82 protein-coding genes, 6 tRNA genes and 1 pseudogene are annotated in these 85,466 nt (G+C 60.2%); 57 read left to right on the forward strand and 32 right to left on the reverse strand.

Features of this window, described 5'->3' with window-relative positions; genetic code table 11:
* Positions 1–79: 79 nt before the first annotated feature.
* Positions 80–155: transfer RNA gene (locus tag GA0061101_RS31715), tRNA-Val, on the reverse strand.
* A 389-nt stretch (positions 156–544) separates the two neighbouring features.
* Here GA0061101_RS31715 and GA0061101_RS31720 point away from each other — a divergent pair.
* From GA0061101_RS31720 to GA0061101_RS31840, 26 genes are all read left to right on the forward strand, one after another.
* Positions 545–621, forward strand: a tRNA-Asp gene (locus GA0061101_RS31720).
* A 50-nt stretch (positions 622–671) separates the two neighbouring features.
* Positions 672–748, forward strand: a tRNA-Asp gene (locus tag GA0061101_RS31725).
* Between the two features lie 260 nt (positions 749–1,008).
* The gene (locus GA0061101_RS31730) at positions 1,009–1,374 is read left to right on the forward strand and encodes an NADH-quinone oxidoreductase subunit A (RefSeq protein ID WP_034489570.1); all 366 of its coding nucleotides are present in this window, start codon (positions 1,009–1,011) and stop codon (positions 1,372–1,374) included.
* Complete coding sequence (locus GA0061101_RS31735) at positions 1,365–1,946, forward strand: NuoB/complex I 20 kDa subunit family protein (protein WP_037194235.1); 582 nt, start codon at positions 1,365–1,367, stop codon at positions 1,944–1,946. Before GA0061101_RS31730 ends, GA0061101_RS31735 begins: the two co-directional genes overlap by 10 nt.
* 18 nt (positions 1,947–1,964) lie before the next feature.
* Positions 1,965–2,567 (forward strand): NADH-quinone oxidoreductase subunit C, encoded by a 603-nt coding sequence (locus GA0061101_RS31740; protein WP_037194237.1) that lies wholly within the window; start codon positions 1,965–1,967, stop codon positions 2,565–2,567.
* Between the two features lie 66 nt (positions 2,568–2,633).
* The gene (locus tag GA0061101_RS31745) at positions 2,634–3,824 is read left to right on the forward strand and encodes an NADH-quinone oxidoreductase subunit D (RefSeq protein WP_037194239.1); all 1,191 of its coding nucleotides are present in this window, start codon (positions 2,634–2,636) and stop codon (positions 3,822–3,824) included.
* Entirely contained in the window at positions 3,824–4,141 is a 318-nt protein-coding gene (locus GA0061101_RS31750) for a hypothetical protein (protein WP_037194241.1), read from the forward strand. The genes GA0061101_RS31745 and GA0061101_RS31750 overlap by 1 nt, the downstream gene beginning before the upstream one ends.
* Before the next feature lie 15 nt (positions 4,142–4,156).
* The gene (locus GA0061101_RS31755; RefSeq protein WP_037194243.1) at positions 4,157–5,287 is read left to right on the forward strand and encodes an NADH-quinone oxidoreductase subunit E; all 1,131 of its coding nucleotides are present in this window, start codon (positions 4,157–4,159) and stop codon (positions 5,285–5,287) included.
* 10 nt (positions 5,288–5,297) lie between these two features.
* Positions 5,298–6,602, forward strand: a complete 1,305-nt coding sequence (nuoF, locus tag GA0061101_RS31760) for an NADH-quinone oxidoreductase subunit NuoF (protein WP_037194245.1) — start codon at positions 5,298–5,300, stop codon at positions 6,600–6,602.
* Between the two features lie 8 nt (positions 6,603–6,610).
* Positions 6,611–7,336, forward strand: a complete 726-nt coding sequence (locus GA0061101_RS31765) for a 5' DNA nuclease (protein ID WP_092576590.1) — start codon at positions 6,611–6,613, stop codon at positions 7,334–7,336.
* Positions 7,337–7,579: 243 nt separating this feature from the next.
* Positions 7,580–9,661 (forward strand): NADH-quinone oxidoreductase subunit NuoG, encoded by a 2,082-nt coding sequence (gene nuoG / locus GA0061101_RS31770; RefSeq protein WP_092576593.1) that lies wholly within the window; start codon positions 7,580–7,582, stop codon positions 9,659–9,661.
* A gap of 12 nt (positions 9,662–9,673) precedes the next feature.
* Entirely contained in the window at positions 9,674–10,717 is a 1,044-nt protein-coding gene (nuoH, locus tag GA0061101_RS31775; RefSeq protein ID WP_037194250.1) for an NADH-quinone oxidoreductase subunit NuoH, read from the forward strand.
* A gap of 40 nt (positions 10,718–10,757) precedes the next feature.
* On the forward strand, positions 10,758–11,249 hold the full coding sequence (nuoI, locus tag GA0061101_RS31780) for an NADH-quinone oxidoreductase subunit NuoI (protein WP_034486982.1): 492 nt from the start codon (positions 10,758–10,760) through the stop codon (positions 11,247–11,249).
* Positions 11,250–11,398: 149 nt separating this feature from the next.
* Entirely contained in the window at positions 11,399–12,013 is a 615-nt protein-coding gene (locus GA0061101_RS31785; protein ID WP_037194252.1) for an NADH-quinone oxidoreductase subunit J, read from the forward strand.
* A gap of 31 nt (positions 12,014–12,044) precedes the next feature.
* The gene (nuoK, locus tag GA0061101_RS31790) at positions 12,045–12,353 is read left to right on the forward strand and encodes an NADH-quinone oxidoreductase subunit NuoK (protein WP_034507513.1); all 309 of its coding nucleotides are present in this window, start codon (positions 12,045–12,047) and stop codon (positions 12,351–12,353) included.
* A 7-nt stretch (positions 12,354–12,360) separates the two neighbouring features.
* Positions 12,361–14,355 (forward strand): NADH-quinone oxidoreductase subunit L, encoded by a 1,995-nt coding sequence (gene nuoL / locus GA0061101_RS31795; protein ID WP_037194254.1) that lies wholly within the window; start codon positions 12,361–12,363, stop codon positions 14,353–14,355.
* The gene (locus GA0061101_RS31800; RefSeq protein WP_037194256.1) at positions 14,355–15,866 is read left to right on the forward strand and encodes an NADH-quinone oxidoreductase subunit M; all 1,512 of its coding nucleotides are present in this window, start codon (positions 14,355–14,357) and stop codon (positions 15,864–15,866) included. Before nuoL ends, GA0061101_RS31800 begins: the two co-directional genes overlap by 1 nt.
* A gap of 18 nt (positions 15,867–15,884) precedes the next feature.
* Complete coding sequence (gene nuoN / locus GA0061101_RS31805) at positions 15,885–17,327, forward strand: NADH-quinone oxidoreductase subunit NuoN (protein WP_037194258.1); 1,443 nt, start codon at positions 15,885–15,887, stop codon at positions 17,325–17,327.
* Entirely contained in the window at positions 17,327–18,091 is a 765-nt protein-coding gene (locus GA0061101_RS31810; RefSeq protein WP_047553135.1) for a biotin--[acetyl-CoA-carboxylase] ligase, read from the forward strand. Before nuoN ends, GA0061101_RS31810 begins: the two co-directional genes overlap by 1 nt.
* A 14-nt stretch (positions 18,092–18,105) precedes the next feature.
* Positions 18,106–19,779 (forward strand): ribonuclease J, encoded by a 1,674-nt coding sequence (locus tag GA0061101_RS31815; protein ID WP_037194262.1) that lies wholly within the window; start codon positions 18,106–18,108, stop codon positions 19,777–19,779.
* A 31-nt stretch (positions 19,780–19,810) separates the two neighbouring features.
* The gene (mce, locus tag GA0061101_RS31820; protein WP_092576596.1) at positions 19,811–20,215 is read left to right on the forward strand and encodes a methylmalonyl-CoA epimerase; all 405 of its coding nucleotides are present in this window, start codon (positions 19,811–19,813) and stop codon (positions 20,213–20,215) included.
* 98 nt (positions 20,216–20,313) lie between these two features.
* Positions 20,314–20,592 (forward strand): DUF1467 family protein, encoded by a 279-nt coding sequence (locus tag GA0061101_RS31825; RefSeq protein ID WP_092576598.1) that lies wholly within the window; start codon positions 20,314–20,316, stop codon positions 20,590–20,592.
* Between the two features lie 98 nt (positions 20,593–20,690).
* Positions 20,691–20,867, forward strand: a complete 177-nt coding sequence (locus tag GA0061101_RS39620) for a hypothetical protein (RefSeq protein WP_167669617.1) — start codon at positions 20,691–20,693, stop codon at positions 20,865–20,867.
* A 348-nt stretch (positions 20,868–21,215) separates the two neighbouring features.
* Positions 21,216–22,538, forward strand: a complete 1,323-nt coding sequence (gene proS / locus GA0061101_RS31830; protein WP_092576600.1) for a proline--tRNA ligase — start codon at positions 21,216–21,218, stop codon at positions 22,536–22,538.
* A 26-nt stretch (positions 22,539–22,564) separates the two neighbouring features.
* A complete protein-coding gene (locus GA0061101_RS31835; protein WP_037194270.1) occupies positions 22,565–23,875 on the forward strand; it encodes a lipoprotein-releasing ABC transporter permease subunit in 1,311 nt (436 codons plus the stop codon).
* A 14-nt stretch (positions 23,876–23,889) separates the two neighbouring features.
* Positions 23,890–24,573, forward strand: a complete 684-nt coding sequence (locus GA0061101_RS31840) for an ABC transporter ATP-binding protein (protein WP_037194272.1) — start codon at positions 23,890–23,892, stop codon at positions 24,571–24,573.
* A 7-nt stretch (positions 24,574–24,580) separates the two neighbouring features.
* Here GA0061101_RS31840 and GA0061101_RS31845 read toward each other — a convergent pair whose 3' ends face one another.
* Together GA0061101_RS31845 and GA0061101_RS31850 are read right to left on the reverse strand one after the other, a co-directional pair.
* Positions 24,581–25,048, reverse strand: coding sequence for a DUF5680 domain-containing protein (locus tag GA0061101_RS31845; RefSeq protein ID WP_092576602.1), 468 nt, complete (start codon positions 25,046–25,048; stop codon positions 24,581–24,583).
* Positions 25,049–25,133: 85 nt separating this feature from the next.
* Positions 25,134–25,730, reverse strand: a complete 597-nt coding sequence (locus tag GA0061101_RS31850; RefSeq protein ID WP_092576604.1) for a hypothetical protein — start codon at positions 25,728–25,730, stop codon at positions 25,134–25,136.
* A 354-nt stretch (positions 25,731–26,084) separates the two neighbouring features.
* Between GA0061101_RS31850 and dnaE the strand changes: the two genes are divergently transcribed.
* Positions 26,085–29,582 carry a DNA polymerase III subunit alpha gene (dnaE, locus tag GA0061101_RS31855; protein WP_047553392.1) on the forward strand — a complete coding sequence of 1,166 codons (3,498 nt, stop codon included), beginning with the start codon at positions 26,085–26,087 and terminating at the stop codon, positions 29,580–29,582.
* Here dnaE and GA0061101_RS31860 read toward each other — a convergent pair.
* The 3 genes from GA0061101_RS31860 to GA0061101_RS31870 all read right to left on the reverse strand — a co-directional run bounded on the left by GA0061101_RS31860 (position 29,579) and on the right by GA0061101_RS31870 (position 33,568).
* Positions 29,579–30,850, reverse strand: a complete 1,272-nt coding sequence (locus GA0061101_RS31860) for a L,D-transpeptidase family protein (protein WP_037194277.1) — start codon at positions 30,848–30,850, stop codon at positions 29,579–29,581. The genes dnaE and GA0061101_RS31860 overlap by 4 nt on opposite strands.
* Positions 30,851–31,049: 199 nt before the next feature.
* Complete coding sequence (locus GA0061101_RS31865) at positions 31,050–32,087, reverse strand: glycoside hydrolase family 25 protein (RefSeq protein WP_037194278.1); 1,038 nt, start codon at positions 32,085–32,087, stop codon at positions 31,050–31,052.
* 191 nt (positions 32,088–32,278) lie between these two features.
* A complete protein-coding gene (locus GA0061101_RS31870; RefSeq protein ID WP_483426006.1) occupies positions 32,279–33,568 on the reverse strand; it encodes a DNA polymerase IV in 1,290 nt (429 codons plus the stop codon).
* Between the two features lie 83 nt (positions 33,569–33,651).
* On the opposite strand from GA0061101_RS31870, the gene GA0061101_RS31875 reads away from it, so the two are divergent.
* Positions 33,652–34,230, forward strand: a complete 579-nt coding sequence (locus tag GA0061101_RS31875; protein ID WP_092576606.1) for a GNAT family N-acetyltransferase — start codon at positions 33,652–33,654, stop codon at positions 34,228–34,230.
* Between the two features lie 17 nt (positions 34,231–34,247).
* Here the strand turns inward: GA0061101_RS31875 and GA0061101_RS31880 are convergent, their stop codons facing one another.
* Complete coding sequence (locus GA0061101_RS31880; RefSeq protein WP_092576608.1) at positions 34,248–34,895, reverse strand: hypothetical protein; 648 nt, start codon at positions 34,893–34,895, stop codon at positions 34,248–34,250.
* Between the two features lie 2 nt (positions 34,896–34,897).
* Positions 34,898–35,206, reverse strand: coding sequence for a DUF3572 domain-containing protein (locus GA0061101_RS31885; protein WP_092576610.1), 309 nt, complete (start codon positions 35,204–35,206; stop codon positions 34,898–34,900).
* Between the two features lie 131 nt (positions 35,207–35,337).
* Between GA0061101_RS31885 and GA0061101_RS31890 the strand changes: the two genes are divergently transcribed.
* Positions 35,338–35,709, forward strand: coding sequence for a response regulator (locus GA0061101_RS31890; RefSeq protein WP_028754034.1), 372 nt, complete (start codon positions 35,338–35,340; stop codon positions 35,707–35,709).
* A 16-nt stretch (positions 35,710–35,725) separates the two neighbouring features.
* Entirely contained in the window at positions 35,726–37,099 is a 1,374-nt protein-coding gene (locus GA0061101_RS31895) for a PleD family two-component system response regulator (protein ID WP_037194283.1), read from the forward strand.
* A gap of 819 nt (positions 37,100–37,918) precedes the next feature.
* On the opposite strand, the gene rpmG is transcribed toward GA0061101_RS31895, so the two are convergent.
* From rpmG to GA0061101_RS31945, 10 genes are all read right to left on the reverse strand, one after another.
* Positions 37,919–38,086: a 50S ribosomal protein L33 gene (gene rpmG, locus GA0061101_RS31900; protein WP_003547442.1), complete on the reverse strand. Its 168-nt coding sequence runs from the start codon at positions 38,084–38,086 to the stop codon at positions 37,919–37,921.
* A 96-nt stretch (positions 38,087–38,182) separates the two neighbouring features.
* On the reverse strand, positions 38,183–39,367 hold the full coding sequence (locus GA0061101_RS31905) for an MFS transporter (protein WP_037194284.1): 1,185 nt from the start codon (positions 39,365–39,367) through the stop codon (positions 38,183–38,185).
* Positions 39,360–39,677 (reverse strand): hypothetical protein, encoded by a 318-nt coding sequence (locus tag GA0061101_RS31910; protein WP_092576612.1) that lies wholly within the window; start codon positions 39,675–39,677, stop codon positions 39,360–39,362. The genes GA0061101_RS31905 and GA0061101_RS31910 overlap by 8 nt, the downstream gene beginning before the upstream one ends.
* A complete protein-coding gene (locus GA0061101_RS31915; RefSeq protein WP_037194286.1) occupies positions 39,674–40,129 on the reverse strand; it encodes a DUF983 domain-containing protein in 456 nt (151 codons plus the stop codon). The genes GA0061101_RS31910 and GA0061101_RS31915 overlap by 4 nt, the downstream gene beginning before the upstream one ends.
* A 32-nt stretch (positions 40,130–40,161) precedes the next feature.
* A complete protein-coding gene (gene rnr, locus GA0061101_RS31920; RefSeq protein WP_037194288.1) occupies positions 40,162–42,540 on the reverse strand; it encodes a ribonuclease R in 2,379 nt (792 codons plus the stop codon).
* On the reverse strand, positions 42,537–45,209 hold the full coding sequence (gene topA, locus GA0061101_RS31925; protein ID WP_092576637.1) for a type I DNA topoisomerase: 2,673 nt from the start codon (positions 45,207–45,209) through the stop codon (positions 42,537–42,539). The genes rnr and topA overlap by 4 nt, the downstream gene beginning before the upstream one ends.
* 175 nt (positions 45,210–45,384) lie before the next feature.
* Positions 45,385–46,533 carry a DNA-processing protein DprA gene (dprA, locus tag GA0061101_RS31930; RefSeq protein WP_037194290.1) on the reverse strand — a complete coding sequence of 383 codons (1,149 nt, stop codon included), beginning with the start codon at positions 46,531–46,533 and terminating at the stop codon, positions 45,385–45,387.
* The gene (plsY, locus tag GA0061101_RS31935; RefSeq protein ID WP_037194292.1) at positions 46,533–47,150 is read right to left on the reverse strand and encodes a glycerol-3-phosphate 1-O-acyltransferase PlsY; all 618 of its coding nucleotides are present in this window, start codon (positions 47,148–47,150) and stop codon (positions 46,533–46,535) included. The genes dprA and plsY overlap by 1 nt, the downstream gene beginning before the upstream one ends.
* Positions 47,151–47,183: 33 nt before the next feature.
* The gene (locus GA0061101_RS31940) at positions 47,184–48,473 is read right to left on the reverse strand and encodes a dihydroorotase (protein ID WP_037194294.1); all 1,290 of its coding nucleotides are present in this window, start codon (positions 48,471–48,473) and stop codon (positions 47,184–47,186) included.
* Positions 48,470–49,426 carry an aspartate carbamoyltransferase catalytic subunit gene (locus GA0061101_RS31945; RefSeq protein ID WP_037194296.1) on the reverse strand — a complete coding sequence of 319 codons (957 nt, stop codon included), beginning with the start codon at positions 49,424–49,426 and terminating at the stop codon, positions 48,470–48,472. The genes GA0061101_RS31940 and GA0061101_RS31945 overlap by 4 nt, the downstream gene beginning before the upstream one ends.
* A gap of 185 nt (positions 49,427–49,611) precedes the next feature.
* Between GA0061101_RS31945 and GA0061101_RS31950 the strand changes: the two genes are divergently transcribed.
* From GA0061101_RS31950 to GA0061101_RS31975, 6 genes and pseudogenes are all read left to right on the forward strand, one after another.
* Positions 49,612–51,270: an acyl-CoA dehydrogenase family protein gene (locus tag GA0061101_RS31950; RefSeq protein WP_037194298.1), complete on the forward strand. Its 1,659-nt coding sequence runs from the start codon at positions 49,612–49,614 to the stop codon at positions 51,268–51,270.
* Positions 51,271–51,324: 54 nt separating this feature from the next.
* Positions 51,325–51,569, forward strand: a pseudogene (locus GA0061101_RS31955) (type II toxin-antitoxin system ParD family antitoxin).
* A gap of 48 nt (positions 51,570–51,617) precedes the next feature.
* Entirely contained in the window at positions 51,618–51,857 is a 240-nt protein-coding gene (locus GA0061101_RS31960; protein ID WP_141694144.1) for a type II toxin-antitoxin system RelE/ParE family toxin, read from the forward strand.
* Positions 51,858–51,920: 63 nt separating this feature from the next.
* Complete coding sequence (locus GA0061101_RS31965) at positions 51,921–52,538, forward strand: GNAT family N-acetyltransferase (RefSeq protein WP_092576614.1); 618 nt, start codon at positions 51,921–51,923, stop codon at positions 52,536–52,538.
* A gap of 104 nt (positions 52,539–52,642) precedes the next feature.
* The gene (locus tag GA0061101_RS31970; RefSeq protein WP_092576616.1) at positions 52,643–53,299 is read left to right on the forward strand and encodes a TetR/AcrR family transcriptional regulator; all 657 of its coding nucleotides are present in this window, start codon (positions 52,643–52,645) and stop codon (positions 53,297–53,299) included.
* Positions 53,300–53,599: 300 nt separating this feature from the next.
* On the forward strand, positions 53,600–53,932 hold the full coding sequence (locus GA0061101_RS31975) for a DUF6105 family protein (RefSeq protein WP_037194307.1): 333 nt from the start codon (positions 53,600–53,602) through the stop codon (positions 53,930–53,932).
* Here the strand turns inward: GA0061101_RS31975 and ruvX are convergent.
* A complete protein-coding gene (gene ruvX / locus GA0061101_RS31980; protein ID WP_037194309.1) occupies positions 53,869–54,363 on the reverse strand; it encodes a Holliday junction resolvase RuvX in 495 nt (164 codons plus the stop codon). The genes GA0061101_RS31975 and ruvX overlap by 64 nt on opposite strands.
* 117 nt (positions 54,364–54,480) lie before the next feature.
* Between ruvX and GA0061101_RS31985 the strand changes: the two genes are divergently transcribed.
* The 4 genes from GA0061101_RS31985 to GA0061101_RS32000 all read left to right on the forward strand — a co-directional run bounded on the left by GA0061101_RS31985 (position 54,481) and on the right by GA0061101_RS32000 (position 59,444).
* Positions 54,481–55,191, forward strand: coding sequence for a metal-dependent hydrolase (locus tag GA0061101_RS31985; RefSeq protein ID WP_047639233.1), 711 nt, complete (start codon positions 54,481–54,483; stop codon positions 55,189–55,191).
* A gap of 86 nt (positions 55,192–55,277) precedes the next feature.
* Entirely contained in the window at positions 55,278–55,565 is a 288-nt protein-coding gene (gene gatC / locus GA0061101_RS31990) for an Asp-tRNA(Asn)/Glu-tRNA(Gln) amidotransferase subunit GatC (RefSeq protein ID WP_037194314.1), read from the forward strand.
* Between the two features lie 59 nt (positions 55,566–55,624).
* Complete coding sequence (gatA, locus tag GA0061101_RS31995; protein WP_092576618.1) at positions 55,625–57,106, forward strand: Asp-tRNA(Asn)/Glu-tRNA(Gln) amidotransferase subunit GatA; 1,482 nt, start codon at positions 55,625–55,627, stop codon at positions 57,104–57,106.
* 328 nt (positions 57,107–57,434) lie between these two features.
* Positions 57,435–59,444, forward strand: coding sequence for a DUF4139 domain-containing protein (locus GA0061101_RS32000; protein ID WP_092576639.1), 2,010 nt, complete (start codon positions 57,435–57,437; stop codon positions 59,442–59,444).
* Between the two features lie 76 nt (positions 59,445–59,520).
* Here the strand turns inward: GA0061101_RS32000 and GA0061101_RS32005 are convergent, their stop codons facing one another.
* Positions 59,521–59,778 carry a YjhX family toxin gene (locus GA0061101_RS32005; protein ID WP_092576619.1) on the reverse strand — a complete coding sequence of 86 codons (258 nt, stop codon included), beginning with the start codon at positions 59,776–59,778 and terminating at the stop codon, positions 59,521–59,523.
* A gap of 299 nt (positions 59,779–60,077) precedes the next feature.
* Between GA0061101_RS32005 and GA0061101_RS32010 the strand changes: the two genes are divergently transcribed.
* The 6 genes from GA0061101_RS32010 to GA0061101_RS32035 all read left to right on the forward strand — a co-directional run bounded on the left by GA0061101_RS32010 (position 60,078) and on the right by GA0061101_RS32035 (position 64,223).
* The gene (locus GA0061101_RS32010) at positions 60,078–60,587 is read left to right on the forward strand and encodes a GNAT family N-acetyltransferase (RefSeq protein WP_092576621.1); all 510 of its coding nucleotides are present in this window, start codon (positions 60,078–60,080) and stop codon (positions 60,585–60,587) included.
* Between the two features lie 87 nt (positions 60,588–60,674).
* Positions 60,675–62,180, forward strand: a complete 1,506-nt coding sequence (gatB, locus tag GA0061101_RS32015) for an Asp-tRNA(Asn)/Glu-tRNA(Gln) amidotransferase subunit GatB (protein ID WP_092576622.1) — start codon at positions 60,675–60,677, stop codon at positions 62,178–62,180.
* Positions 62,181–62,183: 3 nt separating this feature from the next.
* Complete coding sequence (locus GA0061101_RS32020; RefSeq protein WP_092576624.1) at positions 62,184–62,687, forward strand: GNAT family N-acetyltransferase; 504 nt, start codon at positions 62,184–62,186, stop codon at positions 62,685–62,687.
* A gap of 18 nt (positions 62,688–62,705) precedes the next feature.
* Complete coding sequence (locus GA0061101_RS32025; protein ID WP_092576625.1) at positions 62,706–63,173, forward strand: GNAT family N-acetyltransferase; 468 nt, start codon at positions 62,706–62,708, stop codon at positions 63,171–63,173.
* A 106-nt stretch (positions 63,174–63,279) separates the two neighbouring features.
* The gene (locus GA0061101_RS32030; RefSeq protein WP_037194329.1) at positions 63,280–63,678 is read left to right on the forward strand and encodes an NADH:ubiquinone oxidoreductase subunit NDUFA12; all 399 of its coding nucleotides are present in this window, start codon (positions 63,280–63,282) and stop codon (positions 63,676–63,678) included.
* Positions 63,679–63,782: 104 nt separating this feature from the next.
* On the forward strand, positions 63,783–64,223 hold the full coding sequence (locus GA0061101_RS32035) for a DUF2155 domain-containing protein (protein WP_047553400.1): 441 nt from the start codon (positions 63,783–63,785) through the stop codon (positions 64,221–64,223).
* 67 nt (positions 64,224–64,290) lie between these two features.
* Here the strand turns inward: GA0061101_RS32035 and GA0061101_RS32040 are convergent, their stop codons facing one another.
* From GA0061101_RS32040 to GA0061101_RS32065, 6 genes are all read right to left on the reverse strand, one after another.
* Complete coding sequence (locus GA0061101_RS32040; RefSeq protein ID WP_342587932.1) at positions 64,291–64,842, reverse strand: DUF1062 domain-containing protein; 552 nt, start codon at positions 64,840–64,842, stop codon at positions 64,291–64,293.
* A 374-nt stretch (positions 64,843–65,216) separates the two neighbouring features.
* Positions 65,217–65,831 carry a leucyl/phenylalanyl-tRNA--protein transferase gene (gene aat, locus GA0061101_RS32045; RefSeq protein WP_037201325.1) on the reverse strand — a complete coding sequence of 205 codons (615 nt, stop codon included), beginning with the start codon at positions 65,829–65,831 and terminating at the stop codon, positions 65,217–65,219.
* A gap of 3 nt (positions 65,832–65,834) precedes the next feature.
* On the reverse strand, positions 65,835–67,187 hold the full coding sequence (accC, locus tag GA0061101_RS32050; RefSeq protein ID WP_173410718.1) for an acetyl-CoA carboxylase biotin carboxylase subunit: 1,353 nt from the start codon (positions 67,185–67,187) through the stop codon (positions 65,835–65,837).
* A 4-nt stretch (positions 67,188–67,191) separates the two neighbouring features.
* The gene (accB, locus tag GA0061101_RS32055) at positions 67,192–67,653 is read right to left on the reverse strand and encodes an acetyl-CoA carboxylase biotin carboxyl carrier protein (protein WP_037201323.1); all 462 of its coding nucleotides are present in this window, start codon (positions 67,651–67,653) and stop codon (positions 67,192–67,194) included.
* A gap of 24 nt (positions 67,654–67,677) precedes the next feature.
* Positions 67,678–68,115, reverse strand: coding sequence for a type II 3-dehydroquinate dehydratase (gene aroQ / locus GA0061101_RS32060; protein ID WP_034486834.1), 438 nt, complete (start codon positions 68,113–68,115; stop codon positions 67,678–67,680).
* Between the two features lie 184 nt (positions 68,116–68,299).
* Positions 68,300–69,067, reverse strand: coding sequence for a DsbA family protein (locus GA0061101_RS32065; RefSeq protein WP_092576627.1), 768 nt, complete (start codon positions 69,065–69,067; stop codon positions 68,300–68,302).
* Positions 69,068–69,276: 209 nt separating this feature from the next.
* Between GA0061101_RS32065 and GA0061101_RS32070 the strand changes: the two genes are divergently transcribed.
* Positions 69,277–70,434, forward strand: a complete 1,158-nt coding sequence (locus GA0061101_RS32070; protein WP_092576643.1) for a pyridoxal phosphate-dependent aminotransferase — start codon at positions 69,277–69,279, stop codon at positions 70,432–70,434.
* A 159-nt stretch (positions 70,435–70,593) separates the two neighbouring features.
* Here the strand turns inward: GA0061101_RS32070 and GA0061101_RS32075 are convergent, their stop codons facing one another.
* A complete protein-coding gene (locus GA0061101_RS32075; protein WP_092576629.1) occupies positions 70,594–73,494 on the reverse strand; it encodes an Rne/Rng family ribonuclease in 2,901 nt (966 codons plus the stop codon).
* 641 nt (positions 73,495–74,135) lie between these two features.
* Here GA0061101_RS32075 and GA0061101_RS32080 point away from each other — a divergent pair.
* The 3 genes from GA0061101_RS32080 (at position 74,136) to prfB (ending at position 79,362) form a co-directional block, all read left to right on the forward strand.
* A complete protein-coding gene (locus GA0061101_RS32080) occupies positions 74,136–75,386 on the forward strand; it encodes an N-acetylmuramoyl-L-alanine amidase (protein ID WP_425350037.1) in 1,251 nt (416 codons plus the stop codon).
* Between the two features lie 258 nt (positions 75,387–75,644).
* Positions 75,645–78,104, forward strand: coding sequence for a penicillin-binding protein 1A (locus tag GA0061101_RS32085; protein WP_092576631.1), 2,460 nt, complete (start codon positions 75,645–75,647; stop codon positions 78,102–78,104).
* A 126-nt stretch (positions 78,105–78,230) separates the two neighbouring features.
* Positions 78,231–79,362 (forward strand): peptide chain release factor 2 gene (prfB, locus tag GA0061101_RS32095; protein WP_112442694.1). Its coding sequence is split into 2 segments (ribosomal slippage): positions 78,231–78,299 and positions 78,301–79,362, totalling 1,131 coding nucleotides; the frame shifts between segments, so codons are not numbered across the junction.
* A gap of 69 nt (positions 79,363–79,431) precedes the next feature.
* Here the strand turns inward: prfB and GA0061101_RS32100 are convergent.
* Positions 79,432–80,205: an NAD kinase gene (locus GA0061101_RS32100; RefSeq protein ID WP_037201309.1), complete on the reverse strand. Its 774-nt coding sequence runs from the start codon at positions 80,203–80,205 to the stop codon at positions 79,432–79,434.
* Between the two features lie 168 nt (positions 80,206–80,373).
* Between GA0061101_RS32100 and GA0061101_RS32105 the strand changes: the two genes are divergently transcribed.
* From GA0061101_RS32105 to GA0061101_RS32115, 3 genes are all read left to right on the forward strand, one after another.
* A tRNA-Thr gene (locus GA0061101_RS32105) sits at positions 80,374–80,449 on the forward strand.
* 131 nt (positions 80,450–80,580) lie between these two features.
* The gene (locus GA0061101_RS32110) at positions 80,581–80,850 is read left to right on the forward strand and encodes a hypothetical protein (RefSeq protein WP_037201307.1); all 270 of its coding nucleotides are present in this window, start codon (positions 80,581–80,583) and stop codon (positions 80,848–80,850) included.
* Positions 80,851–80,996: 146 nt separating this feature from the next.
* Positions 80,997–81,290: a hypothetical protein gene (locus GA0061101_RS32115; protein ID WP_051964339.1), complete on the forward strand. Its 294-nt coding sequence runs from the start codon at positions 80,997–80,999 to the stop codon at positions 81,288–81,290.
* Positions 81,291–81,301: 11 nt separating this feature from the next.
* Here the strand turns inward: GA0061101_RS32115 and GA0061101_RS32120 are convergent, their stop codons facing one another.
* The 3 genes from GA0061101_RS32120 to rlmB form a co-directional block, all read right to left on the reverse strand.
* Positions 81,302–82,096, reverse strand: coding sequence for a class I SAM-dependent methyltransferase (locus tag GA0061101_RS32120; protein ID WP_092576633.1), 795 nt, complete (start codon positions 82,094–82,096; stop codon positions 81,302–81,304).
* 111 nt (positions 82,097–82,207) lie between these two features.
* Positions 82,208–82,906, reverse strand: coding sequence for a protease inhibitor Inh/omp19 family protein (locus GA0061101_RS32125; protein WP_047640960.1), 699 nt, complete (start codon positions 82,904–82,906; stop codon positions 82,208–82,210).
* 39 nt (positions 82,907–82,945) lie between these two features.
* Entirely contained in the window at positions 82,946–83,854 is a 909-nt protein-coding gene (gene rlmB, locus GA0061101_RS32130) for a 23S rRNA (guanosine(2251)-2'-O)-methyltransferase RlmB (protein WP_092576634.1), read from the reverse strand.
* 199 nt (positions 83,855–84,053) lie between these two features.
* Between rlmB and GA0061101_RS32135 the strand changes: the two genes are divergently transcribed.
* Together GA0061101_RS32135 and GA0061101_RS32140 are read left to right on the forward strand one after the other, a co-directional pair.
* Positions 84,054–84,138: transfer RNA gene (locus tag GA0061101_RS32135), tRNA-Tyr, on the forward strand.
* A 26-nt stretch (positions 84,139–84,164) separates the two neighbouring features.
* Positions 84,165–84,238 (forward strand) — tRNA-Gly (locus tag GA0061101_RS32140).
* Between the two features lie 41 nt (positions 84,239–84,279).
* On the opposite strand, the gene GA0061101_RS32145 is transcribed toward GA0061101_RS32140, so the two are convergent.
* Positions 84,280–84,420: a hypothetical protein gene (locus GA0061101_RS32145; RefSeq protein ID WP_244655133.1), complete on the reverse strand. Its 141-nt coding sequence runs from the start codon at positions 84,418–84,420 to the stop codon at positions 84,280–84,282.
* 124 nt (positions 84,421–84,544) lie between these two features.
* Here GA0061101_RS32145 and GA0061101_RS32150 point away from each other — a divergent pair, with 124 nt between their 5' ends.
* Both GA0061101_RS32150 and GA0061101_RS39045 read left to right on the forward strand, forming a co-directional pair.
* Complete coding sequence (locus tag GA0061101_RS32150) at positions 84,545–84,967, forward strand: DUF3597 domain-containing protein (protein WP_047553219.1); 423 nt, start codon at positions 84,545–84,547, stop codon at positions 84,965–84,967.
* 406 nt (positions 84,968–85,373) lie between these two features.
* Positions 85,374–85,466: GTP-binding protein (locus GA0061101_RS39045; RefSeq protein WP_018010120.1), on the forward strand; the 93-nt coding region annotated here is incomplete at its 3' end.

Here is an 85,466-nt window from a genome sequence, read left to right on the forward strand (position 1 = left end):
TCCCACTTTTCGAGCCGAAAACGGCGAATGAGACAAACGAGGAATAAAACGATGGAAAATCAATGTGATTTTTTGGAAGTGGTGGGCGATGAGAGACTCGAACTCCCGACATCCTCGGTGTAAACGAGGCGCTCTACCAACTGAGCTAATCGCCCTTCAGCGGAGCGAGCCATTCGCCCGCCGCATTCGGTGGCCGTGATCTATGCGGAACGGCAAAAAACCGCAAGAGTGTTTGTGAAGATTTTTTGATTTTTTTGCTCCTTGCGCATGTTCGGCCGTCGTCATCCACATGCGCCGATAGGAAGGAAGATCGATTGCAGCGGTGCATGTGAGGCGCTGATGAAATGCGTGAGGCGGGAAGCTGCTATGCCAAATCGACGGGACGGAAAATTGCCGGCGAGCTTCTCCAAAACAATTAGCGCTCTGTCATCGATTTGTATTCAAACCTGCTTGACACCCAAACACGAACCCCGTAGTTAGCCGCTCATCGAACGGCGAGGCCGCTTTGATGGGTGCGAAAGCGCTCGGAATACTTGAAATGAATGCGGGTGTAGCTCAGTTGGTTAGAGTGCCGGCCTGTCACGCCGGAGGTCGCGGGTTCGAGCCCCGTCACTCGCGCCATTTCAAGGTAAGTTCCGGGTCTGGCGCTCGGCTGAAAGGCCAAACGATGCGCGGGTGTAGCTCAGTCGGTTAGAGTGCCGGCCTGTCACGCCGGAGGTCGCGGGTTCGAGCCCCGTCACTCGCGCCATTCTTTCCAAGCCATTACAATCAATCATCAATTTTTTGCGATTGCGAAAGACCCTTTTCGCGTTTGCGCGGATTTGTCGCGATGCAGTCGCAACATATTGATATCTACCGCTCGGTAGTACTCCAAACGACAGATTCAAAAGGCTTGCGCGCGCGCTCTGCCTGCGCTAACCACGGCTTTGTTGCAACGCTCTTTCGCCTGGCTTGGGCATTTGCTCAAAGGCGCCCCCCAGGCGCTCATGGCAGGCAGGGATGGACATGATGACTGGACTGCTCAGTTCCTATATTCCGATAGCGATTTTCATTGGTATTGCCCTGGTGATAGGCTTGGCGTTGTTGATCACGCCGTTTGCCGTCGCCTTCAAGGCGCCTGACTCGGAAAAGCTGTCGGCTTATGAATGCGGCTTCAACGCATTCGATGACGCCCGCATGAAGTTCGATATCCGCTTCTATCTGGTATCGATTCTCTTCATCATATTCGACCTGGAAGTCGCCTTCCTCTTCCCCTGGGCCGTATCCTTCGGTGCGATCGGCTGGTTCGGGTTCTGGTCGATGATGGTGTTCCTCGCGGTGCTGACCATCGGCTTTATCTATGAATGGAAAAAGGGAGCCCTGGAATGGGAGTAGCCCAAAGCAACACGACGCTCGTTGCGCCGCAGCCGAAGGGGATTATCGATCCCGCAACCGGCAGGCCTGTCGGCAGCAATGATCCGTTCTTCGGCGAGATCAACAATGAACTCGCCGACAAGGGTTTTCTGGTCACGTCTACCGATGAGTTGATCAATTGGGCTCGTACCGGCTCGCTGATGTGGATGACCTTCGGTCTGGCCTGCTGTGCAGTCGAGATGATGCAGGTCTCCATGCCGCGTTACGACGTCGAGCGCTTCGGCTTCGCCCCGCGCGCTTCGCCGCGCCAGTCCGACGTCATGATCGTCGCCGGCACGCTGACCAACAAGATGGCGCCGGCGCTCCGCAAGGTCTACGACCAGATGCCTGAGCCGCGTTACGTGATCTCGATGGGCTCCTGCGCCAACGGCGGCGGTTACTATCATTATTCCTATTCGGTTGTTCGCGGATGCGACCGCATCGTGCCGATCGACATTTACATACCGGGCTGTCCTCCCACTGCGGAGGCGCTGCTTTACGGCGTGCTTCTGCTGCAGAAGAAAATCCGGCGCACCGGCACGATCGAACGGTAAGGCAGGGGACAAGGCATTATGAGTGAAGCCCTGAACGAACTCGCCGCTTACCTCACGGAAGTTCGCAGCGCTCTGATCTCGTCGAGCGAGATCAAGTATGGCGAGCTGAATGTGACGACGACGGCCGAAAACGTTATCGCACTGCTGACATTCCTGCGCGACGACGCCAAGTGCGGCTTCGTCAACATGACGGATATTTGCGGCGTCGACTGGCCGCAGCGCGCCGAGCGTTTCGATGTCGTCTATCATCTGCTGTCGCCGAAGAAGAATCTGCGCATCCGCGTCAAGGTTCCGGTCGGCGAGGACCAGCCTGTTCCCTCTGCCTGCGGCATCTATCCCGGTGCCGACTGGTTCGAGCGCGAAACCTGGGACATGTACGGCGTTCTCTTCACCGGCCATCCGGATCTGCGCCGCCTCCTGACCGATTACGGTTTCGAAGGCCATCCGCTGCGCAAGGATTTCCCGACCACCGGTTTCGTTGAAGTTCGCTATGACGACGCCGCCAAGCGCGTCGTCTACGAGCCTGTGGAACTGAAGCAGGAATTCCGCAACTTCGATTTCTTGTCTCCCTGGGAAGGCACGGACTATGTGCTGCCCGGCGACGAGAAGGCGAAGGCATAATTTGAGGCGTGTGGCGGGCTCGAACCTGCCATTCTCTGAATATCGGACAACGCGAGCATCGCCGCCATGACAGAACATAACGTTCGCAACTTCAACATCAATTTCGGCCCACAGCATCCGGCTGCACACGGCGTTTTGCGTCTTGTCCTCGAACTGGACGGCGAAATTGTGGAACGCGTCGATCCGCATATCGGCTTGCTGCATCGCGGCACGGAAAAGCTGATCGAATCGAAGACCTATCTGCAGGCCGTTCCTTACTTCGATCGCCTCGACTACGTGGCGCCGATGAACCAGGAACATGCCTATGCGCTGGCCGTCGAGAAGCTGCTCGGCATCGATATCCCGATCCGCGGCCAGCTGATCCGCGTGCTCTATTCGGAAATCGGCCGCATCCTGTCGCATCTCTTGAACGTCACTACGCAGGCCATGGACGTCGGCGCTCTGACGCCGCCGCTCTGGGGCTTCGAAGAGCGCGAAAAGCTGATGGTCTTCTATGAGCGTGCCTCGGGCTCGCGCATGCATGCGGCTTATGTTCGTCCGGGCGGCGTTCACCAGGATCTCCCGGAAAAGCTCGTTCAGGATATCGGTGATTGGTGCGATCCGTTCCTGAAGGCGCTCGACGATATCGATGACCTTCTGACCGGCAACCGCATCTTCAAGCAGCGTAACGTCGATATCGGCGTAGTCTCGCTGGAAGACTGTTGGGCCTGGGGCTTCTCCGGCGTCATGGTCCGCGGCTCGGGTGCCGCATGGGACCTGCGCAAGGCGCAGCCGTATGAGTGCTATTCCGATCTGGAATTCGACATTCCGATCGGCAAGAACGGCGATTGCTACGACCGGTATCTGATCCGCATGATCGAAATGCGTGAGTCCGTCCGCATCATGAAGCAGTGCGTCAACCGCCTGCTCGGCGACGCCAAGACCGGACCGGTCTCGTCGCTGGACGGTAAGGTCGTGCCGCCGAAGCGTGGTGAGATGAAGCGCTCGATGGAAGCGTTGATCCACCATTTCAAGCTTTATACCGAAGGCTACCATGTGCCTGCCGGCGAAGTTTACGCAGCCGTCGAAGCGCCGAAGGGCGAGTTCGGTGTCTATCTCGTCTCCGACGGTTCCAACAAGCCTTACCGCTGCAAGATCCGCGCGCCGGGCTATGCGCATCTGCAGGCCATGGATTTCATGTGCCGCGGTCATCAGCTTGCCGATGTCGCCGCAGTGCTTGGTTCGCTCGACATCGTCTTCGGCGAGGTGGATCGTTGATGCGAGCCTGGCAGGTCGTCATCCCCGCGCTTCTTGTCGCCTGCAGTGCTTCGGCCCAACAGGCCAGCTCGGCGCAGAGCTTGCCCAGCATCAATCTGCAGGGCTCGAAGGCAACGGGTGGCAACACTGCAAAAAGCGGAAATACGGCCCCGTCGGGCGCGGATTCGACCATGGCCGATCTCGTCTCGCGTGGTTATGAAATCAAGGCCGCTGTGCCGAACGGCGGCAAGTTCGTTGTGTTTATGCAGAAAGACCAGTCGGCCTACGCCTGCGAATTTTCGTCTCTGACGGATACGCGGTGTGGGTCCTTAAACTGAGATAAGGCGTGAAAGATGTCCGTTCGTCGACTAGCCGAAGATCAATTCCAGCCTGCCGCTTTCGCCTTCAGCGATGATAACGCGGTGTGGGCGGAAAAGACGATCAAGAAATACCCCGAGGGACGCCAGCAGTCCGCGATCATCCCGCTGATGATGCGCGCGCAGGAGCAGGAAGGCTGGGTCACCAAGGCGGCGATCGAGAAGATCGCCGACATGCTGGATATGGCCTATATCCGTGCGCTTGAAGTCGCCACCTTCTATACGCAGTTCCAGCTGCATCCGGTCGGCACGCGGGCGCATATTCAGGTTTGCGGCACGACGCCCTGCATGCTGCGCGGATCCGAGGGGCTGATCAAGATCTGCAAGAGCAAGATCAATGCGCATGCCTTCGACCGCAATGCCGACGGCACGCTCTCCTGGGAAGAGGTCGAATGTCAGGGCGCCTGCGTCAACGCACCGATGGTGGTGATCGGCAAGGATACCTATGAGGATCTGACGCCGGCACGTCTCGAGGAGATCATCGATGCGTTCGCCGCAGGCAAGGGCAGCGAAGTCAAGACCGGCCCTCAGATCGACCGCATTTTCTCCGCACCGGAAGGCGGGCTGACGTCTTTGACATCAGAAGAGCCGAAGGCGAAGACAACGGGAGCCAAGGCCAAGGCTGACGCTGTTTCGATCCCGCCGTCTGAAGCGGCGCGCCCGAAGAGCACGGATGCCGAAACCAACCAGAGCCTGAAGACGCCTGCAACCGCGCCGGCCGAGGCGGCAAAGAACGCCAAGGCATCGGAAGCGCAGCCGCTTTCCGCAACGGCAGCGTCTGCTACCGTGACGGAGAAGGCCGAGGGTGCGCAGAAGCCGTCTCTCACGGATAAGGATCGTCCCGCCGGCATCGAGAAGCCCGCGCAGCCGGACGATCTCAAGCTGATTTCTGGCGTCGGTCCGAAGATCGAGTCCGTTTTGCATGAGCTCGGCATCTTCACCTTCGCGCAGGTTGCGAGCTGGAAGAAGGCCGAGCGCGAGTGGGTCGACGGCTACCTGAATTTCAAGGGCCGCATCGAACGCGACGACTGGATCAAGCAGGCTAAGGCACTCGCTAAGGGTGGCGAAGCGGAATATATCAAGGTCTTCGGCAAGAAGCCGCGGTAAGAGGTGAAGCATGTTACAAGATCAAGATCGCATCTTTACCAATATCTACGGCCACAAGGACAAGTCCCTGAAGGGCGCGATGTCGCGCGGCCATTGGGACGGCACCAAGCAGATCCTCGAAAAGGGTCGTGACTGGATCATCAACGAGATGAAGGCTTCCGGCCTTCGCGGTCGCGGCGGCGCAGGCTTCCCGACCGGCCTCAAGTGGTCCTTCATGCCGAAGGAAAGCGACGGCCGTCCGCACTATCTCGTCGTCAATGCCGACGAGTCGGAGCCGGGCACCTGCAAGGACCGTGACATCATGCGTCACGATCCGCATACGCTGATCGAAGGCTGCGTCATCGCCGGTTTCGCCATGGGCGCAAACACTGCCTACATCTACGTCCGCGGCGAATACATGCGCGAACGCGAAGCCCTGCAGGCGGCAATCGACGAGTGCTACGATGCCGGACTTCTGGGTAAAAACAACAAGCTCGGCTGGGATTTTGATGTTTTCGTTCATCATGGTGCCGGCGCCTACATCTGTGGCGAGGAAACCGCGCTGCTCGAAAGCCTGGAAGGCAAGAAGGGTCAGCCGCGCCTGAAGCCGCCTTTCCCGGCCAATATGGGTCTCTACGGTTGCCCGACCACCGTCAACAATGTCGAGTCGATTGCCGTTGCCCCGACGATCCTGCGCCGCGGCGCAGGCTGGTTCTCGTCCTTCGGTCGTCCGAATAATGTCGGCACGAAGCTGTTCATGCTGTCCGGTCACGTCAATCGCCCGTGCACGGTCGAAGAAACGATGGGCATCACCTTCCGCGAGTTGGTCGACAAGCATGCCGGCGGCATTCGCGGCGGCTGGGACAATCTGCTGGCCGTCATTCCCGGCGGCGCATCGTGCCCTGTGGTTCCGGCGGCTGACATCATCGACTGCCCGATGGATTTCGACGGCCTGCGCGATGTCAAGTCATCCTTCGGCACCGCGGCGGCGATCGTTATGGATAAGTCGACTGACATCATCAAGGCGATTGCCCGCATCTCGGCCTTCTTCAAGCATGAAAGCTGCGGCCAGTGTACGCCGTGCCGCGAAGGAACGGGCTGGATGTGGCGTGTTCTGGAGCGCATGGAGCGCGGCAATGCGCAGAAGCGCGAAATCGACATGCTGTTTCAGGTGACGAAGCAGATCGAAGGTCATACTATCTGTGCGCTCGGTGACGCAGCCGCATGGCCGGTGCAGGGCCTGATCCGCAACTTCCGCCCCGAGATCGAAAAGCGCATCGACCAGTATACGGCCAATGCGACGAGCCACGGCGCGGTGCTGGAAGCAGCCGAGTAAGGATTGTCATGGCGAAGACCAAGGATATCAAGCAGGACAGCGGGGCGGCCGATGCGTCGGCCGATTTTGCTCGCGTTGCTGCCGATATGCTGCGGAACGCGCCGGTCATGCCGATCCATCCGCTGATGGCCCATCCGGCAGCGGCGTTCGCCGCTGCGTCCGCCATAGGGTTCGGGTTCACGTCGCAGATCGCCGGCGCGTTCTTCGGTGCGCTGCAGGGCGCTGTCGAAGCGGCGAGCAAACGTTCTGTCGCGCCGGACGAAAAGGATGATGCCGTCGCCGCGGAAAGGCCGGTGGCAAAGAAGGATGGGGCAGGGGAAGCGAAGCCGGCAAAGGCATCGCCCGCCGCCAAACCCGCCGCTGCAAAGCCTGCCACTGCAAAGCCGGCAGCCGTGAAGAAGGTCGAGCCGAAGCCGGCTGCGGTGAAAACTGCGCCAGCCAAGACGAAAGCCAAGATCGCCGTTGTAGAGCCGGTCGCGGCGAAGCCCGTTGCGAGCCCTGTGCGCAGCCGCAAGGCCGCGGCGAAGGCTGACGACCTGAAGCGGATTTCCGGCATCGGTCCGAAACTGGAGCAGGTGTTGAACGGACGCGGCATCCAGCGTTTCGCCGATATCGTCGCCTGGAGCGACGCGGATATCGAGCGGATCGACGCGGAGCTTGGGTTCGACGGCCGCATCCGGCGCGACGACTGGGTCAGCCAGGCGAAGGCGCTCCTGCCGAAAGGGCGGAGTTAAGATTTTTCCCCGGCTGTTTCTCGCAGCCAGGGAGGTGAATGAAGGCGGTGGAAATGTTGCGGGCGCTATCCCCAATGTTTCGGTCGGCGCGCTGATCTTGCGGGGACAAGATTGGGCAAGGCTTATTGTGAGCAAACCAGTGCCACGCGGTTTCGTGCCGTGCCGGTGGCAAGCTGGTGTTGCGATTATGAAATTGTCTGCGGCCAGGTTCGGCTGGAGACGTGACATAGGACTGAGTGGACGATGGCTAAACTGAAGATTGACGGTAAAGAGATCGAAGTTCCGGATCACTACACGCTTATCCAGGCGTGCGAGGAAGCCGGCGCCGAAGTCCCGCGCTTCTGCTTCCATGAACGACTGTCGGTGGCAGGCAATTGCCGCATGTGCCTCGTCGAGGTCAAGGGTGGCCCGCCGAAGCCGCAGGCTTCCTGCGCCATGGGCGTGCGCGATATTCGCGGCGGCCCGAACGGCGAGCTTCCCGAAGTCTTCACCAACACGCCGATGGTCAAGAAGGCCCGCGAAGGCGTGATGGAATTCCTGCTGATCAACCATCCGCTGGATTGCCCGATCTGCGACCAGGGCGGCGAATGCGACCTGCAGGACCAGGCTATGGCCTTCGGCATCGACAGCTCGCGCTATCAGGAAGACAAGCGCGCCGTCGAGGACAAGTATATCGGCCCGCTCGTCAAGACCGTCATGAACCGCTGCATTCACTGCACGCGCTGCGTCCGCTTCACGACGGAAGTTGCCGGCATTTCCGAGCTTGGCCTGATCGGCCGTGGCGAAGATGCCGAGATCACCACCTATCTCGAGCAGGCGATGACCTCCGAGCTGCAGGGCAACGTCGTCGACCTTTGCCCGGTCGGCGCGCTGACATCGAAGCCCTTCGCCTTCACCGCCCGCCCGTGGGAACTGAACAAGACCGAATCGATCGACGTCATGGACGCGCTTGGCTCCGCCATCCGCGTCGATACCCGCGGCCGCGAAGTCATGCGCGTGTTGCCGCGCGTCAACGAGCAGATCAATGAAGAGTGGATCTCCGATAAGACCCGCTTCATCTGGGACGGCCTGAAGACGCAGCGCCTCGACAAGCCTTACGTCCGCCAGGATGGCCGCCTGCAGCCAGCAAGCTGGAGCGATGCCTTCGCTGCCATCAAGTCGGCGGTTTCAGCGACCAGCGGCGAAAAGATCGGCGCCATTGCCGGCGATCTCGCTTCCGTCGAGGAAATGTATGCTCTGTCCGAGCTGCTGAAATCGCTCGGATCGGAAAATCTCGACTGTCGCCAGGACGGGACGGCGCTTGATCCGTCGCTCGGCCGCGCAACCTATATCTTCAGCCCGAGCATCGAAGGCATCGAAGCCGCCGATGCGCTGCTGATGATCGGCGCCAATCCGCGCTTCGAGGCGGCAGTGATGAACTCGCGCATCCGCAAGCGCTGGCGTCGGGGCAAGTTCCCGATCGGCGTGATCGGCGAACATGCCGATCTGCGCTACTCCTACGACTATCTCGGCGCCGGCCCGGAGACGCTGGCCGATATCGTCAGCGGTTCGCACAGCTTCGCCGACGTTCTGAAGAACGCTCAGAAGCCGATGATCATCATCGGCCAGGGCGCGCTGATCCGCGAAGACGGTGCAGCCGTGCTGGCAAACGCGGCCAAGCTTGCCGCGGCCGTTGGTGTCGTCAAGGACGGCTGGAACGGTTTTGCCGTGCTGCACACGGCAGCGTCGCGCGTCGGCGGCCTCGATCTCGGCTTCGTGCCGGGCGCAAAGGGGGTCAATGCTGCTGCGATGCTGTCGTCGATGGACGTGCTCTTCCTGCTTGGTGCCGATGAACTCGATTTCACCCGCAAGGGCGCGAAGTTCACCGTCTACATCGGCTCGCATGGCGACGAGGGCGCTCAGAATGCCGACGTCATCCTTCCGGCTGCGACCTACACCGAAAAGTCGGGTACCTGGGTCAACACCGAAGGCCGCGTCCAGATGGGCAACCGGGCCGGTTTCGCCCCGGGCGACGCTCGTGAGGACTGGGCCGTCATCCGCGCTCTTTCCGATGTGCTCGGCAAGAAGCTTCCCTTTGATTCGCTGAGGGAATTGCGCGCCAAGCTCTATGCAGCCTTCCCGCATTTCGCTGGTGTCGACGAGATTGCCGAAACCGATAGCGCCCAAATTGTCGCACTCGGGAAAAAAGCCGCTGCGATGGGCAAATCGGCGTTTGCTTCGCCGATCAAAGACTTCTATTTGACGAACCCGATAGCACGCGCCTCGGCTGTCATGGCTGAGTGCTCGGCATTGGCCCGCAACAACTTCCAGGCTGCGGCAGAGTAAGGGCAGAGGACTATGGATTCATTCGTTTCGACCTATCTCTGGCCGGCGCTGATCATGATCGGCCAGTCTCTGCTGCTCCTGGTCTGCCTGCTGATCTTCATTGCCTATATCCTTCTTGCCGACCGCAAGATCTGGGCGGCGGTTCAGTTGCGTCGTGGCCCGAACGTCGTCGGTCCCTTCGGCCTGTTTCAGTCCTTCGCCGATCTTTTGAAGTTCATGGTCAAGGAGCCGATCATTCCGGCGGGCGCCAACAAGGCCGTGTTCCTGCTGGCACCTCTGGTTTCCGTGGTGCTGGCGCTGTCCACCTGGGCTGTCGTGCCTGTGGCTCAGAATTGGGTGGTCGCCGACATCAACGTCGGCATCCTCTACATTCTGGCGATCTCGTCGCTTGAGGTGTACGGCATCATCATGGGCGGCTGGGCTTCGAACTCGAAGTATCCGTTCCTCGGCGCGCTGCGCTCGGCGGCGCAGATGGTGTCCTACGAAGTCTCGATCGGTCTCGTTATCGTCACCGTGCTGCTTTGCGTCGGTTCGCTGAACCTCACAGATATCGTGCTGTCGCAGCAGACCGGCCTCGGCACCAAGCTCGGCCTGCCGGCGTCGTTCCTCGATTGGCACTGGCTGTCGCTGTTCCCGATGTTCATCGTGTTCTTCATCTCGGCGCTGGCGGAAACCAATCGTCCGCCCTTCGACCTTCCGGAAGCGGAATCTGAACTGGTTGCCGGCTTCATGGTCGAATACGGCTCCTCTCCGTACATGATGTTCATGCTCGGTGAATATGCCGCCGTCGTTCTCATGTGTTCGCTGACGACTATTCTCTTCCTCGGCGGCTGGCTGCCTCCGGTGGATATCTGGATCCTCAACTGGGTTCCGGGCATCATTTGGTTCCTGCTGAAGTCGTGCCTCGTCTTCTTCATGTTCGCTATGGTGAAGGCTTTCGTGCCGCGCTACCGCTACGACCAGCTCATGCGCCTCGGCTGGAAGGTGTTCCTGCCGCTGTCGCTCGCCATGGTCGTTATCGTTGCATTCGTGCTGAAGGTGACGGGATGGGCATGATCATGTCGATCCTCGCTTCAAGCAGATTTGGAGGTTGAAGATGGCCGGAATTTCCAACGCCGTCAGCTCGCTGTTCCTCAAGGAATTTGTCGGCGCATTCTTTTTGTCGATGCGTTACTTCTTCAAGCAGAAGGCGACGATCAATTATCCGTTCGAAAAGGGGCCGGTCAGCCCGCGCTTCCGTGGCGAGCATGCGCTGCGCCGCTATCCGAACGGTGAAGAGCGCTGCATCGCCTGCAAGCTCTGCGAAGCGATCTGTCCTGCCCAGGCCATCACGATCGAGGCCGGGCCGCGCCGCAACGACGGCACCCGCCGCACGGTGCGTTATGACATCGACATGGTGAAGTGCATCTATTGCGGCTTTTGCCAGGAAGCATGTCCGGTCGACGCCATCGTCGAAGGGCCGAACTTCGAATTCGCTACCGAGACCCGCGAAGAGCTCTACTTCGACAAGGCGCGGCTTTTGGAAAACGGCGACCGCTGGGAACGCGAAATCGCGCACAATATCGCGATGGATTCGCCCTACCGCTAAGCGGTGTTTTGAATATGCCGCGACGGCTGGCCAGGTTGTCGCCGTCGCGGTTGAATATAGACCGGGGCTTTGCCGGACGAATGTCAGGCTAAGCTCCATCGGGCAGGGATACTCCCGGCTGCCCGGGGGAAGACGAAAAAGGCACCAACATGGGTCTGCAGGCTCTTTTTTTCTACATCTTCGCCTTTGTCGCGGTGGCGTCGGCGTTCATGGTTATCTCGGCGCGGAATCCGGTCCATTCGGTCCTGTTCCTCATCCTGGTTTTCTTCAACGCGGCCGGCCTCTTTCTGTTGTTGGGGGCTGAATTCCTGGCGATGATCCTGCTGGTCGTCTATGTCGGCGCCGTGGCGGTTCTCTTCCTCTTCGTCGTGATGATGCTCGATATCGATTTCTCCGAGCTCAGGGCTGGCATTCTGGAATATGCACCGATCGGCGCATTGATCGGCGTCATCCTTGCCGCCGAGCTCATCGTCGTTGTCGGCGGCAGCGTGATCTCGCCTCAGATCGCCAAGACGGTCGCCATGCCGATCCCGGCCGTGACCGAGCGGACGAACACGGCCGCCCTGGGCGACGTGCTCTACACCAACTACGTTTACTTCTTCGAGATCGCCGGCCTTGTGCTTCTGGTCGCGATGATCGGTGCGATCGTGTTGACGCTGAAGCATCGCACGCACATCAAGCGCCAGAATATTTCCCAACAGGTCGCCCGCACGCCCGCGACCGCCGTCGAGGTGGTCAAGGTCAAGCCGGGGCAGGGCGTCTGAGGCGGGGCACGAGGATCAAAGGAACAAGAACATGGTCATTGGACTTTCCCACTACCTGACGGTCAGCGCCATCCTCTTCGTGCTCGGCGTCTTCGGTATTTTTCTCAACCGTAAGAATGTCATCATCATCTTGATGTCCGTCGAACTCATATTGCTCGCGGTCAACATCAACATGGTCGCCTTCTCGTCGTTCCTCAACGACATCGTCGGCCAGGTCTTCGCTCTGTTCATTTTGACCGTCGCGGCCGCCGAGGCTGCCATCGGTCTTGCAATTCTCGTCGTCTTCTACCGTAACCGCGGCTCCATCGCCGTTGAAGACGTCAACATGATGAAGGGCTGATACAGCTATGTTTTTATATAAGGCTATCGTCTTTCTTCCTTTGATCGGCGCGATCATCGCCGGCCTTTTCGGCCGCGCCATCGGCGCCAAGGCTTCGGAATATATCACCACCGGCCTGATGATTATCGCCGCGATCCTGTCGTGGGTCGTCTTCTTCACGGTGGCGCTCGGCCATACAGACGGCCCGATCAAGGTTGAAGTGTTGCGCTGGATCCAGTCCGGCGGCATCGACGCGTCCTGGTCGCTGCGCATCGATACGCTGACATCGGTGATGCTGATCGTCGTGAACACGGTTTCGACCCTCGTTCACGTTTATTCGATCGGATACATGCATCACGATCCGCATCGTCCGCGCTTCTTCGCCTATCTCTCGCTCTTCACCTTCGCCATGCTGATGCTGGTGACGTCGGACAACCTTGCCCAGATGTTCTTCGGCTGGGAAGGCGTCGGTCTGGCTTCCTATCTGCTGATCGGCTTCTGGTTCAAGAAGCCGTCCGCATCGGCAGCTGCGATTAAGGCCTTCGTCGTCAACCGTGTCGGCGACTTCGGTTTCGTGCTCGGTATTGCCGGCGTCTTCGCCCTCTTCGGCTCGATCAATTTCGACGTCATCTTCGGCAATGCGCAGAGCTTCGCCGCAGGGCAGGGTGGCCAGCCGGGCGACATCGTGCTCAACCTCTTCGGCATGCAGCTTGATCGTGCGCATGCGCTGACCGGTGTCTGCCTGCTGCTCTTCATGGGCGCGATGGGCAAGTCGGCGCAGTTCCTGCTGCACACCTGGCTGCCGGACGCCATGGAAGGCCCGACCCCGGTCTCCGCGCTCATACATGCCGCAACCATGGTTACCGCCGGTGTCTTCCTCGTCGCCCGCATGTCGCCGATCTTCGAACTCTCGCCCGATGCGCTGACCTTCGTCACCATCATCGGCGCGATCACGGCCTTCTTCGCGGCAACGGTCGGCCTCGTGCAGAACGATATCAAGCGCGTCATCGCCTATTCGACCTGTTCGCAGCTCGGCTACATGTTCGTCGCCCTCGGCGTCGGCGCTTACGGCGCTGCCATCTTCCATCTGTTCACGCATGCCTTCTTCAAGGCTCTGCTCTTCCTCTGTGCCGGTTCGGTCATCCATGCCGTCGACGGCGAGCAGGACATGCGTCACATGGGCGGCCTTCGCTCGCACATCAAGAAGACCTACTGGATGATGATCATCGGCACGCTGGCGATCACCGGCGTCGGTATTCCGTTCTCGCCGATCGGCTTTGCCGGCTTCTTCTCCAAGGATGCGATTATCGCGGCGTCGTACACGTCGCACAATCCGGCTTCCGGCTTTGCCTTCACGCTGCTGGTCATCGCCGCGCTGTTTACCAGCTTCTATTCCTGGCGCCTGATCTTCATGACCTTCTATGGCAAGCCCCGCGCCTCGCACGAGGTCATGCATCATGTGCATGAATCGCCGAATGTGATGCTGATCCCGCTCTATCTGCTGGCGATCGGCGCCGTCTTCGCCGGCTGGTATTTCCATGACTACTTCGTCGGTCTTGACTACGAGGAATTCTGGAAGCATGCGCTGTTCACGCTGCCTGACAACAAGATCCTCGAAGAGGCGGAGCATGCTCCGCATTGGGTCGAACTCAGCCCGTTCATCGCAATGGTGCTCGGTTTCGTGACCGCCTGGTACATGTACATCAGGTCGCCGGAGACGCCGCGCAAGCTCGCGCAGCAACAGCGCGTGCTCTACGAGTTCCTCTTGAACAAGTGGTACTTCGACGAGCTCTATGACTTCCTCTTCGTTCGCACCGCCAAGGCGCTCGGCCGCTTCCTCTGGAAGAAGGGCGACATCGGGGTCATCGACACCATCGGCCCGAACGGCGTCGCCGCCCGCGTCGTCGATGTCACCAACCGCGTCGTGCGCCTGCAGACCGGCTATCTCTATCACTATGCCTTTGCGATGCTGCTCGGTATTGCAGCCCTCGTTACCTGGATGATGCTCGGGAGTTCCCTCTGATGACCGATTGGCCTATTCTTTCAACGGTCACGTTCCTGCCGCTGGTGGGTGTCCTTCTCCTGCTGTTCACGCGGGAAGATGGACCCAACGGCCGCCGCAACATCCTGAACATCTCTCTGGCGACGACGGTCTTCACCTTCATCGTGTCGCTGTTCGTCTGGATCTGGTTCGACAATGCCAATCCGGGCTTCCAGATGATCGAGAAGCATGATTGGCTGACCAGCGGCATCAGCTATCACATGGGTGTCGACGGCATCTCGATGCTGTTCGTCATCCTGTCGACCTTCCTGATGCCCTTCTGCGTGCTGGCAAGCTGGCTCTCTGTGGAGAAGCGACTGAAAGACTACATGATCGCCTTCCTCGTCCTCGAGACGATGATGGTCGGCGTTTTCGTGTCGCTGGATATCGTGCTGTTCTACGTCTTCTTCGAAGCCGGCCTTATCCCGATGTTCCTGATCATCGGCGTCTGGGGCGGCAAGGATCGCGTCTACGCCAGCTACAAGTTCTTCCTCTACACGCTGCTCGGCTCGGTGCTGATGCTGCTCGCCATCATGGCGATGTACTGGCAGGCCGGTACGACTGACATCCCGTCGCTGCTCGCCTACAAGTTCCCGCCGCAGCTGCAGACGTGGCTATGGCTTGCCTTCTTCGCCTCCTTCGCGGTGAAGATGCCGATGTGGCCGGTCCATACGTGGTTGCCCGACGCACACGTTCAGGCGCCGACGGCGGGCTCGGTTATCCTGGCCGGTATCCTTCTGAAGCTCGGCGGCTATGGTCTTATCCGCTTCTCGCTCGGCATGTTCCCGAACGCGTCGGAATTTTTTGCGCCGCTCGTCTTCGCCCTGTCGGTCATCGCCATCATCTACACCTCGCTGGTGGCGCTGATGCAGGAAGACATCAAGAAGCTGATCGCCTATTCCTCGGTTGCCCACATGGGCTATGTCACCATGGGCATCTTCGCGGCCAACCAGCAGGGCGTCCAGGGCGCGATCTTCCAGATGCTGTCGCACGGCATCGTCTCCGGCGCTCTCTTCCTCTGCGTCGGCGTGATCTACGACCGCACCCATACCCGCGAAATCGCGGCTTATGGCGGCCTGGTCAACAACATGCCGAAATATGCCGTCGCGATGATGGTCTTCACCATGGCCAATGTCGGTCTGCCCGGCACCTCCGGCTTCATCGGTGAATTCCTCACCCTGATCGGCGTCTTCCGCGTCAACACCTGGGTTGCCTTGTTCGCCGCCACCGGTGTGATCCTGTCGGCCGCCTATGCGCTCTGGCTTTACCGTCGCGTCATTTTCGGCGTGCTGGATAAGGAGAACCTGAAGAAGCTGCTGGATCTGTCGCCGCGTGAACAGCTGATCCTTTATCCGCTGATCGCGCTGACGATCCTCTTCGGCGTCTATCCGGCTCCGATCTTCGACGCCACGGCCGCTTCGGTGGATCTGCTGGTAAACAACTATACCGCTGCCCTGCACGCTGCGCAGAACGTTGCGCTGTCGATGAATTGATGACGGGACCTATTCGACATGACTGCTGACACAATTCTTGCAAGCCTGCATCTTTCCATTCCGGAGCTCATCCTCGCGGTCGGTGCGCTTGCGTTGCTCATGATCGGCGTCTTCTCAGGCGAGCGGTCCGGACCCATGGTCACCGGTCTTGCCATCGCGGTGCTCGCGGTGGCCGGTCTCTGGATCATCTTCGTTCCGGGCGAGGGCCTGGCTTATGGCGGCGCCTATCTCGCCGATGGCTTCTCCCGCTTCATGAAGATCGTCGCGCTGGTCGGCTCGATCGTCACCATGTTCATGAGCATGGGGCAGGCGCGCGAGCAGCAGCTCGATCGCTTCGAGTTCCCGGTGCTCCTGCTGCTGGCGACCCTCGGCATCCTGCTGATGATCTCGGCGCATGACCTGATCTCGCTTTATCTGTCGCTGGAACTGCAGTCGCTGGCGCTCTACGTCGTTGCCGCCATCAACCGCGACAATCTCAAGTCGACGGAAGCCGGCCTGAAGTACTTCGTCCTTGGCGCTCTCTCTTCAGGCATGCTGCTCTACGGCATGTCGCTGGTCTACGGCTTCACCGGCCACACAACCTTCGATGCCATTGCTACCGCGCTCAGCGCCGAGACCCGCTCGCTCGGCCTCGTCTTCGGTCTGGTTTTCGTCCTTGCCGGCTTGGCCTTCAAGATCTCCGCCGTGCCGTTCCATATGTGGACGCCGGATGTTTACGAAGGCGCGCCGACGCCGGTCACCGCCTTCTTCGCTGCTGCGCCGAAGGTCGCGGCCATGGCGATCCTGACCCGCATCGTCATTACCGCCTTCCATCCGGTGCTTGCCGACTGGCAGCAGATCATTGTCTTCATCTCGATCGCCTCGATGGTGCTCGGCTCCTTCGCCGCGATCGGTCAGCGCAACTTCAAGCGACTGATGGCCTATTCCTCGATCGGTCACATGGGCTATGCGCTGGTCGGCCTTGCCGCCGGCACCAAGACCGGCGTATCCGGCGTCATGCTTTACATGGTCATCTACATGGTCATGACCCTCGGTACCTTTGCCATCATCATGGCGATGCGCCGCAAGGACGGCCGTCAGGTTGAGAATGTCGATGATCTCGCCGGCCTTTCGACCACCAACCCCTTCATGGCCGTCGTGCTGACAGCATTGATGTTCTCGCTGGCCGGCATTCCGCCGCTGGCCGGCTTCTTCGGAAAGTACTTCGTTTTCGTCGCAGCTATCCAGGCGCATCTCTATGCGCTTGCCGTCATCGGCGTTCTCTCTTCGGTCGTCGGCGCCTACTACTATCTGCGCGTCATCAAGGTCATGTGGTTTGACGAAGCCAAGGACGAATTCACCCGCACGGCTGGTTCGCTGCGCCTGGTCTTCGGCCTCTCGGGCTTGTTCGTGGTCGGCTACGTCCTCTTCGGCGGCGCTATCGGCGGTGCTGCCGATCTGGCTGCCGCGACGCTGTTTTGATGGCGTCTGACATGAATAGCCGGAAGTCGCTTGCCGACTTCCGGCATGATGCCCTTTCAGAGACAAGTTCCACCAACAGCGAGTGCCTGGAACGGGCACGTGCGGGCGATCGCGGAAACCTTTGGGTCACCGCCGAACGTCAGACCGGTGGACGTGGTCGCCGCGGCCGTCCCTGGGTATCCGAGCGCGGTAATCTCTATGCATCTCTCCTGTTGATCGATCCTGCTCCGATGGACCGTCTCGGCTCCCTGCCGCTCGCGGTCGCGATTGCCGTGCATCAGGCGGTGCGCAGCGTGCTGCCGCTGGCCGCCGAACCGGTCGAGATCAAGTGGCCGAACGATATCCTGATCGGCCGCAAGAAGACCTGCGGTATCCTGCTCGAGGGCGAAGCCTTACCCGACGGGCGCTATGCGCTTGTCATCGGTATCGGCATCAACGTCGCCGTCATGCCCGACAATCCGATGTATCCGGTCACCTGCCTGCGGCAGCAGGGCTCGATGGTCTCGCCTGATGAATTGTTTGCCCATCTCTATGCGGCGATGGCCGAAGCCCTTGATGTTTGGAACAGCGGCAAGGGCATTCGGGAGGTCACGGCGCGCTGGCGCGAAGCGGCCTGTGGCGTCGGTGAAAAGATCACGGTGAACTTGCCGGACAAGTCGATTTTAGGCCATTTCGTCGGAATCGATGATAATGGCTTGTTGATGCTCGAGACCGAAGACGGCAGGACTATGCCGATCGCGGCGGGCGATGTTTTCTTTAGGTAATGGTTGGGAACGAAATGGCGAAACAAGACGAACTGGTGTTTCTGCCACTCGGCGGCGTCGGCGAGATCGGTATGAATCTCGCTCTGTATGGCTATGGAACGCCGGAGCATCGCCAGTGGATCATGGTCGATTGCGGCGTTACGTTTCCGGGACCGGATCTGCCGGGCGTGGATCTGGTGTTGCCGGACATCCGCTTTCTCGCCAAGGAGCGCAAGAACCTCAAGGGCATCATCATTACCCACGCGCATGAGGATCACTACGGCGCGCTGAGCGATCTCTGGCCGGGTCTCAACGTCCCCGTCTACGCTTCGGGCTTTACCGCCGGCCTTCTGGAAGCCAAGCGCGACTATGAAAAGACGATGGGTCAGATCCCGATCACCCCGTTCAAGGCTGGTGACCGCATCAATGTCGGCCCCTTCAGCATCGAGGGCGTCGCCGTCAATCACTCCATTCCCGAACCGATGTCGTTGATGATCCGCACGCCGCTCGGCAACGTCATTCATACCGGCGATTGGAAGATCGACCACGAGCCTTCGCTCGGGCCGCTCACCGACGAGACCCGCTTCCGGCAGCTGGGTGACGAAGGCGTCCTGGCACTGATGTGCGATTCCACCAATGCCCTGCGGGATGGCGTCTCGCCCTCGGAAAAGGACGTTTCCGAAAGCCTGCGCAAGATCATCGAGAATGCCGAAGGCCGGGTAGCGATCACCACCTTCTCCTCGAATGTCGGCCGCATCCGCACTGTTGCCGAGGCTGCCGAGGCCGCGGGTCGCGAAGTGCTGTTGTTGGGCAGTTCGCTGAAGCGTGTCGTCGACGTCGCCCGCGATGTCGGTCTCATGGACGGCATCAAGCCGTTCATTGCCGAGGATGAGTATGGCTATATCCCGCGCGACAAGGTCGTAGTCATCCTGACCGGCAGCCAGGGTGAGCCGCGCGCCGCTCTTGCCAAGCTGGCAAGGGACGAAATGCGCCACGTCGCGCTGGCATCAGGTGATATCGTCGTCTTTTCCTCGCGCGCCATCCCGGGCAACGAGAAGGCCATCCAGGACATCAAGAACGGCCTGATCGAACAGGGCGTGCATGTCGTGACGGATGCCGAAGCGCTCGTGCACGTGTCCGGCCATCCCCGGCGCAATGAGCTGCAGAAGATGTATGAGTGGACGCGGCCGAAGGTCGTTGTGCCTGTGCATGGCGAGCCGACGCATTTGAGCGCGCATAAAGAACTGGCCGAACAGTCCGGTATCGCCACCGTGCCGAAGGTTCGCAATGGCGACATATTGCGCCTCGCGCCGGGACCGGTCGAGGTGATCGGCGAGGCGCCGCATGGACGTATCTTCAAGGACGGCATACTGATTGGCGATTTCGACGAGATGGGCATCGGCGAACGCAAGAAGCTGTCCTATGTCGGCCATGTCGCCGTCAATCTCGTGCTCGATGCCCGTTACGACATCGCCGGCGATCCGGATATCGTGTCCATCGGCCTGCCGGCCTATGACGACGAAGGCGAGGAGATGGAGGACACGCTCTTCGATGCCCTTGTCAGCGCCATCGAGAGCATTCCGCGCGCGCGCCGCAAGGATCTGGCCATGCTGCAGGAGGCTGCTCGTCGCGCCGTGCGCTCCGCCGCCAATCACGGATGGGGAAAGAAGCCTTTTGTGACGGTGTTCGTCACGCGCACTGCCGGCTGAGGCCCGTGATCCGATCGGGGAGGAGAGATCCGTGCTTGGACGCATCAATCACATCGCGCTTGCCGTTCCGGATATAGCCGCCGCTTCGGCGACCTATCGCGAAACACTCGGCGCTAAGGTGTCTGCGCCGCAGGCATTGCCGGAACATGGCGTCACGGTCGTCTTCGTCGAGCTGCCAAACAGCAAGGTCGAACTGCTCGAGCCGCTGGGCGAGACCTCGCCGGTCGCCGCTTTCCTCGCGAAGAACCCCGACGGCGGCATGCATCATATCTGTTACGAAGTTGCAGATATCCTTGCAGCACGCGACCAGCTGGTCGCCGCAGGCGCTCGCGTGCTTGGAGATGGCGAGCCGAAGATCGGCGCGCATGGCAAGCAGGTGCTCTTCCTGCATCCGAAGGATTTCTTCGGCACGCTGATCGAGCTCGAGCAAGTGTGACATTAAAGCGCTGGACGACGCTTTGAAACGCGACAGCTTTGCCCCTATAAGCAACTTGGAAGAGGAAGAGGCGAGCAGGCTCGTCTTAAGGGAGCGGAATGGTCCAGCAGATTATAGCGAGTCTCGCGGTGTATTTCGTCATCTGGTGGATCACGCTTTTTGCGGTCCTTCCATTCGGCTTGCGCACCCAGGCCGAGGACAAGCATGTGGTCTTCGGTACTGTCGAAAGCGCACCGACGAAATTCCGTGCCTGGAGAGTGGTGTTCTTCACGACGCTGGTATCGGCTCTCATCTATGGTGCCTGGTATGTCGCCTCGCACTATTTCGGACTGAGCGTCGACTCCATTCCGCGGTTCGTTCCGAACTACGACAAATAACCTATCGGAAATTGTGGTTGGAATCGCCTGGACACCAATCGCCTCGCGATCGCTTTCAATTTGTCACACGCCTGTCATCTTTGTGAAGCAAAGAATCTATGAACGACGACCGCAATGCGCTGGTTAAGAAGCCTTTTGATGCGTCTGTCGAGCCAGTTGGCAGACAGCTAGCCAAGGCGAAAAGCAAAAAAAAACAAGGCCATAAGCCTTGTTTTAAAGTATCGCGTGATCCTTATCCGTTACCGGGGCAGCGAGCGAGCGCGCCTAAGATCTGATCCTCCCAAGACTTGACCGCGAAACGGCAAGAATTTAACCTTCCTGCCTCTTTTGTGAGCTAAAATTAGCTCAAAGATTGAGCTTTGTCATCTATTTTTTTGCTTTTTTGCTACAGTCGCGCAGAATTTTTCTGTTGATGAAATTTCGTCTTAAATCCTTACAAACGTGCGATTTTTCGAAATCGCGGAAATATATCACATCGCCCGCATTCGTGGGCATTTCTCGCATTCCCTACGCGTCGAATGCGGGTTTCCTTCCTGCGCCGAAGCAGTTATGAACTGCCTCCAGTACACAATTTGCTAACGATTCCGCCAGAGGCGAATCGTCAAACCTCTGGAACAAGCGTCATGCGTCTGTCTCGTTACTTCATGCCCATTCTGAAGGAAAATCCTAAAGAGGCTGAAATTGTTTCCCATCGGCTCATGCTACGCACCGGCATGATCCGCCAGCAGTCACAGGGTATCTATTCCTGGCTGCCGCTGGGCAAGCGCGTGCTCGACAAGGTCAACAAGATCATCCGCGAGGAGCAGAATCGTTCCGGCGCCATCGAGCTTTTGATGCCCACGCTGCAGACGGCCGAGCTCTGGCAGGAGAGCGGCCGCTACGACGCCTACGGCAAGGAAATGCTGCGCATCAAGGACCGGCAGGACCGGCCCATGCTTTACGGCCCGACCAACGAGGAGATGATCACCGACATCTTCCGGTCCTACGTCAAGTCCTACAAGGACCTGCCGCTCAATCTCTATCATATACAGCTGAAATTCCGTGACGAGATCCGTCCGCGTTTCGGCACCATGCGCTCGCGTGAGTTCATGATGAAAGATGCCTATTCCTTCGATCTGACGCAGGAAGGCGCCGTGATTGCCTACAACAAGATGTTCACGGCATATCTGCGCACCTTCGACCGCCTTGGTCTTCGGGCAATCCCCATGCGCGCCGACACCGGCCCCATCGGCGGCGAGCTCAGCCACGAATTCATCATCCTCGCAGATACCGGCGAATCCGAAGTTTTCTGCCATAAGGATTTCGTCAATTTCGATATCCCCGGCGAAGACACGAATTTTGATGACGCTGCTGGCCTGAAAGGCATCTTCGACAAGTGGACTTCGGTCTATGCCGCCACCTCGGAAATGCATGATGAAGCCGCCTTCAACGCCATCCCCGAAGGCGAGCGCCTCTCGGCGCGCGGCATCGAGGTCGGCCACATCTTCTACTTCGGCACGAAATATTCCGAACCGATGGGTGCGAAAGTTCAGGGTCCCGACGGCAAGGAACATGCTGTACACATGGGATCTTACGGTATCGGCCCGACACGCCTTGTTCCCGCCATCATCGAAGCATCGCATGACGAGAACGGAATCATCTGGCCTGCTTCGGTTGCGCCTTTTGACGTCGTGGTGATCAACATGAAGTCCGGCGACCAAGCCTGTGACGATGCTTGCGAAACGGTCTACGCCGCCCTGTCGAAGGCCGGCAAGGATGTCCTGCTTGACGATCGCGACGATCGTGCCGGAACGAAGTTCGCGACGGCGGATCTGATCGGCCTGCCCGTGCAGATCATCGTCGGGCCGCGTTCGATCGCGGGCGGCGAGGTGGAAGTGAAGGACCGTAAGACCGGTGCTCGCGAGACGATGACAGTCGAAGCGGCAATCAAGCGGCTGGCCGGCTGATAGACAAAAGACAGGATGGAAGGCGAATGGCGGTGAACGTGGCAGTGGAACAGCAGGGAAATTCGCCCAAGGCCAGCCCGTCATCCCGTCCGTTTTCCGGATTCGAGCGACTTGTCGCGTGGCGCTATCTTCGCTCCCGGCGCAAGGAAGCATCGATTTCGGTCATTGCCGGCTTCTCGCTGGTCGGCATCATGCTGGGCGTCGCCGCGCTGATCATCGTCATGGCGGTCATGAACGGCTTCCGCGCCGAACTCTTCAAGCAGATTCTTGGCTTCAACGGCCATGTCGTCGTGCAGCCGATCGATTCGCCGTTGAACGACTATGCTGAGCTGGCTAAGAAGTTTGCCGCTGTTCCCGGTGTCACCATGGCCTTGCCGCTGGTGGAAGGTGAAACGCTTGCGTCCGGGCGGGGCGGCTCCGGCACCGGCGCGCTGGTGCGCGGCATCCGCGCCGAGGATATGACCAAGCTCAAAACCGTTTCCGATCATATCGTCTCCGGCGACATAGTCGGCTTTGCCTCGGGGCAGGGCGTGCTGGTGGGTACACGCCTTGCGCGGCAGCTGGGCCTGACGGTCGGCGACCAGATCACGCTGACGGCGCCCGATGGCGATGTGACGCCCTTCGGCGTCAATCCGCGCGTCAAGGCTTATACGATCTCCGGCCTCTTCGAGGTCGGCATGTCCGAATATGATTCCTCCGTCGTCTTCATGCCGCTGGAGGAATCACAGCTCTTTTTCAACGCCGAAGGCATCGTCGAGAAGATAGAACTCTTCGTCAGCAATCCCGATGATGTCGATGAGTTGAGGCCGAAGATCGAGGCTGCCGCGGGTCGGCAAGTGTTCCTGACCGACTGGCGGCAGGTCAACGAGACTTTCTTCTCGGCACTGCAGGTCGAGCGCAACACCATGTTCATGATCCTGACGCTGATCGTCCTCGTGGCTGCGCTAAATATCATTTCCGGTCTGATCATGCTGGTGAAGGACAAGGGCAGCGATATCGCCATCCTGCGCACCATGGGCGCGACGTCCGGGGCGATCATGCGCATCTTCTTCATGACAGGTGCTGCCATCGGCGTGGTCGGCACATTCGCCGGCGTTCTGCTCGGTGTCCTGGTCTGCCTGAATATCGAATCCATCCGGCAGTTCTTCTCCTGGATTTCGGGCACGGTGATCTTCAATCCGGAGGTCTACTTCCTCAGCAAGCTGCCGGCCCAGATGAATATGAGCGAGACCGTCTCCGTTGTTGTGATGGCACTGACGCTGTCTTTCCTTGCCACGATCTTTCCGGCCTGGCGTGCCTCGCGGCTCGATCCGGTGCAGGCGCTGCGCTACGAATAAGGAATTCGCATTTGATGAAAGGCAACGTCGTTCTCCAGCTTTCGGGCGTGGAGCGTCATTACGGGCAAGGCGATACCCAGCTATCGATCCTGAAGGGAGCCGATTTCGCCCTGCGCAGCGGCGAGATCGTCGCGCTGGTTGCGCCCTCCGGTACCGGCAAGTCGACGCTCCTGCATGTGGCCGGCCTGCTCGAGCATCCCGATAGCGGCGAAGTGCTGATCAATGGTCAGGCATGTGAAGGCCTGTCCGACGACAAGCGCACGGCTGTCCGTCGCAGCGAAATCGGCTTCGTCTATCAGTTCCACCATCTGCTGCCGGAATTTTCGGCGCTTGAAAACATCATGATGCCGCAACTGATCTCCGGCCTCTCCCGCAAGGAGGCAAGTGAGCGCGCCGCCCAGCTTCTCGATTACATGCGCATCGGCCACCGCGGCGATCATCGACCGGCCGAATTGTCCGGCGGCGAACAGCAACGCGTCGCCATTGCGCGCGCCGTCGCCAATGCGCCTCTGGTACTGCTGGCCGATGAACCGACAGGCAATCTCGATCCCGCAACGGCACATTATGTCTTCGATGCCCTTGAAGCGCTGGTGCGGCAGTCGGGTCTGGCGGCATTGATCGCCACGCATAATCACGAACTCGCAGTCCGCATGGACCGCCGCGTCACATTGAGCGAAGGCAAGGTGGTCGAGGTCTGATCGCCCGTTACGGAACGATCAGCCCGCCGCGATAATCCAGCTCGTAGGCCTTGCGCTCCTTCACCATGATGACCTCGTGACCGATAAAATGGTCGCAGCCGCCGGTGCTGCGATCGACGTAACGGCCGAAGGCGTGTTCGAATTCGAAGCCGCCGAGAAAGCGTTTTTCATCGAGATAGAGCCGCAGCAGCGCTGATTTGATGACCATGCCGGCGCTTCGCCCGTCGATCAGGTCGGGCTCGACGATGCGGCCGAAATAGTTCATCGCCCAGACCGGCTCGTCGTCATGCCAGACCAGCTCCTGCCCGGCGAAATCCGTGCCACCGAAATAGCTGTCGAGATAGCGCCAGCGGCCATTGGCATAGCCGATGTCATGCGAGCCGCTTCGGCAGGACGGCAGTCTCTCGCCATCTCCGACATAGGTCTCGGCCTTGGCGATGACAATGAAATCGTTCAGCTCGGCAAGATCCAGCATGGCCCTCTCCAATGATGGTAAGTGACCACAATGCCATGGAATGTGCAGCGCGTAAAGAACATATAGTGAACAAACGCTGTGTTTGCTATTGTCCGTCTCCGCAGATTTTCTGGCCGAAGTCGTCCTGCCAGTCCTCGATTTTGACCGTTTTGGCGTCTGCCTTGATATCCTTGCCGTTCTTTGTCGCCTTGCCGGTCAGGACATTGTAGTCGCAGTTGTAGCCGGAATCGGGTTCGAGCGTATCGCGGGACACATAGGTATAGCCGGCAACGACGAAGCTGTTGTTGCGGTAGGCGAGTGTCAGCGTCTGCTCCCACCGGTCGCGTCCGACGCTGTCATTTTGCGATGTGACGGTGATGGATCCGTTCGGCAGCGCCGCGATCGACGGTTCCTGGCCGACCATGCCGTCAGGCCCCACGCTGCCCCATATCTTGTTCGGCGCGCTGACTGCCAGATTCAGCAGCGCATGTTCGCCACCGCGCAGATAGATGTAGATGCCGATCGGATTATCGGCTTGATCGTCGGGAGCCGATGCGACCAGCAGAGCGAGATCCGGCTTGCCGTCCTTGTTCCAGTCGCCGATCGCCGCGTCGATGATACGGTCGGGCGCAATGGCGTCCCCGGCATGCGCCGTGGTCGCGACCGAAAGCAGGGTGAAGGCGGCATAAGTCAGTGATTTCATGATGATCTCCCCTTTGTTCCTGCATAGCCTCGGGTTGATCGAGCGTCCATCGGCAAGACGAAATATCGGACGATGAAATTTATTGATGCATCTATTGACTCCCGAACAAAAATAGAACAAAAAAGAAACATAACGAGTAAGGAGCGCGTAAATGACCGATATCATTCGAGACGTTGCAGCATTCACCTCCATCGTGATGTTCGTCGCCAGCTTTTCCCTCATCATGATGGCGATGTGAATTTTATTCCCATACGAGCACGTTGCCCCCGAGTTTGATGGGAGCAACTCATGGACTTTGTCGTCCGCAATGCCGAGAATGGTGGTGATTCATTCAGGCATGCGGAAGGGTATGAGATGGCGGATAAGGGTGGCAGCGGTGCAGCGATTGCGCCAGTTGGCGAGGCGCCGGAATTCGTGCATCTCCGGGTTCATTCCGCCTATTCCCTGCTTGAGGGCGCGCTGCCGCTCAAGAAGATACTGGCCAAGGCCACCGGCGACAATCAGCCGGCTATTGCCATCACCGATACCAACAATCTCTTCGTCGCCCTGGAGTTCTCCCAGAAGGCGATGGAGGAGGGGCTGCAGCCGATCATCGGCTGCCAGGTATCGATCGACATGGAGGATGGCGGCGAAGGCGAAAAGCGCGGGCCGCAACAGGCCCTTGCCAAGCTGCCCTCCATCGTCCTGCTCGCCGCCACGGAGCGGGGCTATGAGCGTCTTGTCGATCTGATCAGCCGTGCCTACCTCGGCGGCGAGGGCAATCATGCCGTTCACATCACCGCCTCGTGGCTGGAGGAGATCGGCACCGAGGGCATGATCGCGCTTACCGGCTCGCTCGGCGGGCCGGTCGATATAGCGCTGAAAGAGGGGCATGCGCCACAGGCGCTATCCCGGCTGCTGACGCTGAAGCGGCTGTTCGGCGACAGGCTGTATGTCGAACTGCAGCGCCACGGCACCTATGATCGCCGTCACGAACAAAAGATGCTCGCACTCGCCTATGAGCATGCGCTTCCGCTGGTTGCCACCAACGAGGCTTTTTTCCCCACCCGCGACGATTACGATGCCCACGACGCCCTTATGGCGGTCGCTCACAATGCCATCGTCTCGGACGATACGCGTTTCCGCCTGACGCCTGATCACTATCTGAAGAGCCGTGCCGATATGGCGAAGCTGTTCTCCAATCTGCCAGAGGCGCTGGAGAATACCGTCGAGATTGCTCGGCGCTGCTCCTTCGTTCTGCAAACGCGCAAGCCGATCCTGCCACGCTTCACCGGCGCCGCCGATGATGAGGAAGAGGCTGATCGCGCCGAATCGGCGGAGTTGCGCGCTCAGGCGGTCGAGGGTCTTGATCAGCGTCTCGCTTCGCTCGGCATGGCGCCGGGCTATGTGGAAAAGGACTATCGGGAGCGGCTGGAATTCGAGCTCGGCGTTATCGAGGGTATGAAATTCCCCGGCTACTTCCTGATCGTTGCCGACTTCATCAAATGGGCCAAGCGGCATGATATTCCCGTCGGGCCGGGCCGTGGTTCGGGCGCAGGCTCGCTGGTCGCCTATGCGCTGACGATCACCGACGTCGATCCACTGCGCTTCTCGCTGCTGTTCGAGCGCTTCCTCAATCCATCACGCGTCTCGATGCCGGACTTCGATATCGACTTCTGCCAGGATCGGCGCGAAGAGGTGATCCGCTACGTGCAGGCCAAGTATGGCCGCGAGCAGGTGGCGCAGATCATCACCTTCGGTTCGCTGCAGGCGCGCGCCGCCCTTCGCGACGTCGGCCGCGTGCTGGAGATGCCCTACGGCCAGGTCGACAAGATCTGCAAACTGGTGCCGAACAATCCTGCCAATCCGACACCGCTCAGCAAGGCGATCGAGGAAGAGCCGCGCCTGCAGGAGGAGGCTGACAAGGAACCGGTCGTCGCCCGCCTGCTCGATATCGCCCAGAAGATCGAAGGACTTTACCGTCACGCCTCGACACATGCCGCCGGCATCGTCATCGGCGACCGGCCGCTCTCCAAGCTAGTGCCGATGTATCGCGATCCGCGCTCCGACATGCCGGTCACCCAGTTCAATATGAAATGGGTCGAGCAGGCCGGCCTGGTGAAGTTCGACTTCCTCGGCTTGAAGACGCTGACGGTCCTGAAGACAGCCGTCGATTTCGTCGCCAAGCGCGGCATCGCGATCGATCTTGCCAGCATCCCACTCGAGGATAAGCCGACCTACGATATGCTCTCGCGTGGCGAAACGGTCGGCGTGTTCCAGGTGGAAAGTGCGGGCATGCGCAAGGCTCTCATCGGCATGCGCCCGGACTGCATCGAGGACATTATCGCGCTGGTGGCGCTCTATCGCCCCGGCCCGATGGAGAATATCCCGGTCTACAATGCCCGCAAGCACGGTGAGGAAGAGATCGAATCGATCCATCCGAAGATCGACTACCTTCTGAAGGAGACGCAGGGCGTCATCGTCTACCAGGAACAGGTGATGCAGGTCGCCCAGGTGCTGTCGGGCTATTCGCTCGGCGAGGCCGATCTTCTGCGCCGCGCCATGGGTAAGAAGATCAAGGCGGAGATGGACCAGCAGCGTGAGCGTTTCGTCGATGGCGCCGTCAAGAACGAGGTGTCGAAGGGGCAGGCGGACGTCATCTTCGATCTCTTGGCCAAGTTCGCCAATTACGGCTTCAACAAGTCCCACGCCGCCGCCTACGCCATCGTCTCCTATCAGACCGCCTATATGAAGGCGCATTATCCGGTGGAGTTCCTGGCGGCGTCGATGACGCTGGATATGGCCAACACTGACAAGGTCAACGACTTTCGTCAGGATGCCAAGCGCCTGGGCATCGAGGTCATCGCGCCCTCGGTCCAGACCTCCTTCCGCCATTTCGAGACCGGCGAAAACCGCATCTATTATGCACTGGCCGCCATCAAGGGCGTCGGCGAATCCGCCGTGCAGCACATTGTCGAGGTGCGCGGCGATCAGCCATTTGCCAGCATCGAGGATTTCTGCCTGCGCATCGATCCGAAGCAGATCAACCGTCGCGTTTTGGAAAGCCTGATTTCCGCCGGCGCCTTCGATTGTTTCGAGCTCGACCGCGCGCAGCTGATCGGCGGGATCGATCGGATCATGGGTTATGCGCAAGTGGCGCAGGAAAACAAGCGCAGCGGTCAGCACGACATGTTCGGAAGCGCTGCGTCCGGGCCTGAGAAGATCGCATTGCCGCCTTATACGCCGTGGCTTGCCTCGGAGCGCCTGCTGCGCGAATTTCAGGTGCTCGGCTTCTATCTGACCGCCCATCCGCTCGATACCTACAAGAGCGTGCTCGACAAGATGCGCGTGCAGAACTTCGCCGATTTTTCCGCTGCGGTGAAGCAGGGGGCGAGTAACGGTCGCCTCGCCGGCACGGTGATCTCGAAGCAGGAACGCAAGACGCGCACCGGCAATAAAATGGGCATCTTCGTCTTCTCGGATGCGTCAGGCCAGTTCGAAGCCGTGCTCTTCTCGGAAACGCTCAATCAATATCGCGACGTGCTTGAAGTCGGCAAATCCTTCGTCATCACCGCCCAGGCGGACGAGCGCCCGGAAGGCATCAGCCTGCGTCTGCAGACGGCGCAGTCGCTGGAAGAAAAGTCGCTGCAGATGCAGAAGGCGCTACGCGTCTATGTCCGCGATTCCGGGCCGCTGAAAGCGGTTGCGGCCCATCTCAACACCAAGGGCGATGGCCTCGTCTCCTTCATCGTCATCAAGGAGGAGGGCATGCGCGAGGTCGAGGTGGCGCTGCCGGAAAAATACCGCATCACGCCGGAAATCGCCGCCGCATTGAGAACGGCGCCCGGCGTCATCGATGTCGAACTGGTCTAGCCTCTTTTACCGAGCGCGCCGCCATTGGTGATGGTGATGAAATCGGTCTCGTTGCCGGTTTCCGGGCCGACGCCGGTATCGGAAATCGTCAGCGACGAACCCGGTGTCAGCAGGTCCTCGATGCGGTGGCGCACCTCGTCGGGAATGCTGATACGGCCAAGCGCCTGTCCGGCGGCATCGAGCGATTGTGCCTGCGCCTCGCTGGTGATGCCGAGCCGCTTCTTCGCCTCCCTGGTAAGATCGTCGTCAAGGGTCATGCCAAACCAGTCGGCCTTGCCGCTGATGCGGTCGATCGTATTGGCGGTGAAGAAATGCACGCCAAGCGCCTCTTGCGGCTCGGCGATGATGGCGGGCGCCTCAAAGAGCGGCTTGAAGCTCTGGCGAATCATGATCGCGCCGTTCGGCGGCTCGCCCTTGCCGGCTGCGGCATAGACAGCCTTCATGAGTGCCGGACTGACAAGTCCGCCCGTCGTCTTGATGTCATGTGCCTTTCTGAAGTCTTCGATCGCCTGCACGGTCGCCGGCCCGAGCATGCCGTCCGGCGTACCGGCCGCAAAGCCCATGCCGTTCAACAGGCCCTGAAGATCGCGAACATTCTCGCGCAATCCGCGCCGGGTGATCAGGATACTGAGTGGCGACTGATCGACGGGCGGAGCGAGACTTGCTTGCGCCGCCGGGATCTGGATCGAGGCGACGTCGTTCGTGGCGACCTGCAGCGGCTGTGCCTGCGGCAGGAAGCTTGCCGTCATGGGACGCAATTCGATGCCTGAGAACAGAGCCGGAGGCGGAGCAGCTTGCGGCTGGAACAGCATGCTACTTTCGAAAGGCTGCGGCACCAGCGGCCGGTCGGCGATGACGACATGCACCCCGCGCTCGGTCATCTGGTAGAGCATCTTGGCAAAGGCCTTGGGCATGCGCACGCAGCCGTGAGAGGCCGGATAGTTCGGAACCGAGTTGGATTCGTGCAGCGCAATGCCTGACCAGGTCAGCCTTTGCATGTAGGGCATGGGCGCGGCCGAATAGAGATTGGACTCGTGATAAACCTTCTTCTCCAGGATGGAGAAGATACCGCTCGGTGTCGTATGGCCGGGCTTGCCGGTCGAAACCTTCGATGTCGCCACGACCTGGTCACCGTCATAGACGGCAAGCGATTGCCTGTCCTTCGACACGACGATCTGCAGGGTGCGCGCATCCGACGCGGCAAAGGAAGGATGGGAAAGGGCAGAGGCTGAGAGCAGCCCAAGCCCAAGCAACAAAAACGGCTTCATAGACACACGAACCAAAAACGCAATACTCGTATCGGCTAAGGTTAGACGTCTAAGTTTAAGGAAGACTTGATGAAAAGAAGCGCTTTATCGGTTCGCCGAAAACCAGATGCTTCCTTGTTATGTTGATCATCTGCCGTAGCGCCGAAGCGGGACAATCGGCCCTGCTTCGGCGGCAATCGGTTGGCAGAGAGTGGAAGCGTCAGCGCACGCTGGACGCCACCCAGTTATGCCATTCCTCCGCGCTGCCGTGGAAAGCGTTGAGGTCGATCCTACCGTCGACGCCATGCGAGACGCCGGAGCCGGAATATTGCCAGAACAGCCAGTTGCGACCGGGATAGACCTTGGAGGGATGGGCAGCGACGGAGCGCAGCCAGAAGGGATAGTTGAGCAATTCGCCGCGCAGGTTGTCGCGATAGAAATCCGGAGCCGTATAGACGATCGGGCGCTGGCCGTAGTGTTTTTCCAGCTTGTCCATGAAGACCTGCATCTTCGCCAGGACTTGTTCGCGCGACGGCCGCCGCTTGCAGCTCGATTCGCCGTTCCATTCCACGTCGATCACCGGCGGCAGGGCTCCTGCTTCTCTCGGAACGTTGCGGATGAACCAGTCGGCCTGCTCGCCGGCGGTACGGCACCAATAGAAGAAGTGGTAGGCACCGTGCTTCAGGCCAGCTTGTTGAGCGGCACGCCAGTTCTTCTTGAACATCGGATCGAGGTGGTCGCCACCATCGGTCGCTTTGATGTAGACGAAATTGGCACCCTGGGTGCGCAACGTTTCCCAGTCGATGTCGCCCTGCCAGCGCGAGACGTCGACGCCATGCACGGCCAGTTTCCTTGGCGACGTTGTGCCGAAGTTGATCGGCTTGGCATCGCGGAACTGATGGGAATAGATCTGCATCGGCTGCTGCCGCATGGCGCGGGGCATCGGGTTTGCCGGCGAAAGCATGGCGAGCGGCCGTTGCAGCGGCAGCGGAACCTCATCTCCACCCTGGTTTGACGGCAGGAACGCCTCCGGCCGAGGATCCGCCGGCAGCGAGGTCACCAGCGCTTGCTGCCGCTCAACCCGCGAGACCGTCTCGCCGATTTCGACCGACGGCGTAGGAGTTTGGCTCTTTGCGATCGAGCTGGTCATTTCTTTCGAAGGCGCGCTGGTCTGCGCGGCTTCGCGCTCGCCTCTGGCGGCGCAGCCCGAGATCGTAAGGGAGGCAAGAAGGATGGTCGATACAGCCGATAGACGCATAGGAACCCGTACGCAAAACACAATCGACGGCGGATCCGCGCCGTTCGGAAATCACAGAGACTAAGTGCTAATAGAAATTTACCAAAAAAGATTGAATCAGATCTTTCTAACGCGAATATTCGCGCGGGGAGCGCGGTCATCCGCCGGCGCGCAAGAGTATCACTGTATGGTGACTATATCGTAAGGCTTTGTTATCTCTCGCGTTTACCGCCAAAAGTGTAACCTGTCTCGACCGTCTTGTTGCCGAACTTTTCTCTGAGCTTGTCCATCGCCGCTTCGGCCGCGGCACGGCGTGTTGCCTGTTCGTCGATCAGATCGGGCGGATCGGCGCGGGCCGCATCGCAAAGATCGGTGACGCCTATGCCGATGAGGCGGAACTTCGTGCCGTCGGTCTCGGCTTCAAGCAGGCGCAGGCCGGTGCGGAAAATTCGATCGGCAAGCTGCGTCGGATCCTCCAGGCGGCGATTGCGGGTCCGGCCCTTGAAGTCGGCAGTTTTCAGCTTCAGCACCACGGTCTGGCCGGCAATGTCGCTGCGCTTCAGCCGGCGCGAGACCTTCTCTGAAAGGTCGCGCAGGATCGGCACCAGATCGTCATGACGGGAGATGTCCTCGAAGAAGGTCGTTTCCGACGATACGCTCTTTGCCGCTTCGTTCGGATGCACCGTGCGGTCGTCGATGCCGCGCGACAGGCGGGAAAGCCGCTGGCCGATGACCCCGTAGCGGCGCATGAGATCGCCTTCCTCCATGGTCTGCAGCTGGCCTATGGTGCGGATGCCGTCGCTTTCCAGCGTTGCGGCAAAGGCTTTGCCCACACCCCATATCGTCGTTACCGGGCGCGGCTCCAGAAATGAGAGTGCCTCTTCCTGGCCGATGACGGAAAAGCCGCGCGGCTTCTGCAGGTCGGAGGCGACCTTGGCGAGGAACTTGCAATAGGAGAGGCCGACCGAGATGGTGATACCGATTTCCTGCTCCACGCGCCGGGCGAATTTCGCCAGGATGCGGGCCGGCGGATCGTGGTGAAGCCGCTGCGTGCCGTCGAGTTCCAGAAATGCCTCGTCGATCGAAAGCGGCTGCACCAACGGCGTCAGTTCCTGCATCAGCGTGCGAACCTCGCGGCCGACGCGAACATATTTCTCCATGTTCGGGCGGATGACGACGGCCTGAGGACACGCCTCCAAGGCTTTGAACATCGGCATGGCAGACCGCACGCCATGAATGCGGGCGATGTAGCAGGCAGTGGAGACGACGCCACGCTTGCCGCCGCCGATAATGACCGGCTTGTCGGCGAGTTCCGGATTGTCGCGCTTCTCGATCGATGCATAGAAGGCGTCGCAATCGATGTGCGCCAGGGTCAGCGCATAGAGTTCGCGGTGATAGACGAGGCGAGGACTGCCGCAGGCCCGGCAGCGCGTCCGCACGGCCGATTGCTCGCTCAAGCAATCGCGACAGAAACCGGAAATCTTATCGGGCACAGGGGTCATCAAGCGAGAACAAAAATTGAACATCGCTACCTTATGTTCTAAGCTTGCGAGTCTCAAGGTGGAAAACAGCGGAGGGGGAAGGGGTGCAGGATTTAAGTGTGCGACCATTGACGCCGGATCGCTGGGGCGATTTCGAGACACTCTTCGGGCCGAGCGGCGCCTGCTATGGCTGCTGGTGCACCCATTTTCGCATTCCGACGTCACAACGCAAGACGATGGACGGGGCGGCGAAGAAGCGGTTCATTGAGGAGCGCGTTGCGGCCGGACCGCCGCCGGGTCTTCTCGGCTATGTCGGCGAGCGCCCGGTTGCCTGGGTGCAGGTGGGTCCGCGCTCGGAGTTGCCGCAATGGAATTCTCCAAAAACGGTGTCACGGCCGCTCGATCCGGCCGATGCCGAGGATCGCTCGGTCTGGGCTGTGAGCTGCTTCTTCATGAATTCACATGATCGCGGCAAAGGATACAGCCATCGCATGCTGTCGGAGGCGATGAATTTCGCCAAGGCTTCCGGCGCTCGCCTGCTCGAGGGCTGTCCCATCGAACGCACGAAGCAATCGAAGTCGGTCGGCCTCTATGTCGGCTCGCAGCGCATATTCGAGACGGCCGGATTTTCCGAGATCGCGAAGCGCAAGGATGGGCGGCCTCTGATGCGCCTTGTTCTCTGATGGTGGGGCCGGCGGTCTCAGCGGACGATATGGGCCTGGATCAGCGGTGCTGCCTGGCTCCATTCGTTTGCCGCGAGGATGCCCGCCGCAGCGGCCGGCGCCATGCGATGGACGATGGAATCCGGCTTCAGGTTGATCAGCAGGCAATCCGGAACATGCTCGCCGACCGAATGCAGATTGTGCGCCATGTCGTCGACAAAGGCGACCGGCAGTGCGCGCCTTCCATGCAGCGACCGCACGATCGGCCCTTTCGGCTGCAGCGATGCGAGCAGCGGATAGGCGAGGCCGAGCCTGTCGAGAAGCCGGCGTCGCTGAGCCCAGAATTGCGGCGGCATGGCCGTGAGAAAAACGATGTCGGCGTCCTTCGAAAAATCGCCGAGGGTATCGGTGACGCGATCAAGCGGCGTCTGCCATTGCTCCTGCGCCTCGAAGAATGCTTCGATCAACCGATGAACGTCCTTTTCTTCAAGCGCCACTCCATCGGCCTTGGAAATGATGTTGCCCGTAAGCCTGAAGGAACGCGGCAGGAATTCATGGCCTTCAGCATCGATGAAGAGCAGGAAAGGCGCAAAGAAATGCAAAACGACATCATCGACATCGCAGACGATCAACGGCCGGTCCTTGAGGCGGATATGCGATGTGTCGAATTGGAGCGGGGCATCCATGGTCAATATTCTCCGGAGGCAAGGCCGGGCGGCGAGAAATGCGCCGACGCGGCCGCGACGGTTTCCGGCGGAATGCCGCTGGCCTCGCAGAAAGCCAGCAATGTCGGCTCGTGGTTCATCAGAAAGTCGAGCATGCCCGCAAGAAAGGCCGGCTCGTTGATGGCGTTGCGCACCTGCGCCGGCTCGACGCCGGTGAGCGCCAGGAAGCGGCCGAACATATCCGGTTCGTTGGCCAGCCAGCCGAGCACGGCAATTGCTGTCTCTTGCGGCTCTGCCGCGCTGTTCTTCGGGTTCTTGAAGTTACTTTGCATTTCGACGGGTGAGTTACCTATTTTTCAACCAAATGCCGGTAGTATCCGATTCAAGTATTTCTGGAATCGATTTCTCACGACCCTATATTTTGAGAGAATAGATGCAATACCGGATGCAGGGACAGCTTTCCATGCCTAAGCAAGTGATGATTGTAGAAGACAATGAGCTGAATATGAAGCTCTTTCGCGATCTGATCGAGGCGTCCGGCTACACCACGATCCAGACCCGAAATGGCATGGAAGCGCTTGATCTCGCTCGCAAACATCGCCCGGACCTGATCCTCATGGATATCCAGCTTCCGGAAGTTTCCGGGCTGGAAGTGACCAAGTGGCTGAAGGAGGACGATGATCTGCACGTCATTCCGGTGATCGCGGTCACGGCCTTTGCCATGAAGGGCGACGAAGAGCGCATTCGCCAGGGCGGATGCGAAGCCTACGTCTCGAAGCCGATTTCCGTCCCGAAATTTATTGAAACCATCAAGACTTATTTGGGCGACGCCTGAGCGTGGGGAAAAGCTGATGACCGCGCGCATCCTGGTGGTTGACGATATTCCAGCGAATGTGAAGCTTCTCGAGGCGCGGCTGCTGGCCGAGTATTTCGAGGTGCTGACGGCGGAGGATGGAGCGAGAGCTCTTGCCATCTGCGCGGGCGCCCAGGTCGATCTCATCCTTCTCGATATCATGATGCCGGGCATGGACGGGTTCGAAGTGTGCGAGCGCCTGAAGTCCGATCCGCGCACCGCGCATATCCCCGTGATCATGGTCACGGCGCTGGATCAGCCCGCCGATCGCGTGCGTGGCCTGAAAGCCGGAGCCGACGATTTCCTGACCAAGCCGGTCAACGACCTGCAGCTCATTTCGCGCGTCAAGAGCCTGCTTCGTTTGAAGACGCTCAGCGACGAGCTGCGTATGCGCAACGAGACCGCCCGCAATTTCGGTATCGAAGACCTGCTGCGGGTCGGCGATGGCCGCGCTGACGAAACCGGCCATGTGCTTCTGGTCGACGGCCGCGCCAACTCGCAGGAGCGCATCATCCGCGCGCTCAAGCCGATTGCCCAGGTCATGGCGATGTCCGATCCGCAGGCCGCCCTATTCGAGGCAGCGGAACGGCCGTTCGAGCTCGTCATCGTGAATTCGAATTTCGACGACTATGATCCGCTGCGGCTTTGCTCGCAGCTCCGCTCGCTGGAGCGTACGCGCTTCCTGCCTGTCTTGCTGGTGACGGAGCAGGGCGCGGACGAGATGATCGTCCGTGCGCTCGATCTGGGTGTCAACGATTACATCGTCCGGCCCATCGATCCGAACGAATTGGTGGCCCGCTGCCTGACGCAGATACGCCGCAAGCGCTACAACGACCGTCTGCGGGCCAGTGTGCAGCACACCATCGAGCTTGCCGTCACCGATGCGCTCACCGGGCTGAACAACAGGCGCTATCTCGACAATCATCTGAAGATTCTTTTCGACCGCTCCTTGGCGCGCGGACGGCCGCTCTCTGTTCTGATCACCGATATCGACCGGTTCAAGCACGTCAATGACACCCATGGTCATGACGCCGGCGACGAAGTGCTCAAGGAGTTCGCCGCCCGCATCCGGTCCACCGTGCGCGGTGCCGATCTGGCTTGCCGCTATGGCGGCGAGGAATTCGTCGTCGTCATGCCCGATACGCCTGCCGAAGTGGCCGCTGCTGTCGCGGAGCGATTGCGCGCGTCGGTAGAAAATATGCCCGTCAAACTGCGCGAAGGCGGCGTTGCTCTTAACATTACGGCCTCCTTCGGCATCTCGTGCCGTTTGGAAACAGTCGAAACGCCGGAGCAATTGATGAAGCAGGCCGATCTTGCGCTTTATGAAGCAAAAAGGGCAGGGCGCAATCGGGTTGTTGCTTCAGCGGCCTGATCTAGAACAGATCAGTCGGAATAAGGCCCTCCCATGAATATTGAGGGGCATTCGCAAGTTTTGAACAATGATTAAGATTTTGTAATCTTTGCATCGCTGCGGTATGTCGCCGGGATTTTCTCAAAGGATAAATTCGGCATTTTCACTTTTTATTTGGATAGATACTTGAGTTTATAGATTATTTTAGAGATTTTATAATTACTATTCGATATGTTCGCGTTTAGTCTGTGGTTTTAGTTAGAAAAAAATGCAGAAAAACTGTGGATTAATCGAGGATAATTAACGTGTTCAAATGTTCTTAAATATCTGTATTCGGAATTTGTTGCATCTGCGAATGCCATCTCTTCCCTCTTCAGATGTGTTCGCTTTTGAATTGTGAATTTCGCAGAAGATTTATTCAGAAGAAATCGGGAATTTTAACCATCCAACCAGAGAACAATTTTTTATCATTAAGAATTTGTTGATTTTCTTTCGATTTCGCGCAAATTTAGTCTCGTACACAGACAGCCCGTATGGGTTCGAGATACCCCATGATGCTCAGGTCCGCCGCATCTCCTGGGTCGTGGGGTCGGTCGGCTGGCATGCAATATAAGCGGTTCCTCGTGCCGTTTTGCAGGCTAGCCGACCCCCAACTCAAAACGCCGTTCTTCGTTTTTCGAAGGCGGCGTTTTTTTCTTTGTCGACGAATACAAGGGATCTATATTTTAGCTCTTCTTGCCTTATGAAGCACAGTCGAGCTCGGCGCCAGGAGAACGTCATTGAAAACAAAAAGGCGCTAACCTCTCGGTTGCGCCTTTTGTAACCAGAAGTTTAGGGAAATTACTTGATCTTCGTTTCCTTGAACTCGACGTGCTTCTTAGCGACCGGGTCGTACTTCGTCTTCGTCATCTTGTCCGTCATCGTACGGCTGTTCTTCGTCGTGACGTAGAAGAAACCGGTGTCGGCCGTCGACAGCAGCTTGATCTTGATAGTGGTAGCCTTGGCCATAGTCGTCCTGCCTTTAATAAAAATGAACGCCGTGGACGGCCAGTGCGGAGGTCCACGGCGAATTCTGGCGCGAAACTACAAATCGCGCCCGAAAAGTCAACCCCTGTTGCCCATGAAAAGCAATCGTATCCCCGAAAGCAGGACATAAAGGCCGAAGAAAAAGGCAACGGCCCAGGCAAAGCCGCTGGGGTTGACCAAATCCATCGCCGTGCCGATCGTCGGCGGCCCGAGAACCATGCCGATGGCATAACAGAAAACGAAGGCCGCATTGGCGGCCGCGAGATCCGCTCCGGTCAGGCGCGTGCCCAGATGGCTGAGGCCAACCGTGTACATGCCGGAGACGCAGCCGCCCCAGAAGAGCAGAATGACCGCGAGAATGATCCAGTTCGAGGACAGAGACGGCAGCAGCAGCGCGCCCACCAAGCCGATGGTGGCCATGATCGAGAGCAGTGGCCGCTTGTCGCGCATGCGGTCGGCAAGCAGCCCCAGGGGGATCTGGAAAACGAAATTACCGACGCCCATCACGGTCAAGAGCAGCGCGGCCTGTGATTCGTTGAAGCCGAGGCGCGTGGCATAGCTGGTGAACAAGGAGCCGCCGCCGACGGTGACGGCGCCGAACACGAACACTGCGGCGGTCGCCGTCGGTACCAGGAAGATGTAGCGGACGAAATGCAACTCGGGCTTTTCGTCGACATCCGGGCTTTCGTTGCGCGCGATGAAGATCGGAATGGCGGCTGCCAGGATGATGCAGGCGCCGATGGCGAAGGGCATGAGCCCTTCGCTGCCGACAAGCGAGAACAGCAGGGGGCCGGCTGCAAAGCCGAGGGAGAAGACCGTGGAATAGAGGCCGAGCACGAAACCGCGCTTGGAAGGCGGCGAAGCCGCATTGATCCAGAATTCCGACAGGATGAACAGAGTCGTCGTCGACCCGTGGAACAGGATACGCAGCGGAAACCACAGAAGCAGGTTTTCCGCGTAGTAGAAGCCCAGCGAGCTCAGCGCGGAGAGCATGACCGCCCAGATCATCGTCTGCACGACGCCGAAGCGATGGGCGAGTTTTGTCGTGATGACCGCGGCGAGCATCGACGCCACCCCCATCATCGCGGTGTTGACCCCGATGAGGCTTGAGGGGACGCCGCGCTTTTCCAGAATGATGCTGAGAAGCGGCAGGCCCAACCCGATGGCTATGCCCACGGCGGATACGGACGCGATAGCTGCGACGAGCGAGGGCCAGTGAATTTCTTCGACATGGCCGGTCTTGCCGTTCGTCGGTTCAAGCATAAACGGATCCTTGCAACGCGTGGCGGGCGAATCGATCGGCACGTGGGATATAGAAAGGCACGGCACGGCCAAATTCAGGTAACGGGTCGGCTTTCATGAGATCGGTCATATCCCCCGGGATGGTCCTTTCGACGCCCGGCATGTTCAGACAAGAAATGCTGTCCATGTCAAGCCGTTGCCGGCAAACCAGCTCCGCTGAATCCCGAATATACGACGAATCGATATTGGCCGTGACCAAAGGGCGTAACGGCGCAAGGTGAGTTCCGCCTGCCGTGCGGGCGAGCGACTTGGGCTGGCATATGGCTTTCACGACCGGCTGTTTCCCTGATCCCAGTCGTCCGGGCTGTCGTCGTGGCCACCGAAGCCATGCATGCGGAGCGCCCATTGCAGGCCGATGACCCCGCCTTTGATGGGCTGTATGATCGCAAGCGCCGCGATCACCGTGATCGGTGCCCAGATCGCGAGGTGGACCCACATCGGCAGATTGAAGGCCATGTCCGTCAGCATGTAGCCGCCGACGACGATATGGCCGAGAACCAGGATCACCAGATAGGGCGGCAGATCGTCGGCGCGTTGATGGAAAATCTCCTCGTCGCACACAGCGCAACGATCGACCGGCTTCAGGAAGGCACCGAAGAGTTTGCCGGTGCCGCAGCGGGGACAGCGGTTCAGCATGCCACGGGTAATCGATCGCCCGAGCGGGCGCTCGCTTTCGTCTGCGCCACCATAGCGCATGGTGGGATCGGATGGGCTGCCCGTCATGAATGCTCTTCCTTCCTGGCGGCAACCGTCCCTTACCGGCGGCCGCGCGGTGGTCTCGTGCCCGGCGCTTTGCGCGCCTGATTTTGATTGCGGCGGGTCGCCTTATGGAAAGAGCGTACCGCCGTCGGCATCGACCGTCCGTCGCTCAGCATTTCGAAGCGCAGCGCGCCCGCAAGCGGCACGGCCTCCACCAGCCGTACGCTCACCTCGTCGCCAAGGCGATAACCGAGCCCCGTCTTCTCGCCTGTCAGCGCCTGATGCGCCTCGTCATAGATGAAGTAATCGGTGCCGAGCGTAGATATAGGGATGAAACCGTCGGCGCCATAGTCCGGCAGGGTGACAAAAAGTCCCGACTTGGTGACGCCGCCGACGCGCGCCTCGAATTCCGCGCCCACACGCCCGGCGAGATGATGGGCGATCAGCCGGTCGACGGTCTCGCGTTCCGCCGCCATGGCGCGGCGCTCGAATGTCGAGATTTCCGCGGCGATGTCGTCGAGGGCAGCTTCCTCATCCGACGTGATTCCACCTTCGCCGAGGCCAAGCGAGCCGACGAGCGCACGATGTACGATCAGATCCGCGTAGCGGCGGATGGGAGACGTGAAATGGGCGTATTTCATCAGGTTCAGGCCGAAATGCCCGATATTATCAGGGCTGTAGATCGCCTGGCTCTGCGAGCGCAGCACCATCTCGTTGACCATGGTCTGATGCGGCGTCCCATCGGCTTTCGCCAGAATGCCGTTGAAGCTGTTGGCCCGGACATTGCCGCCCTTGGGCAGCGATATGCCGAGTGTCGCCAGGAATTCGCGCAGCACTTCCTGCTTGGCGAGCGTTGGGCCGTCATGGATGCGAAAGATAAGTCCCTGTTTCTTCTTCTCCAGCGTCTCGGCCGCAGCCACGTTCGCCTGGATCATCATTTCTTCGATGAGCTTGTGCGCATCGAGGCGCGGCGGCACGACGACGCGATCGACCGTGCCGTCGGGCTTCAGCAGGATCTTGCGCTCCGGCATATCCAGTTCGAGCGGCTGGCGCCGCTCGCGGCCCTTCTTCAGGATTTCATACGCGTGCCAGAGAGGTCTAAGGATCGGCTCCAGCATCGGCCCGGTCTTGTCGTCGGCTTGGCCGTCGATCGCCGCCTGCGCCTGCTGGTAGGAAAGCTTGGCGGCACTCTTCATCATGATGCGATGGAAGGTGTGTCCAGCCTTGCGGCCTTCTCTGGAGAAGATCATCCGGACGGCGAGGGCAGGGCGATCGACGCCTTCCTTGAGCGAGCAGAGATCGTTGGAAATGCGCTCTGGAAGCATCGGCACGACACGGTCGGGGAAATAGACCGAATTGCCGCGCTTCAGCGCCTCGCGATCAAGCGGGGAATTGGGGCGCACATACCAGGAAACGTCGGCAATGGCGACCGTGACGATAATGCCGTCGGGATTGTCAGGCGAGGGGTCCATTTCGGCGTAGACGGCATCGTCGTGGTCCTTCGCGTCGGCCGGATCGATGGTGATCAGCGGCAGGCTGCGCCAGTCCTCGCGATGCGACATGCTCGCCGGCTTGGCTGCATCCGCCTCCGCGATCACGGCGGCTGGGAATACGTGCGGAATGCCGTGCGCGTGGATGGCGATCATCGAGATCGCCTTTTCCGAGGCGACGGAGCCGACGACCGACAGTACCTTGGCGCGCGGCAGGCCGAAACGGCCGAGGCGGGCCACTTCGACTTCGACCAGATCGCCGTCCTTGGCTTCGCCGGTATAGTCCGGATCGATTACCATTTCCTCGCCGCGCCGTTCGATCGGCATCAGCCGGCCGCCGCCACCTGGCGTCTCGCGGAAGACGCCCATGGACGCGCCCCTCCGCTTGTCGATGACCTTGATGATGCGCGCGGTATAGGCCGGACCGCCACGATCCACCGCCGAGAAGATCTTGGCAAGGATGCGGTCGCCCATGCCGGCGACGGGCGCCTTGCCCTTGCCGTTGCGGCCGGCGGGCGAGGAGGATTGCTTGATCATCACGGCCGGCGCCACGCCGTTTTCCTCGGCCCACTCAGCGGGGCGGCCGATCAATCCGCCATCCTTGTCGCGCGTGGTGATATCAAGAACGGCGATCGGCGGCAGAGCGCCGGGGCGGATGAGCGACTTGCGGCTCTTCTGCACCATGCCGTCTTCTTCGAGCTCGCGCAGGAGATTCTTCAGCTCGACACGGCTCTCACCCTTCAATCCGAAGGCCTTGGCGAGTTCGCGCTTCGAAGCCTGCTGCGGATGCTCGGCGATGAAGCGCAGGATGATTTCGCGCGGCGGCAACGTGCCGTGAACGATCGCCATCATCGGCTCGGCGTCGCCGCTTGCCTTACCGGCGCGGCCGGGCTTGCCGGAACGTCGTTCCGACGATGAAATCCTGCCGCGTGGTTCTCTGCTCACTCTGCGCTCTTCTTTTTCGCTGCCGTCTTGGCCGCAGGCTTCTTTGCAGCTGCTTTCGGCTTGGCGGTCGTTTTCGTCACTTTTGCGCCGGCGGCCGCAGTCTTTGCCTTGGCGGGCGCCCTCTTCGTCGTGCCGCCGCCCTTGCCGGCCTTTGCAACGATCAGAGCCAGGGCTTCCTCGACTGTGATCGCCTGCGGGTCCGTGCCTTTCGGCAGGGTAGCGTTGACTTTGCCCCAGTTGACATAGGGGCCGTATTTCCCGTCACGAACGGTAATCGAGCCGCCGCCGTCCGGATGCGCGCCGAGATCCTTCAATGCAGCCGGCGTACCACCGCGTGCTCCGCCACCTGCCTTGCTCTGCTTTTCGGCAAGGACTGTCACGGCGCGGTTCAGGCCGACGGTGAAGACATCCTCGACGGTTTCGAGGTTGGCATAGCTGCCGTCATGCAGCAGGAACGGCCCGTAACGGCCGATGCCGGACGAGATCATCTTGCCGCTTTCAGGATGTTTGCCGATATCGCGCGGCAACGAGATCAACGCCATCGCTTTCTCGTAATCGATATCCTCGGGCTTCCAGCCCTTCGGTAGCGAGGCGCGCTTGGCATCCTTGCCATCGCCGCGCTGGATATAGGGTCCGAAGCGACCGGAACGCAGCGTCAGCTCTTCGCCGGTGACCGGATCCGCGCCGAGTGCCTTCGGCTCGTTCAGACCGGTGGATTCGGCTTCGGCGCCGCCTTCCGAGGAGAGCTGGCGCGTATAGTTGCATTCCGGATAGTTCGAGCAGCCGACGAAGGCGCCGTATTTGCCGAGCTTCAGCGACAGGTTGCCCGTGCCGCACACCTGGCAGATGCGCGGATCGCTGCCATCCTCGCGCTTCGGGAAGACGAGCGGCGCCAGCGCCTCGTTCAGCGCGTCGAGCACATTGGTGACGCGCAGCTCCTTCGTGTCCTCGATCTGGGCGAAGAAATCGCGCCAGAAATCGCGCAATACGTCCTTCCAGTTCAATTCGCCAGCGGAGATGCGATCGAGCTTTTCTTCCAGATCGGCAGTGAAGTCGTATTCGACGTATTTGGTGAAGAAGCTTTCGAGGAAGGCGGTCACCAGCCGGCCCTTGGCCTGCGGCACCAGCTTTCGCTTGTCGATCGTCACATAGTCACGGTCGCGCAGCGTCGCCAGCGTCGCCGCATAGGTCGACGGGCGGCCGATGCCGAGCTCTTCCATCTTCTTGATGAGCGAAGCTTCCGAATAGCGCGGCGGCGGTTCCGTGAAGTGCTGCGTCGAATTGATCTTCTGCTTGGCGAGGTTTTCGCGCGCATTGATCTCGGGCAGACGGCCATCTTCGTCGTCGGCATCGTCGCTCTGCTCGCCGTCTTCCTTCTGGTCGGTGTAGGCGGCAATGAAACCGTCAAAGCGGATCACGGAGCCGACGGCGCGCAGGCCGGCCTTCTCGCCGGCATTGTCGGCGAGAATCTCGACGGTGGTGCGCTCGATCTCGGCGGAGGCCATCTGGCTGGCGATGCCGCGCTTCCACACGAGGTCATAGAGTCTCAGCTGGTCGGCATCGAGGAATTTGCGGACGCGGTCCGGTGTGCGATCGAAATCCGTCGGGCGGATCGCTTCGTGTGCTTCCTGGGCGTTCTTCGCCTTGGTCGAGTAGAAGCGCGCCTTTTCCGGCAGGTAGCGGTTGCCGAATTGATCGGCGATCGCCGCGCGTGCCGCATCGATCGCTTCCGGCGCCATCTGCACGCCGTCCGTACGCATATAGGTAATGAGACCGACGGTCTCACCGCCGATGTCGACACCTTCATAGAGCTTCTGTGCGACCTGCATGGTGCGCGAAGCGGAGAAGCCGAGTTTGGAGGAAGCGGCCTGCTGCAGGGTGGAAGTGGTAAACGGCGGGCTCGGATTGCGCTTGACGGGCTTTGCCTCGACGCTGTCGACGACATAGGCGGCGCCTTCCAGCAACGCCTTCAGCTTGCCGGCCTCTTCGCCGTTGCCAATCGCGCGCGGCTGCAGGCGTTTGCCGTCGGCGGACACGAGGCGAGCCTCAAATTCGTCGCCGCGCGGCGTCTTCAGGATGGCCGAAAGGTTCCAGTATTCTTCCGAAATGAAGCGCTCGATTTCGGATTCACGGTCGCAGACGAGGCGAAGCGCGACAGACTGCACACGGCCGGCCGAGCGGGCGCCGGGCAGCTTGCGCCACAGAACCGGCGACAGATTGAAGCCGACGAGATAATCGAGGGCGCGGCGGGCGAGATAGGCGTCGACCAGCGGCACGTCGATGTCGCGCGGGTCGGCCATCGCGTCGAGCACGGCCTTCTTGGTGATGGCGTTGAAGACGACGCGCTTCACGGGCTTGCCGTTGATCACACGCTTCTTGTTGAGCAGGTCGAGCACATGCCAGGAAATCGCTTCGCCTTCGCGATCCGGGTCGGTCGCTAGAAACAGGCCGTCGGCGGATTTCACCGCGTCAGCGATGTCCTTCATGCGCTTTTGCGAAGCGCCATCGACTTCCCAGAGCATTTCGAAGTCCTGGTCCGGCAGCACCGAACCGTCTTTGGCGGGCAGGTCACGCACATGGCCGAAGGAGGCAAGAACCTTATATCCGGGTCCCAGATATTTGTTGATTGTCTTAGCCTTGGCAGGCGATTCTACCACTACAACGTTCATCATTAAGTCTCTGAATAGGAGGTCGTGCCGAAACAAGGCACGGGAGAAGCCGAGTTTTTTCGTCTCCCCGGCCCTCCGACATGGACAGGGAAATCGTCGCGGTCAAGAGGCGATGTCAATTTTTGCGCCTGGCGCGACGATGCGATGCTTAGAATTGGTATGCGCGTCACAGTTTTCAATCCAGCATGGAGAGCGACACGAGCCCGCCGGGATGGCGATGCAGCCGGCCGGCCATATCGAGCTCGAGAAGAACGGAATGGATCGAGGATATCGGCAGGCCTGTATGCCTGACGATGTCGTCGATCTCGACCGGTGTCGGCCCGAGCGCATCGACGATGTGATCGCGTTCAGCATCAGCGGGCGGTGCGGAGAACGGTTTGCTCCGTTCGACTGGCGCTTCGGAAGGGCGAGGGCGGAAGAGATCGGGCTCAGCCAGCGGCCGCAGAGCATCGACGATATCGTTCGGCGTGGTCACGATCATCGCGCCGTCCTTCAGCAGGCCGTTGGTGCCTTCGCAGCGCGGATCGAGCGGCGAGCCGGGAACGGCAAAGACCAGCCGGCCGAATTCGCCGGCAAGGCGCGCGGTGATGAGCGAGCCGGAGCGGGTCGCCGCCTCGATGACGACGACGCCGAGCGAGATGCCCGATATCAACCGGTTGCGGCGCGGGAAGTCGCGAGCCCGCGGCTCCCATCCGAACGGCATTTCGCTGACTGCAAGCCCGTTGCCGTCCCATATGTCGTTGAGCAGGCCGATATTCTCAGGCGGGTAGGGCTGATCCAGCCCGCCGGCCATGGCGGCGATCGTGCCGGTCTCGAGGCTGGCGCGATGGGCTGCCGTATCGATGCCGCGGGCAAGCCCGGAGATGACAACGTATCCGGCCTCGCCGCAGGTGCGGGCGATCATTGCGGTGAACTTGGCCCCGCTGATCGAGGCATTGCGCGAGCCGACGATGCCGATTGCCGGACGGGTTGCCGTCGGGACATTGCCTTTGACCGCAAGAAGCGGTGGCGCGCCATCGATCTCGCGGAGCGCGGGCGGATAATCCGGCTCGCCGATGCCGACGAAGCGCGCACCGAACCGATGCATCGCTTCCAGTTCCCGCAGAGCGTCGCGCTCGTCGGCAATGCGGATCGCCCGCGTCGAGCCGCCGCGCTGGGAAAGCTCCGGTAGCATGGCAAGCGCCGCCTCTGCCGAGCCGTAGTGATTGATGAGATGGCGAAAGGTGGATGGACCGACATTGTCGGAGCGGATAAGCCTGAGCCAGGCGATCCTTTGTTTTTCGGTCAGCGCAACTCCGGTCCGTCTTGCGCTGCCTGTATCCATTACCCCTTCGCTCCGATCTTGCCTTCCGTTCCGGCCGCCAGCCGGGCGATGTTGGCTCTGTGTTTGTACCAGGAGATGACCGTCATCAGCGCCATGGCGCCGGCGATCTTGTCGACGCCCAATATCCACAATACAACCGGGATGGCAAGGGTTGCAACCAGCGCGGAGAGTGACGAGTAACGGGTGGTGAAGGCGATGGCGAGCCAGACGATCGCGAAAATCAAGGCCATCAGCGGAGCCAGACCGAGCAGGATGCCCAGATAGGTCGCAACGCCCTTGCCGCCCTTGAAGCCGATCCAGACCGGGAAGATATGACCGATGAAGGCCGCGAAACCGGCGAGCACCGCGGCGTCATTGCCGAAGAAATGCGCGACGATCAACACGGCGACGGTGGCCTTGAAGGCGTCGAGCAGCAGGGTGGCGGCCGCAAGCCCCTTGTTGCCGGTGCGCAGCACATTGGTTGCGCCGATATTGCCCGAGCCGATCTTGCGGACGTCACCGAGGCCTGCCATGCGCGTCAGCAAGAGGCCGAACGGGATGGAGCCGAGCAGGTAGCCGATGACGAGGGCTGCCAGCGCTGTCTCCGGGGTAAGCTGCCAAGTCCAGAAATCCGCCATCACGTCTTGTTCTCCGTAAACCCTGGGCCTGCTCTAGAGACTGTGAACCAGCTTGCCGGCGACATAGGTTGCAACCGCCCGGCCGCTCATTCTTGCATCCTCGAAAGGTGTATTCTTCGAGCGCGACAGAAGCATTTCTTTGGCGACAAGCCAAGGCTCGTCGAGATCGATCAAGGCAATATCCGCCTTCGCGCCCGGCTTCAGCGTGCCGGCATCGAGACCGAAGATCTGGGCCGGCCGCGTCGACAGGGCATCGATCAGCCGCATCAGGCTGATCTCACCGCTATGATGGAGGCGAAGGGCGGCGGCCAGCAGCGTTTCCAGCCCGACTGCGCCGTCCTCAGCCTCTGCGAACGGCAGGCGCTTGGTGTCCACGTCCTGCGGGTCGTGTGAGGAAACGATGATGTCGATGGTGCCGTCCGCCAGCGCCTGGATCATGCCCGTGCGGTCGTCCTCGGACCGCAGCGGCGGGTAGAGCTTGAAGAAGGTGCGGTATTCGCCGATGTCGTTCTCGTTCAGCGCGAGATTGTTGATCGAGATGCCGCAGGTGACCTTGGCGCCGCGCGCGCGGGCAAGGCGGATGGCTTCAGCCGATTCAGGCACGGAAATCATGGCGGCGTGATAGTGGCTGCGCGTCAGCGCCGCAATGCGCAGGTCGCGCTCGAGCGGGATGAGTTCGGCCTCCTTCGGGATGCCTGACAGCCCGAGCCAACTCGCAAGCAACCCTTCATGCATGACGCCGTTGGCGCCGAGATACTTGTCGCGGGTCTCGCAGGAAATGACCGCGCCGAATTCCCGCGCATAGGTCATCAGCCGCCGCAGGACCTGTGTGTCGTAGACTGCGGAATGCGCATCGGTGAAGGCAACCGCGCCGGCCGCCCGCAGAAGGCCGATTTCCGTCATCTCCTCGCCGGCAAGACCCTTGGTGAGGGCGGCGGCCGGATAGACATTGACGACCGCGGTGTCGCGCGCCGTCTTTCTGACGAATTCCACCAGGGCGATGTCGTCGATGACGGGATGGGTGTCCGGCATCATGATGAAGGAGGTGACGCCGCCGGCCGCGGCCGCGCGGCTCGCCGAGGCGATCGTTTCGCGATGCTCGCCGCCAGGCTCGCCGACATGGACGCGGGCGTCGACCAGACCCGGCACGGCCACGAGGCCGGTGCAATCCCGTACCGTCGCGCCCTTCGGCGTCGGGTGGCCTTTCGCATCCTTGCCGGCGGCGACGATGATGCCGCCTTCGACCACGATCGCACCGACCTCGTCGAGATTACGGGAGGGGTCGATGATGCGGACATTCTGCAGGACGATCGAGTTGTTCATGCGCCTGATACCTCGCTGCGAGGTCCTTGGTTCTGTGAGACGAGCAGCACTTCCATGACTGCCATGCGCACGGCGACACCCATTTCCACCTGCTCGGCGATGACGCTTTGAGGACCGTCGGCCACCTCGGATGCGATCTCGACCCCTCGGTTCATCGGCCCCGGATGCATGACGAGCGCATCCTCCTTGGCGGCTTTGAGCGTCTCGGCGTCCAGCCCGTAAAAATGATAGTATTCGCGCACCGATGGCACGAAGGCGCCGGACATGCGTTCGCGTTGCAGCCGCAGCATCATGACGACGTCGGCATCCTTCAGCCCCTCCTTCATCGAATGGAAGACCTCGACGCCCATGTCGGCAATGCCCGCGGGCAGCAGGGTAGCGGGCGCCACGACGCGGACACGAGCGCCCATGGCGTTCAGGAGCAGGATGTTGGAACGGGCAACGCGCGAATGCAGCACGTCGCCGCAGATGGCGACGATGATGCGCGAGAGCTTGCCTTTCGCTCGGCGGATCGTCAGCGCGTCGAGCAGCGCCTGGGTCGGATGTTCATGTTGGCCATCGCCGGCGTTTACAACTGAGCAGGAGACCTTCTGCGCCAGCAGCGCGGCGGCACCTGCGCTCGAATGACGGATGACGAGCACATCCGGCCGCATGGCGTTCAGCGTCATCGCCGTATCGATCAGCGTTTCGCCTTTTTTCACGGACGAATTGCCGACCGACATATTCATCACATCGGCGCCAAGCCGCTTGCCGGCCAGCTCGAAGGAGGATTGGGTGCGCGTCGAGGCTTCGAAGAAGAGATTGATCTGCGTGAGACCGCGAAGCGTCGACGTCTTCTTCTCACGCTGGCGGCTTATCTTGACCGCCTCGTCGGCCTTGTCGAGAAGATAGGTTATATCCTGCTCGGTAAGACCCTTGATGCCGATGAGGTGGCGGTGGGGAAAGAAGACCATGGACCTGCCCTCTGGATGTCGTCAGGGGGTCTATAGAGAGGGAGCGCCAAAGGGGCAAGCGCGCGCATGTGACAAGGTCGCGTGTTCCCCATGCAATTTCGCTCGAATCCGGTTACAGCAGCTATGCTGTTAGGAGACAAAACTTCCGGTTTCCTTTTGCAACCCTCTTGCTCTAAAAGCGAAATATGACCCAACCGACCCGGACTGATGACCCATTTGCCGACCTGAACCAGCCGAGCCTCTGGTCCGGCATCAATGCCTATCGTTCCGATCCGTTGATAGTCGATCTGACCTCTGGCCTGCCGCGTTCGACACGGGAAGACCTGGAGCAGCTCGGTCGCTTCGTCACCTCGCACGAGGCGCAGGAACTGGCGCGCATGGCGAACCAGGGCACCCCGCAACTGCGCACCCACGGTCCGCGCGGCGAGCGTCTCGATGTGGTCGAATTCCATCCGGCCTGGCACGCGCTGATGCGCCGTTCGATGTCGTCGGGCCTGCATTCCTCGATCTGGGATGCGCAGGCCGATCCCGAAGCGGTGGGGCAGTCGCACAAGGTGCGCGCGGCCCGCTTCTATCTGACGGCGCAGCTCGAATGCGGCCATCTCTGCCCGCTGACGATGACCAGCGCGTCCGTGGCAGCCATGATGGCGTCGCCAGCCGTCCAGAAGGACTGGGCGCCGAAGATCCTGTCGCGCAGATATGATTCCTCCAACAAGCCGGCCATGCAAAAGACAGCCGTCACCATCGGCATGGGCATGACGGAGAAGCAGGGCGGCACCGATGTGCGCGCCAACAGGACGGCCGCCGACAAGGTGAGCGAGGGCATCTACAGGCTCTCCGGCCATAAATGGTTCATGTCGGCGCCGATGAGCGATGCCTTCATCATGCTGGCCCAGACCAAGGAGGGCCTTGGCTGTTTCCTGGTGCCGCGGCTGCTCGAGGACGGCTCGGCCAACGGCCTGCAATTCCAGAGGCTGAAGGACAAGCTCGGCAATCGCTCGAACGCCTCCTCGGAAGTCGAATTCACCGACACCTTCGGCTTCCTACTCGGGACGCCCGATGCCGGCATCCGCACGATCCTCGACATGGTGACGCTGACACGGCTCGATTGCGCGCTGGCGTCGGCCGGCATCATGCGGGCTTCGTTGGCCGAAGCCGTGCATCATGCGCGCGGCCGCAGCGTTTTCGGCAAGATGCTGGTCAAACAGCCGATCATGACGCGCGTGCTCGCCGACATGGCGCTCGATGTCGCTGCCGCGACTGCGCTCGCCTTCCGTTTGGCCGAAGCCTTCGACAAAGCGAGCGGCAGCACTGAAGACGCCGCCTACGCCCGCGTCATGACGCCGGTCGCCAAATACTGGTGCTGCAAGATCGCTCCGGCGCTGATTTATGAAGCGATGGAGTGCATCGGCGGCAGCGGCTACATCGAGGAGCGCCCGATCGCCCGCCATTACCGGGAAGCACCGGTCAATGCGATCTGGGAAGGGTCCGGCAACGTCATGGCGCTCGACGTTCTCAGAGTCTTGAACCGGGGCAAGGACCTGTTCGAAACCGTCTTCGCCGGCCTTGCCCGCGATCTCGGGCCCGCCGGCAAGAAGACCATCGAGGTGCTGCGCGCGGCCATGGCGCTTTGCGAGCAGGATGAGGGGGCAGCCCGTCTCCTGGTCGAGCAGATGGCGCTCGCCGCCGGTGCGGCCGAGCTCTATCGCCTCGGCGCGGGCAAGATCGCCGATGCCTTCATCGAAACCCGGCTGGCCGGCGGCTGGCGCGCCACCTACGGCATGCTCGATGCGCGCTTCGACGCCAGCTATATCGTCGACCTTCTCTATCCGCCGGCGACATAGAATTTGCGCCAGCGATTGCCGGGCTCGCAGCGGTATCGGCATAGGAGTGTTTACATGGCCCGCAACACATCCGTTTCGCTTGGTGATCATTTCAGCGCCTTTATCGAAGCTCAGATTCAGACGGGCCGATACGGCTCTGCCAGCGATGTTCTTCGCGCAGGTTTGCGTCTGCTTGAAGAGCATGAAGCGAAGGTCAGGGTTCTTCAGGATGCATTGATTGCTGGTGAGGAATCCGGAAAGCCTGCCCCTTCGATAACGCCGCATTCCTGAGGCGGATGCGCGCGACATATGGCGAATAGGCCTCGAGAGTACGGCCTGTCCCCGCTAGCGGGGCCGATCTTGAAGACATCTGGCGATATACCGTCGAGAACTGGTCCGCAAAGCAAGCGGAAGCCTACCATGCAGAAATCGTCGAAGCCTTCGAGGGACTGGCGTCCGGTCTGAAAATCGGGCGTCGCATCCATATCCGCGAAGGTTATTTCAAACATGCCATCGGCTCCCACGTGATCTACTATCTTCTGCCGGATGCGGAAGTCGCCATCATTCGCGTGTTGCATCGGCGAATGGATGTAAGTCGGCACCTCTGAAGAGACATTGGAGTTTTGATTGTTGGCCGCACAAGATTCTCACGTCAGCTCGCAGAGGCTCCCATGATCAACCTCCGTCAGGTCCAATCCGATGATATCGACCAGCTCTATGCCATCTCGCTGCTGACCGGTGACGCCGGCAAGGATGCGACGGCGCTTTACCGCGATGGCCGTTTGATTGGGCACATCTATTCCGCGCCCTATGCTGCACTCCACCCTGAGATGGTTTTCGTCGCCGAGGATGACGAAGGCGTCTTGGGTTATATCGCGGGCGTTTTCGATACGGTTGCTTTCGAAGAGCGCCTGGAGCGTGAGTGGTGGCCGGATCTGCGGCGCCGGTACGCCGATCCCGTCGGCGATCCGGCACTCTGGGATGCCGATCAGCGCCGGATATCGACAATCCATCATCCGAAACGGACGCCGGCCATTCTCACCGATCCATTTCCCGCACATATTCATATGAACCTGCTGCCGAGGGCTCAGGGAAAAGGCGTCGGCACGGCGTTGCTGGAGCGCTGGATGGCGTACGCCAGCGCCAGCGGCGTCAAAGGGGTTCATCTTGGCGCCAATTCCGGCAATCATGGCGGTATCCGTTTCTGGTCGTCGCGAGGCTTCGTACCGGTGGAACTGCCGCCCGATCTGGCGTCGGAAACGACCGTATGGTTCGGCCGGTATCTCTAAATCTGTGGATTCGCAGGCTTTGACGGTGCTGCCGATCACACCTTTGTTGTTCGCGCCAATTCGACTTGTTACTCACCGCTCGGTGACAGATTGGAGCTGAGTCGATGGCCGTTGCAAACGCAGCCGTTAAAATCCTGATGGAAGCGCCCGTTCCGGAAAAGCGGATGCGCAACCGCGCCGCAACCGAGCAGGCGATTCTCGATGCCGCCAAGCGGCTCCTTGCGGAGGAGGGGTTCCAGAATTTCGGTATCAACGCGGTAGCGCGTGGCGCCGGCTGCGACAAGCAGCTGATCTATCGCTATTACGGCGGGCTCGACGGACTGGTGGAAGCCATCGGTGCGGATCTCGGAAGCTGGGTGAAGGATCGCATTCCCGACGATACCGGCGGCATGTTTCTTCTGACCTATGGCGATCTGATGGAGCGGCTCGCCCTGTTGTTTCTCGACGCCTTGCGCGCCGATCCGCTGATGCGCCGCATCGTTGCCTGGGAAGTATCCGAAAACAGCGAGCAGGTTCGCAGGCTCTCAGAGGCCCGCTCCAAGGCACTCGCCGGCTGGATCGAGCGCATGCGCGGCTCGCTCACCCCGCCGAAGGGGATCGACGCACAGGCCGTCAACGCCATGATCTTCGCCGCCATCCAGCATGTCGTGCTTTCGGCCACGCTCAGCAATCAATGCGCCGGCCTTGTCTTGAAAACCGCTAGGGATTGGGAGAAGGCGTCAACGGCGCTGAAGCGGATCGTGCGCGGCGTCTACGGCTGATACCGGCGCTCATCCGGGAGATATCCACAAGCCCGCCGCGCCGTTAACCTTAACAAATGGTTTACATTGCGCCGCAACGGTTAACTCGGCAGTGTGAAAAGACCGATTGTTAACTATTAAGCGTGCAGCCATGGGGTCCAGACCCACAAAATTAGTGTTTCTTGTCACGGCGATGATGTTCTTCGCCGTGCTGGCCCTAGATATAACGTTGCCCGCGATGGTGTTGAGCGCCATGGCGCTGTCGAACTGGCTCGTCCTTTCGGCTGGGACGACGCAATATCCGCGTCGAAGAGGTGCCGCATGAAGTGGTTGCTGATTTGCTGGGCTGGCCCCGTCTCGTTTATCGGGGCATGGTATTATCTGTCGTACTACGACATGAGCTTCGGCATCTTCATGCTGACGCGGCAGATGCATGATCTGGTGTTCGAGATCTACGGCAAGATCCTCGGCATTCCGCCGGAAGCCATCCCGCCGCTCGTCGCCCGCGCCATCGCCTTTGATAGTCTGCTGGTTTTCGCGATTTTCGGCTTTCGCCGGCGCGCCGCCATCATGGGCTGGTGGAGGCACCGTCAGGAGTCGAGATCGGACAAGGTTGCTCTGCCGAGCGCCGAAAGCCTGTCCAAGGCTCCCTGAAGAATAAAGCTCGCAGCGGCCGAGTCGATGCGCTCGGCCCGCTTGGCACGCGAGACGTCCATTTCCAGAAGCGCCCGTTCGGCCGCAACCGTCGAAAGCCGCTCATCCCAGAAGACGAAGGGCAGGGCGGTCTTGTCGGCCATGCTGCGCACGAAGGCGCGCGTCGCCTGCACCCGCGGCCCCGAAGAACCGTCCATATTGACAGGCAGGCCGATAATAAAGGCCGCCACCTTTTCCTTCTCGGCGAAGGCGAGCAAAGTCTGAGCATCCTGGGTGAACTTTACCCGCTTGATCACCGGGCGCGGCGTGGCGAAGCGGCGGCCGAGATCGGACATCGCAAGTCCGATCGTCTTGGTGCCGAGATCGAGGCCGGCAACCGCCTGCCCGGGCAGGAGCGTCGCGGCTAGGTCTTCGATGGTCAGCGTCGTCATCAAGGTCTCGCTCTCGTCAAAACAAATTGAAGTCCGAACCGCTTTTCTTTGCTGCGGTTTGAGATATCTCCTAGACACCAGCCTGCCATTTCAAATCAAGCATTAAGGAGAAATCCAATGAAGATCACCTGGCTCGGCCATGCCGCTTTTCGCATCGAAACGGCAAAGGCCAAAATATTGATCGATCCTTTTCTGACGTATAACTCTTCCTTTGCCGCCGCTGGCCTCGATATCAAGGATGTTGCCTCGGGTGTGACCCATATCCTGTTGACCCACGGCCATGGCGATCACGTCGGCGACACGGTTCAGATCGCCAAGGATACGGGCGCCGTCGTTCTCGCCAATGCCGATCTGGCCTCCTGGCTCGGCACCAAGGGCGTCGAGAAGCTGGAAATGGGCAATACCGGCGGCACCGTCGGTCTCGGCGGCTTCTCAGCCACATTCACCAATGCGCTGCATTCGTCCGCCCAGATCACCGAAGACGGCGTTTCCCACGCGCTCGGTAATCCCAATGGCCTGATGCTGCATTTCGACGACGAGCCGACGCTGTTCCACATGGGCGATACCGATATCTTCTCCGACATGGCCCTGATCAACGAGTTGCATCAGCCCGATATCGGCATCGTGCCGATCGGCGACCGCTTCACCATGGGCGGTGCCGTTGCTGCGCTCGCCTGCCAGCGCTTCTTCAACTTCAAGACCGCCATCCCCTGCCACTACGGCACCTTCCCGATCATCGATCAGACCCCGGAAAAGTTCGTTGCCGGCATGGAGGGCTCGAAGACCGCAGTTGCCGCGCCGAAGGTGGGCGAGAGCGTTTCTGCCTGACGATACCCGTTGCGTATGGCGGACATGGCCTTTATAGCGTGAAGCAAATCCGCTTTTGTGGATAATCTTGCTATCCGGAGAATGCCATGTCCGTCGATCTCGCCACTGTCAAACGCGTTGCCCATCTTGCCCGCATCGCCGTCAATGAAGACGAAGCGCAGCGGATGATGGGCGAACTCAACGGCATTCTGGGCTTCGTCGAACAGCTTTCCGAAGTGAATGTCGATGGCGTCGAGGCCATGACCTCCGTGACGCCGATGGCGATGAAGAAGCGCGCGGACGAAGTGACCGACGGCAACAAGGCCGCCGACATCGTCGCCAATGCGCCGAATACCGATCAGAATTTCTTCCTGGTGCCCAAAGTCGTCGAATAAAGGCTTCCTTTTAGCCCGTTCCGACCCGTTGCCTATTTCCAGATCTGAAGCGAAACAAAATGAGCGAACTGACCAGCCTGACCATTGCCGAAGCCCGCGACAAGCTGCGCGCCAAGGACATCACCGCCACCGAACTGACCGAAGCCTATCTTTCGGCGATCGACGCGGCCAACGGTCAGCTCAATGCCTATATCGCCGTAACGCCGGAAAAGGCGCGCGAGATGGCCAAGGCTTCGGACGCGCGGCTTGCCGCCGGCAACGCCGGTGCGCTCGAAGGCATTCCGTTAGGGATCAAGGATCTGTTCGGCACCGAAGGCATCCACACCCAGGCCTGCAGCCACATTCTCGATGGGTTCAAGCCTCGCTATGAATCGACGGTGACGCAGAACCTCTGGAACGACGGCGCCGTCATGCTCGGCAAGCTCAACATGGACGAGTTTGCCATGGGCTCCTCCAACGAGAGCTCCTATTACGGCCCGGTCATCAACCCCTGGCGTGCCGAAGGCTCGAACCAGCAGTTGGTTCCTGGTGGCTCGTCGGGCGGCTCGGCTGCTGCCGTTGCAGCCCACCTCTGCGCCGGCGCAACGGCCACCGACACCGGCGGCTCCATCCGCCAGCCCGCTGCCTTCACCGGCACCGTCGGCATCAAGCCGACCTATGGCCGTTGCTCGCGCTGGGGCATTGTCGCCTTCGCTTCGTCGCTCGACCAGGCTGGCCCAATCGCCCGCGACGTTCGCGATGCCGCCATCCTCCTGAAGTCGATGGCAAGCGTCGATGCAAAGGACACGACCTCGGTCGACCTGCCGGTGCCAGATTACGAAGCCTCGCTCAGCCAGTCGCTGAAGGGCATGAAGATCGGCATCCCCAACGAATATCGCGTCGACGGCATGCCGGAAGAGATCGAAACGCTCTGGCAGCAGGGTATTGCGTGGCTGAAGGACGCCGGCGCCGAGATCGTCAACATCTCGCTGCCGCACACCAAATATGCTCTGCCTGCCTATTACATCGTCGCGCCCGCCGAAGCATCCTCTAACCTCGCGCGCTACGATGGTGTCCGCTACGGCCTGCGTGTCGACGGCAAGGACATCGTCGACATGTACGAGAAGACGCGCGCTGCCGGCTTCGGCCAGGAAGTGAAGCGCCGCATCATGATCGGCACCTATGTTCTCTCGGCCGGCTATTACGACGCATACTACCTGCGCGCCCAGAAGGTCCGCACGCTGATCAAGCGCGATTTCGAGCTTGCCTTCCATGCCGGTGTCGACGCCATCCTGACACCCGCCACGCCGTCCTCCGCCTTCGGTATCGCCGATGAAGACCTCGCTTCCGATCCGGTGAAGATGTACCTCAACGACATCTTCACGGTGACGGTCAACATGGCCGGTCTCCCCGGCATCGCCGTCCCCGCCGGCCTCGACCCGAAGGGCCTGCCGCTCGGCCTCCAGCTCATCGGCAGGCCGTTTGAAGAGGAAACCCTGTTCAAGACCGCCCACGTCATCGAACAGGCCGCCGGCAAGTTCACGCCGGCGAAGTGGTGGTAAGCACCACAATTTGAGGCCCATAATTTGAGGTCCATGACCGACGCCGACCACGAAACGGCCGGCGCGGTCGGCTTTGCCGCTCGGTGGAGCGGCGACGCCTTGGATGCAAGATTCAAAAGTCCTGACGTTATTGCGGCCGTCGGTCGAGAATGCTTCTCTGATCCCTTCATGGCCAAAGACGAAGTCATCGTCTCCGAGGTTGATGGTCGCTTCACCGGCTGGATCGCGCGCGAAGACCATCGCCATCACATTTTGGACCGAAATACGATCATAAATTGCAGCAGGCCGCTTGGTCTTGTCGTCTGCAACCGAATCGGAAGGTCTCTTCATGCTCAAGCAAGTATCGGCGATCCTGCTCCTCAGTGTGGCATTTCCGGCGATTTCGCTGGCCGCCGACAATGGAGCTATTCGCGCCATTACCTTGTCCTCGGGTGGCCTTGCCGAGGTCTCTCGATCCGCGGCAGTCGGTAGCGACGGCGTGGTCCGGCTCGAGGTGCCTCTCGACCAGGTTGATGACATGCTCAAGAGCCTTGTGGTCAATGAGACCGACGGCTCCGTGGCCGGTTTCTCGCTGGCGGGGCCGCAACCTCTAGAGGAAACCTTCAAAGGCTTGCCGTTTACGCCTGAAGCGCTCTCATCCGTGCCGTCGCTTTTGACATCGATGCAAGGCGCCAGAGTATCGGTAACCAGCGGTGGGAAAACCATTGAGGGAAGCATTCTCGGGATCGAGATCAGGAAGGCTGGCGAGAGTGCGCCGGTTCCGCTGCTGACCGTTCTCGACAAGGATGGCGCTGTGGAGACGCTGGCGCTTGGCGAGGATGCGTCCGTCCGGATTGAGGATGCTGAGATGAGAGCGAAGGTTGCCAAAGCGGCGGCGGCCATTGCCCGTGGCAAGAACGACGGCAGCCGCACCATCGATATCAAGCTGAACGGTGTGAAGAACGGCGGCGATATCGGCCTGACCTATGTGGTTCCGTCTCCGATCTGGAAAACGGCCTACAAGGTTGTGACCGAGGAAAATGGCAAGGCGCGTTTGCAGGCATGGACCGTGCTGGAAAACGCCAGCGGTGAGGATTGGAAGGGCGTCAAACTGACGTTGACGTCGGCCGAGCCAGTGACGCTGAAGCAGGGCCTGCACAAGCTCTATTGGAGACAGCGGCAAGAAGTGCCGGTCAACACGGCTTCGAATATTGTCCCTGATCTCGATAGCGGAGACCTGTCCAACAGGCAGCGTCTATCATCGGATGTCGAGGAACGAGCAGCGCCCGCGCCTGCCAAGGCAATGATGGGTGGCGCCAGCAGAAAGGCAGCCGCGTCTGGATACATGGCCGACGAGTTGGAAAGGCCCGCAGCGCCAATGCAAATAGCTGCTGGTAGTGCTGCCAATGCCACCGAAAGCGATATCTCGGCCACGTTCGAACTTCCGGGAACTTACGATCTGGCAAATGGCGACACCTTATCGGTGCCGATCGTGGATGCGGAGCTGGATGCCGATATGGTGGACATGTATCGGGCGGGCAGCTCATTTCCCAATCCCATCGCTGCCGTGATGCTCAAGAACACCACAGGCGTCAGCATGCCGGCGGGAATTCTGACGCTGTACGACAGCAAGATCGGCTATATCGGCGATTCCCAGCTATCCGCGCTGCCCAAGGGCGATACGCGCCTTGCCAGTTTCGCAACCGACCGAAAGGTGTCGATCAGTGAGCAGCAGACGCCGACGGAGGAGATTGCCTCTCTCAAGGTTTCCGATGGCGTGATGCAAACAATCGTCAAATACCGCCAGACGACAACATACACTGTTTCAGGGGCGCTTGACGGCGAAAGGACCGTTATTGTCGAACACCCGATTAGGGATGGTTGGTCGTTTTCGTCGGACGAAAGTTTCGGCAAGACGGCAACACACCAGCGGCTCAAGACGGTCGTGCCGGCGGCTACGGAAAAGACACTGACGGCAGTCGACGAGCAGCTTCAGAGCAACAGTTACGCTCTGGTCGATGCAGAGCCGGACATGCTGCTTGGATGGTCGGCTTCGGCCCATGACAAGGTACTTGTAGACAAGCTCGCAAACCTGGCGGAGGCGCGCAAAAAGCAGGTCGCTGCCCAGAACGATCTGGAGAGTTTCGACAACGAAATAGAGAAACTCACCAATGACCAGGAGCGGATAAGACAGAATATCGGCGCGGTTCCGGAGAACAGCGATTTGAAGAAGCGCTATTTGAAGGCTCTGGCAAATAGTGAAGACCAAATCGCTGCAGTCGGCGAAAAACGCGCCGCGATGCAAAAGGACAGCGATCGTCTGGGCAGCCAGGTGGCGGAGCTCATCAGGACATTCTGATCGCCACCAGCGCTTCGTCACATGAGCCGCATGAGCGGATAAGAGCCGCCCGACCGGGGCGGCTCTCATGTTTTCTCTACCTATTATCCAATTGCGCCCTCACCAGCCTCAGGCCCCGTTCCGTTATCCGGTAGGGATGTCCGCCGGAGGATTTGATGGCCTTCAGCTGTTTGAGCTTGCGGAAGAGCTCGATGCCGAAACCGGGATAGAGCCAGCCGTCCCGCGTGTAGCAGTTGACGGTCTCGATTTTCTTGTTTTCGGTGCGTTCGATTTCAATGCGCCCGCCTTGAGCGAGCAAATGCAGGATGCGCTGCTCTGCGCGTGAGATATCCATTGTCGTCAGAATCCGGAAAGCGCCAAAGGCGCAACAAAACGATCCGACGCTCCCTTTAGGGAAGTCGGGGCTTCGTTTTCGGGCCCAGCACGCAAGAAGGCTTGCGGGCAGGGCCTTTACCGGGTCTGAGAAAAGGTAGACATCAAAACTCCATTGACGCGGCAGTTTTAAAACAGGTTGCAACCGGCGGTCAAGTTTCACTCTCGTTGGACTTGGGCCGCCACCGTGCGCTTGCTTTTATCTCGTCGCTGGAAAAAGCTGTTTTCCGGTGCTTTACTGCTGGAAACGGCGGGGGCCCGATGATCCATATTCGCAATGCGCATGAAGGGGAAGCGGAGGTACTGGCCAATATCGGCCTGCGCTCATGGCAGAAGGCCATGGGCTCGATCGGAAGTCCGGTCGAGCTTCTGGAAAGTGCAAGCGACGCGTTTTCGAATTTCACGCGCAACGTCTGGCTGACAATCACGGTCATCGAGCTGAACGGGGAGGTCGTCGGCTGGGCGGCGCGCGAGGGCCTCGATGAGACCATCTCCGATTTCTGGATCGACCCGGGGTTTCTCAGGCGAGGTCTCGGTTCGGCACTCCTGGAGCGTATCGAGCAGGACATGCGCGAACAGGGGCTGGAAAAGGTTTCGCTGCACACTCATGCCGGCAATGTCGACGCGATCGGTTTTTTCAAGGCTCGTGGCTATGAGATCAACTGGCTGTCGATCGTCTATTCCCCGAAGCTCGATAGCGATGTGCCGACCATCGGGCTTTCAAAAGCGCTGGTCGAAGATAGCGACGGCGTCTACGGTCCAGGCATATAGCGCGCCGGCGATGCCGAAAGCCTTGCACCATCTCGCCAATTGCTCTACCTCACAAAGTTCAGAAGAACAGCATTTCAAGAGCTTCCCATGACCCTTGTCGACGTCCGCACGCCAGATCCGAAACGCTTCATTCCCGGTGCCACCGGCGATTGGGAAATCGTTATCGGCATGGAAGTCCATGCCCAGGTGTTGAGCAATTCCAAGCTCTTCTCCGGTGCCTCGACCGAGTTCGGCAAGCCGCAGAATTCCAACGTCTCGCTGGTCGATGCCGCCATGCCCGGCATGCTGCCCGTCATCAACGAGGAGTGCGTCAAGCAGGCCGTGCGCACCGGCCTCGGCCTGAAGGCGCAGGTCAACAATCGTTCGATCTTCGACCGTAAGAACTATTTCTACCCCGACTTGCCGCAGGGCTATCAGATCTCGCAGTTCAAGGATCCGATCGTCGGCGAGGGCAAGATCGTCATTTCGTTGGGGCCGGATCGTCAGGGCCAGTTCGAGGATATCGAGATCGGCATCGAGCGGCTGCATCTGGAGCAGGATGCCGGCAAGTCGCTGCATGATCAGCACGCCACCATGTCCTATGTGGATCTCAACCGCTCCGGCGTGGCGCTGATGGAAATCGTCTCCAAGCCGGACATCCGCTCGTCGGACGAAGCCAAGGCCTATATGACCAAGCTCCGCTCGATCGTGCGCTATCTCGGCACCTGCGACGGCAACATGGACGAAGGCTCGATGCGCGCCGACGTCAACGTTTCCGTGCGCCGCCCCGGTGGTGAGTTCGGCACGCGCTGCGAGATCAAGAACGTCAACTCCATCCGCTTCATCGGCCAGGCGATCGAATACGAAGCGCGCCGTCAGATCGGCATCCTTGAGGATGGCGGCAAGATCGACCAGGAAACCCGCCTGTTCGATCCGAACAAGGGCGAGACACGCTCCCTGCGCACCAAGGAAGATGCGCATGACTACCGCTATTTCCCCGATCCGGATCTGCTGCCGCTCGAATTCGATGACGCCTTCGTCAAGGAACTTGCGGCGCACTTGCCCGAGCTGCCCGACGACAAGAAGGAGCGCTTCGTTCGCGAGCTAGGCCTGTCGATCTACGACGCCTCCGTTCTGGTCTCGGAAAAGGCGATCGCCGATTATTTCGAAGCGGTCGCTGCCGGCCGTGACGGCAAGATGGCGGCAAACTGGGTCATCAACGACTTGCTGGGTGCTCTGAACAAAATCGGCAAAGATATTGAAGAAACTCCGGTTTCGCCCGCCCAGCTCGGCGCGATCATCGATCTCATCAAGGCTGAAACCATCTCCGGCAAGATCGCCAAGGATCTGTTCGAGATCATCCTCACCGAAGGCGGCGATCCCACAGAGATCGTCGAGACCCGCGGCATGAAGCAGGTCACCGACACCGGCGCCATCGAAAAGGCCGTGGACGAAATCATCGCTGCTAACCCGGATCAGGTCGCCAAGGTCAAGGCCAAGCCGACGCTCGCCGGCTGGTTCGTCGGCCAGGTGATGAAGTCGACCGGCGGCAAGGCCAACCCGCAGGCCGTGCAGGCGCTGGTCAAGGCCAAGCTCGGCATCGAAGAGGAATAATCGGTGTTCTTCGTCCGCACCGCCGGCGAGCAGGACCTGGAAAAGGTCCGTGCTCTGCTGCGCGAAACCTGGCATGCGACCTACGACCATATCTATGGGGCCGACAAGGTCAGCGAGTTGCATGCCTCCTGGCATTCTCTGGCGTCGCTGAAGGCACGGCTGGCGAAGAAGAACGCCGAATTCCTCGTCGCCGACGACGGCAAGACGATCGGCGGCATGGGCTATGCCGCCATGTCCACGGAGATGACAAAGACTGTCGAGCTCAACATGCTCTATGTCGGCCCGCGCTACCAACGCCAGGGCGTCGGCCGCGATATCTTTGCGGAGCTGGAAACCTGCTTTCCGGACGCAGAAGTCATGCGCCTGGAAGTCGAGCCCCAAAACGAGCCTGCGATCGCCTTTTACACGGCGCATGGCTTCGTCGAAGTCGGCCGTACGGAAAACTGCGGAAATGCGCAATCGGGCATTCCGGCGCTGATATTCGAGAAGCCTCTCGAAAACCACTGACAGCTAGGCAGGTCGATCATGAACAGCGCCGATTTGATCATTCGCGAAGCTCGTGAGGCTGACCTTCCTTCCTTGATCGACCTCTTCGCCGCAGATGCTGTCGGCGGCCACGGCGATACCACCGATCCATCCGCCTATGGCGATTACCTCCGGGCCTTCCGCACGGTCGATGCCTCATCCGAGCAGACGCTCTACGCCGCCGAACTGGCCGGCGAAGTCGTAGGCACGTTCCAGACGATGATCACGACATCGCTGACCGGCCGTGGCTCCTCCGCGATGATCATCGAAGCTGTGCAGACGCGCACGGATCTGCGCGGGCAGGGGATCGGCGCCGCAATGATCAATTTCTGCATTGCCGAGGCAAAAAGCCGCGGCATGCGGCTGGTGCAATTGACCTCGAACGCCCAGCGCAAGGATGCTCACCGCTTCTATGAGAGATTGGGTTTCAAGCCGAGCCATCTTGGTTTCAAGATGACATTGAAATGACAGCGTTTGCCTGCTGGAATCACTGGACAAGCCCGTCCGGTGGCGGCATAAGCAAGCTATCGAATTCTGGTATCGCTCGCCATTCAGCGGGTATCGAGGAAAAGACATGTGGAATTTCATCGTACAAACATTCACCTGGTGGAATGGTCAGACAATGGGGACGCGGTTCGCGACCTGGCGTTTCGGCAAGCGCGTCGGCGAGGATGAATTCGGCAATGTCTATTACGAAGGCGGCATGTCCTCCTACGGTCTCCCGAAGCGCTGGGTGATCTACAAGGGTTACGCGGAAGCCACGGCAATTCCCCCGGGCTGGCATGGCTGGATGCATCACCGCACCGACGTTCCGCCAACCAAGGAAAACTATGTCGCCAAGGAATGGGAAAAGGGGCACCGCGCCAACCAGACCGGCACTCCGCAGGCCTATCGCCCGCCGGGCTCGCTGGCCGTTGCCGGCGAGCGTCCGCGCGTGACCGGCGACTATGACGCCTGGACCCCGGGCAACTGAGCAGAAGGGGCCGGCTCGTCCTTTGGCCACAATTGGCCGTTAGGCGCGAGAGATGCCGGCTCTTGCTCGGCGCTTTGACCGAGACCAAGCGGAGATTGCCGGATATGACGTTTTTCACGCGGAGCGCTTCTTTGCGTGTAATGGCGGGAGCCGTGATCGCTCTCTTGGCTGGCATCGTTTTGCCGCCTTCCGCAGAGGCGGCCCGCATCGCCAATCCCGTCGCCGTTTTCTCCGGCCTCGACAAGATCACCGGCCGTATCACGACATTCGATGTCTATATGAACGAGACCGTGCAGTTCGGCGCGTTACAGGTGACGCCGCGGGCCTGCTACTCGCGTGACGATACCGAACAGCAGAAGGTGGACGGTTTCATCGAAGTTGATGAGATCACGCTGGATCGCCGCATCCGCCGCATCTTCACCGGCTGGATGTTCGCCGACAGCCCCGGTCTCAACGCGGTCGAGCATCCGATCTACGACGTCTGGCTGAAAGAGTGCAAACAGAAATCCGACATCCCGCCGCCGGATACCGCCGGCGCGAAATAGCCGATCCCTTGAGAATCCGCAGCCTTGCCGACTCGCCCGCAGGAGCATCGCTCCCGCGGACGATTTGCTATTTTGCCTTCGGATTTGAGGCTGCCTCACCGATCGCATCGCGATCATCTTCATCGGACAGATCGATGACGATGCGCATGCCGACCTTGATGCGATGACGTAGAACGTCGCTGTGGTCCGGATGGCCTCTCAGCTTGCCGCGGCCATGCAGCACGTTGAGCCTGGATCTCGAAATGGCCAGCTCGGACGCAAGCAGGCGATCAAGGCGAAGGTTCAAGGCGAACACGCTCGCAAGCTCGATTTCCAGTGTTGTCCAGCTCGCTTTCCCCTGCGCTACTTCCTTCCGGACAATGGCGTCAGGCGATTCATCGATGCGCAGCGCCTTGCGCTTCAGTCCGTCGAGATCGAATTCCTGAAGTCGTACCCAGTCCGGATCGTTGCCTCGCAAGGCTTCCAGGGTAGCAGGGCTGAGATCACGAATGGTCCGCCGTTCGAAGAGGGTCCGATTCCACGTCTTCCCGCAATCGGAGCATTTATAGATAAGCCAGGCATCAAGCCTTTTGCCATTGGCATTGAGCCTCATCTTGCCGCTCGATTTGAAGGGTTTCAAGCATCCGCAGCCGCTACAGGCGATCCATCTGGAAGTTCACCAAGCTGATGGCGGGACAAGCCCTTTATGGGCACGGTATGGCGATGGTACGGGACGGCTGAAGAGCTGAGACAGCAATGGCTGTGCTAGGCGCGTTTTGACAATGCCAAACCGGTCTCAGACCACCACCCGATGAACATGAACATGCATCGGGCGGCGACACGCTTCCCTATGCATGGGGTGAAACTGGATGAGACCGGTATTTACGACGGCAAAGCGAAACCTCTATGCACCAACGCTCTTCGCGTCGAGCGATAGCAAATACCAACCGGAATTTGAAGTCTTCGGCGCACGAATACCTTTAGTACGCTCCGCAGGGCGCAGCTCTGATCGCCTCAAAAGCTCAGATTGGGTGATTCCATCGCCTTTTCGAGCATTTTCGCGTAGTCGTCCTTCGGCACGTCGATTGCGCCAAACGTCTTCAGGTGCTCGGTCGTGAATTGCGTGTCGAGCAGTGTGAAGCCTCGTTGCCGCAGGCGCTCGACCAGATGGACGAGGCAGATCTTCGAAGCGTCGGTGCGGCGGGAGAACATGCTCTCACCGAAGAAGGCGGACCCCAGCGAGACCCCGTAAAGGCCGCCGACCAGTTGGTCATCCTCCCAAGCCTCGACGGAATGCGCATGGCCGATATGGTGCAGCGTCGAATAGAGCGCGCGGATGGTCTGGTTGATCCAGGTGCTGGGCCGGCCGCTCGTGTGCTCGGCGCAGGCGGCGATGACGGCGTCAAAATCGGTGTTGAAACGGATGTCGAACGGCCTATGGCGGATGGTCTTTGCCAGGCTCTTCGAGACATGAAAGCTATCGAGGGGCAAGACACCGCGAATTTCCGGCTCGACCCAGAAGATCTCCGGGTCGTCGGCCGATTCGGCCATCGGGAAGAGTCCGATGGAATAGGCGCGCAACAAAATCTCCGGGGTAACGCCGGGGCGTCTGCTGCGCGTTCCTGGCACGGCTTAGGCCGATGTCCTGGCCAGGTAGTCTTCCAGCCAATGGATATCGTAGTCGCCGTTGGCGATATCCTGGTTGGAAACCAGATCCTGGAATAGCGGCAGGGTGGTCTTGATGCCGTCGACCACGAATTCGTCGAGCGCGCGGCGCAGGCGCATCATGCATTCGACGCGGGTCCGGCCGTGCACGATCAGCTTGCCGATCAGGCTGTCGTAGTAAGGCGGGATCTTGTAGCCCTGATAGGCGCCCGAATCGATGCGCACGCCAAGCCCGCCGGGCGCATGGAAATGCGTGATCGTGCCGGGCGAGGGGATGAAGGTGCGCGCGTCCTCGGCATTGATGCGGCATTCGATGGCGTGACCATGGAAATGCACTTCATCCTGCGTCACCGAAAGACCGCCGCCGGAGGCGACGCGGATCTGTTCGTGCACGAGGTCGATGCCGGTGATGGCCTCCGTAACCGGATGCTCCACCTGCAGGCGGGTGTTCATTTCGATGAAATAGAACTCGCCATTTTCATAGAGGAATTCGATCGTGCCGGCGCCGCGATACTTCAGCTTCTTCATGGCGTCGGCGCAGATCTGGCCGATCTTCATGCGCTGCTCGACATTGAGCGCCGGGGAATTGGCTTCTTCCCAGACCTTCTGGTGGCGGCGCTGCAGGGAGCAGTCGCGTTCGCCGAGATGCACGGCGTTGCCTTCGCCGTCGCCGAACACCTGAACTTCGATGTGGCGCGGCTTGCCGAGGTATTTTTCCATGTAGACGGAATCATTGCCGAAGGCAGCGCCCGCTTCCGTGCGCGCCGTCGACCATGCTTCGACCAGGTCCGCTTCCGTGCGCGCCACCTTCATGCCACGACCGCCGCCGCCGGCGGTTGCCTTGATGAGCACCGGATAGCCGATCTCGCGCGCCGTCTTCAGCGCGTCTGCCTCGGTCTTCACTTCGCCGTCAGAACCCGGAACGACCGGGATGCCGAGCTGCAGAGCGGTGGTCTTGGCGGTGATCTTGTCGCCCATGATGCGGATATGATCCGCCGTCGGACCGATGAAGGTGATGCCATGCGCCTCGAGGATGTCGGCGAACTTGGCATTTTCCGACAGGAAGCCATAGCCGGGATGCACGGCGTCGGCGCCGGTGATCTCACAGGCGGCAACGATCTGGTGGATGTTGAGATAGCTTTCGCGCGACGGCGGCGGGCCGATGCAAACGCTCTCATCCGCAAGCCGTACATGCATCGCGTCGGCATCGGCGGTGGAATGAACCGCGACGGTGGCAATGCCGAGTTCCTTGCAGGCGCGCAGCACACGCAGGGCGATCTCTCCGCGATTGGCTATGAGAATCTTCGAAATCATGGGCATGGGCTTACTCGATGACGACAAGGGGTTCGCCGTACTCGACCGGGCGTCCGTCCTGAACGACGATTTCCGTGACCGTGCCGGATTTAGGCGCAGGGATCTGGTTCATCGTCTTCATGGCTTCGATGATCAGCAGCGTCTGGCCTTCCTTGACGACCGAGCCGACCTCGATGAAGGCGGCCGAGCCCGGGGCCGGCGCCAGATAGGCGGTGCCGACCATGGGTGCGCTGACGACGCTATCGGGATTGCGCACCTTGCCCGCGGGAGCGGCGGCCGCGATGGGAGCAGCGGCTGCTGCATAAGCAGGTGCTGCGACCGGCGCCTGAACATATTGCGGCGTGCCGGCGCGAGACACACGAATGCGCAGATCTTCCTGCTCCACTTCGATCTCGGTCAGATCCGTCTCGTTGAGAATATTGGCGAGATCGCGAATCAGCGCCTGGTCGATACCCGATTTCTTTTCAGCCATTGGTTTTCTTGCCCTGTATTTTTGTTATTGGGTGATGGATTTCAGCGCGTGCAGCGCCAGGATGTAACTATAAGGTCCGAAACCACAGATCATGCCCTTGGCAGCGGGCGCGATCATCGATTTGTGTCGGAATTCTTCTCGCGCGTGGATGTTGGAGATATGCACCTCCACCACGGGAACGGAAATGGCGCGGATCGCATCGTGCAGCGCGATCGAAGTATGGCCATAGGCGCCAGGATTGATCGCGACGCCAGCGGCGGTATCGCCGGCTTCATGCATCCAGTCGACCAGCACGCCTTCATGATTGCTCTGGCGGAAATCGATGATGAAGCCCAGGCTTTCGCCCGCGGACTTGCAGTCTGCTTCTATATCCTTGAGCGTCTTGCCGCCATAGATGCCCGGCTCGCGCTTGCCGAGAGCGTTCAAATTGGGTCCGTTGAGGACAAAAATAGTTTGCGCCATCAGAGGTTCCGTCAAAGTGCAGCGCAACCTATAGACTCCCGAGGCCTTGTAGGAAAGCCCCGGAGCGTAGGTTGCGCGTCTCTAGGTGTGGAAACGCCGCGATTTTGGCAATTTTGAGCCCTGTCGAAATCCACGTGGTTTCGATGGTGCCTCAAATGCAGCGCGCGGCGCGGAGATGTGATCGTCAGCAGGTGGTCTTGCCGCAGCTGCGGACATTGGCAATCTTCTGCTGAATGGCTTCGAGCCCGATTGCGCCGGAAATGGTTTCGTTGCCAATGACATAGGCGGGCGTGCCCGTGACGTTGAGATCGGTGGCAAGCTGGTAGGTCGCCTTGATCATATCGTTGTTCGGGCTCTTTGCCATTTCCGCGCGGATGGCTGCTTCTTTGACGCCAAGCGAGGCGGCAACCTCGATGGCGCTGTCCTCCGAGGCGCGGCCGTCGCTGCTCAGCAGCGTGTGATGGAATTCGGCATATTTTTCAGGCGCAAGCTTGCGGAATGCATCGGAAACCCGCGAAGCCGCGACCGAGTCCGCCCCGAGGATCGGGAATTCCTTGAGCACGAAACGCACGTCCTTGTCCTGCTTCAGCAGCGTGTCCATGTCGCCGAGCGCATGGCGGCAATAGGTGCAGTTGTAGTCGAAGAACTCCACGACGGTGATGCTGCCCTTCGGATTGCCGATCGCGACATCATCCTTGGAGTTGAAGATCGCGTCCTTGTTCTGGGCGATCACTTGGGACGACTGGGCGAGGCGGGCCGCCTCCTGCTTCTTCTCGAGCGCGGCCTGCGCATCGAGCAAGACTTCCGGATGTTCGACGAGGTATTCCTTGATGAATTCCCCCATTTCCTTTTTCTGCTGATCGTCCAGCGCGGCGGCGGGCTGGATTGTGGCGAAGGACGCTGTGAGGGCAATCGCCGCAACCGTCAGCAGGCTTTTGAAAGAAAAGGTCATTGGGTCCTCGTTTGGATCTATGCGGAGACTTTCTCGGATGCGGCATAGCATCGTCGGGTCAACTTCCGCAAATACGGATCAGCAACTTACGGCGCAAGCTTGCTTCCAGAAACAGGAATTTTCGCGACGAAGCCGCAATCGCGGGATTGTGAATGAACCATTATTGCGGCAAATGTCGCACGGCGATCCGATCCGAGAGAGAATTGATCTTGTTTTCCCTATCCAAGCGCAGCGATGTCGAACCCTTCCACGCCATGGATGTGCTGGCCGAGGCGACGCTTCGGCGTCAGGCCGGTTATCCGGTCATTTCGATGGCTGTGGGACAGCCGTCCCATCCGGCGCCCCAGGCGGCGCTTGAGGCGGCGCGCGCGGCGCTCGGCCACGGCCGTATCGGCTATACGGACGCGCTTGGGACGCTGACGCTGCGCCAGGCGCTCTCCGCGCACTACCAGACCCGTCACGGACTGTCGGTCGATCCGAAGCGCATCGCCATCACCACCGGCTCGTCGGCTGGCTTCAATCTTGCCTTCCTGACCTTGTTTGATGCGGGCGACAGCGTCGCCATCGGTCGCCCTGGCTATCCCGCCTATCGCAATATCCTCGCGGCATTGGGGCTCGATGTGCTGGAGGTGCCGGTGACCGAGGAGACGCAGTTCACGCTGACGCCGGAAAGCCTGGAGGCGGCACAGGCGGAGAGCGGCAAGCGGTTGAAGGGGGTGCTGCTTGCAAGCCCCGCCAATCCCACAGGCACCGTCACGGGCAGGGCGGCGCTGAAGGCGCTCGCCGATTATTGCGCCGATCGTTCCATCGCCTTCATTTCCGACGAGATCTATCACGGGCTCACCTTCGTCGGCGAAGAGACGAGTGCGCTGGAACTGACCGACGAAGCGATCGTCATCAACTCCTTCTCGAAATATTATTGCATGACCGGCTGGCGCGTCGGCTGGATGGTGCTGCCGGAGCGGTTGGTGCGCCCCATCGAGCGTGTCGCCCAGAGCCTATATATCTCCGCGCCGGAACTGTCCCAGATCGCTGCAGAGGCAGCGCTTGGCGCAGGCGCCGAACTCGATGTCTATCGCGAAAGCTATGGGCGCAACCGCGATTTCCTGATGCGGCGTCTGCCCGAAATCGGCTTCCGTATCGCTTCTCCGATGGATGGCGCTTTCTACGCCTACGTCGATGTCAGCCGCTTCACCAATGACAGCATGATCTTCGCCCGCAAGATGCTCGCCGAAATCAACGTCGCCGCCACGCCCGGTCTCGATTTCGACCCGGACGACGGGCATCGCGCGATGCGGATCTCCTATGCCGGCTCGAATGCCGAGATCGAGGAGGCGGTTGAACGCATGGCGGCCTGGCTGAAATAGGCTAACGGATCAATGTGTTGCGCCAGTCTGCGAATGTGGTTGCGCGGGCGTGAGCACCGTTTCCAAGCATGAGCCTTAAACCTGGCGATCTGCAGAAACAAAAAACCGGCCGCGTCACCACGGCCGGTTTTTTGATCAATTCTTCCCAAACAGCAACGCTCAGAAGAAACCGCGGCGCTGCCACCAACCAGCCTTCTTCGGCTTGGTCGGATCGCCGTCACCATCGCCGCCCTCGTTGGTGCGGGTGGATTTGACCACCGGCTCGGAGGACGAGACGTTCGACTCGCGGTTGGCGCGTGCCGGCTTGGCCACGGCTGTTTCGGATTCCGCCGCAGCTGCCGGTTCGGGTTCTACCGGGCGGTCGAGATCAGCGACAATTTCGGCCACCGTCTCGGCTTCGGTATCAGTTGCAGGTGCCGCTTCGACGACCGGTGCTTCGACTGGCGATGCTTCCGCCTTCGGCTTGCGACGGCTGCGGCTCTTGGCGGGCTTCACGTCCTCGGTGACGACGGACGCCGTCTCGACGGCTGCCATGGCCGGCTGGCCTTCGACGGCGGCCTCGCCTTCGGCAACGACGATTTCGGCGACGGTCACAGCAACATCGCTTTCGCCGTCATCCTGATGATCAGCGCCTTCGTCGGAACCGGCTTCGTCGCCGGCAGCCAATTCATTGCCCTCGCCATCGCGATTGCGGCGGCCGCCACGCTTGCCGCGGCGGCGGCGCTTGCGCTTCTGCTGCGCGTCGTCGCTGCCGGACACGGCGGAGATTTCGGTATTGCCGACGTTGTCGTCTTCGTCGCCTTCATCCCCGTCCTCATCGCCATCTTCCGTAGAGGTGTCGGAGGTTGAATCGGAGGCTGTCTGGGCATCGCCGCTGCGACCGCGACGACGGCGGCGGCGCTTGCGCTTGCGGTTGCCATCATTGTTTTCGGAGCGGGCGGCAGGCTGCTGCTCGACGCTTGCAGCCTTTTCTTCCAGCTCCTCGTCTTCATCCTCATCGGCCTCGATGACGATATCGTCGTCATCGTCCTCCGGAATGGCGGCGAAGTTGAACAGGCTCTCGATCTTCACCGGATTGGCCACCGGCTCGCCGCGGTCAATCGCGAAGTGCTGCGTGCCCACGGCATTGTCGGCGCCGATGACGATGGAAACGCCGAAGCGGCTTTCGTAATCGGTGATCGTCTGGCGCTTGTGATTGAGCAGGTAGAGCGCAATGTCCGGCGTCGTGCGCACGATGATGTCGTGCGTCGTGTTCTTGAGCAGGTATTCCTCGATGCCGCGCAGGACATGCAGCGCGACAGAGGACTGCGAGCGCACATGGCCGGTGCCGCCGCAATGCGAGCAGATCTGTGTGGTGCTTTCGAGAACCGATGCGCGGATGCGCTGGCGCGACATTTCCAGCAGGCCGAAATGCGAGATGCGGCCGACCTGGATGCGGGCGCGGTCGTTCTTCAGGCATTCCTTCAGCTTCTTCTCGACGGCGCGATTGTTGCGCTTTTCTTCCATGTCGATGAAGTCGATGACGATCAGGCCGGCAAGGTCGCGCAGACGAAGCTGACGGGCGACTTCATCGGCTGCCTCGAGGTTCGTCTGAAGCGCCGTATCCTCGATCGAATGTTCGCGGGTCGAGCGGCCGGAGTTGACGTCGATCGAAACCAGAGCTTCCGTCTGGTTCATGATCAGGTAGCCGCCGGACTTCAGCGTGACCTGCGGCTGCAGCATGCGGTCCAGCTGTGCCTCGATGCCGGAGCGCGAGAAGATCGGATGGATGTCGCGATAGGGCTGAACCACCTTGGCGTGGCTCGGCATCAGCATCTTCATGAAGTCTTTCGCTTCACGATAGCCTTCCTCACCGGAGACGATGACTTCGCTGATATCCTTGTTGTAGAGGTCGCGGATCGAGCGCTTGATAAGGCTGCCTTCTTCATAGACGAGGCAAGGGGCGGTCGAAGCGAGCGTCAGCGTGCGGACGTTTTCCCACAGGCGCATCAGATATTCGAAGTCGCGCTTGACCTCGACCTTGGTGCGGTTGGCACCGGCGGTACGCAGGATGACACCCATGCCCAGCGGCACTTCGAGCAGCTTGGCGATTTCCTTGAGGCGCTTGCGATCCTGCGGATTGGTGATCTTGCGGGAGATGCCGCCTCCGCGCGCCGTGTTCGGCATCAGAACCGAATAGCGACCTGCGAGCGAGAGATAGGTGGTCAGCGCCGCACCCTTGTTGCCGCGTTCTTCCTTGGCAACCTGCACCAGCAGGATCTGCCGGCGCTTGATGACTTCCTGAATGCGGTACTGCTTGCGCGGCTTGCGCTGCACGCGGTCCGGAACCTCTTCCATAGCGTCTTCGGCGCCGACGGATTCGATCACTTCCTCTTCATGGTCGTGATCATCATCGTCGTCATCGTCGCTGCGGCGCTTGGAAAGGTCGACATTTTCGGAGATCGAATCGGTTTCGACCATCGCGGCCATTTCGCCGGACGGACCTTCCTCTTCTTCGCTCGGTGCATCGACGGCGGTCGTTGCCTCGGCGGCAGTCTCGTCAGACGGAGCGGTCGCGACCGGCTTCTTGCGGCTGCGGCGAGGCCTGGCCTTCTTTGCCGGAGCCTCTTCCTGAGGGGTGGCGATTGCCTCGGCGGCAGGGGGCTCTTCGGCGATCGCGGCAGGCACAGCGTTGTCGTTGCCGTCCTTCGCAAGGATGCCGACATCCGGCTGCTCCTGCTGGGAGAGGTCGAGCGCCGTTTCCACATGCTCGACATCGTCGTCGCGGCGATGTTCCTCTGCTTCGGCCTTCAGCAACGCTTGCCGGTCGGCGAGGGGGATCTGGTAATAATCAGGGTGAATTTCGGCGAAGGCGAGGAAGCCATGGCGATTGCCGCCATAATCAACGAACGCGGCCTGAAGCGAGGGCTCGACCCTCGTTACTTTTGCGAGATAGATGTTGCCGCGTATCTGCTTCTTGTGCTGCGACTCGAAGTCAAATTCTTCTATGCGGTTCCCGCGAACGACAACGACGCGCGTCTCTTCCTCGTGAGACGCATCGATAAGCATTTTGTCTGCCATGAAAGCTGTGCTCCTCGGCGCGGGCAACCGGATGGGGGCCTGCCTGTCGCTGGGACAAGCCGGACGCGATCCGCCGTTGCTGCACCGGATAATGAAAGTCGCGATTGGTTGTACGGCGATGACAGCATCCAGACGGCAGCCGGGGCATTACTTCCCTGGGGTCTGTTCACTTCCTGAAAAAGCTGCTGCGGTAACATCCGTAACCAAGCGAGATCAACTATGCCTTAGACCCAACCGGGTCCGATGAATTTGCTCTCTAAAGAGCGTTTGGTGGCTCTCCACCGATGAATTTCCCGCCTGAGGCTGAAAATTCAGATATCCACTGTTGGAGCAGAAGCTCTTGTAGACGGCGGATGACTGCCGCTTATGGCGCCTGGTACTCGAGGCGGCTGCCTTTGCGGCGACTCTATCCCGTCAACACTTCTACCCTAACATGCGTTGTATGTTTTATCTGTCACAATAGCAAGGGAAAAGCCAAGTATGCCATAATATTGATGGATTCGTCGGATGATGAGAATGAAGGAGGGCGTCTTCTGATTCTTCTCCCGGCGTATCGCCGGGCGGCGCCATCACGTCACACTTGGTTCCCGTTATGGGACTTCAAAAACAACGTCGAAACCAATATGGGGCGCGTTGGACACGTGTTAAAGGGATTGCGGCATGCGGCGGAGACTGGCGTGAGGGCTTTGCGACTTGCGATGGCGACCTTCGCCCTCATGATGCTGGCAGCGTTTTTGCCGTTCGCGGCGACGAATGCGGCGGCCGATCCCGTGCTGGCCTTTGGCGCCCGTATCGCCGGCGACGATGCCCGCACGCGCATCGTGATCGACATGGATCGCGAGCCGACCTTTTCGGTTCATTATCTCGACAATCCGGTTCGCGTCGTGGTCGATCTCCCGGCGACTGCCTTCGGTTTTCCGGCTGCGGATTTGAAGGCGGCCGGTCTCTTCAAGGATATTCGTTACGGGACGATGGACGCAGACAGCGCCCGAATCGTTCTGACGGCGAAAAAGCCCGTGAAGCTGGTCATGGCCAAGGTGCAGGCCAATGAAGACGGTAAGGGCAGCCGCCTCGTGCTCGATGCCGAAATGCTGCCCGCTGAGCAATTCACCGAGCTTGTAAAAGAGCAGAGCTGGACGAGCGATGATACGGCAAAGGATGTCGGCCCGGTCGAATCGACGCAAAAAGCCGATCCGAATACCTTCCTCGTGGCTGTCGATGCCGGCCACGGCGGCATCGACGCCGGTGCGACCGGCAGCGATGGCGTCACGCAGGAAAAGGACATCACGCTCGCCTTCGCAAAGATGTTCGCCGACAAGCTGAATGCCCAGCCTGGCATCAAGGCGTTTCTCGTACGCGACAAGGATCAGTATCTGTCGCTGTCGGAACGGGTGACCATCGCCCGCCAGAATCACGCCTCGCTTTTCATTTCCCTTCATGCCGATACGCTCAAGCAGAAGGATATTCGCGGCGCGACTGTTTATACGATCTCCGACAAGGCTTCGGACAGGCTCGCCGGCGAAGTGGCCGACCGCGAAAACAATTCCGATCAGATCGCCGCCGCCGACACGCAGGCTCAGCCGCCCGCCGTTACCGACATCCTGATGGACTTGACCCGGCGGGAGACGCAGGCCTTCTCCATCTCACTGGCGCAGGATGTGTTGTCCTCGTTCAATGGGCAGGTCTCCACGATCAATAATCCGCATCGCCACGCCGGCTTCCGCGTGCTGCAGGCGCCGGACGTTCCGTCCATTCTGCTCGAACTGGGCTTTCTCTCCAACAAGGACGACGAGAAATTGCTGCTCGATCTCGACTGGCGGCAAAAGGTGGCCGATCGGCTGACAGAGGCCGTGAAGCAATATCGCGTATCGATCATCGCAAATGGTGGCTAGCCGCGTCATGCATCCGGTCGTACGTGGCTTCCATGTAACAGCTGCTATTATTAGCGCCTAATGAAACTGGGAATACTGGAGACAAGCCCTATTTTGCTCACATTCCCGCCTTTACAGCAAAGTATCGTTCGTCCGCGGGTCGCACACGGCTTTGTCTCGCCGCCGTCTTGCATTAACACCGCGGGCGTGCAAAACGCCCGTGGTTATGCGATGATCTCGCGCATATGCCGCATGAAGAACAAGCACCGGTAGTATCACATGATCAGACTGATTGGATATTTCTTTGGGCTGGGCTGCCTCCTGTTTCTGGGTGCTGCCGCGGCTGCGGCTATCTATCTGAGCGTCGTTTCCAAGGAACTTCCCGACTACGAAGTGCTTGCGAAATATGCGCCTCCGGTGACGACCCGCATTCATGCCGGCAACGGCGCGCTGATGAAGGAATATTCGCGGGAGAACAGACTTTTCGTGCCGATTCAGGCTATACCTGACCGCGTCAAGGCCGCCTTCCTCTCCGCTGAAGACAAGAATTTCTACAATCATCCCGGCGTCGACGTCGGCGGCCTGGCACGCGCCGTTGTGGTGAACCTGCAGAACATCGGCTCCGGCCGCCGCTTCGTCGGCGCGTCGACCATCACGCAGCAGGTCGCCAAGAACTTCCTGCTGTCCGCGGACCAGACCTTCGACCGCAAGATCAAGGAAGCGATTCTGTCGTTCCGCATCGAGCAGGCCTATAGCAAGGACAAGATCCTAGAGCTCTACCTCAACGAGATCTACTTCGGCCTCAATTCCTATGGCATCGCCGGCGCTTCGCTCACCTATTTCGACAAGTCCGTCAACGAGCTGACCATCGCCGAAGCGGCCTATCTCGCGTCGCTCCCCAAGGGTCCTTCCAACTACAATCCGTTCCGCCGTCCGGAAGCAGCGATCACCCGCCGCAATTGGGTGATCGACCGCATGGTGGAGAATGGTTATGTCAGCCAGAGCGATGGCGAGGACGCCAAGAAGCAGCCGCTCGGCGTCGTGCCGCCAAAGAGCGGTCCGTCGCTGTTTGCCTCGGACTATTTTGCCGAAGAAGTGCGCCGGCAATTGATCGACCAATATGGCGAAAAGACCCTTTATGAAGGCGGTCTCTCGGTTCGCACTTCGCTCGATCCGCAGATGCAGCTGGAAGCGCGCAAGGCTTTGCAGGATGGTCTCGTCGATTATGACGAGCGCCGCGGCTATCGCGGCCCGATCAAGCAGATCACGACGTCGCAGGATTGGGGCGTCGAGCTTGCCAAGGTCCCGACCTTGAGCGACGTTCCCGAATGGCAGGTCGCCGTCGTACTCTCCGCGTCCGATCAGGCCGTCGACATCGGCTTGCAGCCGAGCGTCGATGCTGGCGGCAAGGTTTCAACGGATCGCAGGCGTGGCACGATCGCCGCAGCCGACATGCGCTGGGCTTTCCGCTCGGCCGGCGGCAAGGCTGTGAAATCACCCAGCGGCGTGCTGAGCCCGGGCGATGTGATTTTCGTGCAGAAAACCGGTGGTGCCGATTCCAGCACCTATCGCTTGCGCCAGCCGCCGAAGGTGCAGGGTGGCCTGGTCGTCATGGATCCGCATACGGGCCGCGTGCTCGCCATGGTCGGCGGCTTCTCCTATGCGCAATCCGAGTTCAACCGTGCAACCCAGGCAAAACGTCAGCCGGGCTCGTCGTTCAAGCCCTTCGTCTACGCGGCGGCAATGGACAACGGCTATACGCCGGCCTCGGTCATCCTCGATGACCCGCTGCAGATCACCCTCAGCAATGGGGATGTCTGGAAACCGACAAACTATGAAGGCGAGGGCGGGGGCGTCCACACGCTGCGCTTCGCCATCGAACATTCCCGCAACCTGATGACGGTTCGTCTCGCCGCCGACATGGGCATGCCGCTCGTCGCTGAATATGCCGAGCGCTTCGGGATCTACGATCATATGAATCCGGTTCTCGCCATGTCGCTGGGCGCCGGCGAGACGACGGTGCTGCGCATGGTCTCGGCCTATTCGGTCATCGCCAACGGCGGCAAGCAGATCAAGCCGACGCTGATCGACCGCATTCAGGACCGCTACGGCAAGACCATCTTCAAACATGAGGAGCGCGTCTGCGACAGCTGCAATGTCAGCGCCTGGCAAAATCAGGACGAACCTGTGATCGCCGACAATCGCGAGCAGGTGCTCGATCCGATGACCGCCTATCAGGTCACGTCGATGATGCAGGGCGTCATCATCCGCGGTACGGCGGCCGGCAAGATCAAGCTCAACACCGATGTCGCCGGCAAGACCGGTACGACCAACGATGAAAAGGATTCTTGGTTCGTTGGCTTCACGCCGAGCCTCGTCGCCGGCCTGTATGTCGGTTACGACACCCCCGCCACGCTCGGCAGGGGTGGCACCGGCAGCGGGCTTGCCGCGCCGATCTTCAACGAATTCATGCAGGCTGCCACGAAGGATGAGGCGCCGGAGAAATTCCAGGTTCCGGCTGGCATGACGATGATGGCGGTCAATCGCGCGACCGGTATGGCGGCGGAACCAGGCGATCCGAGCGCCATCATGGAAGCCTTCAAGCCCGGCACCGGCCCGGCTACGAGCTTGACGGTCATTGGTGGCGGCGAGGCTGCGCAGGTTGCGCCAGAGGAAATTCTGAGGACGTCGCCGCAGGCGAACCAGGCTGTTACCTCCGGGTCGGGCGGCCTCTTCTGATCCCATCCTATTTGTCCGATCATCATGCCGCGGGGCTTTACACCCGCGGCATGTATATCTATGTCACCAGCATTCTTTGAATTGAACAACGGTTCACATCGAACCGCCGAATAAAGAAGCAGGATTATGCGAGCGGAAATCGAGAAAATAGTCGACGAAACCAAGCAGGCCATAAGCCTGCTGAGGAGGCATCTTTGACTGGGACCAGGCGGTAAGACGACTGGACTGGTTGAACAACAAGTCAGAGGACCCGACCCTCTGGAACGATGCTGCCGAAGCGCAGAAACTCATGCGCGAGCGCCAGCATCTCGATGATGGCATCAGCGGCGTACGTGCGCTCGAACAGCAGCTTAACGACAATATCGACCTGATCGCGCTTGGCGAGGAAGAGGGCGACGACGATGTCGTCCGCGAAGCCGAAGAGGCTCTCAAGAGCCTGAAAGCGGAAGCTGCGCGCCGGCAGGTGGAGGCTATGCTCTCGGGCGAGGCCGATTCCAACGATACTTATGTCGAAGTCCATTCGGGCGCCGGCGGCACCGAGAGCCAGGACTGGGCGAACATGCTGCTGCGCATGTACACCCGCTGGGCCGAACGCCAGCGTTTCAAGGTGGAACTGCTCGAAGTCCATGACGGCGAGGAAGCCGGCATCAAGTCGGCAACGCTTCTGGTCAAGGGCCACAATGCCTATGGTTGGCTGAAGACCGAATCGGGCGTTCACCGCCTGGTCCGCATCTCACCCTATGACAGCAACGCACGTCGTCACACGTCTTTCTCGTCGATCTGGGTCTACCCCGTCGTCGACGACTCGATCCAGATCGACATTAACGAAAGCGACTGCCGCATCGACACCTACCGTTCGTCCGGCGCCGGCGGCCAGCACGTCAACACCACCGACTCGGCCGTGCGCATCACCCATATCCCGACGGGTATCGTCGTGCAGTGCCAGCAGGAACGCTCACAGCACAAGAACCGCGCAAAGGCGTGGGACATGCTGCGCGCCCGCATGTACGAGGCGGAGCTGATGAAGCGGGAAGAGGCTGCCAATGCCGAAGCTGCTTCGAAGACCGATATCGGCTGGGGTCACCAGATCCGGTCCTACGTCCTGCAGCCCTATCAGCTCGTCAAGGATCTGCGCACCGGCGTGGCCAGCACGGCTCCCAGCGATGTGCTGGACGGTGATCTCAATGAGTTCATGGAAGCCGCTCTCGCGCACCGCATCAGCGGCGCGGCAGACGCGGTTGTCGACGACGTCGAGTAACCTCAAATATACCGAGATAACCAAAAGCCCGGGAAACGGGGCTTTTTTCATGTGGCCATGCCATGGGCTTCAATCCGAAAATTGTTCCGCAAGTATCCGCTCCGACCAGGAGCGATCCGGATCGGAAAGGATGCGCGCGGTCGTGTCCTCGGTCTGGGCGATTCGCACGCTCAGTACCGATTTGACCTCGGCATTGTCGGCAACGGCGTTGACCGGTCTTTTTTCCGGCTCCAGCACGGTGATGTCGATCGACACCTTGTTCGGCAAGAGAGCGCCGCGCCAGCGGCGGGGGCGGAACGCGCTGACGGGCGTCATGGCAAGCAGCGGCGCTTCAAGTGGAAGAATGGGGCCGTGCGCCGAAAGATTGTAGGCTGTGGAGCCAGCAGGCGTCGTGACCATCAAGCCGTCGCAGATCAGCTCCGGCAGGCGCACATGTCCATCGATCTCGACCTTGAGCTTCGCCGCCTGATAGGATTGGCGAAAAAGCGACACCTCGTTGATGGCAAGCGCGACTGAAGTGCTGCCATCCTCGTTACGGGTGCTCATCTGCAGCGGATGAAAAGCATTTTCCACAGCTGCGTCAATGCGCTCCGCCAGGCAATCCGTGCGGTAGTCGTTCATCAGGAAGCCGATGGAGCCGCGATTCATGCCATAGACGCGCTTGCCGGAATTCATCGTCTTGTGCAGCGTCTGGAGCATGAAGCCGTCGCCGCCGAGCGCCACGACCACATCCGCTTCCTGCTGCGGCGTCTGGCCATAGAGGCGAATCAGCTCTTCCTGTGCCTCCAATGCTTCCGGCGCAGTTGAGGCGAGAAAACAAACAGATTGAAAACTACGCGACATGTAATGTCCTTTTAATGATCGTACTACGTAATGATATTCCCCCTATGCGACAAGACGTTTTGTAAAGACTGGTGAATCCCCAATCCGCTCTTGTGCGAGGGATCATGGGGAAGGCGGCCGATTTTCTCTTTACAGGAAATCAAAATCTGCTACTTGGCATGCCGATGTGCCCTTGTAGCTCAGTTGGTAGAGCACCTGATTTGTAATCAGGGGGTCGCGGGTTCGAACCCTGCCGGGGGCACCAGATCTTTTCAAGAATATGGTGGCCGTGTTATCGCTGGTATGGAAAACCGGCGGCAGCAGACCAATATGTAGATGCCGACGCCTTCGGGACGTTCGCAACGATCATCAACAACATCGTGTCCTTGGAAAAACATGACCCTCAAGCCCAAGAAGCCTAAACTCGAGCACTCCGAGCTGTCGGGTGAGTTCACCGATGACGATGTGACCGTTTTGGTCGATATCTTTCGTCCGGCCGGCAGCAATGCCGACTGGCGGATGGAAGTCATCACGCCGGAAGAGGATCTGATCGAATGGGAGGAGCCCTTCGCGACCGACCGTGAAGCTTTCGACGAATTCCTGGCAACGATTGCACGCGATGGCATCAGGTCATTTTTCGACGAAGCGGATCCGGCGGTTCACTAGCAGGCCCCAGCGGCTCTGCCGGCTTCAAATTGCGCCTCGGCTCTCCGCCGGGGCTTCATTGGGCCAATGCCTTAAAATGCGGGCTCATTTACAATGTTTGCAATAGGCATACACTCATCTCGTCAGTGGCGGGTGAGGATATGTTCATGCGCAAGACATCGAGGTATGTCGTCTTGGGATTGCCGCTTGTTGCGATCGCGGTGATTACCAGCGTGTCGGCGTTGGCCGGCGAGAATTGCTACTGCAAGAATACGGATGGTAAGCAGCATGCGGTCGGCGAGGTCGCCTGCATGACCGTGGGCGGCAAGAGCTATCTCGCGCAATGCGAGATGAACCTCAATGTCACCTCGTGGTCGAAGCTGCAGGAGGGATGTCCGGTTACCCAAAGATCGCTCTGGCGGCAATCGGCTTGGCACGTGACACCGATTGCCCTTCGCTGAACATTGCCGCTCTAATGGCAGCGATAGGCGCGTTCGGAAATGGCACCCATGCCGGAACGGGTCATGAGTTCGTAGAGAAGACGCCGGCTGAAGGGATTGTGCAGGCGCACGGCGTCGGACCCCAGAAAATGCGTTTCCGCCAATTCGAAGGCTCCGAGGTGCGGCGCCTGTTCTATCGCTGCGCGATAGAGGTCGTGAAATTCCCGCCGACAGACATAGGTCTTGTATTTGGTCATGCAGAAGGCGGAGAAGATCTCGTCGTTCTCGCGGAGGAAATCGGCGACCCCGACTGTCACTTCCGGCCAGGCGGGATTGAAGGTGTCGTCGAAGATAATGACGCCGTGATCGGCGAGGGTGTCCTTCGCCAGGCTGCTATCGCTGACCAAATTGGACAGGCTGTGGCCGCCATCGACGCTGAAGAAGCGCACCGAGCCGACTTTGTCGACGATATCGCTTGGCGATACGTCCGCGCTGTCGCCGACAACGAGCAGTTCCTCGTCCACGGGCAGGCCGAGCCTGTCTCCGTTTTCGAGAAAGAGGCGATACTGCTCGGAGATGCCGTCCGCCGTATCTCCAATATCGAAGAGGTCGATGCCGAGCACGCTGGCGTCAGGCCCTGCAATCTTCTTCAGCAGAAAATAGGAGCGGCCGAAATAGATGCCTATTTCCGCGATGCCGCCATCAAGATCGTTCTGGTTTTGCCATTCCAGGAGTGAAAGATAAACAAGCGCATCGGGCGGATCGATATATCCCTCCACGCTGCGTAGATCGTGGAAAATGAACTTTCGGATATTCGGTAGTACCATGCGCGCCGCACCAACCTTGCGTTATGTGACAATCGTTTCCAGCCTTTGAGCTGGTTCCATAACACATAGTCACATTTCCGGGAGGTCAACCCATGGCGCGTTTTCAGGCGTTCAGCCGCCCTGTTTGCGCACCAGCAACAGCGGCTCGCCTTCCTCTTCGTCGGATTTCTGGAAACTGCCGTCCGGCTTCATATCGAAGGAAAGCGAGGAGCCGTCATTGCCGAGCATCACCAGGCCGAAGCCTTCGGTTGCCCAGAGCGAAAGCTTGAGATCGCCGATCTCGCTTGCGCAGTCCCCGCTAGGTGACATCTTGGCGGTGCCGTCCGGATCCTTGTCCGTGGTCAGCGTGATGTCGCAGACCGGTTTGCCGTCCGGCCGCTGGATGCGCCACGCTCCGGCAAGGCTTGCGACGGTCGGCACGTGATCGACGTCGTCGAGCGCCGGCAACAGCCATGTGGGATCGCCTGCGTCGCTCTCCCAAGGGGAGCCTTCTTCCTGCTGAAACCGGATGAGCGCCTTCGCTGCGGCATCGACGATAGTGAGCGCACCGTCATCGGTGAAATTCCAGGCGCTTGCCTTGGAGAGCGCGGGCAGGGCCGCCGCGCAGGCTTCCGCCCCGCTTATGGCGTAGCCGCCGGAGATCGCGCGGGTCTCGAAGGTAAGGCGGCAGCCTTTGGCGCCGTTTTCGGGCGCAACCAGCCATGCGCCGGCTTGAGCCTTGACGAGTTCGTCGTCAACTGCGCGTGCCGGCTGACCGATTGTGAGAACAAGGGCGGCGGAGAGCGCCGTAAGGCCAAGAATGCGGATCAAAGCAAATTCCCCCAACTTGCTGCGGCAGCCGCAGTGTCGCTAGATTTTCAGATAGGACCGCGCCGCATAGAGCGCGATCGCAGCTGCGTTCGAGACATTGAGCGATTTTATCGCGCCCGGCATGTCGAGCCGCGCCAGCGCATTTACCGTTTCCCGCGTTTTCTGGCGCAGTCCCTTGCCCTCGGAGCCGAGCACCAGGGCGACCTTGTCGCCGCTGAAGGTACCCTCGAGCGGCGCGGGGCCTTCCGAATCAAGGCCGATGGTGGTGAATCCGAGGCGATGCAGCTCACTGAGCGCATCGGCGAGATTGGTGATCTGTATATAAGGTATGAGCTCGAGCGCGCCCGAGGCGGATTTTGCCAGCACACCTGATTCGGTCGGGCTGTGGCGCTGGGTGGTGATCACGGCCCCCGCATCGAAGGCTACGGCCGAGCGCATGATCGCTCCGACGTTGTGCGGGTCGGTCACCTGGTCGAGAACCAGCAGCAGCGGGCTGTCCTTCAGCGCCTCGAGGCGGCGCACGGGCAGGGGGCGCGTTTCCAGCATTACGCCCTGGTGGATTGCTTCAGGGCCCAGCACCTTGTCGATATCCTGCGGTGGGACGATCTCAACGGGAATGCCAAGCGCGTCGACCGGGCCGACCTCCAGCCGCACCAGCGCATTCTGCGTCGTCGACAGCTTGATGTTCTTGCGCTCGGGATTGGCAAGGGCGGCGCGAACCGTATGCAGGCCGTAAAGAAGGACCTGATCGGGCGCGAGCGCCGGAGGCTTCCAATCATCCGCGCCGGGCCGCTTTCGCTTCTGCGGCTGTGGCGTCGGGATTTCGCCGCGCTCGCGCTTGGCATCGCGATGTGCGCGACGCAGGGTGGCGTAATGCGTGTCCTTGGCCGACTTGTCGTCGGTGGTGGTATCGGGGCCGGAGCGGCCGGATGTTTTGTCTTTGCTCATGCGGCTTTATAACCAGCGCCTTCCCGGGCGCATAGCCCTCTTTCGCCGCCGCGCTTTTCTCACAGGCTGAAATTTTTTCGTCATTTTTGGCAATTCCTTATGTTGACAGACGGAAGTCGTCCGGTCATATACGCGGCGCAGATCACGGCGGCGACGCCACGGTCGAGCAAACTTGGTCGCAAGATCCAGTCGGAATACTGGAGGGATGCCCGAGTGGTTAAAGGGGACGGACTGTAAATCCGTTGGCTCAGCCTACGTTGGTTCAAATCCAACTCCCTCCACCATTCCGCACAGGATCTTGACCACCCGCGCGGGTATAGCTCAATGGTAGAGCAGCAGCCTTCCAAGCTGAATACGCGGGTTCGATTCCCGCTACCCGCTCCAAGTCTCGAAATTTTTAGTCATTCGGACAGGTACTTATTGTCTTAGCGGATCTCGCCGGCAATCTGCCGCAGCAGACCGGCGAGTTGTGCCTCGTCCACCGGCCCGAAAAATTCCGCGTCGGCGGTCTCGACAGCCACGATGGCGCGCTGTGCCGCCGCCCCGGCTGCGGTAATGCGTATCACCGGCCCGGGAATCGTGATGGTCGGTCTCCCGCGCTCACCCGTCTTTGCACAGTTGACATGAAGGGTTGCTTATATCAACGCGAGCGTTAGATATTGCTCAGGCAACCGAAACGGGAGAACGGAAATGGGTATTTTCGACAAGATCAAGGGTGCAATCTGGGGAGAGGCAAAGGCTGCTCCGGCACCGACGCAGACCACAGCGGCAACCGCCAACCCGGCCCCTGCGCCGACGCCGGCTCCTTCAGCGACCACGGCAGCAACATCGCCTGCGACCAGCGCGCCGGCCGCTCCGGTCGATATCGCCTCGATCCTCGATGCGGCCGTCAAGAAGAGTGGCCAGAAGCTCGACTGGAAACATTCGATCGTCGATCTGATGAAGGCGCTCGGCATGGACGCGAGCCTTTCGGAGCGCAAGGAGCTGGCGCAGGAACTGGGTTATACCGGTGATGCTGGCGATTCCGCCAAGATGAACATATTTCTCCACAAGGCGCTTCTGAAGAAGCTCGCGGACAATGGCGGCAAGGTGCCGGCCGAGCTTCTCGACTGACAGGCGCCGGGCTTCGGTGCTGACGGCACCGGACATCGATCGTTGTAGACGACGATTTGTCGTCGCCTAATTGCTCTGCGCCCTTTCCCACCGGGAGAGGGCGCTTTGCATTGATGAGTGGCGTTACCCGATGAATGCTTCCATTCCTGCATCCGGCACTGGAATTCATGCCGGCGCGTGCCTATCTAAGCCATTGAACCGGCAGACGCTTTTATATCTTTCCGGATCGGCCGGCGAACCTTGGGCGGCGAATGAATATCGAGGGCTGCGGATCCCGCGCCATCGACCAGGCTTCGCCCGGAATAGGCCCTGCAATTAAGTCTTGCGCAAACGCGACGAAAGCCTTAAACGGCGGCACTAAACCGGTTCGCCGGGGTCACTCATTACGTTCATAGGAAGCATTCAAATGGCAAAGAGTAAGTTTGAGCGCAATAAGCCGCACGTTAACATTGGTACGATTGGGCACGTTGACCACGGCAAGACGTCTCTGACGGCAGCG

Source organism: Martinezella lusitana, from assembly GCF_900094565.1.
GTDB classification, from domain to species: Bacteria; Pseudomonadota; Alphaproteobacteria; order Rhizobiales; family Rhizobiaceae; genus Rhizobium; species Rhizobium lusitanum.

Excerpts from the sequence above, each read along its gene's own strand:
- GA0061101_RS31730 (WP_034489570.1), top strand. The coding sequence starts at position 1,009 with ATGACTGGACTGCTCAGTTCCTATATTCCGATAGCGATTTTCATTGGT.
- GA0061101_RS31735 (WP_037194235.1), top strand. The coding sequence starts at position 1,365 with ATGGGAGTAGCCCAAAGCAACACGACGCTCGTTGCGCCGCAGCCGAAG.
- GA0061101_RS31740 (WP_037194237.1), top strand. The coding sequence starts at position 1,965 with ATGAGTGAAGCCCTGAACGAACTCGCCGCTTACCTCACGGAAGTTCGC.
- GA0061101_RS31745 (WP_037194239.1), top strand. The coding sequence starts at position 2,634 with ATGACAGAACATAACGTTCGCAACTTCAACATCAATTTCGGCCCACAG.
- GA0061101_RS31750 (WP_037194241.1), top strand. The coding sequence starts at position 3,824 with ATGCGAGCCTGGCAGGTCGTCATCCCCGCGCTTCTTGTCGCCTGCAGT.
- GA0061101_RS31755 (WP_037194243.1), top strand. The coding sequence starts at position 4,157 with ATGTCCGTTCGTCGACTAGCCGAAGATCAATTCCAGCCTGCCGCTTTC.
- nuoF (WP_037194245.1), top strand. The coding sequence starts at position 5,298 with ATGTTACAAGATCAAGATCGCATCTTTACCAATATCTACGGCCACAAG.
- GA0061101_RS31765 (WP_092576590.1), top strand. The coding sequence starts at position 6,611 with ATGGCGAAGACCAAGGATATCAAGCAGGACAGCGGGGCGGCCGATGCG.
- nuoG (WP_092576593.1), top strand. The coding sequence starts at position 7,580 with ATGGCTAAACTGAAGATTGACGGTAAAGAGATCGAAGTTCCGGATCAC.
- nuoH (WP_037194250.1), top strand. The coding sequence starts at position 9,674 with ATGGATTCATTCGTTTCGACCTATCTCTGGCCGGCGCTGATCATGATC.
- nuoI (WP_034486982.1), top strand. The coding sequence starts at position 10,758 with ATGGCCGGAATTTCCAACGCCGTCAGCTCGCTGTTCCTCAAGGAATTT.
- GA0061101_RS31785 (WP_037194252.1), top strand. The coding sequence starts at position 11,399 with ATGGGTCTGCAGGCTCTTTTTTTCTACATCTTCGCCTTTGTCGCGGTG.
- nuoK (WP_034507513.1), top strand. The coding sequence starts at position 12,045 with ATGGTCATTGGACTTTCCCACTACCTGACGGTCAGCGCCATCCTCTTC.
- nuoL (WP_037194254.1), top strand. The coding sequence starts at position 12,361 with ATGTTTTTATATAAGGCTATCGTCTTTCTTCCTTTGATCGGCGCGATC.
- GA0061101_RS31800 (WP_037194256.1), top strand. The coding sequence starts at position 14,355 with ATGACCGATTGGCCTATTCTTTCAACGGTCACGTTCCTGCCGCTGGTG.
- nuoN (WP_037194258.1), top strand. The coding sequence starts at position 15,885 with ATGACTGCTGACACAATTCTTGCAAGCCTGCATCTTTCCATTCCGGAG.
- GA0061101_RS31810 (WP_047553135.1), top strand. The coding sequence starts at position 17,327 with ATGGCGTCTGACATGAATAGCCGGAAGTCGCTTGCCGACTTCCGGCAT.
- GA0061101_RS31815 (WP_037194262.1), top strand. The coding sequence starts at position 18,106 with ATGGCGAAACAAGACGAACTGGTGTTTCTGCCACTCGGCGGCGTCGGC.
- GA0061101_RS31825 (WP_092576598.1), top strand. The coding sequence starts at position 20,314 with ATGGTCCAGCAGATTATAGCGAGTCTCGCGGTGTATTTCGTCATCTGG.
- GA0061101_RS39620 (WP_167669617.1), top strand. The coding sequence starts at position 20,691 with ATGAACGACGACCGCAATGCGCTGGTTAAGAAGCCTTTTGATGCGTCT.
- proS (WP_092576600.1), top strand. The coding sequence starts at position 21,216 with ATGCGTCTGTCTCGTTACTTCATGCCCATTCTGAAGGAAAATCCTAAA.
- GA0061101_RS31835 (WP_037194270.1), top strand. The coding sequence starts at position 22,565 with ATGGCGGTGAACGTGGCAGTGGAACAGCAGGGAAATTCGCCCAAGGCC.
- GA0061101_RS31840 (WP_037194272.1), top strand. The coding sequence starts at position 23,890 with ATGAAAGGCAACGTCGTTCTCCAGCTTTCGGGCGTGGAGCGTCATTAC.
- GA0061101_RS31845 (WP_092576602.1), bottom strand. The coding sequence starts at position 25,048 with ATGCTGGATCTTGCCGAGCTGAACGATTTCATTGTCATCGCCAAGGCC.
- GA0061101_RS31850 (WP_092576604.1), bottom strand. The coding sequence starts at position 25,730 with ATGAAATCACTGACTTATGCCGCCTTCACCCTGCTTTCGGTCGCGACC.
- dnaE (WP_047553392.1), top strand. The coding sequence starts at position 26,085 with ATGGCGGATAAGGGTGGCAGCGGTGCAGCGATTGCGCCAGTTGGCGAG.
- GA0061101_RS31860 (WP_037194277.1), bottom strand. The coding sequence starts at position 30,850 with ATGAAGCCGTTTTTGTTGCTTGGGCTTGGGCTGCTCTCAGCCTCTGCC.
- GA0061101_RS31865 (WP_037194278.1), bottom strand. The coding sequence starts at position 32,087 with ATGCGTCTATCGGCTGTATCGACCATCCTTCTTGCCTCCCTTACGATC.
- GA0061101_RS31870 (WP_483426006.1), bottom strand. The coding sequence starts at position 33,568 with ATGACCCCTGTGCCCGATAAGATTTCCGGTTTCTGTCGCGATTGCTTG.
- GA0061101_RS31880 (WP_092576608.1), bottom strand. The coding sequence starts at position 34,895 with ATGGATGCCCCGCTCCAATTCGACACATCGCATATCCGCCTCAAGGAC.
- GA0061101_RS31885 (WP_092576610.1), bottom strand. The coding sequence starts at position 35,206 with ATGCAAAGTAACTTCAAGAACCCGAAGAACAGCGCGGCAGAGCCGCAA.
- GA0061101_RS31890 (WP_028754034.1), top strand. The coding sequence starts at position 35,338 with ATGCCTAAGCAAGTGATGATTGTAGAAGACAATGAGCTGAATATGAAG.
- GA0061101_RS31895 (WP_037194283.1), top strand. The coding sequence starts at position 35,726 with ATGACCGCGCGCATCCTGGTGGTTGACGATATTCCAGCGAATGTGAAG.
- rpmG (WP_003547442.1), bottom strand. The coding sequence starts at position 38,086 with ATGGCCAAGGCTACCACTATCAAGATCAAGCTGCTGTCGACGGCCGAC.
- GA0061101_RS31905 (WP_037194284.1), bottom strand. The coding sequence starts at position 39,367 with ATGCTTGAACCGACGAACGGCAAGACCGGCCATGTCGAAGAAATTCAC.
- GA0061101_RS31915 (WP_037194286.1), bottom strand. The coding sequence starts at position 40,129 with ATGACGGGCAGCCCATCCGATCCCACCATGCGCTATGGTGGCGCAGAC.
- topA (WP_092576637.1), bottom strand. The coding sequence starts at position 45,209 with ATGAACGTTGTAGTGGTAGAATCGCCTGCCAAGGCTAAGACAATCAAC.
- dprA (WP_037194290.1), bottom strand. The coding sequence starts at position 46,533 with ATGGATACAGGCAGCGCAAGACGGACCGGAGTTGCGCTGACCGAAAAA.
- plsY (WP_037194292.1), bottom strand. The coding sequence starts at position 47,150 with ATGGCGGATTTCTGGACTTGGCAGCTTACCCCGGAGACAGCGCTGGCA.
- GA0061101_RS31940 (WP_037194294.1), bottom strand. The coding sequence starts at position 48,473 with ATGAACAACTCGATCGTCCTGCAGAATGTCCGCATCATCGACCCCTCC.
- GA0061101_RS31945 (WP_037194296.1), bottom strand. The coding sequence starts at position 49,426 with ATGGTCTTCTTTCCCCACCGCCACCTCATCGGCATCAAGGGTCTTACC.
- GA0061101_RS31950 (WP_037194298.1), top strand. The coding sequence starts at position 49,612 with ATGACCCAACCGACCCGGACTGATGACCCATTTGCCGACCTGAACCAG.
- GA0061101_RS31965 (WP_092576614.1), top strand. The coding sequence starts at position 51,921 with ATGATCAACCTCCGTCAGGTCCAATCCGATGATATCGACCAGCTCTAT.
- GA0061101_RS31970 (WP_092576616.1), top strand. The coding sequence starts at position 52,643 with ATGGCCGTTGCAAACGCAGCCGTTAAAATCCTGATGGAAGCGCCCGTT.
- GA0061101_RS31975 (WP_037194307.1), top strand. The coding sequence starts at position 53,600 with ATGAAGTGGTTGCTGATTTGCTGGGCTGGCCCCGTCTCGTTTATCGGG.
- ruvX (WP_037194309.1), bottom strand. The coding sequence starts at position 54,363 with ATGACGACGCTGACCATCGAAGACCTAGCCGCGACGCTCCTGCCCGGG.
- GA0061101_RS31985 (WP_047639233.1), top strand. The coding sequence starts at position 54,481 with ATGAAGATCACCTGGCTCGGCCATGCCGCTTTTCGCATCGAAACGGCA.
- gatC (WP_037194314.1), top strand. The coding sequence starts at position 55,278 with ATGTCCGTCGATCTCGCCACTGTCAAACGCGTTGCCCATCTTGCCCGC.
- gatA (WP_092576618.1), top strand. The coding sequence starts at position 55,625 with ATGAGCGAACTGACCAGCCTGACCATTGCCGAAGCCCGCGACAAGCTG.
- GA0061101_RS32000 (WP_092576639.1), top strand. The coding sequence starts at position 57,435 with ATGCTCAAGCAAGTATCGGCGATCCTGCTCCTCAGTGTGGCATTTCCG.
- GA0061101_RS32005 (WP_092576619.1), bottom strand. The coding sequence starts at position 59,778 with ATGGATATCTCACGCGCAGAGCAGCGCATCCTGCATTTGCTCGCTCAA.
- GA0061101_RS32010 (WP_092576621.1), top strand. The coding sequence starts at position 60,078 with ATGATCCATATTCGCAATGCGCATGAAGGGGAAGCGGAGGTACTGGCC.
- gatB (WP_092576622.1), top strand. The coding sequence starts at position 60,675 with ATGACCCTTGTCGACGTCCGCACGCCAGATCCGAAACGCTTCATTCCC.
- GA0061101_RS32025 (WP_092576625.1), top strand. The coding sequence starts at position 62,706 with ATGAACAGCGCCGATTTGATCATTCGCGAAGCTCGTGAGGCTGACCTT.
- GA0061101_RS32030 (WP_037194329.1), top strand. The coding sequence starts at position 63,280 with ATGTGGAATTTCATCGTACAAACATTCACCTGGTGGAATGGTCAGACA.
- GA0061101_RS32035 (WP_047553400.1), top strand. The coding sequence starts at position 63,783 with ATGACGTTTTTCACGCGGAGCGCTTCTTTGCGTGTAATGGCGGGAGCC.
- accC (WP_173410718.1), bottom strand. The coding sequence starts at position 67,187 with ATGCCCATGATTTCGAAGATTCTCATAGCCAATCGCGGAGAGATCGCC.
- accB (WP_037201323.1), bottom strand. The coding sequence starts at position 67,653 with ATGGCTGAAAAGAAATCGGGTATCGACCAGGCGCTGATTCGCGATCTC.
- aroQ (WP_034486834.1), bottom strand. The coding sequence starts at position 68,115 with ATGGCGCAAACTATTTTTGTCCTCAACGGACCCAATTTGAACGCTCTC.
- GA0061101_RS32065 (WP_092576627.1), bottom strand. The coding sequence starts at position 69,067 with ATGACCTTTTCTTTCAAAAGCCTGCTGACGGTTGCGGCGATTGCCCTC.
- GA0061101_RS32075 (WP_092576629.1), bottom strand. The coding sequence starts at position 73,494 with ATGGCAGACAAAATGCTTATCGATGCGTCTCACGAGGAAGAGACGCGC.
- GA0061101_RS32085 (WP_092576631.1), top strand. The coding sequence starts at position 75,645 with ATGATCAGACTGATTGGATATTTCTTTGGGCTGGGCTGCCTCCTGTTT.
- GA0061101_RS32100 (WP_037201309.1), bottom strand. The coding sequence starts at position 80,205 with ATGTCGCGTAGTTTTCAATCTGTTTGTTTTCTCGCCTCAACTGCGCCG.
- GA0061101_RS32110 (WP_037201307.1), top strand. The coding sequence starts at position 80,581 with ATGACCCTCAAGCCCAAGAAGCCTAAACTCGAGCACTCCGAGCTGTCG.
- GA0061101_RS32115 (WP_051964339.1), top strand. The coding sequence starts at position 80,997 with ATGCGCAAGACATCGAGGTATGTCGTCTTGGGATTGCCGCTTGTTGCG.
- GA0061101_RS32120 (WP_092576633.1), bottom strand. The coding sequence starts at position 82,096 with ATGGTACTACCGAATATCCGAAAGTTCATTTTCCACGATCTACGCAGC.
- rlmB (WP_092576634.1), bottom strand. The coding sequence starts at position 83,854 with ATGAGCAAAGACAAAACATCCGGCCGCTCCGGCCCCGATACCACCACC.
- GA0061101_RS32150 (WP_047553219.1), top strand. The coding sequence starts at position 84,545 with ATGGGTATTTTCGACAAGATCAAGGGTGCAATCTGGGGAGAGGCAAAG.